The following is a 113535-nucleotide window of genomic DNA, read 5'->3' as shown; positions in this document are numbered from 1 at the left end:
CATCCTGCTCGTCCACGACCTCGACGTCCGCGTCATCGACGCCGCCACCGGCGAGCTGCTCCGCGAGCTCGTCATCGATCCCAACCGCGACTACCAACCCACCGGAGCACCCCGCGGACCCACCCGCACGACCCCGAAATGACCACTCCCGGACCTACAAGTTGTAGGTCCGGGAGTTTCCGATGTCCTGAGACATCACACATTGTAGCGGGGGCAGGATTTGAACCTGCGACCTCTGGACGAGATCGGCCACTACGGAAATGATCGGAGGATCGTGGGTCCCCTCGGGTTTACACGGGAAGACCTCACAGTCCACTTTGGAGTGTAACGGACCAGCATGGGATTGTGACCGACCATAAGTGGCCGGTTCGTGGCCACCTATCGAATCCCCATCTGTCGAGGGCACCCACTCGTCGCAGGAGCAGTCTGCCGACCACGACGGTGATCAAGGGCGGCACACCTGCGTGGCACGACGCTCCTTACAGAACCCGACGAGCTGGTCCCTCCCAGCTCAGACGAGCTCGGACTCGGGCCGGCGGCGCGCTAACTGTGATGCCCAGGCACGTTGGTCGAGGACCTGCGACGACACGGTCTGACTTGTAGATGGGCGAAGGCCTCCCGGTGTGGAGTGGAGCTGTCTAAGGAACCGCTCCGCCACCAAGGAGGCCTTCGTGTCCCACGCTACCCATGCCAACGCCGCCCTGACCCCGCGCGCCCGACTCCGGCTTGCACGACTTATCGTCGACGCCGGCTGGTCGCCCGCCCGCGCAGCCGAGCGCTACGACGTCTCCTGGCGCACCGCGAAGAAATGGGCCGACCGTTATCGCGAAGAAGGCCCGGACGGCATGCTCGACCGGTCCTCAGCCCCACACCGACAGCCGAATCGAACACCGGCACCGGTCGTGCGCAAGATCGTCCACCTTCGCTGGAAACAGCGACTCGGACCGGTCGAGATCGCCGACCGGCTCGGCATGGCGTCCTCGACGGTCCACGCAGTCCTCGTGCGCTGTCGAATCAACCGGCTCAGTCACATCGATCGTGCCACGGGCGAGCCGATCCGCCGCTACGAACACGAGAAGCCCGGCGACCTGATCCACGTCGACGTGAAGAAGCTCGGCAAGATCCCCGACGGCGGCGGCTGGCGCTACGTCGGTCGTCAGCAGGGCTACACGAACCGCGCTGCGACGGTCGAACGGACCGGCAAGCCGCGCAACAAGTGGCGCGACCCGGTGATCGGCACCTGCTACCTGCACACCGTCATCGATGACCACTCCCGAATCGCCGACGTCGAGGCCCGTGACGACGAGACGAAGGAGACCGCGACCGAGGTCCTCAAGAACGCGGTCGCCTGGTTCGCCGAGCGTGGCGTCACGGTCAAACGCGTGATCAGTGACAACGGCAGCTGCTACAAGTCGAACCTCTGGAAGCAGACCTGCACCGACCTCGGCATCACGCCGAAGAAGACCAGGCCGTATCGGCCGCAGACCAACGGGAAGATCGAGCGCTTCCACCGGACCCTGGCCGAGGGCTGGGCGTTCAAGAAGTTCTACAGCTCCGAGTCAGCCCGACTTGCGGCTCTGCCAGCATGGGTCCACGAGTACAACCACCACCGGCCCCACTCAGCAATCGGGAAGGCCGCACCCATCACCAGGTTGAACAACCTGGCTGGGCATCACAGCTAACTCGCCACGTCCCAGCCTCGACTACCAAGTACCGGCTCAACCGCCGGTAAGTTCAGAGGAGTGGGAGACGTGACCGAAGTTCCGCCACCGGATTGGGCGGCCCTATTTCAGAAGCATCGCGGCGCGATGTATGGGGTCGCCGCACGCACCCTGCGGGGTGCAGGCCGGGCTGTCGATCCCGCCGACGTCGTCATGATGGCGATGGAGTCCCTGATGAAGAAGCCGCCCACGGGGGTCAAGAACTGGGAAGCGCTGATGGTCGAGACGACCAAGAGGCGCGCTCTGGACGTCCTCAAATCCGCCGCCGTGCAGCGCACGTCTGCGAGCGAACTTGAGGACCACGATGGAGCATCCCCCGCGACTCTGGAAGATGACGTCCTCGACGCGATCACGCTGAGGGAGAAGGTGGCGCTCCTCGACGACCGCCACCGCCATGTCGCATGGGAGTACATCGCCAAGGGACGCCCCCGTGAGGAAGTCGCTGCTGGCCTCGGCGTCTCACCCGCCCGCATCAGCCAGATGGCGACCAAGGCATTGAAGGAACTGAAGGAAGCCCTAGAGAAGGAGGGAGTGAAACCATGACGGACGACCGCTGGGAGGAAGAGTTTGCCAAGCTGGTCGACGACCACGTTGCCGGCTTCAAGCGCTCCCGAGACAACCTTGCGCCTGCTCTCGTCCCCGAGGCGGTCGAGTTGCTCGACATCGCCGACCTGCTCTGGGAGGCGGCCCACGGCGCACCGCCGTTGGAGCAGGACCCTGTAGCGGCCATGCTCGGGCTGGTGCCGGATAGCAGCCGCTCGCTGAGCGACAGCGCTCTCAAGCAAGCCATGCAGACTGCCGGGCTCAAGCCGAGTTCCCTCGCCGAGAAGCTCACGGATCGCGGTTGGGAAGTCGCGACCCGCGATGTCTTCAACTGGCAGAACCGGGGTGACGTATCCGTACCTCCTGCCCTCATCCAAGCGATCGCCGAGGTGACCGGAACGACAGCCGACAAGCTGACGGTCGATCGTGGCGAATCGCCCGCACACCGAGCCCTCCAGTCAGTGACCTCGTCGCCTGCGTTCAAAGCGCTGGCCGAGCGTTGGGCACTGCTGCGCGGCACGACCATGAATCTGGGAGCCTCGGCGCTGGAGGCCAGGCTGGCCGCTTCGGTCTTCCGAGGTAGCACGCCGAGCGAAGAGCAGATGCTCGCGTCGCTGGAAGCACTGGTCGAAGCGCTGGAGTCGCGAAGTGACGAGGGTCGTTGAAGAATGTGCCGCGATTGCCCTCGCCGGGCTCGCGGACGAGATTGCTGCCCGCTTCGCCGGCGATCCTCTCGGCACACTTCGCAATGACATAAAGCTGACTGTCCGGGCAGTCGACCACCTCGACGACGCCCGGGCCGACGGCGGGGTCTGCGATGGAGTCTCCTACCTCAACGACGGCGTCATCCTCTACCGCAGCACAGGGAACCGTCGCGAGAACTTCACGCTTGCCCACGAACTCGGGCATTGGTTGGTCGACCAGGCCGACGCCATCTACGACGCGCTCGCCGACCTCGATGACGCCGCCAAACTGCTGGAGTCCGTGTGCGACCGGATCGCCCGGCTCCTCCTTCTGCCCGACGACCGGCTCACGAGTGTCGTGACCACCACCGCCGTGGAGGCAAGACACGTCACCGACCTGTATGACGCCACCAACGCCAGCATCCACGCATGTGTGATCGCCTTGAAAGACCGCCTGCCCGGCCTGGGCGCTGTCCTCGTCACCAGATGCGGCGAGGACGAGGTCCTCTATGCGAGCGTCCGACCGGACGACGAGCACGGGTGGCCCAAGGTCTACCCGTGGCCCGGGCAGCCGCTCCCCACAGCACACCCGCTGCGCAACATCCGCCCGGGCGGAACCCTTCGCCAGCGAACCTTCTGGACGATGCCCTGGGGCGAGCGCGCCGACTTCTACATCGACGCCGTCGCGGACTCCCGCCGGACGATCGCCGTCCTCTCCGCCGATGATCTCTGGCAGGCGGTGCGGTTCCACCCCACCACCAGGCGCGAGTTCGACCAGCGGCCCGAGTTGGCGGTCAACTGCTGCGGGCAACTGCACAAGTTCCGGGGATGGCCCTGCGGCACATGCGGCGAAGGCTACTGCCCGACGTGCGGCAACTGCCGGTGCCAGAAGCAGATGGCGGCCGAGGTTCTCTGCGCCGGGTCCTGCTTCATGCAGTACCTGCCTCATCTGCTCGATAAGAACGGGCTCTGCGAGGCCTGCCGCTAACTCGACCCCACGCCACCTCGACTACTAGGTGGGAGGACGCCACGACGTTCGGGCGGCTCTCGGAATCGAGGTGAGAAGCACATGGCGAAGAACACCGGACGCGGCCACCGCGTCGGTGCGGTGAAGGGGCGCAGCGAGTTCAAGGTCGGCCAGACCTGGTTCAAGCGCGACACCTCCACCGGCCGAATCATGAACGGGAGCACCCAGCAGCACAAGGGCGTCCGCAACGAGAAGTAGGCGTCCGGCGGTTAGCGGCCCTTGTGCCGCTAACCGCCACCGCCGACCGTCCAAAGGCACGCGGAAGGACTCAGCATGACCATGCACCCCGCAACCTCGACCAATGTCCTCAGCGTCGGGTACGAGCCGACCATGCGCACCTTGCGAGTCCAGTTCCGCGGCGGTGGCGTTTACGACTACTACGGAGTCGACCCTCACCTCTTTGAGCAGATGCTCTTGCCGAATCCGTGGCGGCGCATCGGGCGACTGGTCAAAGCACACCCGTACGCCAAGGTCGCCTGACCAGCGACAACACCATCAAGGAGCCCCAATGTCCCGGTCCCCGATTCTGTCGGACCCCACCCCTAGGGTTGGAGCCATGAGCATCAGTTCCACCATCGTGGAGTCCTCGCGCGCCTCTACGCCACTTGCAACCCTGGTCAACTCCGGCTGCAAGGCTGTCGGTGGCATCTTCCGCCTGGACTACGCCCGAGCCGTGGTTCTGACCGACGACTGGCGCAAGACCCAGGCCGGCGGCGTGCCGCACGGCGCTTTTCTCCTGGCGGCAGCCGGTGCGCAGACAGCGGAGGGCTTCGCACTCGACGATGAGGAACTGATCTTGCTGCGCGTCAGCGGCACCGCTCCTCTCCCCAACGAGTCCGACCTCGTCCAGACACGGCTCGCCGTCGTGCGCGACGCCGGTGACTCGGGCAAGGGCTTCGACGAGGTAACCGACGAGCTGACCCGCAACGAGCTCCAGCAGTCAGCGTTCGACTGCGACGTCATCGGCACGTTCTACGTCGACCGCAACGAGACGAAGATCCAGTTCGGCTCCGACATCGACAACGTGGTCTCGTCTGCGCGCTACCAGGTGTTCCTGCCCTCGCCAGACGTCCTCTCGTGGATCGCCTCGTACCCCGAGCCGGACGGCGACGACCTCCTCACCCTTGGGGCCGTCCGCTTCGCGTCGACGCGGCGTCGTGCTCGCGAGTCTGGGACCGACAACGCCGCTGTCCACGTACACATCGGCGATTTCGTCTCGCGCAAGACCGCCGTCTTCGGCATGACCCGCACAGGCAAGTCCAACACGATCAAGACCCTCGTGACAGCCATCGCGACCCAGGCGGCGAACTCCGGGACGTTGGTGGGACAACTCATCTTTGACCCCCAGGGTGAGTACGCGAACGTGAATGAGCAGGATCAAACCGGCCTGCGGCTGCTCGGCGATGAGAACAGGGTGAGGATTTACCGACTTGGCGCGAACGGCTCCGATCCGCAGGTGCTGCCGCTGGCCATGAACTTCTTCGACCCGGCCAACTTCGATGCCGTCGTCGACTTCGTCAACTCCGTCGTCAACGACCAGTTCGGCACCTACGCCTACGTCAAGACCTTCACGTCGATCAACTGGACCGAGCCGGATCGCGTTGCTGACCGTGGCGACTGGATCACTTGGACGAAGGCCGTCCTGGGGATGTACGGCTTGCTCGTAGAGTGCGGCATCTCGGCGCCCTCGTTTGCGGCGGGCGGTCTTGAGTTCGGATGGACCGACCCCCTATATCAGGCTTTCAACACGGCCAACCCTGGGCTTGTGGTCAAGGCAGGTAGCAACTACCGCGCCACGACTCCGGAGGCTGCGAAGCGCGTCATGCTGCACATGGCGAATGACGGCAGTTGGAATCAGCGCTCGACGGGTGGCGACACTCCGTTCAAGTTCATCGCCGACTTCAACAACCGTGCCAGTGGCAAGGCTGCGATTCGGCAGCTTCGTGAGTTCCATTCGACCAGCGCGACGCAGCGCGTGGAGGAGCAGATCTGGGACGACATGCAGGCAGGGCGTCTGGCGATCGTCGATCTTGCCCACGGCACCGGTGACGTCTCGAAGACGATCTCAGAGAACACGGTGAACTTCTTGTTGTCCCGCGCCAATGAGCGTTTCCGGTCGGGCCAGGACGCGGTGCCCTTCCAGATCGTCGTGGAGGAGGCCCACAACCTTTTCGAGCGTGGCGCAAAGGACGTGGCCGGTAACCCGTGGGTCCGTCTGTCGAAGGAGGCAGCGAAGTACCAGATCGGACTGGTCTACGCGACGCAGGAGGTCTCCAGCGTCGACCAGCGGATCTTGTCAAACACGTCGAACTGGCTCGTCGCGCACCTCAACTCAGACAACGAGACGCGCGAGCTCTCGCACTATTACGACTTCAAGACCTGGGCTGAGAGCATCCGCCGCGTGGAGGATCAGGGCTTTGTCCGAATGAAGACCTACTCCGGCAAGTACATCGTTCCGGTGCAGGTTGCGAAGTTCGACCACGCGATGATCAACGCTGCCCGTGCCGCCGCGGGCCTTCCGGTAGTTGAGGTCAAGTAGCGTGCCGTATCCCTCTGAGCGTGCCTCACGGCTGGGCCACGTCCCCGTCGTCAACAGTCAAGCTGTCCACGATGCCTTCTCACGGTGGGAGGTCGCACAGGCGACTCCTGCTGACGAGAACCGCGTGACCTCGCTGTGTCGCCCCGTCGAGGAACTCGACAACGCTGGGATCTCGGACGGCGTTCGGTTCGCTATCACGGTCGACGGCTCGGACACCGAGGTCGAGGCGACGCGCGAGCATCCGACCATCAAGGTCGGGTACGTCCGGGTCGCCGCATCTTTCGTCGACTTCGAGAAGCTCCATCAGGCCGGCGCAGGCGACTTCGTTGACCCGCATCTCTTGCGCGAGTCGCACCAGCACGCGGCGTTCGACCGTGCGTTGCCGGGCTCCGGTCTCGTCATTCCGGGGTCCACGGGCGTCGACACATGGAGGCAGGAGTTGGACCGTTTCCTCCATGAGACGAAGTTCGATCAGGCATCCGACCAGACGCTCGCCGACATGCTCTTGGCACTCCACGGATCGCCGAATGCCCCAGCGACTACTGCACCACTTCGGCGCTGCCCTTCGTGCGGCGCGAAGGACGCGCAGCTCTCCGGCGGGCAGATCGACATCCCCAAGGGCGGGACCAACTGCCCCGAGTGTGGGCAGAAGATCTACCTCGGTGACGTGCTCCGCACCGAGGAGGAGTACATGCCCGAGGGGTCCAACCGCAGTTCGCTGACGCGCATGATGCTGGTCGCCGAGCGCTTGACGTCACTCGGCTACATGCAGTTGCTGTTCGAGGACCCGCACAGTTACGACGTCTTAGGCAAGACGCTGTTCATTACAGACGGCCCCTTGGGCCTGCACGGCACCGTTGCCCCTCTGAAGCGGCGCTTCCAGGACTACCTCGCCGAGTTTGCGAAACAGTGCGCCGCCAACAACCGTCCTGCTGCGCCGCTGGTCGTCGGCGTCGAGAAGTCCGGCACCTTCGTTGAGCACGCGCAGCTCATCTCGCACCTGATCGGGCCGGGACACGTCATGCTCCCGACCACCGAGTACATCAACCGGATCACGGGACGGCCCGCCAACACCGTATGGGTCAGACGAGTTCTATGGCCGTCGCTTCATCTACCGCACCCATAGCGGCGGCATCATCGTGTTCACCGTTCCTCCGAAGCCGGGCGTCACGCCCTATGGAGACCCCGACGGCGAGCTCTGGTCGAGTTACCCCACGCTCCGTCCCGTCTGCGAGGTGCTCGACCATGTGCAGACACGGCTCTACGAGAACGCGGTCATCCCGGTGGCACTCGCCCACTCGGCCGCCTCGCTGCCACTGGGCGTCGGCCAGTCCGTCCTCCGTGCGCTGGTACAGCAGTCTCTGGGGCTGCCCACCCGCAGTCAGATTCGGCAGACCGGACCGTTCGTCGGGTCGCGCTGACCTTCAGATGAGTGCGTCAGACACGGGGTTCGACAGGACGATCAGCTCACTGGCTGCCGTGCGTTTGAGCTCGTCCTTGGTGCCCCGCAAGTGCGCGGAGTACAGCAACCGGAACTCCGAGACATCCCGAGCCTTGTAGAGGCTCCTGATCAGGTCGGCGACGTCGTACGTCAGAACCCAGTTAGTGTTCGCGTAGCCGTTCAGGACCTTCGCGAGCGCCATGTGGTCGTCTTCCTTGAAGGCGCTCATGTAGAGCGAGCTGCCCTTCTCGACGTAAGGCGGATCGACGTAGGCGAAGACGTTCTCCTTGGGGAGATACTCGCGAAGGCGCGCCGCTCCGTCCTGTTTGGTGACGCGGATCTTTCCGCTGAGCTCGGCAATCTTCTCGATGCGGCCCCGGAGAACTTCCTTGTCGAATCTGGCGTCGATCTTGTAGAACCCCGCCTGGGCGAACCCGCCAATCACCCCGGCCCCGAGCACCCCGGAGCGGCTCGTGCGGTTGAGGTAGAAGGTGGCGAACCCCAAGGCCAGGGGGTCGACCTCGGCGTCGTCACGACGGCGGTAGACCTCGCGCTGCGCCTTCCACTCGTCGATCGTCAATGGAGCACGCTCGAGTAGGCGGAGGAACGCATCCGAGTCCTTCACCATCGCCTTCCAGCAGGCGTGGATCGCGGGGTCAAGGTCGTTGATCACGACCATTCCCACAACATCCTTGAGGAGGAGTTCAAGGCCGGCCCCCGCCCCTCCGGCGTAAGGCTCGATATAGGTCGGCTTGTGGAGGCCGAGCGCGTTGATGGTGGTCTCGAAGAAGCCAGCGAGCGTCGCCTTGCCGCCTGGGTATCGCAACGGGCTGGCGTGGGAGCCGCGCCGGGCGATGACGTCGACCACGGTACCCCCTTCTGACTGACTTGGACGGTCTTCGTGCAGTCTAGGGAATCCCTCCGACCGAAGAGTGGCCGCCTCGGCCGGACGCGTAGCCCATCGTGACGAACTGATAACGCCGACGCAGCGACCGCTCCGCCAGCTGTGCCCGAAGCAGCAAGCAGACACTGACCGGGGCCATGACAGCGAACTTGAGGGTGTTCCAGATCAGGACGAGGACCACGATGTTGAGCCAGCCCGGCGAGCCGCGCGCGATCAGGGCGGAGGTGAAGCTCGCCGCGAAGAGGTAGGTGGGCACCAGCACCAACGCAGCAGGGATGCCCCACTTGTGACCGCGCCGGGTGCGGATGGCGTCGAGTGCAATGTTGCTGGGTGCGTAGCAGCGCAGGAACCAGCGGACTCGCGTGCTGAGGTTCACAATGAGCCGGAACATTGGACAGTCCTTTCGTAGGGTCCGGCAGCAAGAACCTTGAAGGACCATCCCGACTTCGGAGGGTCAATGCCGTCGCTGTGAGAGCGTCGGCGCCGCGTGAAGGCTGCCTCGTCTACGACGATACGCCACCCTGCCGACAAAGTGCGAGAACCGGGGTGACGCGCCGCTACAGGCCGATAGTGCGACTTGCGCTCGTCGTTGCCTGTGGGGACGTCTTGCGTGCGATTTGGCTGGCGCGCTCGGCAGCGGACCGGGTGCGGGCAGCGTCGTTACGCTGTGCCTCGTTCTGGGGCTGTGGTCCGAGCATCGAGGGGCTGGTGATGCCGTAGCGATCCCGGTAAGCGGCAACCGTGGCGACCTGCTGGAGCCAGCGGCGCCGCGCGCGCGAGTTCACAGGCGGCTGACCGAGCTTGTGCAGCCAAGGCGCTCGAGCAGCGACCGCACGCTCCGCGAGTTCGTGCGCGCGGGTCTCGATGAGTTCGCGTCGCTCGTCGAGCGCGGTACGCATCTCGGAGGTCATTTCACCCTGCGCTTCGGGGATGAGCCCGGCGATGAGTGCGGGCGTCTTGCGGCGACGGCCACCGGGCGGCTGCTTGGCGGCACGCTCCACGCGGTGCTGGAGCACAGCGGCTACGTCGACGGCACCGTCGAGGGAGCGTCGTGCGACGAGCTTCGGGAGGAGCTGGTCGACGTCGTGCCCGATGGCCTCGGCACGACGGAGCGCAGCGGTGAGCGGCCCGAAGGCATCCGAGGTGAGGACTGCTTCGACGTGCTCAGGTGGGAGGTTGCTGGCCCGCACGAGCCGGGTCCAGCGGTCGCGCTGTGCGGCGGCTGCGATGGTGTCGTACTCGGCACCGATCTGAGCGATGGAGGTCTTGGCTTCCTGCTCGGCTTCGATCATCTGGTGGGCCGACAGTTCGACGCCGGAGTGCTGGAGCACGCCGTAGAGAACAGTGCGGGCGTTCACGTCGTCGGGGTACGGTGCGGCGTGGCTGTCGTCGGGCTTGTCGAGGGCGACGTAAGCAATGTTGGAGTCCCGGCCTCGGGTCATGGAGACGTAGAGGTTCTCCCGAGTGGTGGTCGCGGACACGACCACATGAGCGGTGTCGACGGTGATGCCTTGGGCACGGTGGGCAGTGATGGCGTATCCGAGGTCGACGTGCTCGGCAACGTAGTCGGCCGGCAGGGCGACGGTGGCTGCCCAGCGGAGTCCCTGGCGTCGCACGACGAGGGTGCCGTCGGGACGGACATCGGTGACCTTCCATCGGTCGCCGTTGCGGACCCAACCTCCACGAAGCGACCGCAGGCGGCGATCGTTCTGCCTGGTGATGACCAGATCACCGACAGAGGCCCGGGCACCTTCGGCGAGGACGGCTTCGCGGGTGGCGTCGGTTTCGCCGTCGAGGATTCGTTCGGCCCGCGCTCGGGCGTTCAGGGCTGCGACGGCTTGGCTGGACTCGGTGACCAGCACGCTGGCGAGTCCGGCTTGTGAGTCAGCGCGCCAGGCCAGGTAGGCGGCGTCGATCATCTCGTCGGTCGTACCCTCCCGGAGGCGCTTCTCTCGGGAGTAGGTGCCGATTGCCTCGACGCGTCCGTCGCGCAGGTCGAGGGAGGCGGTCTTCTCCCATTCGTGGGCGAAGCGGTGGATGTCGCGCAGTTCAGGGGTGTCGTCGCGGGCGGACGCGAGCAGCGCGAACGCGCCTCCGGCGTCCACGGACTGCAACTGCGCCCAATCGCCAACCAGCAGGAGCTTGGCTCCTGCCTCGGCGGCGACGGCAGCGAGCCGGTCGAGCGTACGGGTGCTGGCCAGGCTCGCTTCATCCACGATGACGAGCTGGTCCTTGGCGAACCCGGCGCGGTGGTTGTCGTACTCGTGGAGCCACTTGGCGGTGTTCTCACACGCGATGCCGATGTCATCCGCGAGCACCTGCGCCGCTGCTGCCGAGGGCGCAAGACCAACGATGCTGTTGGTGCCGTGCTCCGTGCTCCATGCGCCGCGCAGGGCACGCATCGCGGTCGTCTTCCCTGCCCCGGCAGGTCCGACGAGCAGGTCGATTCGGCGGCCGGAAGTAGCGATCGCGGTCAAGGCAACCGTTCGCTGGTCGCTCCGTTGCTGGCCGTCGGCCGGGCGAACTGCGACGGCCCGCACGACCTTGGCCGGAACGACAGCGGCGGTGCGGTCCTCAGCACCTGCCAGCAGCCGATCCTCGGCAGCCAAAGTCTCAAGCGATGAGTAGACGACCGAGTGGCGGGGACGGAAGACGCTGGTCCCGTCCTCGCGGCGGAACTCCGCCGGACTGAGCGCGAGCTCGCCCGGTGTGAGCGCGATGGAACCCGCCTCGGCAGCCTCGACGATCATGGCCGTGATCGCCTCGCGGTCCTCGACGCTGGCGAACCGCCAGCCCATCGTCTGCCGCGCGGCCTCTGCCCACAGGTTCCAATGCCGCCAGGTGGCGCGCTTCTCGCTCACCGTCGAGACGACCCGCGTACCAACGTCTCCGATAAGGTCGAGGGGCACGTCACTGGCACGCAACACCTGCGGCGCCGATCCTGACAGGGGTCCGGTGGCGAGGTTGCGTGCCCATTGCGTCGGGTCTTCATCGAGCAACCGTGCGGCCCGCGAGCGCCATGCTCCGGTCAGTTCGGCGAGTGAGTGGACGTGCTTCTCAGGCCGGGTGGCGAGGGTGGCCTGGGCGCGGAGCTTGATGACGGTGGTGCGTGAGGGTTGCCGTCCGTAGCGGGCGACGTACTCGGCGATGCGGCGGTCCTTCTCGATCTCGATAGCCCGCCCGCGTGCGGAGAACTCGGTCACGAGCCGGTCAGGAACCCCGACGATCTCCCACGACGGGTTGCGGTCCTCACCACGGGCACGCTGCTCCCAGCTGATCCCGAAAGTGCCAGTGAGCCGGTCGGCCAGCACCGCGTTGTAGTGCTCCGAGAGAGCAACGACGGCGGCGTGCATCGGGCGGCTGTCCAGGCTGCGCCACTTGCCGTCCAACAGCGTCTTCACCTTGTTGCTGATGACGACATGGGTGTGCAGTTGCGGGTCGCCACAGCGAGAGTCCCAATGGTCGTACGCCGTCGCTGCGACACCTGCCACGTCGACCTGTGCAACCGCCCCATCGTGGGCTACAACACCCGCGCGAGTGGCGGCAACCTCGCGCTCCAGGAACGCAACGACCTCTGCAACCGCGGCATGGTGGGCCTCGACCAGCATCTCCTGCGTACCGGCGTCTGCGACGCCCCACAGCACCGAGACCGACTTCGGGACCGAGAACGTGTAGTCGTAACCCGCCACGGCACGGTTCTTGCCCTTCTCGGTCTCCTCAGCCTCGATCCGCGCCATCTCGACATCGCGTTCCTCGCCGCTCAGCCCCGAGTCGAGTTCCGCGACTCGCGCGGTGATCCGGTCGGCAACGGACTGGTACTTCGGGAACGCCCGGCCCAACTGATCGCCCGTGATCGGGTCACGGCCCTGCCCGAGCAGCAGCGCGAGCTGGTCCTCACCAACCGTCGCACCGGGCGTCAGTTGGCCGTCACCGAAGGCGTGAACACCCGTGCCGAGCCAGTAGCCGGGAGGGGTTCCCGCCTCCTCGTAGTACCGCGTCAACGGCGTCGAGAGCGAACGGTTCCCGTCCCCGGCCACGACCGAACGCAGCAGGTACTCATAACCATCTCCAGCGCTCATCACGCGCATCGAAACCGTCACGAAGCTCAGGTGCGCACTGAACCCCCCTCGATCTGCCAGACGTTTGGCGGGGAGGATGAGGTGACAGCACGGCCGAAACCAGCTCGGCGAGAGAGGGATAAGTGCGACAATCAGCACCCCGATTGGCCCAGTAGAGGAGCGGGGCAGCACGATATTGCAGGTCGCTGACTCCAGATCACCGCATACAGCAAGGCAGGCGTATGCCGGTCGCGGACACTGCCCCCAAAGCGCTCGGCGGACAATTGACCAGCGAACGCTTCGTCCGGACGGGACTCACCCGTCACCTTCCTACCCGGCTCCAGCAGTCGAGCAGCGGCTACCGCTGCCGCGGTGACGGTTGCCGTCACCAGATTCCCACCACAGCGCGGCGCACAGGACGGCCTGCCCCGCGCTTGATCGCAGCACTCCCTCCAGTGGCGCCCATTGAGTGGTGGTATCAGGACCAAGGCCGGGCGGCCGGGTCAGCGCCCAAGCAATAGCTCCGTCACGGGCGCCACGGGGCGCCGCCAAAGCCCAGGCCCGGCGGCCGTCCTAGCGACCCTTGGTCGTTATAAGCGGCCCTTGGTGGCTATTGGGGTATCAAGTGCGAGACCGGTGGGCGTCCACGCGATGCCCGCATCGACTCCGTCGGCCTCATCCCCATCAGTGCCCGCGAAGGCCAACCTTCCAACTACTTCTAATCCATGCCACTAGGACCAACCTCATCCAATGGACCGTCATCAACTCGGCAAGGCCGGATCACAAAGCCGTTGATCAGCAAGACGGCTAACCACATCTACCGTGTGGGGACCGCGAACAACTACCGCAATGCTCGTGAGGACCCGTCTCGGCGTTCAGATGGGGTGACTCCGAATCGTTGCCGAAACGTGCGGCTGAAGACCGATGGATCCCTGAATCCGTTTTGAATCCGGATGTCAGCAATCGAGGAGTCAACGCGCAGCGGATCAGCCAGTTCTTCCCAGCACCGAGTCAAGCGAGTTTCGCGCAGCCATGCGCTAAATGTGGCGTCTTCCGTCGAGAAGACGCGGTGAAGCTGCCGTACTGAGATTGACATTGCGTTGGCCACGGCGGCGGGGTCCAGGGTTGGGTCTGCGATGCGGCTCATGGCGTATGTCTTGCTTCGCCGGAGAAGCTCGTCCGTTTCGATTCGCGGATAGCGGATGTCTTCGGAGCGAAGACTTGATCCGAGGAGATCGATGGCGACCTGTCCAAATCTTCCGCGTTCGGAATCGTCGTAGAGGGTCTCCATTCGAGCAAGGTTGATGAGATAGGTGGCGACCAGGCGGCCGCGGCTAGTGTCGCCTCGCACGATCCGCGCGCTGTCACGCAGACTCTCGACACCGATACTCGTCAAATGGTGACGTGAAAGTTGGAACACGAGGTGATCAAAGTGGGGACCTTGGAAGTCCACCCGATAGGGCCGCTCGCTGTCGAATAGGGCGAAGTCACCCGGCTGCAGAAGGATCTCCCGTCCATCTTGAAATCCAACCGTGCGGCCCCGCATCTGCAGTGCAACCAAGAAATCGTCGCTGTCGCTGAGACGAATGTTGCCAGGGGTCCGGGCAGCAATCATCGGGTCACAGGCAATGCGGGTTGCTCGAAGATCCCCGTAGGTGCGGGTTCGGACCATTCCGCGGTAGTCGCGCAGAGTGTCGTGGGTGACTTCGAGTTCAACGAAACTGCGGCAGACCACCTTTCGCCAGAACTCGTTGCGATCGCTCAGGGGCACTTGCCCTGTTGACAGAGTGATCTCCATCACTCGACGGTACGGGGTCGTGCTCAGCGCGGACAACTCGTCGTTGACTTTCCGTGCCAGAACCGTTGCGCTGCAGCGCCAGCACCCTTGAGGCGGCCCGAGTCGTTCCAATCATTGGGCAACACTACGCTCAAGGAGGAACGGACATGAAGGTACGGGCAGGCATGCTGGCCGTGGATGCTGCGACACGATTCGGGGCTTCTACCGCCCTGACGTTCAACGGAGAACACACCACTTTCTCCGAGCTCGATCGCGCGGCCAACCGGGCCGGCAACAGATTGCGCCACGTCGGCCTGGCTGAGGGCGAAGTGGTCGGTGTCTTGATGTACAACCGCCCAGAGGCGGTGCACCTGTGGCTGGGTCTCGAGCGAGCTGGATTGCTGCGCGTCACCCTCCACAGCCACTTTGAGATGCAGACCCACGTGGACCTGCTCACCCACTTGGGGTCGTCGACAATTGTGTTCGACTCACGATTCACATCATTGGTCGAGTCCTGCCTCGACCAGCTCGAAGGCTTCCGGCTGATCGCTGTAGGCACCGATGCCCCCGATTGGGCCACTCCGTGGGACGAGGTGACCTCCGCGGGAGACGACGAGCCGTGGTACTTGGAGGTCGACGAAGACACTCCCGCATTCATCCAGCCAACCACTGGCACCACCGGCACACCGAAACCGTGGATCGTAACCCATCGGTCTTGGGCGGCAGTGGTGAACCAAAACCTGCTGCACCTAGACACCTTTGATGGCGATCTGTCCAGTCTCGGCCCGAATGACGTGTGGATGCATGTGCACGCGCTGCAGTGGGCCACTGGGTTCCAGTTGTTGTACCCGCCCATGCTCCGCGGAGCACGCACTGTCCTGGTCGATGACTCCGACTTCGACCCCGAAGCCGTCCTGGACGAGATCCTGGCCGAAGGAGTGACGGGCCTGTTGTTGCCGGCACCGATGCTGACCCCCATCCTCGATGTCATCGAGGCCCGAGGCCGCGTGGAGCACACGATTACCCGCCTGGTGATCTTCTTCGCCAGCCCTGAACTTCTGGATCGTGTGACAAAACTGCTGGGCCCTGTGTGGTGCCACGGATTCGGATCCACCGAGCAGGGCGCAGTTACCACCCGGCTACTCCCCAGCGAGGTCACCGACCATCCCGTACGCCTGGGAAGCGTTGGCCGGGCGGCATCTCCGTTCTTCGAGGTCGCTATCTTCAACGACCGTGGCGAACGGGCATCTACCGGGCAACTGGGCGAGATCGTGGTCCGAAGCGCCATGTCGACCAGCACCTACTGGAACATGCCGGACCGCACCGAGCGAGTCTTCCATCCCGGAGACTGGTTCCGACCTGAAGACATCGGCTACCTCGATGAAGACGGGTTCCTCTACTATGTCGACCGAGCCGTCGACTCCATCGCCACGCCCGAAGGCACGGTGTACCCACACTCGGTCGAGAACGCAGTCCTACGCCACCGCTCGGTTGCCAACTGCGGCGTGGTCAGCGACGGCAACGGAGGCGTGATCGCCGCGGTCGCCCTCAAGCCCGGCACCGCTAACACTGTGGAGCTCCGCGAGGAGATCAGGGCTGCCGCGGCGCCGGGCCTGAAGGAGCACGAGGTGCCCCGGATCCTGGTCATGGACGAGCTGCCGACCGTCCTGGGCGGAGCGAAGGTGCAACGCGGACTTCTCCGCGAACAGGTCGCGGGCACTCGATGACAGCCACCTCTGAGGCTCTTGAGGCTGCCGGCGACAAGGTTCTGCTGTTCGACACCCACGGACACTCCCGAACAGGTAACGAGCTGCTGGAGTCGGTGGGAAAGGTCGCGGGGGCCCTGCATGATGCGGGCCTGAGCGAGCGTGCCATCGGGTACTGGTACACCAACAGTATCGCAGCGTTCGAGGCTGCCCTGGCCATCGAGTGGGTAGGCGGCACCCGGGTCCCAGTCGACCCGGGCGCCGCCGTCACCGAGGCGCAAGCCATCTGGTCCGCCGCCGGAGTCATGGGCCGTATCTCAGATGCTGCCCACGCTAAGGGCATACCAGTCGACGTGATTCACGACGACGACACACCGGCACACGGTGCTGCCCGGGGGCCGCTGAAATCAGTCCCGAGTCAACGCACCTACCTGCTCTACCCCCGAGCCGTGCAATCCGGGGAACTGCTCGCCGTCCCAATCTCGTACGGGAACTGGGAAGCGACGATGATGCTGAACACGGCACTGTACCGCTCCGGGGCCTACGGTCCAGGCTTTGGTGAAGACGAGTGCTTCCTGACCGTGCAACAGCTGATGCACGGCACAGGGCTGGTCGGGTCGTTCCCATTCCTGCGGATGGGCCTAGCCCAGTACGTGTTCGAACAGTTCGACGCCGACCATGTGCTCGACCTCATCGAAGACGGATCGATCACCTCAACCATGATGGTGACCGCAATGGTCGAGAGGCTCGCCGACAAGCTAGACGAGCGCCCGCGGAGCCTCGGCAATCTTCGAAGATTGCTGTACGGGGGCGCGCCGATGCCGGCCGAACGGCTCCAGCATGTGTCCGCGCTCATGCCGGACGTTCTCGTGCAGATCTACGGCCGACTTGAGGGTGGCTGGCCTCTTGCTGTCCTCGACCAACAAGCCCATGCAGCGATAGCTCAAGGCGATCCGCGCGTCACCAGTTGTGGGCAACCAGTGGCCGGCCTAGAGCTCGCCTTGCGAAGCGGCGGCGAGGTCGCGGTGCGCTCAGCCATGGTGGTGGACGAGTTCGCCGATCCCGACGGGTGGTGCGGCCTCGGCGACGTCGGCATGCTCGATGACGGACACCTCTACCTGCGCGGGCGACTCGATCGGATGATCAACACCGGCTACCACGTCTACCCCTCAGAGATCGAAGCGGTGATCCGAGAGATCGACGAGGTCGACGACGTGCTTGTGCACGGAGAACCCGATCCGAAGTGGGGCGAACGAGTCGTTGCGGTCGTGGCGTCCGGGGAGGCAGATGCCGTCGCACTCAAGGCGCGTCTCGATGCCCATGTGCGGTCACGACTCGCTGCCTACAAGGCCCCTCGCAAGTACGTCGTTGTCAATCAGCTGCCTGCAACCTGAGGATAAACGGCCGGCGGCAAGACCTTCATGTACGCCCATTCGCACGCATCGGCTGGTCCGGAGCACGTCTCCCGGACCAGCCGATACACGTTTCAAACCAGGCTTTGATCGGCGTCGCCAGCGACTTGACCCACAGTGCCGAACTGATTGACCACCGGTGCCGCGATCCTCTCAAGGACTCCATTCAGCGCCATCGTTGCCAAGAACAAGGCCACAGCGATGGCAACTGCTTCGAACATGACCGCCGCGAGGCAAAGGATGGAGTTGGAGAGATGAAGGCACTGCGTTACTACGGTCCGAAGGACTTGCGCATCGACGAGATCGAGGAACCGGAGGTCCGTGAAGGGCACGTGAAGATCCAGGTCCAGTGGTGCGGCATCTGCGGCACCGACCTGCACGAGTATTTGGGAGGTCCCATCCTGATCCCGGGCTCCGAGAATCCCCACCCGCTGACCGGTGAATCCCTCCCGGTGACCATGGGACATGAGTTCACCGGTATTGTGGTGGAGATCGGCGAAGGCGTCGAAGGGTTTGCGGTCGGCGATTCCGTCATTGTGGAGCCGACATTGCGCGACCACACCTGCTACCAGTGCCGGCGCGGCGCACACAACCTCTGCCCGCAGATCGGGTTCTACGGGCTCTCGGGACTCGGCGGCGGACTGGCCGAGTATGCGGTCATTGACGCTCGCAACCTCTACGTCCTGCCGGAGTCCGTGCCCACCGACGTGGGCGTGCTGATCGATCCCCTCGTTGTCGCGTGGCAAGCCATGCGAGACTCGGGCTACAAGCCCGGCGACACCGCGCTCGTCGTGGGCGCAGGTCCGATCGGTCTCGCACTGCTCCTTACCCTGAAGGCAAGCGGAGCACGCTGGGTCGGCCTCAGCGAAATCGCGGAGAGCCGCAAGGAACAAGCCGTGGCATTTGGTGCCGACGCGGTGTTCGACCCGCGTCAGGTCGACGTCGCAGAGCAGGTGCGCGAGCACACTGATGGACTCGGCGCCCACGTCGCCTTCGACGCTTCCGGGCTGCCACAGACCCTGGAGACCGCGATCCACGCGGTACGCCCTGAGGGCACGGTGTTCAACGTCGCCATCTGGGAAGAACCAGTCGCGATCGACATGAACCTCCTGGTCATGGGTGGAAAGAAGATCGCCTCGACGCTGGCATTCGCAGACGTCCACACCAGCGTAATCGCAGCACTTGCGGACGCCCGGATCCGGCCCGCCGACATGATCACCAAGCGCGTCGCGCTCGAAGACGTCATCGAAGACGGCTTCGAAGAGCTCATCCGGAACAAGGACGAGCACATCAAGATCATCGTCTCCCCCTCCGGCCTGGCCTGAGCCGGGCAGAAGCTTCTGGAAGGAGTTCCTATTGTGAGTCCCACCAGTGCCATGGCCACAGCCGCCGGCTTGCTCGCTGGCTTGTCAGTGCCGCTCACCTCGGCACTCGACGTGCCGACCTGGCTGGTCTTTCTTGCCTGGTCCACCTACTTCTTCTGCGGTACAGGCACCGCAGCCCTTCGCGCACAGTTCGCCACTAACAGTTGGGGCATCCTGCTCGGTGCCGCCACCTTCGCGATCATCGTCCATTTCGAGGCGTCCACCTGGGGATCGGCGGCCGTAGTGGCAGTCGCTGCCTTCTGCGTGGCCCAGTCAGGCCGGATCCCCGTCTTCAGCGCGGCGCCCGGGCTGTTCATCGGATTCGCGATGATCGCTGCCGCAGTACAGGTCGCCGACGTCTCCATCACCGCTATCAGCTGGGACAACCCCCTCGTGCTCGCCCTGTGGACCGTTGTCCTGGGCTCGGTATTCGCGGTCGTCACCGAGTTCATCGCTAACACGTTGGCCTCCGACGACCAGGACCACGCGGCCCCAGAAATGGCCAGCGAGCCCTGAGCGGTCCACCACCCCGCACCGAATTTGCGGTCCGCCCGGTGGCGCCATCTGTCGTGGCACGCCGGGCATCCGTGCCACGAGCCGTGCGGCCTGGTGATGGAGCAGCGCGGTTAGTACCCAACCACGACCGAGGCCCGGTTGCTTGTCTCGAAGGCAGATCCGTGTGGGCTAGGCGAGACACCAGGTCGCTGCTACGTCAAGGAGAGGCGATTGGAGTTGGTTGGAGTGGTCGACCGCACTCGTCGTGATTGGGGTACTTACGAGCTGGACGACCTAGGCGTAAGCAGCGCGTAGGAGGAGGTCTCGGGATAGTTGACCATCGGGTCCGGTCCGTCTCCAAGATGAGAGCGTTAGCCCCCCCCCCCCCCCCCCCCCGAGTCAACGGGTCAAACCTTAACGGTGTTGCTCCTGGTGGCCCCGCGGCCCGGAGCCCGATCTGGCTGAGTTTGGAGGCCGCAGAGCACTTTCCCTCTGAAAGACCACCGATCAGGGAGTCAGGATGACAGTGAGAGGCAGCAGAGTCCGCATACCCGAGTATGACGCGAAACACGAGAGCTACCTCGCCGGTCCGTCGGCAAGGTGCCATCTACATACCGCGCCAGGAACTCTGGCGGATGGCCGCTGGATCCCGGTTATGAGACTCAATCGAATAGCCACACGCGTAGCGGCGGCAGCACTGGTTGTCGTCGCTATCGGTGCGTGTTCCGACGACGGCGATGATCCCGGAGCGAGCGGGAGCCCTACTCCAAGCTCGCCGGCCCCGAGCGTGACTGAGTCAACGCCGCCATCTGAGTCCGAGAGGGCTTCAGAGGCGGCGTCTGCCGTCCTGCGGGAGTACTTCGCGACGGTCGATCGCGTTCGGAAGGACACCTCCGTTCCCGCAAGCGCCCTAGATGCCGTCGCATCGAGCACCCAGCTCACCGCTCAGCAGAACCTGCTCAAGAGCCAGCGATCTGACGGTCTCAGCCAGATCGGCGATACGAGGATTGTCGAGGTGAAGGTCGAGTCGATCAGTCTCGACAACCCGGCGACGGCGCTCATTGACCTGTGTTGGGACGTGCGCGGAGTGGACATCATCGACTCAAACGGCAAGTCCGCTGTGTCGCCCGAACGCAAAGATGTCGGCTGGACTCGATACACGGTGACCAACGACAGCTGGCACTCGGACCCCGAGGACGGCTGGCGGGTGTCGGGCGGCGCCGATCTGGAGCGAGAGCCATGCGCCGGCTCCTGATCGCCGTCATCGTGATCACGGTCCTCGGCGGGGGGCTGGTTGTGTTCAGCGCTGTCCCGGCGCAGGCTGACACCGTTTGCGGGCAGGTCGACCCCACATCGGGCAAGTGTCTGATCTGGATCGAGGTCCCTGCCACCCCGGGAAATCCCGGCGATGACCCCGACGACGGCCCCAAGGACACCGGCTCGGGGAAGTCGTGTTGGTGGGACGGTCGGCCGCAGAACATCCACAACCCGCCGCCCGGTCCTGTTCCGTGCAACAGCGAGTACGGCTACTGGTCCAACACCTGGAACTGCTATATCCAACTCCTTCACCCTCAACCTCCGGCGGGCGATCCAAGCCGGCAGGGTCACGAGCCCGGTGACGGGGCCGTCTACCAGTGCTATCAGCACTATCCCGACCTGCTCATCTGGATCTGGTCGGCGGACCCTCCGCCTGACTCCGGTAACGGTCCGACGCCACGCGAGGTCGCCCAGATCGCAATCGAGCAGATGGATCTCCGCGCAATCGACATCGGCATCACCCCCAGGCCGGGCGACGGCAGCGTCGGCATCGTCGGGATGCCGGTGTGGATGTGGGCAGCCAACCCGGACAGTCACACCGTCGGTCCGATCACTGCTTCCGCATCCGCAGGTGGCCTCACAATCACCGCCACGGCGCGGCTGCACAAGATCACCTGGGACATGGGTGACGGCACCAAGGTCATCTGCACCAAGCCGGGCAAGCCGTACAAGGCGGCGTACGGCGACATGAAGTCGCCCGACTGCGGCCACGTCTACACCACGTCGAGCTCGTCGAAGCCTGATCACAGGTTCGCGGTCACGGCGACCTCGGACTGGGTCATCGACTGGGAGGGCGCAGGGCAGACGGGAACCATCCGGCTGAACGGACTCGTCCGGGAGGCCCAGATCGCCATTGGAGAAGCGCAGGTGCTCGTGCAGTAACCGGCAGAGGAAGGCAGCGAAGTATGAGCAAGACAGCCACCCGAGACGACAGGACACTCGACCCCGAGTCGAGTCCCGCCGCCAGTAGCCTTGTGCCGCCACCGAAGCTGCGCCGTCGGCCCGCTCTCGTCGTCGTCGCGGTTGCCTCCGTGCTGCTGGGTGCCCTGCTGGCGGCGTGGGCGTGGACGTCCACGACGAACACACAGGAAGTCCTCGTTGCCCGGCACACCATCGAACGGGGCGCGGTCATCGGGGCCGATGACCTGGCTCGAGTTCGGCTGAGCGCGGACCCGGCACTCAAGCCCGTGGCGGCGAGCCAGTTCGATCAGGTGGTGGGGCAGCGCGCAGCGTACGACGTCGCCGCAGGCGCGATGCTCACTCCTGACTCGATCACGACGGCGGTCGAGCCCAGCGGCAACAACTCCATCGTCGGCGTCGCCCTGAGTCCTGCGCAGGCACCTGGACTCGAACTGGTCACCGGCGATCGGGTGCGGGTCGTCGTGACTCCGCCGCAGGGCGCGGAGTTGCCTGCGGGTTCGCCGACGTTCAGCGACGCGACCGTGGCCGGCGTCCACGTCTCGGTGGAGACCGGGCAGAGGATCGTTGACCTGCTCGTCCCGCACGCCGACGCCGCCGTGCTGGCCGCCCGCGCGGCCACCGGCAACGTCTCCTTGGTCCTGGACTCGCGGGAGCGCTGATGGCTGTCATCGCACTTGCTTCGGCCTCGGGGTCGCCCGGCGTCACCACGACGGCACTCGGTCTCGCGTTGTTGTGGCCCCGTCCTGTGCTGTTGGTCGAGGCCGATCCCACGGGCGGGTCAGGTGTGCTGGCGGGCTACTTCCGAGGCACCCGCGAGTACCAGGCGGGGTTGATCGAGCTGGCGCTGACCGCGAGCAGCATCCACGACGGGCTGGCCGAGGTATCCCAACGGATCGACGGAACAACTGTCTCCTTCGTCGCGGGCACTCGGTCCCACACGCAGGCGCCCGCCTTGCGAGACCTGTGGCAGCCATTGGCTGAGGAACTGGCGGACTTGGAGAGCACGGGTCAGGACGTGATCGTTGATGCCGGGCGGCTCGGACTCGTCGGTTCCCCGGAGCCGCTGCTGACGAACGCCGATCTGACGCTCCTGGTGACCCGGACGACCCTGCCGGCGCTGTCGGCGGTGCGGTCATGGGCCGACTCGATCCAGCGGGGCACGTTCGACTGGCAGCAGTCAGGTGTCGTGGTCATCGGCGAGGGCCAGCCATACAAGGCGGGCGAGGTCGGCGGTGTGCTGGGGCTCCCCGTGGTCGCCACACTCCCCGATGAACCGGCCGCGGCTGCGGTGTTCTCGCGCGGCACCCAACCCCCGAAGCGGTTCGAGACCGGCCCTCTGGTTCGTGCTCTTCAGGCGGGTATCGCCTCCATTCACGCGACCGTCTCCCGTCGGCGTAGCGAGCTGGTCGAAGGAGTCCGCCCATGACGAGCGAGAGCGTCGACGAGACATCAACCGACCGGGCGCATCTGACCGCGCTGCCGTTGTTCGCCCAGCCGCTTCCCACCGGCACTCAGCCCGGCGCGCACCGGAGCCCGACCGTGCCGCGACTGGTCCAACCCCTCGACCCGACAAACGATGCCGCCTCCGCGACCGGCGTGGACTGGTCGCTCGTGGCGGCGCTACGTGCCCAAGCGTCCGATCAGTTGAGTCAGGCAGTTGCCGCAGACCGGGCTCGGCTCGATAAGGCCGCGCAAGAGGAGCTCGGCCGCTCGATCGTGCTCGACCTCATCGAGGCCGCCGTGGCGGATCGGGTGAACGCCGGGAACACCGCGTGGCCGACGGCCCAGCAGGACGGGCTCGCCCGTGCGGTGTTCGACTCGCTGTTCCGGCTGGGACGCCTTCAACCATTGGTCGACAACGACGACGTGGAGAACATCATCATCGCCGGCCACGACAACGTGCTCCTGGAGCTCATCGACGGGTCGCTGGTCGACGGTCCGCCGGTGGCTGATTCGGACGAAGAGTTGATCGACTTCCTGGTCTTCCTCGCCTCCCGCTCGGAGGTGAACGCCCGAGGCTTCTCCGAAGCCCAGCCCCGGCTACACCTGCGACTGGATGGTGGGTCGCGTCTCGCGGCGGCCGCATGGGTGACGCCGCGCCCTTCGGTCGTGATCCGGCGTCACCGGCTGATGGAGATCACCCTCGATGACCTCGTGGAGCGGCAGATGCTCACCCCGGTTGCCGCATCCTTCCTGCGGGCTGCGGTCAAGGCACGCAAGAGCATCGTGGTGGCGGGCAGCCAGGGCGCAGGCAAGACAACGTTGGTGCGGGCGTTGTGTGCGGAGATCGACCCGATGGAGGCGATCGGCACCTTCGAGACGGAGTACGAGCTGCACCTGCATGAGCTGAAGCGGCATCGGATCGTCCATCCGTGGGAGGCCCGCCCCGGCTCTGGCGAACGCGGCCTCGACGGACGCATGGCCGGTGAGTTCACCCTCGACGACGCCCTGGTCGACTCCTTCCGGTTCAACTTGTCGCGCCAGATCGTCGGCGAGGTCCGCGGCAAGGAGATCTGGGCGATGATCAAAGCGATGGAGAGCGGGACGGGCTCCATCTCGACCACGCACGCCTCCGATGCGGTCGCTGCGGTCCGCAAGCTGGTGACCTGCGCGATGGAGGCCGGTCCGCACGTCACCCACGACCTGGCCACCAGCAAGCTCGCCGCGACCATCGACCTGATCGTCCAGCTCGATCTGCGCACCACGACCGTCAATGGAGTCTCACAACGCAGGCGGCGGGTCGCCGAGGTCATCGCGCTCGCCCCCGGTGAACGGGAGACGGGCTATGCGACGACCCACATCTTCGCCCCCGACACCGACGGCACCGCACATCCAGCCGTGCTGCCAGATGAGTACCGGTCGCTGGAACGGTTCGGGTTCGACCTCTCGGGTTACCTCATGGGGCAGGAGACCCGGCCATGATCGCGCTCGTCCCTGCGCTGGCGGGCGCGCTGGTCGTCGCCGGGATCATCGGCCTCTTCCTTGGGCTACGCCCCGCGCCCGTCCGTGAGAAACGACCTGCAACCAGACGGATGCGACGGCTCGGCGACCTGAACCGGAGAACGCGGATGCTCGTACTCGGCGGTCTCGCGGGAGGTGCGTTGGCGTGGCTGGTCACCGGCTGGGTGCTCGCCATCGTGGCAGTTCCTGTGGCAGCGGTTGGCCTGCCGATGCTGCTGTCGTCCGGGTCGGCCTCATCGCGGATCGCGCGGCTGGAGGCGATGGAGGAATGGACTCGCTCGCTGTCTGGGGTGCTGACCGTGGGAGTTGGGCTTGAGCAGGCCCTCGTGGCGACGCTGCGGTCCACCCCGGCAGCGATCGCACCCGAGGTCACCCGGCTGGTGGCGCGCTTGCGGGCGCGATGGGGCACCGAAGACGCGCTGCGGGCGTTCGCCGACGAACTGGACGACTCCACCGGCGATCTGGTCGCGGCGAACCTCATCCTCGGAGCCCGTCGTCGCGGCGCGGGCTTGGCGTCGGTGCTCGAAGGTCTGGCCGAGTCAGTGGCAGCCGACGTTCGGGCGCGGCGTCAGGTCGAGGCCGACCGAGCCAAGCCAAGGGCCACGGCCCGGTGGGTGACCCTCATCAGTGCAGGCGTCCTGGTGATCCTCGCGGTGTCGGGGACCTACGTCGCGCCGTACAAGAGCCCGCTCGGGCAGGTCATCCTTGTCGCCCTGCTCTCGGCCTACGTCGCCACCCTGATCTGGATGAAGCGCATGGCGATGGGCCGCAACCTCCCCCGCTTCCTCGACCGTTCACCTGCCCATTCACCGACCCGATCATCGGTTGGGGGTGTGGCGTGACGACCGGGCTCCAGCTCGCCCTCGCTGCTGGAGCACTCGTCGCTCTTGGCGTGGTGCTGCTGGTCGTGCGACTGATGCCAGCCGAGCCTGACCTCGCCGAAGCGCTGAGTCGGCTCACCCCGACCCGTGGCCGCGCCAACACCCTCGGCCCGGCCACGGCCAGTGGCGGCAAGGAGCGGCTCGGGGTGTGGGCGATGAAGGCCCTACCGCCGGCGATGTGGGTTCGGACCCCGACGCGCGAGCTGGCGTTGCTGCGTGTCCCGCTGGCCCGGTTCTACGGCGACAAACTGACTTTCGCGTTCCTCGGGCTCCTGATCCCGCCACTCCTGGCATGGTTCTTCGGCCTCATCGAGCTCGGGTTCCCGGTCGCGATCCCCGCGCTCGCCTCGCTCGGGCTGGCCGTCGTGATGTTCTTCCTGCCCAACTACAACGCGGTCGATGACGCGCGCAAAGCCCGGCTCGAGTTCACCCGGGCACTCGGCGCCTACATCGACCTCGTTGCCCTGGAACGTCACAACGGCTCCGGCGTCAGACAGGCAATGGAGTCCGCCGCCGAGGTCGGCGACTCCTGGGTCTTCACCCGACTGTCGGAGGAGTTGACCCGCTCACGCTGGTCAGGTCTGCCGCCGTGGGACGCCCTGCACACCTTGGCTGAAGAACTCGGACTACCCGAGCTCGACGACTTCGCCGACATCATGCGGCTATCTGGAGAGGAAGGAGCCTCGGTCTATGCCAACCTGCGTGCCCGCTCCGCCGCCATGCGCACCGCGATGCTCAACGACGAGATCGCCGAGGCCAACGCCGTCGGCGAACGCATGACCATCCCCGGCTCCCTGCTCGGCGTCATCTTCATGGCCCTGCTCGTCGCCCCATCGCTGCTGCGGATGTTCAGCAACACCTGACAACCAAGAACCCCTCACTCAACAACCGGGAAAGGGAACCCATCCAGGAAAGGAAACACCACCATGAAACGACTGCTCGCGCTCCTACTCACGACCCATCTCGGATTTCACGCGCGCCTGCGCGCGCGAAGCGAACGGGGCTCGGTGACCACCGAGCACGTCCTCTGGGCGGTCGCGGTCATCGCCATCGTCGGGATCGTGGTCGCCGCGGTGAAGGCTTATGTCGAAAGCCAAGCCGGAAACATCAAGTAGCAGGCCGGGCGTGCGAGCAAGGGACGAGCGCGGCTCGGTCTCCATCCAACTCGTCATCCTGCTGCCTGCCCTGTTCGCGGTGTTGTTCCTCGGGATGCAGGCCGCGCTGTTCTACCACGCCCGAACGGTGGCGATCGCCGCCGCACAAGAAGGCGCGAGGGCCGCTGGCGGCGAGAACGGCAAGGAGTCCGACGGCGTACAAGCCGCCGAGGCGTTCATCGCTGAGGCCGGCGGAGATGACGTCCTCACCGGCGCGACCACCACGGCGAACCGGACCGGCACGACAGTGACCGTGGTCGTCCGGGGCCACTCATTGAGCGTGATCCCGGGTTGGTCGCCTGTGGTCCGTCAGGTGGCATCCGTGCCCGTCGAGAGGCTGACCGCACCGTGATCAGATGGCGGCGACTGGTGAGGGATGAGCGGGGCTCGGCTGCAGTCGAGGCCGTGGTTGGCGTGCCCGCCTTCGTGCTGTTCGTCGGGCTCATCATCTTCGGGGGAAGGACCGCGACCACCCATCAGTCCGTCGAGACCGCCGCCGCCGATGCTGCCCGCGCCGCGTCCATCGAACGCACCGCGACCGTCGCCAAGAACAAGGCCGTCGCGGCAGCGACCACCAGCCTGTCCAACCAAAGCATCAACTGTCTGGACATCGACGTGACCGTGGACACCAGCCAGTTCAGCCGCACGGTCGGCGAAACAGCAACCGTCACAGTGACAGTCCAGTGCCGCCTCGACCTCTCTGACCTGTCCGTACCCGGGGTGCCTGGCAGTCGCCTCATCAAGGCCACCACGACCAGCCCGATCGACACCTGGAGGGAACGCGGATGACACCCCAAACCTCTACCCGCGCCCGCAACCGCCACCGCCACCGCCACCGCCACCGGGACGAGCGTGGCTCCATCTCGATCTGGCTCGTCACCTCCAGTTTCGTGATGATGATGCTCGTCGGGCTCGCCGTCGACCTCGGCGGCCAGGTCCACGCCAAACAGCGTGCTCACAACATCGCCGCCGAAGCAGCTCGCACGGGCGCCCAGCAAGTGCAGGCCGCCCCAGCCATCCAAGGCCAGTACGTCCGCGTTGACGCCGCCGCCGCCCGTACCGCCGCAGAGCAGTACCTCGCCGCCGCCGGCATCGAGGGCACGGTCACGGTGACGGGCGGAGACACCATCCATGTCGCCGTCACCGACACCTACACGCCCACGTTCCTCTCCTTCATTGGCATCGGCGACCTCACCGTCACCTCGGATGCCTCTGCTCGCATCGTCCGCAGCCTGGGAGGAACCGAACAGTGAGCGCCACACGCAACCGCCTCTCCGGGTTCGGAGCTACTCTGCTGATCGCCCTGTTCGTCATCGGGTATCCACTGGTACTGCTTGCCATCGGCGTGGCCCCGTGGCATGAGAGCCTCAGCGACATCGGCACGCTGTTGACCAGCCCGGACGACGGCACGCTGGCGCTCCTGGTGGTAGCTGTCTTCGCGTGGGGACTGTGGGCGCTCGGGACGGCCCTGTTCGCCGTCGAGACCGTCGCTGCCATCCGCGGTGTGTCCGCCCCACGGCTCCCCGGCCTCGGCCTGCCGCAGGCATACGCCGGGAACCTCGTGGCTGTGGCTGCTCTGCTGTTCGTTGCGGTCCCAGCTATCGCACCAGCGTTCGCGCCACAGCCGGCGCAAGCGGCCCCCACCATTCAGGAGCCGGTTGCGACCCTGGCACCTGTGGCTGAGCTGGCGGCGACTGCCGAGCCTGAGAACGCGCTCGTTCTGGCCGCCAAGGACACGGAGTCGCGCACCGTCGACTACACGTTCCGACGTGGCGAGAGCCTGTGGAAGGTCGCAGAGAGATTCCTGGGCGATGGGCGACGGTACAAAGAGCTGCACGCTCTCAACCGTGACGTCCTCGGAGACAACCCGGGCTTCATCCTGCCTGGAACGGTGATCCGCGTCCCCGTTGAAGGCGATGAAGCCGTTGTCGGGAGCGCCGAATCCCCGGCATCGGGCGAGCACATTCGCGTCGTGGCACCCGGTGATTGGCTCTCCACTATCGCTGCGGAGGAACTCGGCGACGCCAAGCGCTTCATGGAGATCTTCGACGCTTCCAAGCACCTCATACAACCCGACGGGGACAAGCTCACTGATCCCGACCTCATCCGTCCGGGATGGCTACTCATCATCCCCGGCGAGGTGGTCGATACGCCTCCGCCAGTTGAGCCGCCGGTTGATATCGAACCCAGCACCCCAGAGATGGAGCCAGAACCTACCGAGCCCGGCCAGCCGACCCCGGACACGGGGAATCCCAAGACCCCGGAGATCGAGCCGGCTCCCGCTGATGTCCAGCCGGACGGGACTGAGAACGATCAAGCCGAGAACGCATCACCAGGTTGGCTCGTTCCCGGATTGGCTGGCGCCGGCGCAGTCCTAGCTGCCGGGCTCCTCACCGCGCTCCGTCGACGCCAACGCACCCAGCTGCGTTACAGGCGGCCCGGGCACATCGTCGTACCTCCGCCTGCGCCGCTGAACGACCTGGAGAAGACCCTCCAGGTCGAAGGGTCCTCGATGGCCCCGCAGATCGAGGCCCTGGACCACGTCCTGCGGCAGATCAGCACCAGCCCTCGCGGTCTGCCCGACGTGATCGCTCTCGGTCTCTCGGCTGCCGGGGTCACGCTCCACTTGGGCGTGGACGACGAGGATGCGATGCTGCCCGAGCCGTGGACGGGAACCGGCCGTACTCGCATCGCTCCACTCCGCAGCGACAGTGCGAAGCCAAGCGACCAGAGCCCACCGCCGTACCCACTCCTGGTCGCGGTCGGACAAGACGACGACGGGACGGTCTGGTTTCTCAACCTCGGTCACGCAGCACACATCGCCGTCACGGGCGCCGTCACCGGAGGCGAGGACTTCCTTCGCCACTTGGCTGCCGAGCTGGCGCTCAACCCTTGGTCAGCCGAGGTCGACATCGACACGTTCGGGCTCTCACCCACGCTCGTCGACCTCGACCCACTCCGGCTCCACCATCACGACGACACCCGACTCCTCGACAAGCTCAGCGCGGAGCTCGGCCAACCCGGCATCCCCGGGCTTGCTCCAGAGCGACGGCGAGCCCTCCTGCTGGAGCGCACCTACGCGGACACCGATGCGTCGCACGCCATCACGTCGGCCAACGACTCCCATTCGGCTCGCGGCATCACCGTAGTCACGGTCGGCGACCACCTCACCGAAGAGTCGCTGGTGTTGGAGGTGGACGAGTCCGCACGGCTCACCATTCCCATCCTTGGCCTCACGGTGGCGGCGGCAGGGCTGAGCGACGAGGAGGCGTCGTCGTGCGCTGCGATTCTCGACGTCACCCGCGACACCACCCTCGCGCCGGTTCCGGTGGACGAAGCGGCGATCGGACGCGACCGGCTGGTGGACAAGGCTGGCGCGCTGCGTGACGAGTTCGTGGAGTCACGGCCAGTGGGGGCAGCAGGGGGCACGGCCCTTCTCCCTCGGCCGACCAGTGAGTATGCCGATCTCGCGGCGACCACGCCTGAAGATGTCGAGGCGCTGGCGCCCGTCGTCCCCGAGGCCACGCGCACCGCTGTCGAGGACGCTGACCCGACCTTGGATCAGGAGGTCGCATGGTGGTTCGACCCCGCCTCCCGACTCCCACGTATCAGCGTCTTGGGACCTGTGCATGGACGTGCGCACGGGGATGCGGCGGACGTTGCCGGCCGCAAGCCCTTCTACACCGAGATGCTGGCGTTCCTCGCCCTCCATCCTGACGGGGTGACCTCTGCGCAAGTCGCCGACGCCTTCGCCATCACGCCCAAGCGCGCCCGTGTAGACATGAACGCGCTTCGCTCATGGCTCGGCACGAACCCTCACACCGGCCGACCACATCTCCCGAAGGCGGACGAGTCGCGGGCCGCCCGGCAACGTGGCGGGCACTTCTATCAAGTCGATGACGTGCTGCTGGACGCCGACCTGTTCCGTCGCCTACGCGCACGGGGACAGGCGCGTGGCGCGGCAGGCATCAACGACCTTGCGACCGCCCTGAGACTGGTCACCGGCCAGCCGTTCGGGCAACTCCGAACCAACGGATGGGCCTGGGTCCTGGAGAGTGACCGGCTCGACCACATCCTCACCTGCGCCATCGTGGATGTTGCCCACATCGTGACGACCCACGCCCTCGCCGAGGGCGACTTGGCGATGGCCCACGAAGCCGTCGAAGTTGCCCATCACGCTGCGCCGTACGACGAGATCACCAACCTCGACCTCGTGGCGGTGGCCTCCGCTGAAGGACATGAGGAACTGGCCGAGCAACTCCTCAACGACCGGATCTACAACCGCAGCGACGACGATCTCGGACCTGTCGAACTGCCACCGCGAACCCACGACATGACCAGCAAGCGCTCCCAGAACGGCTCCCAGCCGAGCGGAAACCGCCCCGTTGCGGCCCCACGCAAGGGCTAGCCCGAAACTTTCTTCAACTTTGTGGGGAACCCCCTGCTGACCTGCAGAAACGCAGAATCCGGTAGGGGGTTCCCCCGAGGGGCAACCCTGGGGGAACCCCCTCGTGGGGGAACCCATCCGGTAACCCCCCGCGACCAACGTCGAGCATATGAACAGCTCGACGCGAGAACTCCCGGCGTGGTCACCGGACCTGCTCGCCGGCCTCGGCGACGCACCCAACTTCGGCACCGCCGCGCGCCACCTGGCGCGGGCCGGCGTCCCGGTCTTCCCGTGCGTTCCTCTGGGCAAGCAGCCGCTGACCCGCCGGGGGTTCCTCGACGCATCCACTGACCCGGGTCGAGTCGCGGAGTGGTGGGGGCGGTGGCCGGAGGCAAACATCGCGATGCCGACCGGGACTCCCTCGGGCATCGTCGTCGTGGACGTAGACGTCCACGCCTCTGGCAGCGGCTTCGACGCCTTCGAGCGAGCGCGCTCGGCCGGGCTCGTCGACGGCTGGGCCTGGATGGTGCGCACCCCCTCGGGTGGTCTCCACGTCTGCTACCCCTCCAAGCCGGGCGTGGACCAGCGCTGCTGGCAGGTCCCCAGCCAGCACGTCGACTGCCGGGGCGACGGCGGCTATGTGGTCCTCCCACCGTCCCGGGCAACCCTGCCAAGCGGGGCCGTCGCCGAGTATCGCGTCGCCTCGATCACCGACCGCCGCCCCTCGCCCATCGACACCACGACTCTGCGTCGATTCCTCGAACCCCCGCGCCCCGCCCCGGCATCATGGCCACTGCCCCTGGCCACAGCCAACTCCAGTCCGGACCGGTTGGCGGCATGGGTCGCGTCTCGACCCGAAGGAGCCCGCAACCAAGGGCTGTTCTGGGCGGCGTGTCGGATGGTTGAAGCCGGTCACAACTTTGACGCCTCCCTGGCCGTGCTCGGAGACGCCGCTCGCTCCGCCGGCCTGACCGAACGCGAGGCGGAGACCACTATCCGGTCGGCATACCGCACCACGTCCCCGAGTCCCCAGCGAACCCCGGCTGCCGGGACGACGCCGATAGAGGTGACCGGCCTGTGAGCACGAAACTGACAAGCACCGGGTCGATGAGTTCGGTCGTCGCCACCGCCGTCTCCGGGACGGTGCTGATCGCCGCTGGTGCGTTCTGGCTGTCGTTCACATCGCTAGCCGATCTGGCTCGGCGGTCTGGCATCGCGCCCGAGCAAGCGTGGGCATGGCCGCTCATCGTCGACGGCATCATCGTCGTCGCCACCGTCGCCGTGGTCGCCCTTTCCCCGGCTGCCCGGCCACGGGCGACGTGGTATCCGTGGCTCCTCCTCGCCTCCGGCGCAGCCGTCTCGGTCGCGGCCAATGCGCTGCACGCGGTGATCGCCGCCGACGCATCCGTGCCCGCCGTCGTTGCAGCAGCCGTTGCGTCGGTGCCGCCTGTGGTCTTGCTCGCCATCACTCACCTGACCGTTCATCTGACCCGCAACGTCGACGCTGCAACCCATCCAGACCCCAGCGAGCTACCGCCTGCGCCCGCGGCACCCACGTCCGAGGCGAGCCCCGTCGACCAGCGCGCCGAGGCGGAGCAACTGCGGCTTGACGGGATGAGCAACCGCGCCATCGCCCGCCACCTCGGCGTCCACCCGTCGACCATCGGCCGCTGGCTGGCACCCACCGGCTCGACCCCCGAGTTATCGACCGCGCCCATCACAAAGGAGCAGCAATGAATCACGACCCCCATGAACACCGGACCGACAGGACCCTCGACCCGGCGTCGCGGACAACTGAGGCAGCAGAGGCCGAAGTCTCGGCACTGGCCGTCCACCGCGATCCATCCCAGAGTCCGGCCGCAAACCGAGGACAGGAGCCGACCAAGGCCCAGAAGACGATCGCCTGGGTACGCCCGTCCGAGCTGGTGACGACCCTCGGCTCTGACCGGCTGCGTCGGGGCCTCGACTTGGAGGCCGAGTTGGCCCGGCGGGCTCGCCGCACTCCGGCACAGGCAGCGTGGAAGGTCCGGCGCCGGATCACCCGCAACGCCATCGGCAGGCCCGCGGCGTCCGCGCCGACCGTCACCGAGCAAGGGATTGGGCTGTGAAGCGGCCTGCGGACACCCGTCCGCCGTTCACCGACTCCGAGGTACTACGTGCAACGTTGCACCGCCTGCACTCTGCCGGTGAGCAGAGCTGGCGCGATGACCCCGAAGCGGCCGAGCTGATGCGCTACGCGATGGACAAGTACGGGGCACTCGCACGCAAGCACCGCCTGGAGCCCGAGGAAGCAGCGGTCGCTGCATTCGAGGTCATGCGTACCCGCGCCGCACGCGACGCCTGCGATCCCTGGGCCGTGGTCACCCGTGCGGTGCAGGTCACGCTGATCGCCGAAGAACGCGCCAACGGGCTCCTGTGCTCCACCCACCAAGCACGCCGCCCGCAGGTCTCCGCACACCACGACGCCGAGCGGTTCAGCGACCGAGACGTGGCGCTGATCGACTACCACCCCGCGTTCAGAGACAACCTCATGACGGCCCTGGCCGACGGGCTCAACGAGGACAACGAGCCGACCAACGCCTTCTTCGCACTCGACGACACCGTGGAGGTCTTCATCGAGCTGGGGTGGCCGACCGAGATCGCACGCAGCGGCGTCGAGTACATCTGCAACCGCCTCGGCCGCTCGGACAACCGCCAGGCTGCGTTCGAGGCGTTGCGCCGCGACCGCCACCCGCTCGCTCTGCTGGACATCGACCAGAGAGCGTGGCTTTCGATGCTGAGGGCCGTTCTGGGCAACCAGAGCAGCGTCCGTGCCAAGACGAACGCGGGCCGCGGAGTTCTTCTACTACTGCTCATCGGATACGACGTTGACGACGTTCTCGACATGCCGGAGATTGCGCGGACGATCCTCGCGGCCGCCGATGCCCTCGTGCCAGGAGCGAGCCGTGTCTGACCAGAACGGGCACATCGAACTGGCGCGCACCGTCGACTCGATCGTCATCGGGTTCCGGCACCGCCAAGACCTCGGCGACATCGACGCACTGATGCGGTCGATCGAGCAGCATGGCCTGTTGCAGCCCATCACGATCACGCCTGACGGAGTGCTCGTCTGCGGTCGACGGCGGCTCGAAGCCGTGAAGCGGTTGGGCTGGCGCACCTTGAAGGTATGGGTACGTTCCGGCCTCTCCGACGTGTTGTCGCGCATCCTTGCGCAGCAAGACGAGAACGAGCAGCACAAGCCGCTGACGCCGTTGGAGGAAGCAGCACTCTTCGACGAGCTGTCGAGGGTGCTCGCAGAGGATGCAGCACGCCGGCAGGAGGCGTCGCGGTTCGGAAGTCTGCCGACTCAGGACGGAGTGAACGGCGGTGCGGACTCCGCACCACCGGAAATCATCGGGGAAGTGAGCGGTGGTGCGGACTCCGCACCACCGTCTGGCCCAGGCAAGACCCGCATCCAAGCATCGCAACTGGTGACGAGGAAGCAGTCCCACCAGCGCTTGGAGCAGATTCTCGCGGTACGACGTGCGAGTGAGGATCACGGCCTTCCGTCCCTCGTTCGCGAGCTCGCAGCTAGGGAGTTGCGGGACATCGAGAACGGCGCCGACGTGTCACCGGCGTTCCATCGGGTCAAGGCAGCGATCGAACTCGCTGGAGCCGACTTTCCTGCGGAAGCGTCGACAACTGCCGAAGCACTTGAACAACTCCGGGACGAAGCCGACGAACGAGCCAGGCAGGACCGCGCACGAGGCGGCGGCAGACCGCGCGCCAAGAGGAACAACCCTGCCACCTCGCGGTCGCTGCGCGCGTTCGTCTTGACCTGGAGTGACCTCGACGGCTGGTCGCGCCACTACAACGCTGCCGACATCGCGGCCCAGCTCAAGGACTCCGATCTGGAGATGTTCGAGCGAGTGCTCGCCGAGACCATCGCCTTCGCTGACGCGGTGCGCTCAGCCCGTGCTTCCGCCGACGAGGCGATGAGCGCCTGAGCACGACCGCCGGGGACGCGCGGGCACCTATGTCGTGTCCACCCAAGTCCCCACCGGAAGGAAACCCAATGCTCCGCGAAGCCCCGGACCAGTTCCCGACTCGTCGTGTGCTCGTCGCCGCCATCGTCCTGCTCGCGCTCCTCGCGGCGCTCATCTTCGCCACCGTCTCCTTCCGATCCGGCACGCCCAGCGACCCAGGACTGGTCCCGACGACCGAGCTGCACGGGTCGGGGTCGTGGACCCTCGGGGCGACTGAGGACACGTCAGGAGTGCTGCGCCCGTTGACACCGACCACTGATCCCGAGACCTTCGCGCGTCGCGTGGCAGCGGGGCTGTTCGATTGGGACACGACCAGCGCCACCAGCAGGAACACCTACGTCGAACGGCTGGTCGCCGTTGGAGATCCGAGCGGCGAGTCGACACCGGGGCTGGTCGCCGACATCGCCGGGTATCTGCCCAACGACGAAGCATGGCGACAACTGCGCAGCTACTCCACCCGCCAGCGAATCGAGCTCGACAGCCTGAGTGTGCCGACGCTGTGGGAGCAGGCTCTCGCCGAGGCCGGACCCGATGGGTTCGCGCCGGGGACGACGGCCTACACCGTGACCGGCGTCCGGCACCGGGCGGGTATCTGGGAGAGCGAGCCGGTGGCGAGTTCGCACGATGTCGCGTTCACCGTGTTCATCGTCTGCGGCCCGACTTATCCCGAGTGCCACCTGCTGCGCCTGTCCCGGCTCGACGAGCCGTTGGACTGAGACGGCAGAACGAGACGGCGAGGCGTGTCATGAACAAGACCCTTCTCGCTGGCGGCGCGGCGCTGGCGACGGTGATGCTCGGGCCGGCCACTGTCCTCCTTGGACTCGCGGCCCTCATCAACCCGGCACAAGCCGCGTGCGTGCCCACCACCTCGACCGCTGCCTCCACCACAAACGGAAGTCCGGCTGGTGCGGATACTCCGGCCGAGACGAGTCGCGTGGTCTTCCCGCTTCCCGCCGGGACGTGGGTCAGGACAAGCGGCTACGGGATGCGCGTCCACCCGATCACCGGGGAGCGCAAGCTCCACACTGGGGTCGACTTCGCTGCTCCTGCCGGTACGCCGATCCTGGCTGCGGCCGACGGGCGAGTGGCCTTTGCCGGTCCAGCGACCGGGTACGGGCATCTCATCCTCATCGAGCACACCGTCGAAGGTCAGCTCGTCGCCACCGGATACGCCCACATGTACGCCGATGGCATCGGGGTCTCCGTGGGAGATCGGGTTCACGCTGGGGACCACATCGCCGATGTGGGCAGCGACGGCTATTCCACTGGCGCTCATCTGCACTTCGAGGTCCGTCCCGGCGGGGCGTGGGCCGCAACGGTCAACCCCGAGCCCTGGCTCGCCGGTCACGGCGCCGCCGAGGTCGACCAGAACAACAGCACGACCGTGATCCCGGCTGGCTGCGGGGCCGACGACGTGGCGGCCCCCGAAGAGTTCGACGGATCAAACCCCGACGCCCTAGTCGATGACCCCACCAGCAACGGCAAGATCACGGCGCGAACCGCCTATGTCCTTTCCCAGGTCCGGGCTCGGTTCCCTGAATCGTCCTGGGCCTGCTGGTCGCCCCGGCCCGGAACCAAGTCCGAGCACCCGCTGGGCCGCGCGTGCGACGGCACCTTCGGGAACTCCATCGGGCAAGCCGCGAAAGGGCACGCCTTGGAGTACGGCTGGGAGGTCACCAACTGGCTGAAGGCCAACGCGACCAAGCTCGGCGTCGAGTACCTCATCTGGCAGGGCAAGATCTGGAGCGTCGCACGCTCCAGCGAAGGATGGCGCTCCTACAACGGCGGTGGAATGCACGATCCCGCCGGCATCACCGGAGGGCACTACGACCACCTCCACTTCACCATCGCCACCGGGGTCCGGGCATGAACCGGGTGATGACTCTCGCGTCCGCGTCTGTCGGGCCGGACTTCGGTGCGCTGGGCGGTGCCGGGACGTTGCGTTCGATGGTCGGCGCGCTCTTGACCTACGGCCTGCTGACCTCGGCGTTGATGGTCATCATCTGCGCGGCGGCCTGGGCGATCGCGTCCTCGTCTGGGAGTTGGCAAGCATCCGCGAAGGCCAAGACCGGGCTCTTCGTCGCGCTCGGCGGCGCGGTTCTCACCGGCGGGGCGCTGGCGTGGGCAAACTGGCTGCTCGACCTTGGAGCGTCGCTGTGAGCCGCTACGCGGAGGCCGAGGGACAGCTTGCCTTCGACATCGAGGGCATGATCCACGCCGCAGAGGTCGAAGCCGCCCCGCCGTGGACTGGAGCGCCGCTGCACTTCACCGTCGACTACTACCGACCCAGCGATCTCGACGCCGCCTTCGCGCATTGGCAGTTCCTCAATCATGGGGTCCTCGGCTCCTACGCCGCGAGCCGGATGTGGCACCGCGCCATCGCGGTTCCCGGCAACGTCCAGGTCGGCGATCACGGGTTCGAAATGTTCACCGCCGACCTGCGCTGCAATGACGACGACCACCGTCACGGGAACTGCTCGTGCCTCGGCGACCTCATGTACCAGTCAGTGTGCGAGCCCTGCGACTGGCACGCCATCACCGACGGCGAGAACAAGGCCGTCGAGGCATGGCACGACCACGCGATTTCCGGCTGGCGCGAACTGCCGATCGTTCCAGCGCGCATCAAGATGTGCGACTCCAGCATGAGGCCCAGCAAGCAGGCCCGTGAATGGGTGGAGGAACACTACCCCGAAGCCATGCGGTTCCCCGGCGCGCCGGTCATCACCGAACGCCCCAACCTCGGGCACCGCCACGTTCCGGGCAGATCACCGTGGGCGGGCTACGACCTCTCCCACACCGCCGTCGATCCCGACCGGGTGATCGCCACCGCCACGAAGGTCACCAAGAGGGCCGCTCCGGCTCGGCCCGCACAGCCGGCTCGCGAGGCCGGGCGGGCACCCGCCTCCTCGACCGGTCTCGGCATCGGCGACTGAGCGAACAAGCTCGGGACGACGAGAGCACCTTTCCAGCGCAACCACCCATCGCGCTGAATCAGGAGACGCTCATGCTCAACCTCGCCAATCCGCTCATGTCGCTGTCCGCTCTCTCGAGTGGCGTCGTCGCGGTCCTGCCCGCCGACATCGACATCTCGCCGAACTCCAACGGGCTTCCGGGCATCGGGCAGCTCCGAACCATCGTCGGAGCCTCGATGACGGTCGGGCTCATCCTCGCTGTGCTCGCGCTCATCATCTCCGCGATCGTCTGGGCGCTCGGAGCCAACAGCAGCAACCCGCACTTGGCCGGACGCGGCAAGACCGGCGTCCTGATCGCCCTGGGCGCAGCGATCATCACCGGCGCCAGCGTCGCGCTCGTGAACTTCTTCTGGAACGTCGGCCAAGCGGTCTGACCCGCCAACCAAGTGACGTTGAGGAGAGGACACGACGATGGTCGACGTATGCGACGTACCCGTCATCTCCGGGGTCTGCGACGCAGCCGGTGATGCCGCAGCCAGCCTGGTGACCGCACCCTTCGACTGGCTGGCACAAGCGATGGGTGGCGCAGCCGCGTGGATGTTCGAGTCGATGTGGAAGGTCTTCGACTCCACCACGATGGTCGACGTGACCAGCACGCAGTACGTGCGGGTCTACAACCTCCTGTTCGGCATCGCGGCGGTCATCATGGTCGGCTTCTTCATGCTCCAGGTCATCGGCGGCATGGTCCGTCGTGAACCCGCCGCTCTGTCGCGTGCCCTGCTCGGACTGGCGAAGTCGATCCTCGGATCGTTCGTCGTGCTCGCTCTGCTGACGACCGCGTTGGAGATCACCGACCAGATCTGCGTCGGCATCGTCCACGCGGCCGGCACCAACATGGAAGACATGGGCGACCGGATCGCCCTGCTGGCCGGTGGACTGGCGACCCTCAACATCGCGGCTCCTGGCGCGGGCGCGGTCATCACCATCTTCATCGCCGGCCTTGCCATTGGTGGCGCGGTGATCGTGTGGATCAGCCTGCTCATCCGCAAGGCCCTGCTCTTGATCGCCATCGTGTTCGCACCCGTCGCATTGGCGGGCGCGACGTGGGACCACACCCGGGGATGGGTCAGCAAGTGGGCCTCCTTCGTCATCGCCCTCATCGTGTCCAAGGTGGTCGTGGTGGTGATCTTCCTGCTCGCCACCGCCCAGGTGTCCGCACCCATCGACGCCGACCTGCAATCAGTCAGCGAGCCCATCGCCGGAGTCGTGCTCATGCTGATCGCAGCATTCGCGCCCTACATGGCCTACAAGGCGATCTCGTTCATGGGCTTCGACATGTACCACTCGATGAGCATGGAGCAGGAAGCCAAAGCAGCACTCAACCGCCCCCTCCCGATCCCGACAGCCCGGCGCGGCGGGCAGGAGCCCCAGAAGGTGCTCGAAGGGGGCAACGGAAGCGGGGGCTCCAGTTCCTCCAGCCCTGCACCAACGCCTTCTTCATCGGGTGGGGCCGGATCGGGCGGCGCCACCGCTGGGGGCGGGTCGTCTGCCGGGGGCGCCAGCGCCGCAGGCGGAGCGGCCGGTGGCGTCTTGGCCGGGGCCGTTGCGGCGAAGGAGGCTGCTACGGCCGGGCCTCGTATCGGCTCCAAGGTTGGGGCAAGCGCCGAGGGCCACGCCGACGGTGCGAACCAGTCGGGCCAGCCTCACCCGCAGGGCAGCGGGAGTCCGCCGCCGCCCGCGCCGATGGTTCCCCACGTTGCTGATCCGACTCCTCCGTCTCGCGCTGGTCGGCCTGGGGGTGAGAAGCGATGAGTACGACGACAGGGCAGGGCACCGAGGCTGGTCTGACACCGGTGAAGTTCTCCCGGCTGTCCAAGCGCGGCGTACTGCTCGGGCTGTCCGGCTTGCAGCTCGTCGTTGTTGGCCTCGGTGCGGTCGTGCTGGTGCTCTCGCTGTATCTGGGCGGCGGCATCATCCTCGCCTACACGGCACCAGTCCTGATCCTGTGCGCCGCGCTGGCGTGGGTCGGCATCGGTGGTCGCAAGCTCGTGGAGTGGCTGCCGATCCTGCTCCGATGGGTATGGCGGTCCACGGGTGGGCAACTGATCTACCGTCGCCGTGTCCTCAAGCCCCGCCCGGCCGGAGTGCTCGCCCTGCCCGGCGACGCGGCCAGCCTGCGGCAATGGGTCGATGCCGAGACCGGAGCGGTCATGGTCCACGACCCGCACGCCGCGACGTTGACCGCACTGGTCTCGGTAACCCATCCCGCGTTCGTCCTGCTCGACCCGATCGAGCAGGAACGGCGGGTGACCAGTTGGTCGCGTGTGCTGGCCACCGCTTGCCGTTCGGGGCGGATCGCCTCGATGCAGATGATGGAGCGCACCCTGCCCGACTCCGGCAAAGGATTGGCCGAGTGGTGGCACCGCCACGGCCAACAGGACGGCTCCTGGGCGGCGACCACCTACGGCGAACTGATCGACCGCGCCGGCCCCGCCGGTGAGCGCCACGCCAGCACCATCTCCATCGCACTCGACATGAAGACCGCCGGGCGCGCGATCCGTGCCGCCGGTGGCGGGATGCGCGGTGCCGCCGCCGTACTACGACAGGAGATGACCACCATCACCGCCGCACTCCGTGCTGCCGACCTCGCCCCCTCGACGTGGCTGGAGCCCGGCGACCTCGCCGTCATCCTGCGCTCGGCCTACGACCCCCAAGTCGCAGCCACCCTGGAGCGTCACGGCGACCTCGGCCGCGACCTCGCCACCGCCGGACCGGTCGCACTCACCGAGACCTGGAGCCACCTGCGCAGCGACTCCGCGCATCACTGTGTCCTGTGGATCAGCGAGTGGCCCCGGTCGCTGGTCTATCCCGGGTTCCTCTCCTCGATCCTCCTCTCCTCCGGCGTGCGCCGCACCTTCACGCTGCTCTACACCCCGATGCGCGCTGACCACGCCGCCCGCGATATCCGCAAACGCAAGACCGAGCACGTCTCCGACGCCGCCCAACGACAGCGCATGGGGCAGATCGACGACGCCCAGCAAGACGCCGAGTACCACGACGTGCTCCGTCAGGAAGCCGACCTCACCGCCGGCCACGGAGTGCTCCGCGCCACCGGGTTCATCACCGTCAGCGCCACCACCCCCGACGAGCTGGAACAGGCCGTCGCCGCCATCGAACAGGCCGCCATCCAAGCCTCCTGCGAGACCCGCCGGCTCTGGGGCCAGCAGGCCCAAGCGTTCGCCACGGCGGCGCTCCCACTGTGCCGGAGTGTGTGAACGTCACTCAGACGGGTCCGAAGGCGGACATGTGCTCTCGAACTCGGTTGGCGAAGATGGGGCATCCGGCACGCTCCAATGCGGACGCGATGTCGGTGCTATCGGGCTTGGACGTCCAGTAGGCGTGTTGTTCGGCGGCGACGTCGCTCACGATCGCGGGAGCCACGTCGTCCACGAGCACGAAGAACGAGTCGCAGGTGTGGACTTCGTATGGGAGTTGCTCGATCGCATCGTCCGGCAGGTCGGTGAATCCCGAGTCGTCTGTGAGCAGGATGCGGGCTCCGGAAGCGACCGCTGCGGCGTGGACATGGGCGTCGTCTGGATCGTCGCCGGGAAACGAGCCGTCGATCTGGAAGTCGGTGATCCGATCGTCGATGTTCGCCACGACTCGATCGTGAATCCCTGAAATGAAGGCACCGGGTTTGCTCGGGTTGTCGCGGCGGAGCCGGTAGAGCACTTCGGCGATGATGTCCTCAGTCGCGTAAACCGTGAACATACCCGCTTCCGAGCGGAGCTTCAGCAGGAACAGCCAATCGCGCAACGTGCGTGAGTAGAGCACGTTCGCGTCGACCAGAACACCGAGAGCCACCACTTGAGGTTAGCGGTGGCGGTCTCAGGACTGTTCGAGCTCGTCTTCGAGGCGGCGCAGCTCATCGAAGGCAGCGCGCTGCTTGGCGAGCCGATCACGCTTGAGGGCCAGCACGTCGGCCGTCTTCAGCCGGTGGTGCGCGCCGACCTTGTGTGCAGCGATCTCACCGTCGCGGATCATCCGCATCAGCGTGGGTCGTGAGATACCGAGTTGCTCGGCGGCAACGGTGGTGGTCAGTTCCTCCGGCAACGATCCAATCGTGACGGTTCCTCCGGCAGCCACCGCGTCGAGGACCAGAGCGATGATCCGAGCCAGTTCGGCCGGTACCGACTCGGTGGTTCCGGCCGGCTCGGCGACAGCGAGCCGCTCCGCGTGGCCTTCGAGACGTCCGAGCACATCGTGGGCCTGGCGGCGCTCCAGAGAGTGCGCGAGAACCACGGTGCGCTCTGGGGCACTGAGCGTCATCGTCCTACCTCCATCCATCTCGTGAACACCTACAACTGTAGGGTCGTCCACTTACAAGTGCAAGGGCTGAGGGTTCGGGGCCTGCCGCTCACCTCCCTCTCGACCGCAGGTTGTCGAGATGCAGGAGACGCGGATGCCGACCTTCGAGGATGCCGTTGCTGACGCCGCCGAGGCCCAGCAGGCGATCAGGGGCCTTGCTCACGCGATGCGGGGCATGAGTGATCCGAGTCAGGGCTATCCGGTTCTGGGGTCGCTGACGTGGGGCTTGGCGTCGCTGGAGTTCGCTCTGAGTCAGCTCGCGCGCTTCTATGAGACGACCGCCCAGGAGCAGGCCGCCGTACAAGGCGACCGAGATGCCGGTCGCGCATCCGCCCAGCGGGTGGCCGAGCACCTGCGGGCTTCCAGCGAGTTTGTCGCGCGGGCCGTGGAGTCGGTGACCTACGCCCACAACGCTGACTCCGAGATCACCTACACCCCTCCTTCCGCAGCGCCGCCCGCCCCGCGGCGCACCGCGAGAGCGACCCGACCCAAGCAGGTTGCGCCGCCGACAGCGAGCGCGCCGGTCCGCACGGTTGAGGTGAACGGACCGTGGCTGTGACGGCGCGGGACGGAGAGCGGCTGCACAGCGCTGTCCTGGTTGCTCCGCGCCGAGAGCGGCGCCGTGACCGACGGGCTCGCCGGGCGTCGGCGAAGTCGTTGATGACGGCCGACCGGGAGACCCGCAAGGCCGCAGCCAAGCAGAAGGCCGACGAGTTGGCGGCGGAGCGCCGTGCGACGGTCGTCCTGCCCAAGTCCGGGGAGCCGGGGCCGGCGAGTCTGAGAACGTCGGGACGACTACGACTGCCGCGCCATCAGGACACCTCGGCGACCTGGGGCGGGGCGTATCCGTTCGTCGCCGAGGGCGGGCTCGGGTCGGACGGGGTGTTCGTCGGGCAAGACCTCTACAGCGGTGCGTCGTTCGTCTACGACCCGTGGGTCTTGTACCGCAACGGGCTCATCACCGCCCCGAACGTCGTGGTCGCCGGGATCGTCGGCTCAGGCAAGTCTTCGCTGGCCAAGAGCCTCTACACCCGGTCACTGCCCTTCGGAAGACGGGTCTACGTGGCGGGCGATCCGAAGGGCGAGCACACGGCCGTCGCCCGCGCGATGGGCGGCATGGCGATCGAGCTGGGCCACGGGATGCCCGCGCGACTCAACCCCCTCGACGAGGGATACCGGCCCGTCGGACTCGACGACGTGGAATGGGCAGCCCAGGTCACCTCCCGGCGCCGCGACCTCATCGGCGCCTTGACCGAAACCGTCCTGGACCGCCGCCTGACACCCCTGGAGCACACCGCCGTCGATGTCGCCTTGGCGAGCACCGTCCGTGCTGCTGAGGTCCCCCTGCTCCCGATGGTGGTCGACCGGCTACTGAACCCCGATGCCCATGACGACACCGAGGGCCGGCTCGCCGAGGACGGCCGACTCGTCGGGCACGCGCTGCGTCGCCTCGTCGGCGGGGACCTGGCCGGCCTGTTCGATGGCCCCTCGACCGTGCGGTTCGACCCGACGCTGCCGATGATCTCGCTCGACCTCTCGCGGGTCACCGAGAACGCCACGCTGATCTCGGTGCTGATGACCTGCGCGAGCGCGTGGATGGAGTCCGCGCTGATGGACCCAGCGGGCGGTCAGAGATGGGTCGTCTACGACGAGGCATGGCGGCTTATGTCGCACCCGTCGCTGCTGCGACGGATGGACGCGCACTGGCGGCTGGCGAGGCACTACGGCATCGCCAACATGCTGATCTTCCACAAGCTCACCGACCTCGACACTGTGGGCGACCAAGGTTCGGCGATGCGTGCGCTTGCTGCGTCCCTGCTCGCCAACGCGGAGACCCGCATCATCTACCGCCAAGAGTCCGACCAGTTGGGTGCGACCGCTGATGCGCTCGGCCTGACCGGGACCGAACGGCAACTGCTGCCCACGCTGGGCACCGGTCAGGGTCTGTGGCGGATCAAGGACCGCTCGTTCGTCTGCCAGCATCAGCTCCATCCCGCCGAGTTGGAGTTGTTCGACACCACGGCCCGGATGCGATGAATCCCGACCAGTGCCCTGATCTGCGGGTGCTGTCCTACGGGGGCGGTACGCAGTCGGCGGCCCTTGCTCTCATGTCGGTGGCTGGGCTATTGCCCCGGCTCGATGCCGTCGTGTTCGCCGACACCGAGGGCGAGTTGCCGGAGACCTACGCCTACGCCGAGTACGTCCAGGGCCACTTCGACCGAGCGGGAATCCCGTTCATCCGGGTGTCCGCAGGGTCGCTGGAGGCTGCATTGCTGTCACCTGTGCGAACCACCAGCAAACCCCACACCACCGGCGCACGTCCTCAACCCGGACGGGAGCGCGGGGAAGGTGCTCGGCTATCGCTGCTCCTACGACTTCAAACGCAGGGTCGTGACCCGCGAGGTCAAGCGGCTGGCCAACGAACGGGGCGGCAAGCGTGGTGCATGGAAGCGGATGCTGGTCGAGCAATGGCTCGGGTTCTCCGTCGATGAGATCGCCCGGTGCAAGGAGACGACCGAGTGCCGGTGCGGTCATTCGCGGCTCCGGGCACAGCGCGGCGGAGGCGACGGCCCTGGTGCCGTTGGTGGTCATCGACCGGGCTGTGACCGATGTGACTGTGCGGGATTCGATCCGTGGCAGGTGAACGTCTGGCCGCTCATCAAGGACTTCGGCTTGGCGTTCCGCCGCAGCGACACGATCCGCTGGTTCGCCGACAACGGGCACCCGACGCCTCCCAGGAGCGCGTGTTGGTTCTGCCCGAACTCGCGCAACGCCCGGTGGGCGTCGTTGAAGGACCAGCATCCAGACCTGTGGGATCGCGCCTGCGAGCTCGATGAGCACATCCGCGATGGCGGGGCCTTCAACGCACGCGGAGGCGCAGCGTTCGCCGGCCAGATGTTCCTGCACTCCGCCCGCATCCCCTTGCGCGAGGCCGACCTGCGCTCGGATGCAGAGCGGCAGATCGACGCCGGTCAAGGAACCCTCTTTGACGAGGCCGCGTTGGCGGTCGACTGCATCGGCGGCGCGTGCTTCACCTGACCCTCGCGCGACGGCTCGGGTGGTGCTCGCGCACCTGACGTTCGGAACGAACCGACGGCAGGAGGGCACGATGGCGACGAGGACGCGGCTGACCCGTGCGGAGCAGGATGCGAAGCTGGAGGCCCTGCACGAGCGGCTGACCGAGGCGGTCAGTGGGCTGGTCTCGGGTGAGGACTGGAAGCGAGCGATCGAGTTCGCGGCGAGGTTCCGCTCCCGCTCGTTCAACAACACGCTGTTGATCTACGTCCAGCACTACGCCGCCTTCGAGAATGGCCGCGTCCCTGACCCGATGCCGACCTACGTCGCCGGGTTCAAGCAGTGGCTGAGCATGGGCCGCAGCGTGGTGAAGGGCCAGTCGGGCTATCAGATTCTCGCCCCCGTCACGGCTCGCTTCGCTTCGGCCACTCCCGAGGTGGAGGACTCATGGCGGCGGCTCGGGCGTGGTGAGCGGCCCGCGTGGGGCGAGACCGTTCGGTCCAAGCTGGTCGGCCTGCGTCCCGCCTATGTCTTTGACATCTCCCAGACCGACGGCGACCCGGTGCCCGAGACGAAGCAGCCCACGCTTCTTCAGGGACAAGCCCCGGAGGGGCTGTGGGACGGACTGGCCACTCAGGTCGTCGCGCGCGGTTTCGAGCTGCGGCTGGTCTCCAACGCGCAGGCGATCGGTGGAGCCAACGGTCTGACCGACTACGGGAGCCACGAGGTCTCGGTGCGCACCGACATGGACGACGCCGCCCAGGTCAAGACGCTCGCGCACGAGCTGGGGCATGTGATGCTGCACGGACCTGACAACACCGACGCGGTGATGCACCGGGGCATCGCCGAGGTTGAGGCCGAGTCGGTCGCCCTGATGGTCGGTGCCGCTCACGGGCTGGCAACCGATGACTACACCATCCCCTACGTCGCATCGTGGGCCTCCAGTGTGCCCGGCAAGACTCCGGTCGAAGTCGTGCAATCGACGGCTGAGCGGGTGCGTGGCACGGCGGTGAAGATCCTCGACCAGCTTGAGACGTCCAAGGTCGGCGACGGCACACCACCGGGCTTGGACCGGGACGCACTCGCACAGGCACGCAGCACCGGCCGCCGGGCTCCCGGCGTGAGCACAAGCTCGGAAGTCCGGTCGCCCAGCAAGGCGACGGTTGAAGCGGTGGCACTGTGATGAGCCGCCGCACTCGCGTCGCTGCCGAGGATCGTGTCCACAAGGCACATGAGGCCGACCGGGTGCCGGTGGTCCTCCCACTCCTGTCCATCACCATCGGCGATGCGGGCACGGCCACCGAGGCCGGTGGCGGTCGCTTGGACGTGACGCTCAACGGTGAGCCGCACCCCGTTCCGGCTGGCGCGGGCGAGGGTCGCTCAGCGCTCGGACCGCTCATCGAGCAGGTCACCACTGACCTGGGGTGCCCGGTGCGAATCGAGGTCCGTGAGGTCGACGGATCAGTGTTCACCGAGATCGTGAAGCCACCCCCACCGCAGACGCCGGGGCCGGCACCGGTCCTGGTGGCAGCCGAACCACCCTCCGCCGCGTGGACATCAGTCGAGCCGAGCGCGGTCGAGTACGGCCGACTGGAGGTCGGCGGCAGCGGGTTCGCTCCCGATGAGCAGGTTGCGGTCGCGGTGGTGGTGGCCCACCAGACCGCTGGCCCCGATGGATGTGCTCGGCTGCGGCTTCCTGCCGCGCTGTTGGCATCACGGCCGGGAACGGTCGTCCTGCTGGGTCGCGCTTCCGGGTTCGTCGCTGTCAGTGGGAGCCGGGCGTGAACCCGCGCGTTCGCTCGAGTCGAGGGGTCGACGACGAGCTGGTCAACCTCGGCCTGATCCTGGTCGCCTCCGCTGCGGCGCTCGCGGCGGTGCTCTGGCTTGCCGGGGTCCTGGCCGCCTTCGTGACCGGGAACCCGCTCCCGGCCGGCGGCATCGCTGCCGGGTTCGGTGTCCTGACCCATGCTGGTGCTCCGGGTGTGGCGCTTGGCGTGCCCGGTCTGTCGTTCGGGGTCTACTGGCCTGTCGTCGCGCTCTTGCTGGCCGTGGTTGCCGGGGCGGCATGGGGTGGATGGCGGCTGGTCTCGGGGTCGAGGCAGAAGTCGTCGCGTGACCCACGCCGACTGGCGGGTGTCGCCACTGTCCGTGACGTCGCCAGCGCCGCGGCGGAGAAGGCGCTGCTGAAGCGGGCCAGCACCCTGCGGCCGTCGCTGGCGAAGCCGTCAGCGGCCGACGTCGGCTACCTGCTGGGCCGGTCGCGTGGCAGGGGCGTGTGGGCTTCGGTGGAGGACTCGATCCTGCTTCTGGGGCCGCCGCGTTCCGGCAAGGGGCTGCATGTCGTCATCAACGCGATCTTGGATGCTCCCGGTGCGGTGGTCACCACCGCGACCAGGCCGGACAACACCGCCGCCACCATCACCGCTCGCCAGCGCAAGGGACCCGTGGCGGTCTTCGACCCGCAGCGCCTCGCGGACGGTCTGCCTTCGGGGTTGCGCTGGTCGCCGGTGCGTGGGTGTGAGGACCCGCTGACGGCGATGATCCGGGCCACGGGACTCGCCTCGGCCACGGGGCTGACCTCGGGCGGGGTGGAGTCCGGTGGATTCTGGGAGGGCAAGACCCGTACCGCGTTGCAGGCGCTGCTTCATGCTGCCGCGTTGGACCAGCGCAGTCCTCGGGAGTTGTTCGGCTGGACGCTCTCGCCGTCGTCGGCAGCCGACGCGGTAGCGGTGTTGTCGAGCCACCCCAGCGCAGCTCCCGGGTGGGCGGACTCGCTGGAGTCGATGATCCACGCCGACCCCCGGACGAGGGACTCGATCTGGATGGGAGTCTCGCTCGCGTTGTCGTGCCTGGCCGATCCCCGGGTCCTCGACGCGGTAACACCGAAGCCGGGTGAGGAGTTCGACCCGACCGAGTTCCTGACCTACAACGGAACGCTCTACCTGCTGGCGACCGGTGCCGGTGCTGGTGCGTCGTGGCCGCTCGTGGCGGCTTTCATCGAAGACCTGGTGGAGACCGCACGCCATCTGGCCGCGAGCTCACCGGGCGCCCGTCTCGACCCGCCGCTGCTGCTTGCTCTCGACGAGATCGGCAACCTCTCACCCCTGCCGTCCCTGCCGGTGTTGATGGCCGAAGGCGGCGGGACCGGGATCACCACCATGCCGGTTCTCCAGTCGCTGTCCCAGGCACGCGACAAATGGGGAGACCACGCTGCCGGGGCGATCTGGGACGCCTCCATCGTGAAGGTGATCCTCGGCGGAACCGCATCGGCACGCGACCTGCAAGACCTCTCCGCCCTCATCGGCGAGCGTGACGAGCACACCGACACGATCTCAGTGGGCGACTACGGCTCACGCTCCCTGCAACGCTCCACCCGGCGCGTGCCGGTCATGCCACCGGAGACCATCCGCACGCTGCCGTTCGGCACCGGGCTGGTCCTGCTTCGCTCGGCTCCGCCGCTGGTCACCGACCTGCGCCCGTGGACCACCCGCCCTGACGCCACCTCACTGCGTACTGAGCGCAGCAGCGTAGAGGAGTCCCTGCGCCGACGCTGACCCGGCGTTGGCGCCGGATGACAACGACGGGTGTTGGCGCGCACCTACCTGCCGAGAGCGGCCACCGGCCCGGCGGCCCCGAACAGCAGGGAGTAGCAGTCATGAGCATCCCCACCCAGATGAGCCTCTCGGGGTTCGTCGCCACCGACCCCCAGCTCACCCACACCCGCGATGACGTCGCTCGGTGCTACATGCGCATCGGGGTCGAGCACGCGCGCAAGGAGACCGACGGGACCTTCACCCCGCTCGAGCCCAGCTACCACGACCTCGTGATCTACGGGGCCAGCGCCGTGCGAGCGAACTCCCGGTTCCGCAAGGGCGACAGCTTCGTCGCCTCGGGCTACATCCACGAGTACGAGGTCGAGCGCAGCGGCAAGGCCGTGCCCCGCGAGGAGTTCGTCGCCCGCCGCATCGGTCACGACACCGCCCGCACCCGCTACTCCGTCGACCGGCCCGCCGCGCAGCGGGCCGAGGTGGACGAGCCAAGCCCGAGCGCCCGCCCCACGGCACTGGGCACCAGCCAGGCCATCGGCCTCTGAGACGGGCGACCCGATGACATCGTTCTTCGACACGGCTCCGCCGAGCGACGAGCCCGAGCCTGACGTTGACGGCCACGAGGAGCAGCTTCGGCCCCTCAACTGGAACGCTCTGACCGCCGAGGAGGCCCGGCCCGAGTGGCTGAGCCTCAACAACTGGGTGGAGTGGCTGCGCAAGGCGTACGGCCTCCCGCCAGCGGTGGTGCCTCCGTTCTGGCACCGCCACGACGAGCTGATCTGGGAACTGTCGGCGCTCCACCTGCACTGGTTGTCCTGCTACGACGCGGACTCGTCTGCGTCCATGCCGCTGACCTGGCACAAGGACTTCGCCGAAACACGCGCACGCCTGCGCGAGTGGGTCTCAACGTGCGGCACGCGGCTGGACCATGACCGTCCCACCCGCCAGACGACCTGGCCGGGTGAGTCTCTGCCTGCGCCGGCACCAGAGCGGGAGATCGAGAACCGTGCCGAGGACTTCGTGCAGTTCGTCAACGACGACCTCCAACAGCGCCGTCTGGCCGAGGAACGATTCCACGCTCGGGTCGCGGGACCGGCACGCAACGAAGGCGAATAGGTGAAGGGCGATGGGGCGCGGACGGACGCGATACGACGCCGAGGGCCAACTGACACTCGACTTGTGGGGCGAGGAATCACACGCCGAGGAACCGGTCCCGCAGCTCGTCGAGCAGAAGGAAGTCGAGGCAGCCGATGAACAAGTACGCGCGACTGGCGATGAGTCACTGGCAGCGCTGCTCCCCGAGGAGGGTGAGGGCGTTGGAGGACCCGACGGCGTTCTTCACCGACCTGGGCGAGGAAGTGCAGGGGCAGGTGAGCGATCTGGCGCGCCTGTTGGCTGGACCGGACCCGGCGAGGGAGACTTACCGGGAGAAGGTCGCCCGACTCCAGGCAGCGACCCGGACCGCAGAGGAGGTCGTGATGGCGCAACTGGTGTGGACACCAGCCCCGGAGTTGACCTTGGCCGAGGCCCGGGAGGAGTGGGAGGAGACCCGTCCGACCGACGAGGCGCTGATCTCCTGGGCGGAGCGGATTCAGGACTGCCCGGACCTGATGGGTTCGACAGCGGAGCTGGAGGACAAGGCCAGGACCTGGGCGGTGACGCCGGAGTTCTTGACCTCTTTGGTGGAGGCACCGATTCCCCGGAAGTTCCTCGCCGAGAACCAGGCGACGATGGCCGAGGCAGCCACGCTCCGGTTCCTGCGCGAAGTCCGCTAGACCCCACCCCTGCGCCGAGCTTCGTCCCGGCCAGTCAGGACGACCTCGCACCGTCGGGCGCGAAGGCCCGCTATGCCGCGAACATCGAGGCCATCCGTCTCCTGCGGGTGCTGACTGACGAGCAGCGGCCTGCGACGGCCCAGGAACAGCAAGCGCTCGCCCGCTGGTCGAGCTGGGGCGCGGTGGCCGATGTGTTCGACCCCAGCAAGGGCAACTGGACCGCCCAGCACACCGAGCTGCGCGGCCTGCTCACCGACGAGGAGTGGACGGCGGCGGAGCGCACCACGCTCAACGCGCACTACACCGACCCGTTGGTGGTGCGCCAGATGTGGCGGGCACTCGGCTCACTCGGCTTCACTACCGGCAGCGTGTTGGAACCCGGCAGTGGCGCGGGAACCTTTATCGGCATGGCCCCGGCCGGAGCACGGGTGACCGGGGTCGAGCTGGACCCGCTGACCGCCGCGATCAGCCGTGCGCTCTACCCACACGCCCAGGTGCGCACCGAGTCGTTCGCCGATACCCGCATCCGCACGGGAACCTTCGATGCCGCGATCGGCAACGTCCCCTTCTCGGACGTGAAGCTCCACGACCCGGTTCACAACCCAGGCCACGGTGCCGGTCGGCACAGTATGCACAACCACTTCATCGTCAAGTCGCTCGCCTTGACCCGCCCGGGTGGGTTGGTCGCCGTGCTGACCAGTCACTACACGATGGACTCCCAGAACCCCGGCGCCCGGCGTGCGATGGCGGAGATGGCCGACCTGCTCGGCGCGGTCCGGCTGCCCAACGGCGCGTTCCAGCGTGCCGCCGGGACCACGGTGCTGACCGACCTGCTGCTGTTCCGTCGCCGGCTGCCCGGCGAGCCGGTCCGTTCCCCTGAGTGGGAGAACGTGATCCCGGTCGAGATCGACGGCCCCGGTGGTAGGGACGAGATCAAGATCAACACCTACTTCGACACCCACCCCGACCACATGCTCGGCGAAGTGAGCACCGGGACCAGCACCTATGGCGTCCCGATGCTGCGTGTCACCGGGAACCTTGACGGGTTGGAGGACGACCTCGCCCAGGCGCTCGACCAGATCACGTTCACGGCCCGCCGCAACGACCTGACCATGACCGCCGCCGAACCCGCAGCCGGGATGAGAGGTCCGGGCCACCCCGTGACCGGTGCAGTTGCGGCGGAAGACCTGTGGGCGGGAAGCCTCGTCGCCCAACCCGACGGCACGTTCGCCACGGTCACGGACGGTCTCTTGGAGCCGGTCAAGGTGCCCAAGAACGCCGCCAGTGAGATGCGTGCCCTGCTGGAACTGCGCGATCAAGCCTCCCACCTGCTGACGCTGGAAGGCGCGACCGCTGAGGACACTGAGGAGATCACCGCCGCGCGGGCCACGCTGAGCCGCGACTACCGCAAGTACGTCGGCCGGTGGGGACCGATCAACAGGTTCACGCTGCGCCGGACCGGACGGATGGACGAGAACGGCGAGGACACCTACGCCCGGATCGTGCCGCCAGCGATCCGGCTGTTGCGAACCGACCCGTTCGGCGCGCTCGTGCTCGCACTGGAGCAGTTCGACGACGTGGAGCAGGTCGCCACCCCAGCAGCGATCATGAGTCGTCGGGTCGTAGCACCACGTCCCGAGATCCAGGGCGTCGACACCCCGGCGGACGCAATCGCGGTCAGCCTCGACAAGACCGGAGGTGTCGACCTGCCGATGATCTCCGACCTCCTCGGCCTGGACGAGAACGAGGCCCGTGAGGCATTGGCCGGGCTGGTCTTCACCGACCCCGACACCAAGACGCTGGTCCATGCACCGGAGTACCTCTCCGGGGATGTCCGAACCAAGCTCGACCAAGCCCGCACCACCGCGAAGGAGCAACCGGAGTTCGGGGTCAACGTGGCCGCGCTGGAGGCGGTGATGCCGCCCACGCTGGGTGCAGACGAGATCACCGCGAAGCTCGGGGCGGTGTGGATCAGCGCCGAGGTCCACCAGGCGTTCCTCAACGAGCTTCTGCGGGCCGAGGACGTGAAGGTGGAGAACCCGCTGCCGGGCATGTGGGAGGTCCGTGGCGGCCGCGGTGGCCTGCTCGCCACAAGCGAGTGGGGCACCGTCCGTCGTCCCGCCCCCGACCTCGCCCAAGCGGTCATGGAGCAGCGGGCCGTGCTGGTCCACGACGAGTTCGAGGACATCGACGGACGCAAGCGGCGGGTCCTGAACCCGGTCGAGACAACGGCCGCGCAGGAGAAGGCTGACGCGCTCTCCGAGCGGTTCGCCGAGTGGGTGTGGGAGGAGCCGGAACGCGCACGCGGGCTGGTCACCGAATACAACCGGCGGTTCAACTCCATCGTGCTGCGCGACTACACCGACGCCGGGAACTACCTGACCCTGCCCGGCGTGGCCGAGGGGTTCACCCCGCGCCAGCACCAACGCGCCGCGGTCGCACGGATGATCGCCGAACCCTCGGCCGGCCTGTTCCACGAAGTCGGGGCAGGTAAGACCGCAGAGATGATCATCGGCGTCTCGGAGATGAGGCGCATGGGCCTGGTGAACAAGCCGGTCATCGTGGTGCCCAATCACATGCTGGAGCAGTTCTCCCGCGAGTGGTTGCAGATCTACCCCCAAGCCCGGGTGCTGGCAGCATCGTCGTCAGACGTGTCGGCGGAGAAGCGCCGCGAGTTCGTCGCCAAGGCAGCGGCCAACGATTGGGACGGCATCATCCTGACCCAGACCGCGTTCGCCAAGGTCCCGCTACGTCAGTCCACCCAGGACGACTACGTGCGCGCCCAGGTCGACCACCTCCGTTCGGTGCTGGACAACGCCGAGGCCGGGCAGGCGATGACGGTCAAGCGCATCCAGCGCAAGCTGCTCCAGACCGAGAGCAAGATCGAGTCCCGCATCGACACCAGCCGCGACGACGGCGTGTGCTTCGAGGACACCGGCATCGACTACCTCTGTGTCGACGAGCTGCACCTCTACAAGAACCTCGCCACCGACTCCAACATCCGCGACGCCGCCATCGACGGCTCGGCTCGTGCCGCCGACCTGCACATGAAGCTGGAGTACCTGCGCGCCTCCGGGCGCTCACGGGTGGTCACCGGCGCAACCGCCACCCCGATCGCCAACAGCGTGACCGAGGCGTTCGTGATGCAGCGCTACCTGCGCCCCGACCTACTCGACGCCGCAGGCATCGGCTCATTCGATGCCTGGGCCGCAACCTTCGGGCAGACCGTCACCCAGATGGAGATGTCACCCACCGGCGCCTTCCGGCTCAAGACAAGGTTCGCCAAGTTCCAGAACGTCCCCGAGATGCTGCGAATGTGGTCGGTCTTTGCCGACGTGAAGACCGCCGCCGACCTCGACCTGCCCATCCCCACCCTCGCAGAACGAGACGACGGCCAGCGCGCCGCCGCGACAGTCCCGGTCGAGCCAACCGCCGAACTCGAGCGATTCGTGGAACAGCTCGGCGAACGGGCCGAGGCCGTGGCGAACAAGGCAGTCCGTCCCGAAGAAGACAACATGCTCACCATCTCCACCGACGGCCGCAAAGCCGCCCTCGACATTCGCATGGTGCTGCCCAACCGTCCCTCCGGCCCCACCAAGGTCGACGTCGCCGCCGACGCCATCACCGCCGTGTGGGAACGCACCCGCGACAACGAGTACCTCGACCCACTGACCGGACAGCCCTCGCCGATCAAGGGGGCACTCCAGTTGGTGTTCTGCGACATCGGCACCCCCAACCCCGACAAGTGGAACGCCTACGACGAGCTCGCCCTGCAACTCAACGAACGCGGCGTCCCCGGCGACCGCATCCGATTCATGCACGAGGCCAGCAACGACGGCGAGAAGGCACGGCTTTTCGCCCAAGCCCGCGCTGGGCACATCTCCGTGCTCATCGGCTCGACCGAGAAGATGGGAGTCGGGACCAACGTCCAAGCCCGCGCGGTCGCGCTATGGCACATGGACTGCCCCTGGCGGCCAGCCGACCTCGCCCAGCGCGACGGACGCATCCTGCGGCAAGGCAACCAGAATGAGGAGATCGCCATCGTCCGGTTCGTCACCGAGCGGTCCTTCGACGCCTTCATGTGGCAGACCATCGAACGCAAGGCCACCTTCATCGCCCAGGTCATGCGCGGCCGGATCGACTCCCGCGAGATCGACGAGATCGACCCCGGCGCACTCTCAGCCGCCGAAGCCAAAGCACTCAGCTCCGGCAACCCACTGCTGCTGGAGCACTCCACCCTGACCAGCGAAGTCACCAAGCTCCGACGTCTGCAACGCGCCCACGAGCGCAACCAGAACATGCTCACCCACACCGAACGTCGCGCCGACGAGGAGATCGCACGGTTCACCGAGCACATCGCCGCCCTCGAAGCAGCCGTACCGCTGGTCACCGACACCAGCGGCGACCGATTCCGCATCACCCTCGACGGTCGTAGCTACACCTCCCGAGCCGACGCCGCCCACGCCCTCGACCGCTGGATGCAGGCCAACCGGCTTCAGTGGATGCCCACCTACCGAGGCCAGGAGTACGGCGTCATCGGCAAGATCAGCGGCTTCGACATCGAAGTCAGGACCAGCCCCGGCATGGGCATCCTCAACGTCACCACCAGCCTCGCCGGAGTCCCGCGATCGTCGTTCACGCTCACCCAGCGCGAGTTCCTGGCCGGCGGAGTGGGCCTCGTCCAGCGCATCGAGAACCGCGTCTCGGCCATCCCCACCCTGCTCACCCACGTCCACGAAGACCTCGACAAAGCCGAACGGTCCAAGGCAGAAGCAGCCCAACGCATCGGCCAGCCCTTCAAACACAGCCAAGCCCTCGACCAAGCCGAAAAGCAGCTCGCCACCGTCGAGACCGCGTTGGCCGCGATGCAGGAAGAGCGCCGCGAGACGCCCGCGACCTCAGCGCCGGCTCAACCCTCGGTGCCGGTGACCGTCCAGTCGCTCCGCGATCACGTCCCCGCGAACAAGCGCGTCATGCCGCGCACCCACGCCGAACGCGAGGCCGAAAGTCGTTCCTTGAAGACTCCGCGCCAGAGCGAGCCTGCGTACGAGCCGCCCAGCCTGTGACAAGGAGGAGCGCAACGGCTCGTCTTACCCAATCTCACTGCTCATGGCTCGTCCCTATTCTGCGGGGCGAGCACTTCCAGGATGTCGGCGGTGACTGGATCAACCTGCTCGTCAGGCTGAATGTAGTGCTCCTTGGTGATCTTCGACGACGTATGCCCGAGCATCTCGGCTGCGAGATCGGGACCGCTGGCCCGATCGAGGAATGTGGCGACCGTGCGGCGGAAGGAGTGCGGAGTCACGCCCTGGATCTCGACCTCCTCCAACACCGCCCGCAGGCGACGGCGGACGTTGTTGGTGGTGAGTGGAGTGTGGTTCCGGCTGAAGAAGATCAGGTGCTCCGGCCCCTCGTCCGAGACCACGACCAGCCGCTGACGGAGCACCTCGGCAACGAAGGGCGGCACGGAGACGGTCCGCGTCGACTTCAGCGTCTTGGGGTGGTGTTGGCGATGGGTAGGTTTGCCCTTCGGGGACACGATGGTTCCGCAGATGCGGACCGTGGCCGGGGAGACCGTGACATCAACGTCGCACTTGCGGATCGCGAGTGCCTCGCCGATGCGAGCCGAGGTACCGAGCATGACCTCGATGATCTGCTCCAACTGGCCGTCCGGTGGCGGGCCGGAGAAGCCCGCACCACGACGCCAACTGCGCGCCGCCGTTCGGATCACTTCGATTTGCTCGACGGTGAGCGCCTGGGCTTGCGACGGCGGCTTCCGCAACCGGACGGTGTCGCGGACCGGGTTGCGCGGGATCGCGTCGTATCGAACCGCCAGCCCGAACGCGAGGCTCAAGACCGTGCGGGCCTGCTTTGCGGTGCTGTAACTCTTGGTCGACGCCAGCGTCTTGATGAACTGGTCGACCCTGCGCACAGTGATCTCACGCAGCGTGTAGTTGGCGAAGGCCGGCATGACCAGCTTCTCCATGTTGCGCTCGTAGAGGTCGCGAGTGGACTGCGCGAGCTTGCCTTCCAGGTCGAGGTCGGCGAGCCAGACGTCGACGAGGTGCCGAAACGAGCTACTTCCCGACAACTCCCCCTGTCCGACACTCTGCTCGGCCCGCTCGGCGAGCAGCTCCTTCAGCTTGCGGGCTGCCGCCTGCTGCGTCGCCGCCGTAGTCTGAACGCGCCGGAGCTGGCCGTCGTGGTCACGGAACCGAGCGAAGGCGCGGAAGCGTCCACCGGGTGCCTTCTCGTAGTAGATCTCGCCGAACGTGCCGATCGGGGTGCGGGGCCTAGGCATGGCTCATCACCGTCCATCGCGTCCGCGACCCGGCTCGACCTCGCGCTGTTCGGCCAGCCAGCCGAGAACGTCGCTCACCGCGAAGCGGACTCGTCCGCCCACGCGGATCGCGCAGGGACCCTTGCCATCGGTACGCCAGTCTCGGATGGTCGTGACCGGCACGTCGAGGTACTCGGCAAGAGCCTCGATGGTCAGCAGCGGCTCCAGGCCGCTCAGGTTGGTGTTCGTGTCCATGACCAGTAGGTGCGCCGGCCGTTCCGCGCGCCTCCGTGGCACTCCATGACATCCCATGCCGTTCCCCGCGCTGGGGCTCCGGGAGGGCTCCTCGGCCGAGTTTCTGGCCGGTTCCTGGCTGTCTGATCAAATCTCAAATGCTTTCAGGCTCGGAGATCCACGATCTCCGAGCCTGAAATTCGTAGCGGGGGCAGGATTTGAACCTGCGACCTCTGGGTTATGAGCCCAGCGAGCTACCGAGCTGCTCCACCCCGCGTCGGTGAACAGAACGTTACCGGGTGGGGGTGAGCTACTCAAATCGGGGGGTCAGCCACTGCTCCCGGAGTCCGCCGAGGGCGTGGTCTGGCCGTCGGTCGGCGCATCGGTGGCGCCGTCGCCGCCGGCCTCCTTGTCTTTGATCTGCTGGCGGATCTTCACGACCTCCTCAAGGGCAGCCTGGGCCTCGTCGACGTGGTCGGCGTAGGCGCCGAGGTCGCCGTCGGCGAGCGACTTCTCGGCGGCGTCGAAGGCAGTTTGGGCCTTGGCGAGAGCGGCGTCGAGCTGTTGCTGGAGGCTTCCGGTCGTCCCGCCCTCCGGTGGTGGCGTGGTGTCCGGCGGTGGCGTGGTGTCGGGTGGCGGGGTGGTGCCGCCGAAGGCGTTGTTCAGCGCGGCCTGGAAGGTGTCGCCGATGCCGATGTCGTTGCCGTACTTCACCAGCACCCGGCGTAGCTCGGGATAGCTGGCGCCGGAGGACTGCCGCGACACGTAGACCGGCTGGACGTACATCAGGCCGTTGCCGACGGGGAGCGTGAGCAGGTTGCCGTAGTCGATCTTCGACTCACCGAGGGTGAAGTCTCGTAGGGCATCGCGGACCCGGCTGTCGGACTGGAACTCGTTGGCGACCTGCCCGGGTCCCTTGGCCTGCTCCTCGCCCTCGGTCTCCTGGTCGGCCCCGACGATCTCCTGCACCTTGAAGGTGCCGTAGGCCTCCGGGTCGGTGCCGTCGGAGTCGACGGCCACGAACGAGGCGAGGTTGTTGCGCCCGTAGGGCACGTAGACCGAGCTCAGCGAGTAGCGCTGGGTGTCGCCGTCCTGCACGAACACCCGGTACGGCGCCTGGTAGGTGTCCTTCTGCGGGTCGGACGGCACCTGCCAGCGGTCGTTGTTCTGGTACCAGTCGCTGGCGTTCTCCACGTGGTAGCGCGCGTACTGATAGCGCTGCACCTTGAACAGATCAGTCGGGTAGCGCACGTGCTCGAGCAACTGCTCCGACATCTCCGAACGGTCGAGCACCGTGCCCGGGAACGCCGAGCGCCAGGCCTGGAGCATCGGGTCCTCCTCGTCCCAGGCGTAGAGCTTCACGGTGCCGTCGTAGGCGTCGACGGTCGCCTTCACGGCGTTGCGCATGTAGTTGATCTCGTCGGTCGGCAGCGTCTGGAGGGCGTTGTCGACCTGGAGCGCGTCGCGGGTCATCGTCTCGAAGGAGGCTCGCTGCGAGTTCGGGAACCGGTCGGTCGTGGTGTAGCCGTCCAGGATCCACTGGATGCGGCCGTCGATCACGGCCGGGTAGGCGTCGCTGTCGACGGTGAGCCAGGGTGCGACCTTCTCCACCCGCTCGCGCGGCTCGCGCACGAACAGCACCTGGGAGTTCTCGTTGACCCGCCCCGAGAGGAGGAAGTTCGGCTCGCCGAACTTGATCGCGAACATCAGCTGGTTGAACGTGCTGCCGACCGAGGCGTCGCCCTGGCCCTCGTAGGTGGTCAGGTCGCCGAGGTCGGAGCCCGGCGTCGGCAGGTTCAGCTCCACGTTCGTGTCGGAGCCGTCGGGCTGGCCGACCACGGAGTAGTCGGGGCTCAGCTCGCCGTAGTAGACCCGGCTCTCGAAGTCGCCGACGGCGTTGGACAGGTCGTCCTCGCCGGCGTTGATGCCCTGGGCCCACTCCAGGCGGCCCGAGGAACTGTTCTCCTGGTCGCCGGAGGTGTCGGTCTGGATGCTGTTCTGGGCGTCGCGCTGGTTGGCGTAGGCGGCGATGATCCCGTTGCCGTGGGTGTAGACGGTGTGGAGGTTCGACCAGTTGCGGGCGTCCTCGCTCAGCTTGGACTGGTCGAGCTCGCGGACGCCGAGCACCAGGGCACGGTCATTGCCCTCGATCTCGTAGCGGTCGACGTCGAGCACGTCGGGCACCGAGTAGTAGGCACGCTCCTGCTGGATGTTCTCGAAGGCCGAGGACACCAGGGAGGGGTCGACCAGCGGCACCGAGCTCAGCAGCGTCTGGTAGGCCGCGGGGTTCTCCAAGGAAGTGGCGGGGGTGTACGGCGTGGTCTCCACTCCCCCGAGGTCGTAGGCGTCGCGCGTGGCCTCGATGTTGCGCTTGATGTAGGGCTCTTCCTTGTCGGCCTCGGACGGCTTGACCTGGAACTGCTGCACCGCGGCCGGGAAGATCATCCCGATCAGCACCGCCGAGAGGGCCAGCAGCGCGAGCCCGATCGAGGGCAGCTGCCAGGTGCGGCGCCACACGTTGAGGAAGAAGAGCACCGCGCAGATCACCGCGACGACCATGAGGATGTTCTTCGCCGGCAGCACCGCCTTGTCGGCGGTGTAGTTCATGCCGGTGAACAGGTTGTTCTTCTGGGTGACCAGGTCGAACCGGTCGAGGTAGTAGTCGATGCCCTTGGCGAGCACGAACAGGCCGAGCAGGATCGAGAGCTGCGCCTGGGCCGGCCCGGAGAACCGGTCGTGGGAGGCCTGGAGCCGGATGCCGCCGTACAGGTAGTGGGTGACCAGCGCGGCGATGATCGAGAGCACGACGGTCGCCATCGCGAAGTCGACCACGAAGTGCCACCAGGGCAGGTCGAAGAGGTAGAAGCCGATGCTCTTGTCGAAGTAGGGGTCCTTGGCCTTGACGTCGGGGGCATTGCGCCACAGCAGGAAGGTGCGCCAGTGGCTCATGCCGGAGGCACCGGCAAAGGCCCCGACCAGGATGCCGATGCCCACCACCAGCCAGGTGCGGATGGGCGTGACGGCGTCGCGATAGCGGTCGAGGTTCGACTGCTCGCGCGAGGTCGGCCGGAACAGCGGACGGAACCGGTAGGCGAGGAACACGTTGAGGACCACGGCGCCGCCGAGCAGCAGGCCGAACACCACGAACAGCCCGACCCGGGTCCACAGCAGGGTGTTGAACACCCCGCCGTAGCCGGCCGACTGGTACCACAGGCGGTCGGTGTAGATGGAGGCGAAGCCGGTGAGCGCGAAGAGCGCAACCACGATGACGCCGGCGGTGATCAGCAGGGCACGCGAGCGTCCCGGGCGGCTCCGGGCTGGGGTCGCCCGAGGGTCGTCGTCGAACAGGTCACTCACGGGTTCTCCTCCAGCGGCCGGTCGGCCGTCTCATCTGGCTCGTCAAGGGTGGCGCGAAGCAGGTCGAGCAGGCCCGGCACCAGGTCGACGCCGCCGACCACCGAGGTGTCGTCGTCGTGGGCGCGGAGCCGCAGCGCGCAGTAGGTGGACCCCGAGCGGGTCGCGCCGGCGACGATGCGCACCTCCTGGCGGTCGGGGTGGTCGCGGGCGATCTCCTGGGCGCGCGCCGGATCGTCGGGGAGGTCCTCGTCGGCGCCTGGCGGCAGCACCAGCCGCTCCACCATCGCCGCGACACCCGCCACGCCGGCCGGCCACTCGATCGACTCCAAGACGGTCTCGAGCGGGACGGCGGGGTCGAGCTGGTCCTGCTCGACGGCGGTGAGCGACCCGCGCTCGGCGGCGGCGTCCAGACCCATCGCGGCTGCCAGCCCCGGCTCGTGCGCGATCAGCTCGGCGGTATCGACCAGGGCGTAGAGCCGGGACGGCTGGTCCCAACCGCCCTCGGCCAGGTGCGCCTCGATCTCCAGGACGGCGCTGGCGAGCGCCGGATCGGCGTCGAGGTCTCCCCATCGGGGATCGCCGGTGAAGGTCTCCTCGGTCATCGGCCCGCCTCCGCCAGGATCTTGGCGGCGTCCTTGCACGAGGGCAGGGGTGCCTCGGCGTCGTCGGCGAAGGCCTCGATGCCCACGCGGGCGTCGTGCATGGTCTGGACCATCATCAGTCGCATGTCTCCGGGGTCGGCCCCAAGAGCCGACTCGCAGTTGTCGATCGGGACGAGGAACAGGTCGGCACCCTCGTCGCGCGCGCCGGCGATCTTCTGCTGGATCCCGCCGATGGGACCCACCGCCCCGTTGGGGAAGATCTCGCCGGTGCCCGCGATGTCGTGGCCGCCGGTGAGCGATCCCGGCGTCAGGGTGTCGTAGACGGCGAGGGAGAAGATGAGGCCGGCGCTTGGTCCGCCGATCTCCTCGGGCACGTTGATCTTCACGGTGAAGGGGAACTCGTACTCCGAGATGTCGGGCGTGATGCCGATCTTGGGGGCCCCGTCGCGCTCGACGGGGGTCACCTCGAACCGCATCGGCTTGCCCTCACGGGTGATCTCGATCGCGAGCGGCTTGGTCGTTCCGGACTTCTCGATGACGTCGACGAGCTGGCTCGCGCTCTCGATCGCGGTGTCGTCGATCGTGGTGATGACGTCACCGACCTCGAGCCCGGCCTTCTCTGCCGGCAGGCCGGGGGTCAGGTCGGTGATCGCGATCACCTGCGGCACGTCGATCCCGAGCTCCTCCATCGCGACGTCGATCGCGCTGTCCTGCGAGGTGGCCATCTGCAGCTGGCCGGCCTGCTTGTTGCCCTCGACGGTGTCGGTGGGAGCGTGCACGGCGTCGTAGGGAAGCACAGCGTTGTCGCCGTCGACCCAGGTGCCGAGGAGCGCGGTGAGGCTGATGCCGCGCTGGTCGGGCGACTGCGCCGGGGAGACCCGGACGGTGGTCATCCGCAGCTCGCCGTCGTCGCGATACGACTCGTGGCCCTCGATCTCGATGACCGGAGTGTCGTCGTCGGTCTTGCCGAGGATGTCGACCGTGCCACCGGGCTGATAGGTGGCGTACGGCAGCCGCGCCAGCGAGGCGAACAGCAGCAGCCCGAGGACCGCGGGCACGGCGAGGCACGCGGCGATCAGGCGCTGGCTCATGACCCACAGCCTCTCATCTGCGACCAACTCGCGACTCATGCGGTACGGGGAGTCCTGGAGGGCGATCGCCCGGTTGGTGCGGGCCTGCTCGCCGGTGCGGCCGGCCGCACGGACCGGAGGGCTCTTCCTCGCTACCTCACGAGGCTCGGCGGCGCTCCTCGACAGAGGCCTGGGACGACGTCGTGGCGGGCCGGTCCGGCGCTCGGTCGGGGCGCCGGATCGCCACACCGGAACTGCGGTCTCGCGGCGCCTGCGGTGCGGCGTAGCCCTGGACGGCGGGGCGCCGGCGCAGCACGCCGCGGCGTCGTCCGTCGAGGACGGCACCCAGGCGACGCAGGGCGACCTCGCGGTCGACCTCGCCGCGGCCCTCACGCCCCAGCCACGACACCCACAACATCGCGGCCACGGTGACCACGATCGGCGGGACGAGCCAGAGCAGGACCATGACTGGAGCCTAGGGCGGCCACCGCCACGGGCAGTGGATCTCCTACGGCGTGCCGACCCACTCCTCGCCGCCGTCGGTGAAGCGCTGGTGCTTCCAGATCGGCACCCGGTCCTTGAGGGTGTCGATGAGGTCGCGGGAGGCGTCGAAGGCCACCCCGCGGTGGGCGGCCGCGGCGCCGACCACCACCGCCAGGTCGCCGATGGCCAACGAGCCGACCCGGTGGATCGCCGCGACACCGTGGACCTCGTGCCGTGCGGCGACCTCCTCGCACACCTCGCGCAGCCGGTCGAGCGCGCTCGGGTGGGCGGAGTACTCCAAGCCGGACACGCCGCGACCGCCGTCGTGGTCGCGCACCTTGCCGACGAACAGCGTCACGCCGCCGTCGACCGACTCGTCCAGCTGGTCGAGCACGTCGTCGACCACCAGCGGGGTCTCTCGGATCTCGACCAGACGGACCGCACCTCGGCTCACCCGCGCCACGGTAGACCACTCGATCCACGCCGAGTCGGCTCGGATGTTCGCCGACTCCCTTGGGGAGGACGGCGTACCGTGGTGGTCATGGCCGAGACCCCCGACGACAAGCCCGGCGACGACCAGCCGAACCCGTTCAAGGGCACCCCGTTCGAGCAGTTCTTCTCCGGTGGCGCGATGAACTTCGGCGCGATGCCGGACCTGGGCCAGCTCTTCGGCCAGATCCAGGCCATGATGCAGCCCTACGACGGCCCGCTCAACTGGGACGCCGCGGTCGATCTGGCCCGCAAGAGCGTCGCGCAGCAGCCCGACCCGACGCCGAGCGCGAAGGAGTCCGACGCCGTCGCCGACGCGCTGCGCCTGGCCGACCACTGGCTCGACGAGGCCACCGAGTTCCCCTCCGGCATCACCTCCACCGCGGCGTGGAGCCGCGCGGAGTGGATCGTCGGCACGCTGGACGTGTGGAAGGTGCTGGTCGAGCCGGTCGCGGAGCAGTCGACCAAGGGGCTCGCGGGTGCGCTGCCCGCGGAAGCCGCGGCCCAGGCCGGCCCGCTCCTCGGCATCATCGGCAAGGCGGTCGGCGCGATGCTGGCCAACCAGGTCGGGTCCGGCATCGGCGAGCTCGCCGGCGAGGTCCTCACGGCCTCCGACATCGGCCTCCCCCTCGGTCCGGCCGGCAAGGCGGCACTCGTCCCCACCAACGTCGCCGCCTTCGCCGAGGGCCTCGACGTCACCGAGGACGACGTCCGCCTCTACCTCGCGCTGCGCGAGGCGGCCCACCAGCGGCTGTTCGCCCATGTGCCGTGGCTGCGCGATCACCTCATCGCCGCCGTCACCGACCACGCTCGCGGGGTCGAGCTGAACGCCGAGACCCTCCAGCAGCGCCTCGAGGAGCAGATGCGGGGCGTCGACCCCAGCGACCCGTCCTCGATGCAGCAGCTGCTCGAGGGGGGGCTGTTCGAGATGCCGCAGTCCCCCGCCCAGGCGGCGGCCCTGGAGCGGCTGGAGATCGCGCTCGCGCTGGTCGAGGGCTGGGTCGACGAGGTCGTCGGCCAGGCCACCGAGAAGCGGATGCCGGCGGCCGCGAAGCTGCAGGAGGCCGTGCGTCGGCGTCGGGCCGCGGGTGGACCGGCCGAGCAGACCTTCGCCTCGCTCGTCGGGCTCGAGTTGCGCCCGCGCCGGCTGCGGGACGCGTCCACGCTGTGGGGCTCGCTGCGCACCCGGCAGGGCACCGAGGCGCGCGACGGCGTGTGGCTGCACCCCGACCTGCTGCCGACCTCGGCCGACCTCGACGACCCGCTCGGCTTCCGTGAGGATGCCGCGGCGCCCGACGACCTCACCGAGGACGACTTCGACGCCGAGCTGCGCAAGCTGCTCGACGGCGACGACCCCTCGTCGAAGGACGCCGAGACCGACGACGTCAAGGGCGATGACGCCGGGACCGAGGACACAGGTCCGGACGACGGCGCCGACCGCGGGTGAGCCTGCACGACGACGCCGTCGCGGTGCTGACCTTCTGGGCACCGCCCGACGACGTCCAGGCGCGCCTGCGCGACCGCTACCTCGCGCGGCTGGACGCGGCATCGGACGCGATGACCCGAGACTCGCGTCCCGAGCACCTGACCGCCAGCACGCTGGTGTTCGATCCGGAGTGCGCAGGGGTCCTGCTCACCCTGCACGCCAAGGCGAAGCGGTGGTTCCAGTTCGGTGGCCACCCCGAGGCGGACGACGCCACCCTCCTCGACGCGGCCCGGCGTGAGGCGGTCGAGGAGTCGGGTCTGGCTCCCGGCGACCTCGACGTCCACCCGTGCCCGGTGCGGCTCGACGCGCATCCCGTGCCCTTCTGCGGCCCGGACGGCGACGTGTGGCACCTCGACGTGATGTACGCCGCCGTGGCCCGGCCGGGCGCGCGGCACGCGGTCAGCGAGGAGTCCCTCGACGTCGCCTGGTGGCCCGCCGACGACGTGCCGAACCCCGAGCTGGTCCCCTTCGTCGCCGCCGCGAGGAAGGCGCTCGCAGCTCAGCCTGGATCCGCCGATTATCGGCTTGGCGAGCGTCACCAGATGGGTGCGATGGCAAGGCGCGGTCGCGAACGGCGGTCTGGTTGACCGTCGAGCGGCCGCAACGCCGCCAGCGTGCTCATATGGTGGCGCGTAGCAGGCGAGAATCGGTGAATCCAGGCTGTCTCAGTCGGCGTCGTCGAACTCGACGGGGGGCGACACCCGCGCGGCCTCGGACCAGCCGAGCAGATAGCCCTTGGCCCGCTCGGCGCGCGGATAGCGATCGACCCACGCCCAGAACCGGGCGTCGTGGCCGGGCTCGAGCAGGTGGGCCAGCTCGTGGACAATCACGTAGTCGAGCACCCACGCCGGCATCGCGCGGAGCCGCTCGGAGAGTCGGATCGTGCGCTCCCCCAGCGAGCAGGACCCCCAGCGCGCCGTCTGGTTGGAGACCCAGCGCACCGACTCCGGCACGGCGAGCCCACCCAGATGCTCGTCACTGAGCCGCAAAGCCCGCGCGAGCAGCTCCTCGTCGGTGAGGTGGGTGCGCTGCTCGGCCCGCTCGATGCGCGCGACCATCGTCTCGACCCACTCGGTCTCCTCCTCGGCCGAGAAGGATGCCGGGATGAGCACGACGATCCGGTCGCCGTCGCGATAGGCCGAGACCGTGCGTCGGCGGCGCTTGGACCTGCGCACCTCGACGTCGGCCATGCCCCGACCCTACTGACGTGCCCACTCCACGAGCCGCTCTCGCGGCCAGGTGTTGATGATTCGGTCGGGCTCGATCCCGGCGTCCTCGGCCCGTTCAGCGCCGAGGACGAGGAAGTCGAGCTGCCCCGGCGCGTGAGCGTCGGAGTCGATCGAGAACAGGCAGCCGGCATCACGCGCCATCGCGAGCAGCTCTGACGGGGGGTCGCGGCGCTCGGGCCGCGAGTTGATCTCCACGGCGACGTCGTGCTCGGCGCAGGCCTCGAACACCGCGCGGGCATCGAAGCTCGACTGGGCGCGGGTGCCGCGGTTGCCGGTGACCAGACGGCCGGTGCAGTGGCCCAGCACGTTGGTGTGCGGGTTGCGGATCGCGCCGATCATCCGGCGGGTCATCGGCGCCGGGTCCATCTTCAACTTCGAGTGGACGCTGGCCACGCGGACCTCGAGGCGGTCGAGCATCTCGGCGGACTGGTCGAGGGAGCCGTCGTCGAGGATGTCGACCTCGATCCCCTTGAGCAGCCTGAATCCGCTGTCGCGCCCCTCCCCTGTGCCGCCGAGATGCTCGTTGACAGCGTCGACGACGCCGAGCTGGCGCTGGAGCCGCTCGGCGCTCAGCCCGCGAGCGACCTTCAGTCGCGGCGAGTGGTCGGTGAGCACGAGGTAGTCGTGCCCGAGCTCGATGGCGGTCATCGCCATCTCCTCGATCGGGGATCCGCCGTCACTCCAGTCGGAGTGGGAGTGGCAGTCGCCGCGCAGGGCGGCGCGGATCGTCGCACCTCCTGCGGTGAGCGGCCCGGCGTACTGCGTCTCGAGCTGGGCGAGTCGCTCGGGCAGCTCGCCGCGCACCGCGGCGGCGATGACCTTCGCCGAGCTGGCCCCGATCCCGGGGAGATCGGTGAGCGTGCCCTCCTCGACGGCCCGGGCGACGTCGTCCTCGGGCATCGGCAGGATCGTCGCGGCGGCACCCCGGAAGGCCTTGACCTTGTAGGTGTCCTCGCGGCCGCGTTCGAGCAGGAAGGCGATGCGTCGCAGCGCGGCGACCGGACCCTCGTCGTAGTCGCTCATCTTTTTCTTCCTCCACAGCCTGGGTAAGACGATCTCCGCAGGTCAGAGCAGCCTACGGGGTCGGGGCGGCGGGTCGTCGTCCACAGGGTGTGGGAGACCGGTCCGGCGCGTATCCACGGCTTCACCGGCTTCTCCACAGGCTCCTTCACAGGGTTATCCACAAGGTGGGCCGCGGCCGCGTTGACCTCGACCCGCCCCCGTCTCTAGCGTGTGCCCCAGTGGCCCTCGGGCCGTCGAGGTGACACTCGCAAGGGGAAGGCAAGTGTCGCCGACGCGGCGCGAGGGCCCTACTGCTTCCGGGGGCGAACCCGGGACCGGTCACCGCCCCCGGAACACGGGTGCGCGACGCTCGCGCGCGGCCCGCAACCCCTCGTGGAGGTCGTCGGTGGCCAGGGTCACCGGTTGGGCCAGCGCCTCCCACTGCAGCGCGGACTCGAGGTCGGGGTGCCCGCCGCCGGCCAGCGCGAGCTTGGTGAGCCGGCTGGCTATCGGCGCGGTGGCGGCGATCTCGGCGGCGGCCGCCAGCGACTCCTCCAGGAAGGTCTCGGGCGCGATCACCCGCGAGACCAGACCGAGCCGCAACGCCTCGTCTGCCTCGACGATCCGTCCGGTGAGGAACAGGTCGCGCGCGGCGGCCGACCCGACGACGTCCGGCAGCAGCGCGGTGCCGGCCATGCCAGGGTGAAGGCCGAGCTTGACGAAGGGCACGCCGAGCTTGGCGCCGGACGCCGCGAACCGGAGGTCGCAGGCCAGCGCCATGCACAGCCCGGCGCCGATCGCCGCGCCGTTGAGGGCAGCGATCGTGGGCACCTCCAGGCGCCGGATCGAGAGCCAGGCGCGGTAGAACGGGAGCATCCGGGTACGCAGGTCGTCGACGGTGGCCTCCGGTTCGCCGGCCAGCCAGGCGGTGTCGCCCCCGGAGCAGAAGGCGGTGCCCTCGCCGGTCACCACCACGGCTCGAACGGTCGGGTCCTCGGCCAGCTCGTCGATCGCGGCGACCCACGAATCGGTCATCGGCCCCGACATCGCGTTGCGCTGGTCGGGGTTGTCGAGGACGAGCAGGGCGACGCCGTCCGAGGGACGCTCGAGGCGCAGATGGGTCAGCTCAGGCATGTTCGGCACCCTACTGACCGGGCCGGGCCGCCCCGAGCGCTCGGGCGTGGCTTCCGGGCGCGTCGCGGGCGGTGCCATAGGGTCGAGAGTGGCGCAGCGGGCTTCCCCGACCTCCCCGCGCGGTGTGTACGGATCGACGACGTCAAGGAGGCCGCGATGGCGGAGACCTGGAGCGGTGAGTTCTACTGCGTGAAGTGCAAGGAGAAGCGCGAGGCCGAGGGCGAGGTGAAGGTGAACGACAAGGGCACCCGGATGGCCAAGGCCGTCTGCCCGGTCTGCGGCACCAACCTCAACCGGATCCTCGGAAAGGCCTGAGGCCGGCGAAGAACCACTGTCACTGACCGCGACTCCCGGGCGGGGTCGCGGTCAGTGGTGCGTTCGGGCCCTGTGGATGACCGCAGCGGGAGGAGCCGCGCTCGTGTGAGGCTCGGGCGATGACCAGCCCGAGTCCGCGGCTCCGCCCCGGCGTCCACGTGGTGATCCGCGACGCCGACTACGTACAGGTCGGGCTCGACCCACCGGCGCGGGTGATCGCGCGACGCCGTCCCGACGTCGCCGAGGCCCTCGAGTGGCTCACCACCGGCTGGGCCGATGCGGGCTTCGAGCAGACCCCGGCCACCGAGGCCCTGCTCCGAGATCTCGCGGCCGCGGGCCTGCTGGCCGCCGCCGGCGTCTCGACGGGCCGGTCGCGCCGAGCGCGCGGCACGGTCCGGCTCATCGAGCGTGGCCTCGATCTCGACACCCTTGCCGGACTGCTGGAGCTCAGCGGCGTGCGGGTGAGCGCACGCGCGCCGGTCCCCGATCTGTACGTCGTCGCCGCGCCCGGACCGCTCCCCCGCGCGGCCCTCGACGACTGGCTCAGCGAGGGCGCTCCACATCTGGTCATCGCCGGCACCGGTCACCCCGGCAGCCTGCGCCTCGGTCCGCTGGTCGAGCCGGGCGTGAGCGCGTGCCTGCGGTGCGTCGATGCCCACGAGTCGCAGCTCGACCCGCGTCGTCCGCTGGTCCTGGAGCAGTTGGCCGCCCTCCCCGCGCCTGCCCCCGACCGCGCGTTGGCCGCGTTCGCACTCACCTGGGCCGCGCGCGAGGTCCTCGCCTTCCTGAGCGACCAGCGCCCGGTCACCTGGTCGGGCACCGTGGACCTCGATGGGCCTGCCCCCGTCGTCCGGACCTGGGAGCGGCACCCCTACTGCGGCTGCGCCTGGGACGTCATCCCCTACTGACTCCCTCCACCGCCTGTGCACAACTCGACGCTGACCCGTCAGCCATAGCAGACGGGTCAGCGTGAAATTGGCGCTGACCCGTCAGCTATAGCTGACGGGTCAGCGAAAATGGGAGGGTCGGGAGGTCACCAATACTCGCTGTCGAGCTTGCCCTCCATGGCGCGTAGGTGGGCGCGGGAGCAGGTGTCGCAGAAGCGGCGCTGACGGCCGTTCTCGACCGCCGTGCTCCAGGTGAGGGTCTCGGCCTCGTCGGCTTGGCGGCCGCAGAAGTCGCAGGTCAGCATCGCCATGGTCCTCATCCTAGTGTCGCGGCGAGCCCGGCGGATGGGGCGAGAACGCAGCGGAGCCGGGCACGACCTGGGGGTCGTGCCCGGCTCCTTGAAGGTCCACCCGCGATCTGGGTGCGCCCGGAGGTGACGGCCTCCGAGACGTCTGTGCTGCTTACAGAGCGCGAGCGAGGGCGAGGCGAGCCTGCTGCGCTGCGCGCTCGGCCCGACGGCTCAAGCGGCGAGCACGGGCGAGCTGGTGGCCGGCCCGCATCGACTGCGCCTCTCCCAGGCGCGCGGCCATCTGCGCGCGCGCCAGGTCTTCGGTCATGGTGTTCATGGTGTTACTCCGGTTCTGTCGGAAGTCTGGATGGGTGTGAGCGACTGCGGTCCTCATGCGACGGCGTCCTTGCGGGGCCGGCCCCGGGGCCGCTTGCGGGGAATGACCACTCCCTGGAGGAAGAGCTCACCGCCCCACACGCCCCACGGCTCGTTGCGGTCGAGGGCTCCGCCGAGGCACATCTCCCGCACGGGGCAGGTCTGGCACAGGGCCTTGGCGTACTCGACCTCGGCCGGGAGCTCGGCGAACCAGAGCTCGGGGTCGTTCACCCGGCAGGGCAGGAGCGCCTCGTCGACTCTGTCGGCCTCGTCGTGGAGGTCGCCGAGGCCGGCAGGGGTCTGGAACTCGAGGAGCTTGCCGTCGCTGCGGGTCAGAACGCTGATGGTCATCGTGTCACCTCTACTTCCTTGATCGCGGTGGGTGGGGCGGTGGTGAGGGTGCTGCTGCGCGGTAGCGCTGGTGGTGGGAAACATGTCCTCGACTTCGCTGGAGCGGGCGGTGCGGAGGTGCGGCAGAAACACAAAGGCCGCGGATCCCGGTGTTTTCGGGTTCCGCGGCCTGGAGGCTGCCTCTCTGTTGGGTCTCAACAGATGGGCGGACTCCAGGCATGGATCCCCGGGATGTAGGCGACAAAAGCCACGTGTCCCTTGAACGCCGTCGCCTTCCGGTCGCGCAGATCGCGCGCGGTCTCACGCAGGGTGAGACCGGTGGCCGGAACCTGGGCGACCTCACCGAAGGCGGCGAGGAGGCCGGTCGTGGGCATGGCGACAGGCATGGCGAAGGACGACGTCGGGCACTGGCTGATGCCGGTGCTGATGTCGTTGGTCATCTCGATCGTGTTGCTCATTCGGGCCACCTCCTTCGGTGCGGGCGGGCGCGGGCTTCGTCAGGGCCCTGATGCGCGGCTTGGCTGGTCGGGGAGAAACGTTACTGCTGCCCCGATGTAAGGAGCAAACTATTTAATGACTGTGTCGAGAATTTCTTTCGTCGACGTCGAGAACGGCCCTTCACGAGACCAGCTCCAGCAGGTCCTCGCCGTACTTCTCGAGCTTCTCTGGGCCGACGCCGCTGATCGCCAGCAGCGCCTTGGCAGTGGTCGGACGACGTTCGGCCACCGCCTCGAGGGTGGCGTTGCTGAAGACCATGAACGCCGCGATCTCCTCCTCGGCGGCCCGCTGCTTGCGCCACTCGCGCAGCCGCTCGAAGAGTGCCTCGTCGTAGGGAGCCGGACAGTCCGAGCATCGCGACCGGGACCGATCCGCACGCGAGAGCGGGGCGCCGCACTCGGCACAGGTGCGGGTGCCCTTCGCGCGCCGGGCGCCCCGGGACTCGGCCTTCGCCGACGCCGGCAGCAGCGGCTCGAGGAAGCGTGACGGCTTGCGGCGGGCGGCCTGTCCGGGGTTGCGGGCTGCGGCCCACGACAGCGCCAGCTCGGCCCGGGCGCGGGTCATGCCGACGTAGAGCAGCCGACGCTCCTCCTCGACCGCGGCCGGGGTCTGGGCGTAGGTGATGGGCAGGGTGCCGTCTTGCAGGCCGACGAGGAACACCGCATCCCACTCGAGGCCCTTGGCGGCGTGGAAGGTCGCCAGGGTGACGCCCTCGGCGACCGGCGCGTGCTGCTCGGCGGCGCGTCGGTCGAGGTCGTCGACGAAGGCGTTGAGCGGCTCCCCCGATTGGCCCGACTGGCCGGGCTGGCCCGACTGGCCGCCACCGTCGGCCGCGAACGCCTCGGCCTGGCTCACCAGCGCCTGCCAGGACTCCCAGCGGTCGCGGGTCTGCCCGCGCGCCTCGGGAGCCTGGGGTGTCCAGCCCATGCCGGACAGGGTGTCGCGCACGAGGTCGACCCAGGTGTCGCCGTCGGCCGGCCGGGCGCCCGACCGCGCCGCGCCCCGCAGGCGGGTGACGGCCTCGCGGACCTCGGGACGATCGAAGAACCGCGCCGCGCCGCGGATGACGTAGGGGATCCGCGCCTCGGTGAGCGCCTCCTCGTAGGCCTCGGACTGCGCGTTGATCCGGAACAGGACGGCGATCTCCGAGAGCGGGTGTCCGGCGGCGGCGAGCGCGGCGATGCGGCGGGCGACGTCGGTGGCCTCGGCGACCTCGTCGGGATGCCCGGTGTAGGACACCGCGGCGCCGCCCGGGCGCTGGGCCTTCAGCTCCACGCTGGTGCTGCCGGTGCCGGCCAGGAGCGTGTTGGCGGCACCGACCACCTGGGGCGTGGATCGGTAGTTGCGGACCAGCTCGATGGACGTGGTGCCCTCGTGCTTGCGCGGGAAGTCGCGCAGGTAGTCGGCGTTGGCGCCGGCGAAGGAGTAGATCGTCTGGGCCGGATCGCCGACCACGCAGAGCTCGTCGCGACCGCCGAGCCACAGGTCGAGGAGGGCCGACTGGAGCGGCGAGACGTCTTGGAACTCGTCGACGACGAACCACTTGTACTGACGCCGCACCTGCGCGGCGACCCGCTCGTCGTCGGCCAGGACGCCGGCGGTCAGCAGCAGGACGTCCTCCATGTCCATGCGCCCCTGCTCGCGCTTGACGTCCTCGTAGGCGGCGAGCACCCGTGCCACCTGCTCGACGTCGAGCTGGGCGACGCTGCGCCCGCGTGCGGTGGCGATCGCCGGGTAGTCGTCGGGGCGGACGTTGCTGACCTTGGCCCACTCGATCTCGGAGGCGAGGTCGCGCAGCATGGCTTGATCGGTGCGCATCCGCAGCTGGCGGGCCGCTCCCACGATGATCGGGATCTTCGACTCGGTGAGGGTGGGCAGCTCGGTGCCGTAGACGTGCGGCCAGAAGTAGCGCAGCTGGCGCAGCGCGGCGGAGTGGAAGGTGCGCGCCTGCACGCTGGGGGCGCCGAGTCGCCGCAGCCGCGCGCGCATCTCCCCCGCCGCGCGGGTGGTGAACGTGACGGCGAGTACCTCGGTGGGCACGTAGACGCCGGCCGCGACGCCGTGGGCGATGCGGTGGGTGATCGCGCGGGTCTTGCCGGTGCCGGCGCCGGCGAGCACCCGCACCGGCCCGCGCAGGGTCTCGGCCACCTCGCGCTGCTCGGGATCGAGCGCGTCGAGCAGATCGGCTGAGCTGGGCGGCACGGACACGACTCCTGGAGGCTGCGGGGACTGCTGGCAGATGAGGTCCGAGCGGGCGGGATCGGCCTCGCGTCCGAGACTAGACGCCGGCGCGGACAGCCCACGAACGACTTCCTCGGTCGGGCGCCGCGAGCGGGAACAACTCCGCCCGCGGTTTCGTTGACCCCGCACTGCGGACCCGCAAGCCACGAGGACGACGAGGACACCGAGCACATGACCTTCACCATGTACAGCACCCCCTGGTGCGGCTACTGCCACCGCCTCAAGGGACAGCTCGACCGCGAGGGCATCGCGTTCGAGGTGGTCGACATCGAGCAGCACCCCGAGGCCGCCGAGATCGTGGAGAAGGCAAACAACGGCAACCAGACCGTGCCGACGCTGGTCTACGCCGACGGCAGTGCCCAGACGAACCCGTCGCTGGCGCAGGTCAAGGAGAAGCTCGCCAGCCTCGCGTGAGCCTCACCAGCTGCCCGGGAGCGGGCCGCCGTACCAGTGCTCGATGAGCGAGCGACTGATCGAGACGCCGCCGGGCAGCACCAGCGTGCCGGCCGCCGTCTCCTCGCGCATCTGGGCGCGGGTCAGCCAGCGCGCCTCGGCGATCTCGTGCTCGTCGATGTCGATCGCGGTGGTCTTCGCCCGACCGATGAAGCCGAGCATCAGGCTCTGCGGCAGCGGCCAGGGCTGGTTGCCGAAGTAGGTGACGTCGCCGACGAGCACCCCGGTCTCCTCGGCGACCTCGCGGCGCACGGTGTCCTCGAGGCTCTCGCCGGGCTCACAGAAGCCGGCCAGCGTCGAGAGCCGGCCAGGTGGCCATTGGGGCCCGCGGCCCAGGAGGCACATCTCCTCGTCCGTCCCGGGCTCGCCGGAGCTGATCAGCATGATCACCGCCGGGTCGGTGCGTGGGAACTGCGCACGGCCGCAGGAGGTGCAGTGCAGCTCGTGGCCGGCCGAGCGCGGTTCGAGGGTGCCGGCGCAGCGCGGGCAGAAGCGGGTGACCCAGTGCCACTCGGCCAGCCCGAGCGCATGGAAGACCAGTGGCGCGTCGGCGGCGCCGTCGCCGGCCAGCCCCGGCAGCAGGCCGCGCAGCGGGTACCACTCCCCCTCCTGGGACGCCGCCGCCTCGGGACCGACGATCACCGCCCAGTACGTGTCGCCGTCCCGCTCGCCGAGCAGCACCCGGACGCCGTCGGGGGCGTCCGCGGTCGAGACCCACGGCAGCACGCCGTCGACCGGGCGGACCCTGGTGCCCGAGACGACCAGGACCCGCGAGGCCGGATCGGCCCATCGCCGTTCGAGCCAGTCCTGGTCGGTGCGGTGGACGCCGAGCCGGTCGTGCGGCGACGCGGCGAGCCGGAGGTGCGGATAGATCACCTCGTGAGCGTATCGACGCAGCGGATCGGAGGGGCGACCGCGCGGTCGCCCCTCCGATCCGACTTCGTCAGAGCCCGGTCAGAGCCCGGCTCGAGCAGCTGGGCCCAGCTGGGTTCAGTACCAGCTCTGGGACTCCGAGGCGTCGCAGCGAGCGGACCCGACGTCGTTGTCGCTGGCGGCGTTGATGCACTGGCCGCTGCGCTGGTTCTTGAAGCGGATGGTGCCATCGCCCCAGTGGGTGACGTAGAAGCTCTGCTCCTCCGAGGCGTCGCAACGAGCAGTGTCGAGGGTGCCCCCGCTGTCGTCGAGGCACTTGCCGCTCTCGCGGTTCTTCAGCCGCACCGTGCCGTCGGCCCAATGGGTCACGTGCCAGTCCTGCTCGTCGGTGCTGTCGCACCGATAGGTGTGCAGTGAGTCGGAGTAGTTGTCGAGGCACTTGCGGTTCGCCTCGTTCTTGTAGGTCTCATACGACGTCGCCACGGCCGCCTTGGAGGAGGTGCCGTGCGGCGACTCCGAGGCGTGGGCCGGGGCCGACCCGAGCAGGTTGATCCCGAGGAACAACGCAGCTGCGGTCAGGGTGGCTGCCAACATGGCGGCCAGCGTCGTGGCCTGCTTGATGGTCGTGCTCATGGAGTGGGATACCGATCCTTTCGTCCTGCAGTCGGATGCAGTGACACGATCTGTGTCGGACCTCGATCGTGGGACGGCACGCTCCGACCTGTCGCCGCTTTCGATCCTGATCGAAAGCCTCCGCCGATTCAGTGCTCGGGTCAGTGCTCGGGCGAGACCAGGCCGGGTCCCGGGAGACCGGCGAGCACGCGCCTGCCGAGATCGGTGATCCGGTGCACGACGGCGCCGCCGTCGCGGGTGCTCGCGACCAGGCCCGCCTCGCGGAGCACGGTCGCCTGATGACTGGCCGAGGAGACCGCGATCGCGCAGCGCCCGGCCAGCTCGCTGGTGGTCACGCCCTGCACCGTGGCCGCCAGTGCCGCAGCCCGCGTGCGCCCCAAGAGCGCCGCCGCCGGGCTCTCGGCCGCAGGGTCCTCCTCCGCCGACGCCAGCCGGGCTGCTCCGCGGGCGGGATACACCAGGACCGGATGGTTCTCGACGTCGTGCAGCTTGGTCGGCGCGCCCTTGCAGAAGAACGACGGCTGCAGGAGGAGGCCACGCCCCTCCAGGTACAGCGGCGGCGCATGGAGATCCAGGACCGTCAGAACCGGTGGCCGCCAGCGGACCCGCGGGTGCAGACCGCCGAGCAGGGCGTCGAGTCCACCCGTGGCGTACTGCTCGGCCCGGAAGGCACGGTCGGCGGCGAGCGCGGCCTCGATCTGCTCCCAGTACGGCGCGAGGGCGCTTCGGTGGTAGAGCCCCAGGCTGGTCCCGAGACGGCCGAGCGCGCCGGCGTCGGCCTGCTCGAGCCCGCGGAGCCACCCGGTGCGGCGCAGACCACGACGATAGGGACCGGGCTCGGCGAGCCGGCGGATCTGGACCGAGAGCTCCTCGGGATCGGTCGCCAATGCGATCTCCAGCTGCTCCCCCAGCGAACGCTGATCGCCCTCGGGTGTGAGGAAGTCGGGAAAGTACCCGATCGGCGGGCAGAGCTCGAGGAGCTGCCAGAGGCGTTCGTGCGGCATCGCGGCGGCGGTGCGGCGCCGCCACTCGCTCAGCTGCGAGTCGGGCGAGGCGGGCCGCAGCTCGTGCAGGCTCAGCAGCACCTCCCACATCGGGTCCGGTGCCTGCGCGATGCGCGTGCGGAGCAGGTCGTCGCGGGTGAAGTGGATCTGGAGGGTCGCTTCTCGCGAAGCGCGCATCGCCTCACTCTACGGCGGTGCGGTTGACAGCGCCTGCCGTTTTATTGAGAATGATTCTCATGCGCATCTCGTCGCCACTCCGGCTCACTGCCCTCGCCCTGCTGCCCGTCGCCCTCGCCGCCTGCTCGAGCGAGAGCGCCTCCACCTCGACCGAGGAGCGTCGAGCCGCCCAGGTCGACGACTCCTCCCACGACGACGGCCACGACGGCCACGACGAGGGGCACGAGGGTCCGGAGGGCTCGGCCACCGAGGAGGCCGGAGCACAGCCGCGGCTGGCGGTCAGCTACGACGGCGGGGTGCAGGTGCTCGACGCCGAGTCCGGCGAGGTCCTGCTGGACGAGCCGGTCGACGGCTTCGTCCGGCTGAACCCGGCCGGTGACGACCGGCACGTGATCCTCAGTCGCGCCGGCGGCTTCGGTGCGCTCGACCTCGGCGCCTGGACCGAGGCGCATGGCGACCACGGTCACTCCTGGACGGTGCCGCCCGCGCTCACCGACTTCAGCGTCGCGGCCGAGGAGCCCGGCCACGTCGTCGCCCACGCAGGCACCACGACCCTCTTCGACGACGGCACCGGAACCGTGACCGCCTTCGACACCGACAGCCTCACCGAGCTCGCGAGCAAGGCCCCCGACATGACCACCTGGACCCTCGACCAGGCCCATCACGGCGTGGCGGTCGTCGACGAGCACGGCTCCCTCATCCACACCGTCGGCGACCAGGACGGCGCCACCGGCATCCGGGTCGAGACCAACGGCGGCGCCGAGCTGGTGGCCAGCCCGGTGCGGGGCGAAGGCTCGTGCCCCGGCCTGCACGGCGAGGCCTACCTCGGCGAGATGGCGGCCTTCGGCTGCCAGGACGGCGTCCTGCTGATCGAGGGCACCGAGCTGACCAAGGTCGACTCCCCCGACGCCTACGGTCGCATCGGCAACCAGGCCGGCCACGAGTCCTCGCCCGTTCTCCTCGGCGACTACAAGACCGACCCCGACCCCCGCGGCGGGCTGGAGCGTCCGACCCGCGTCGCGCTGGTCGACAGCCGGGACGCCGCGCTGCGCCTGGTCGACCTCGGCACCAGCTACACCTTCCGCTCCCTCGGGCGCACCGAGAACGGGGACGGCGTCGTCCTGGGCACCGACGGCGCGCTGCACCTGATCGACGTCGAGCGCGCCCGGGTGACCCGGCGCATCGACGTCCTCGACCCGTGGCGCGAGCCCACCGACTGGCAGCAGCCCCGGCCGACCCTCGAGGTCGTCGGCGACACCGCCTACGTCACCGACCCGGAGCGGAGCAGGGTCCACGTCATCGACCTGACCGCCCAGGGCGCGGGAGCGGTCTCGGACTCCATCGAGCTCGACGTCGTCCCGAACGAGCTGCAGGCGATCAGCGGCAGAGCGTCGGATGGGCGCCCCGCGTGATCGACTCCCGGTGTGGCCAGTGCGAATGAGAGGGTGACGCCATGAGCACCCACCTCGGAGCAGCAGCCGGAGACATCGCCCCCGTCGTCCTCATGCCCGGCGATCCGCTACGGGCGCGCTGGATCGCCGAGACCTTCCTCGACGACGCCGTCTGCTACTCCGAGATCCGCGGCATGTACGGCTTCACCGGCACCTGGCGCGGGCAGCGGGTCTCGGTGCAGGGCTCGGGCATGGGCCAGCCGTCGGCGGCCATCTACATCACCGAGCTGCTGCGCGACTACGACGTGCAGTCGATCGTCCGGGTCGGATCGTGCGGGGCGCTCACCGAGCGCGTCGGCCTGCGCGACCTGGTGATCGCCTCCGGTGCGTGCACCGACTCGGCGATGAACCGGATCACCTTCGAGGGCATCGACTACGCACCGGTGGCCGACTTCCCACTGCTGCGCGATGCGGCCGCCGCGGCACCCGAGGCCCACGTCGGTCTCGTGTTCAGCAGCGACTCGTTCTACGCCTCGCGTCCCGAGCTGGCAGCACGGATGGTCGACTACGGCGTGCTCGCGGTCGAGATGGAGGCCGCCGCCCTCTACACGATCGCGGCCCACTACCAGCGGCGCGCGCTCGCGATCTGCACGGTCTCCGACCACGTCGTCACCGGCGAGGAGACCACCGCCGCCGACCGCGAGCAGACCTTCGGCCGGATGATCGAGGTGGCGCTGACCGCCGCGCTGGGCGACCACTAGTCCGGGACTAACCGGCACGCTCGCGGCGTTGACACGACATGCGCCCGAGTCGTGAGGATGTCTACGACAGCATCGTGATCGGTGCCGGGCAGGCCGGGCTCTCGGCGTCCTACCACCTGATGCGGCGCGGGATCCGGCACCTCGTGCTCGACGCCGACGGGGCACCCGGCGGCGCCTGGCAGCACCGCTGGGACTCGCTCACCATGGCCGACGTGCACGGCGTCGCCGCCCTGCCCGGCAGCGAAGGCCCGGAGGCTGCGGGCCTCGTGCAGGCCAATCGCGCGGTGCCGGCCTACTTCTCCGACTACGAGCGCACCTACGACCTGCCGGTGGTGCGACCGGTGCGGGTCGAGTCGGTCGCCGGCGTTGCGGCCTTCGGCGAGGAGCTGCTGCAGGTCCGCGCGGACGCCGGCACGTGGTGGACCCGCACCCTGGTCAACGCGACCGGCACCTGGTCCCAGCCCTTCGTGCCCCACTACCCCGGGATCGAGACGTTCTCCGGACCCCAGTGGCACACCGCGACCTACCCCGGCGCCGAGGCGTTCCGCGGGCACCGGACGGTCGTGGTCGGCGGCGGCGCCTCGGCGGTGCAGCTCCTAGGCGAGATCGCGCTGGTGACCGAGACGCTGTGGGTCACGCGCCGACCGCCGGTCTGGCGCACCGACGACTTCACTCCCGAGGCCGGCCGCGCCGCGGTCGCGATGGTCGAGCAGCGGGTCCGCGACGGCCTGCCGCCCGCGAGCGTGGTGAGCGTGACCGGGCTGATGCTCCGCGAGCAGGAGCGCGCCGCCGCCGAGCTCGGCGCCTACACCCGGCGCCCCATGTTCGCCGGGCTCGAACCGCACGGGGCCCGCTGGGCCGACGGCTCCTTCGAGCCCGCCGACGCGGTGCTCTGGGCCACCGGGTTCCGCCCGGCGATCGCGCACCTGGCGCCCCTGGGGCTGCGCGGACCACGCGGCGGCATCCGGCTCGACGGCACCACGGCCGTCTCGGACCCGCGGGTGCAGCTGGTCGGCTACGGCCCCTCGGCCAGCACCATCGGCGCCAACCGCGCCGGCCGGGTCGCCGCCCGTGGCGTCGCGGCCTCCCTCGACGCCCAGGTCGCCCTCGGCGCCTGATCCTCGCGCCGGACTATCCCGAGCTGCGGGCCCGGACCCAGGAGCCGAATCCGGGCATCGTGAAGCGGACGAGCCCGTGCCCGACCGGCTCGATGATGCCCTTCTCGATCAGTCGCTCACGGGGGACGCTGATCGAGCGGGAGTCGACGCCCATCGCGGCGGCGATGCTGGCGCGGGTGACGTTGCCGGGTCCTGCGGAGGCCATGGCGGCGATGAAGGTCTGCTCGAGCTCGGTGGCCGAGCCCCAGCGGGCGGCGTGCATCGCGGTCAGCTGCACCTCGGCGGCGGGTAGGCCGGCGTCGACGGCGGCCTGGTCGATCACCGCGCCGGCGTCGGGACGCAGCGCCTGCCAGGTGCAGCTCCCGGCCAGCTGCAGCAGGTAGGGGTGGCCACCCACGCGGCGGACGACCTCCTCCAGCGCGTCGGGATCCCAGTCGACGTCGAGCGCCTCGGCGGGCAGCACGAGCAGCTGGCGGGCATCGTCGTCGCTGAGGACGTCGAGCGGCACGAACGCACTGCGCTCGCCGAACGTCGCGGCCCGGATGATCGCCTCGGGCGTGACGGGCAGCCCGGCGGTGACGACCGTCAGGGGGTTGTCCTCCCGGGAGCCGTCGAGGTTCTGGACGGCGTTGAGCAGGGTCGCGAGGTCGTCGGCGGACGCGGCATGGAGCTCGTCGATGAACACCACGAGCCCGGCGCCCCCACGCTCCCGCACGGCCGCGGCAGCCTCGTGCAGCAGGTCCTCGAGCGCGCCGATCGGCGCGGCACCGGCTGGGACGTCGGCGTCGCTGCGGGCGACCTCGCCGCCCACCGACACCCCGAACACTCCGAGCTCGAGCGAGAGGCTGCTGAGCCGGTCGCGCCAGCGCTGCCGGGACTCCATCTGCAGGTCCACCCGCTCCAACGCGCGTTCGACGCTGCGGACCAGCTCGGGGATGAAGGGGCGCTCACGCGAGCAGGCGAGCCAGGCGCTGGCGAAGCCGAGCGCGGCGGCCTCCTTCTCCGCGGTGCGCAACAGCGAGGTCTTGCCCAGGCCGCGCGGGGCGTGGAAGACCAGGAGTGGTCCGGCGAGCTCGGAGAAGGACGCCACGCGGCCCAGCCGGTCGCGGATCCGGCCGAGCTCGACCGCTCGGCCGGCCAGGACGCGTGGCACCTGGCCAGGCGTGTAGGGATCCGGCAGGGTCACCGAGTCGCTCCCGTCCCCAGAAGTGGTGTGATACGGCGTGATACTTCGTCGAAGTATAACGAAGAATCAGAGGTCGAGCGAGGTGACCAAGGCGACGACCTCGTCACGGCCCGGGAGCTCGGGCTCGACCAGCCGCCCCGTGCGAACGTAGTAGAACGCTGCCCGGACCCGCTCGAGCGGGATGCCGCGCAGCTCGGCCCACGCCATCCGGTAGATCGCCAACTGGAGCGGGTCGGCGCTCTGGGAGGCGCTGGTCTTCCAGTCCACGACCAGGTAGCGCTGCTCGTCGCCGGCTCCGGACGACCGATCGTCGTAGACGGCGTCGATCCGGCCGCGGACCACCTGACCGCCGAGCACGATGGCGAACGACGGCTCCACCGCCACCGGCACCCGGTCCGCGAACTCGCCGGACTCGAACAGGTCGATCAGCTCGGCGAGCTCGGCATCGTCGGCGACGTCGGAGTCGCCGCGCCCGGAGAGCTCGTCGGGATCGAGCAGGGTCTGCTGTCCGAAGCGGGTCTCGACCCAGGCGTGGAACCGGGTGCCGAAACGAGCCGCCGGGGCCGGACGTCGGGGCATCGGCCGGGCGAGGTCGCGAGCGAACGCATCGGGGTCGTCGCGCAGCCGCGCCACCGCGGTCGCCGAGAGGCTGGACGGGAGGGACACGGCGATCTCGGAGGCGCGGTCGCGGCGTGCCTCCGCGAGGAGGCGGTCGATCTCGTCGTCCCACTCAGCCACCCGGGCCTGCGCGATCAGGTCGAGGCCCTCGTCGGGGGCGCTCGGATCGGCGGCGGCCACCAGCCGCGCGGCCTCGATCCGCAGCTGCGCCTCCGCACCCGGACCTACCGGCGGCCACGGACGCGACGGATCGACGGCGTCGTAGGGGTTGGGATCGCCCTTGACCGGCTTCTCCCGCCAGGTCGGGACCTCCCCGCCCCAGTCCTCGATCGCCTCCTTGATGGTCCGCTGGTAGTCCGAGGGCCCGAAGGGGGTGGTGCGCGTGCTCCAGCAGTACGACGACACCGAGAGACGATGCGCCGCCCGGGTGAACGCGACGTAGCCCAGGCGCAGCTCCTCCTCGGCGTCGTGGGCGCGCGTGGCGGCGCGGTAGGCGTCGAGGGCGGCCTTGTCGAAGCCGGCCAGCTGGGGCAGGTCGCCGGCGTCGCCGCGCAGCGGCGCCGGCAGGACCGACGGCGAGGACACCCACAGCGTGCGTGACCGGTTGGACGGGAACCGGGTCTCGCAGGCACCCACCACGTAGACCGAGGCCCACTCCAGGCCCTTGGCGCGGTGGACGGTGAGGAGCTTGACCGAGTCGGCCTCACTCGGGGTGGCGAGGTCCAGGCCGTTGCCCTGGTCGTCCTCGGCGGTGAGGTAGGCCAGCAGTGCGGGGAGGGTGACGTCGCCGTCGACGGCCTGGAAGTCGGCGACCGCCTTGACGAACAGGTCGAGGTTGTCGCGCCGGGCCGCGGCGGCCGGGCTCACTGCGGCCGCCAGCTCGACGTCGACGCCGCTGGCCTCCATGATCCGCCGCACCAGGTCGAGCAGCGGCTCGCCGACGTAGCCGCGCAGCTGGCGCAGCTCGGCGCTCAACAGGGCGAAGCGCTCACGAGCCTCCTCGGAGAACGGGGTGTCGCCGGGGTCGGCGAGGGCGTCGTCGAGCGCGGGCACCTCGGCGGGGTCGATTCCGTCGGCGATCTCGACGAGCTGGTCGGTGATGCTCGTCGACTCCGCGCGTCCGAGCTCTCGCCCGGCCAGCTCGGCGGCCCTTCTCCCGAGCAGGCGCAGGTCGCGCGGTCCGATCGCCCAGCGTGGACCGGTGAGCAGGGTGAGCATCGCCGCATTGGCGGTGACGTCGTGGAGCAGGTGCAAGGTGGCGACGACCTCGGCCACCTCCGGGAGACGCAGCAGCCCCTTGAGTCCGACGATCTCGACCGGGATGCCGGCCCCGGTGAGCGCGTCGAAGACGTCCTCTGCGTGGGAGTTGTCGCGGGTGAGGACCCCGATGTCGGACCAGTCCCGCCCTGCTTCGAGGCCCTCGCGGTGGGACTCGATGACCGACTCGGCCAGCGCGGCGAGCTCCTCGCCGTGCGTCTCGTGCACGGCCACCTCGACCACTCCCGCTCCCGCCCCCGGGGCGGTGGCCAAGGGCTCCACCTGGTCGTAGCGCTCGTACAACGGGGCTGCCAGGCGGTTGGCGACCTTGAGGATGCGAGTGTCGGAACGCCGGCTGACCGTGAGGTGGTAGAGGCCGGGAGCGGCGCTCTCGTCCGTCGTCGACACCGGGAAGGTCTCGCCGAAGTTGAGAATGTTGCTGACCGAGGCGCCACGCCAGCCGTAGATGGCCTGGTTGGGATCACCGACGGCGGTGACCGGATGGCCGCCGGAGAACAGTCGCGACAGCATCAGCGCCTGCGCGACGGAGGTGTCCTGATACTCGTCGAGGAGCACCACCTTGAACCGGGCACGTTCGGCCTCGCCCACCTCGGGCTTCTGCGCCGCCAGGCGGGCACCGAGCTCGATCTGGTCGGAGAAGTCCATGAGTCCGAGGTCGGCCTTGAGGCGCCGGTAGTCGGCGACGAGGTCGAGCAGCTCGGCGCGCCGGTCGATCGCGGAGATCGCCTTGTCGATGGCCTCCAGATAGGTCTTGCGGGCCTTGTCGCCGAGCTCGTCGGCACGGGCGCGCTCGAATCCGGCGCGGGCCTCCTCGTCGAAGGCACGCACCTGCGCGGCGCTCACCAGGTGCTCGCTCATCTGGCCGTCGAGAGCGAGCAGGTTCTGGATGGCGGTGGCGGGGTGATCGGTGAGGTACTTGACGTCGCCGGTGAACCGGTCGACCACCCGGGCACCCAGCTGGTACCGCGCCGCGTCGGTGACCACGCGGGTGTCGGGCTCGTGGCCGATCCGCAGGCCGTGCTCGGTGAGCAGGGTCGCCGCGTAGGCGTTGTAGGTGGCGACGGTCGGCTCGAGGATCTCGGCTTCGGGATCGGCCTCCCGAGCAGGCGAGCGGGACGGGCCGGCCAGGGCACCCGCCGCGACGAGGGCGTCACGGATCCTGCGGCGCAGCTCGCTGGCCGCCTTGGTGGTGAAGGTGAGGCCCAGCACCTCCTCGGGTCGCACCTGGCCGGTGACCACCAGGTACACCACGCGCGCGGCCATCAGGGTGGTCTTCCCCGAGCCGGCGCCGGCGATGACGACGGCCGGCTCGAGCGGCGCCGAGATTGCGCGCCACTGCTGCTCGCTCGGCGCGTAGGGCGTGCCCATGACCCGCTGGAGGTCGGCGGGACTCTCGATCGGACGCCCCTTGCGGGGCTCGTGAAGTGCGGTGCTCATGAGCCGGTCACCGACCCAGCGCTCTTGACCGGGCAGACCGGCACGAAGGAGCAGTCGCGGCAGTGCGCTCCGGCCACCGCCGGGAACTCCTCACGGCGCAGCAGGTCGGCCGCACGAGCGAGCCCGGTGCGCAGCTGAACGCGCACCGGTGCGTCGTCGGCGACCGGCTCCTGGCCCTCGACGACGGCCGCCTCGGCGTCGTCGAGGATGCCGAGCTGCACCAGCTCGGCCCCGCCGCTACGAGCAGCCTCGCCGTCGGGGAGGAGGTGGTCGACGGCCCCGGCGTCGACGGCGTACTGGTAGAGGGCCAGTTGGAGATGGCGCTCGACGGCCTTGGGTCCGAGCTTGGTCCGGCCGGTCTTGAAGTCGACCACGACGATGCTTCCCTCGGCGTCGAGCTCGACCCGGTCGGCGTAGCCGTAGAGCCGTACCGGAACCTCGACGCCGGCCTCGTCGGTGAGCACGACGTCGGCGGTGAACCGTTCCTCGGTACCGATCATGGTGCGGGTGTTGGTGTGGTGCCAGCGCAGGAAGCGGGCCAGCGCGGCGCGGGTGCGCTCGTGCTCGCGCTGCCTGGACCAGGGGGTGCGGAACTCCAGGCGCTCCCAGACGTCGTCGACGTGGGCCATCAGGACGTCGACGTCGTCGATGCCGGCATCGAGGTCGCCCGAGGCGACCCGTTCGGCGAGGGCGTGCACGATCTGCCCGAGGTTGGCCGACTGGTGGACGCGGGTGCTGCCGCCCGCCTCGCTCTCCAGGAACCAGGCGGTGGGACAGACCAGCAGCGACTCCAGCACGCTCGCCGACACGGTGACCGGCTGGTCGGGCTCGCGCAGCGGCTCGGTGGACCACGACGCCGCACGCGTGCCCCACCAGGTGGACGGGTCGGCGGCGGGCACGAGCCGGCGGGGCCCTGCGGTCTCCCCCGCGAGCCGGGCCAGGCGGCGTGCCGCGGCCTCGCGCAGCGCCGGTGGGGTGGAGGGATCGGCGACGTGGTGGCGCAGCTCGCCGACCAGGCCGGTCATCGACAGCGGGCGGGCGGGGCGACCGACGACGTGGTCGATGACGCCGCTGGAGCCGCCCGCACCGAGCTCGTCGAGGAAGCGTGAGGGCTGCTCGCCGTCGTCGTCGGGCGAGGCCACGGCGGTGACGACGAGGCGCTCGCGGGCGCGGGTGCAGGCGACGTAGAAGAGCCGGCGCTCCTCGAGCAGGAGCTCGCGCGCCGAGACGGGCGCGAGGATGCCGCCGTCCGCGGGGCGTCCGATCCGGTCGGCCTGGAGCAGGGTGGAGCGGCGGCGCAGGTCGGGCCAGGACTCCTGCTGCACGTGGGCCACGACCACCAGCCGCCACTCCAGACCCTTGGAGCGGTGGGCGGTGAGCAGCCGGACCGCGGCGCCGCGGGCACCGCGCTCGGCGAGCGAGTCGGCCGGGATCTGCTGGGCGGCGAGGGTGGCGAACAGGGCGGCCACGCTCACGTGCACGCGCTGCTCCTCGGCCCGCGCGACGGCCTCGAACAGGGCGCAGACCGAGTCGAGGTCGCGGTGGGCGCGCCGGGCCGCGCCGCCGCCGTACTCGACCGAGCGACGCAGCCGCTCCGGCCAGCGGGTGCCCGCCCACAGGTGCCAGAGCACCTCCTCGGCCGAGGCGCCGGCGTCGAGGTGCTCGCGGCCGGTGGCCAGCAGGCGGGCCAACGCCTGGGCCTTCTCGACCTCGGGCGACTCGGAGGGATCGAGGCCGTCGAGGAAGTCGACCTCGACGACGGCACGGCGGATCAGGTCGCGAGACGTCGGCGGGCTGGTGCGCTCGGCGTGCGCCTGCTCCTTGGCGCGCTGCCGCAGCCGCCGCGCGAGCCGGCGGAGCTCGCCGGCGTCGAGGCCGCCTAGCGGGCTCAGCAGGAGCGCCTCGGCGCGGGAGGCGTGGACGTAGTCGACGTGGTCGAGGTCGTGGTTGCCGAGGTTGACCACCGCCCGCACGGCGTCGAGCAACGGGAGCACCGCCGGATCGCGCACCAGCGGCACCTCGTCGTGGGTGACCTCCACCGGGACGCCGGCGGCGGCCAGTGCGCGGCGCAGGGGTGGGATCGAGGCGCGTCCGGACCGCACCAGCACCGCCATGTCGTCCCACGCGACGCCGTCCTCGAGGTGGGCGCGGCGCAGCAGGTCGGCGAGGTGCTCGGCCTCGGCGCGGTCGGTGTCGAAGGTGCGCACCTCCACGCGCCCCGGCGTCGAGGCGTGCGCCTCGGGCGCCAAGAACGCCTCCTTGGCCGCCTCGGGGATGGAGCCCGGCAGCGCCAGCCGCGAGGCCACCCGCTGGGAGGCGCGCAGCAGCCGGGGGCCGAAGCGTCGGGTGGTGCGCAGCGCGACGACGTCGGCGGGCGCGCCGTCGGCATGCGGGAACTGCGCGGGGAAGTCGAGGATGCCGCGCACCTCGGCGCCGCGGAACCCGTAGATCGACTGGTGCGGGTCGCCGACCACGGTGAGGTTGCCGCCGTCGCCGGCGAGCTGGCGCAGCAGCGCCACCTGGCCCGGGTCGGTGTCCTGGTACTCGTCGACGAACACGTAGCGGTAGCGGGCGCGTAGCTCTTCGCGGTGGTCGGCGGCCTCGATCGCGGCGCGGCGGATGAGGTCGGCGTAGTCGGTGGCGCCGACGGAGTCGAGGTTGTCGAGGTACTGCTCCAGGAACAGGCCGGCCGCGAGGAACTCGGGCAGGTCGTGCTCGGCGCCGAGGGCACGCAGGTCGGCACCGTCCATCCCCTTCTCGCGGGCCCGGGACAACACGGCGTTGACCTCGCGGGCGAAGCCCCGCGTGCCGAGGGCGCTGCGCAGCGACTCCGGCCAGCGCACGGACTCGGGGTGGTCGGTGAGCAGCTCGCGCAGCACGACGTCCTGCTCGGGGGCCGAGAGGAGCCGCAGCGGCGCGGCGTAGATCTCGGCCGGTGCGTAGCGGCGGACCAGGCCGTAGGCGAAGGAGTGGAAGGTGGAGCTCAACGAGCCCGCCATCGTGCGCCCGAGCCGGGCGGTGACCCGGTCGCGCAGCTGCTCGGCCGCCTTGCGACCGAAGGTGAGGGCCAAGACGTTCTCCGGGGTGACTCCGGGGACGTTCTCGATCCGGTCGACGATCGCCTCGACCAAGGTCGTCGTCTTCCCCGTGCCCGGCCCGGCCAGCACCAGCAGCGGGCCGTCGCGATGCTCGACGACGCGGCGCTGGTGCTCGTCGAGAGTGGGGACCTCGACGTCGACCCGCTCGCGCACCAGGCGATAGGCGGGCAGCGAGGTGGTCATGGTCAAACCTCATCACACGGCACCGACAACCCTTCGGTCGCCGACCCGGACCGTGCCATCCTGGTTCGGGTGGCACCGCTCGCCGGATGCCACCGGCGCCGCGCGGGGGCATCAGTCTCACCCGCGCTCCTGCCTCGAGACACCAGCGAGCAGCAAGGAGACCGTCCATGGCGGGACGACACCGATCCGCGCAAGGCGACGGCGCCCGCCCCGCTACGAGGTGATCCGAAGACGATCGAGGCTCGGCGTAGCCGGTAGTTGGTCGCGTCGAATCCACACGACGAGGAGCGCGAGAGCCAGCAGCCCGAGGGGAAGCGCGGGTGAGACGTCCAGGACCGCGACGTTGGTCACGGCCGCTCCGGCAAGCACCCCGGCGAGGCCGAGGGCAGCTACCCCCGACAACCGGGGCACAAGGAGGCCGACGGCGCCGACGATCTCCAGGGCACCGACCACGACTCTGAGCCACTGCCCGGCCCCGATGTCGGCGAACATGTCGACCATCGCGTCGGTCCCAAGCAGCTTCTGCACGCCCCCGGCACCCATCGGCACAGCCAGCAGCACCTGCACCAGTCCGACTGCGGCCAGACGCAGCCGCCGGACGCCGGTCTCGTTGTGATTCTTCATCTCATCCTCCTATGATGGCGTGAACCTCAACCGTGCCGATGCCATCTCACCGACACATCCGTAGCCACCACGGAATCCCCAGGGCCGGAAGTGCCGCCGGTATGAAGGACAGAGGTGCTCACCGGCAGACGGCGTCGTCGATGAAACGCTCGGCGACCGCGTCGGTGTCGGCGCGGAAGTCGGGAGTGAACCCCACCGTTGCCTGTCGCCGCAGATCGCCAGTGGTATACGACCAGGCCTGGTAGGCCAGAGCGTCTCCGTCGTTGCCGTAGACCCGCACACCACAGGGGGTGTCACGCCAGGCCAACCCGAGCCCGTACGCAGCACCGGCCACCCCGGGGGTCTTCATCTGCGCCAGCAAGCCTGGGGAGATCAGCTTCCCGCCGAGCAGAGCAGCAAAGAACCGATTGAGGTCGGCCGGCGTGGACGTCATCTCCCCCGCTGCGCCAAACACCGACGGGTTCATCTCGGACCAGTCGACCAGCCGCACCACGTCGTCGTCCTGCAGAGCAGGCACGTAGCCGTGCGGGTGGACCCCTCGGATGCGTACCTGAGTGCCGGGCACCTCGGTGTCGAACAGGTGAAGCGGCCGGATGATCCGGCGCTGGATCTCGACGGCATACGAGGTTCCGGCCGCGCGGCCGATGATCTCGCCGAGCAGCAGGTAGTTGGTATTGGAGTAGGCGAACGCCGATCCGGGCGGGGTGAACGTCGGCGGATGAGCCAGCGCCCGCCGGATGAGTTCCACCGGTGTCCAGGTCCGCCAACGGTTGGCCTGAAACTGGCGTCCCGGCGGGAACGGAAGAGTGGGCACCACATCGTAAAGCCCGCTGGTGTGGCTCAACAGCTGACGCACGGTGATGCGGTCGCCGTCAGGAACCCACCCGGGCAGCCATCCATCGACCGTGTCCTCCAGGCCAAGTTGACCCTCTTCAACGAGTTGCAGGACGACAGTGGCGACGAACGTCTTCGTGACGCTGCCGATTCGGACATGCCCGCACAGCGGGACGGGACGCGCCGTCCCCAGAACGGCGCTGCCGCTCCTCATCCCCCACGAGTCTTCCCCACGACGCACCTCGGCCAGCGCACCGACCGCACCGGCCGACACCACGTCATCGAGGCGCTGCTGCAGGGCCGAGTCAGGTGGTGGAGGTCGGCCGTCGGCGACGGCCGGCACCGTCATCCCGCTTGAAGCGACGAGCGCTATCCCGACAGCCGCGACGACGATCGACATTCGCGTCCTGCGCATCCTGATGACCTCCTGATCGCACGGGGATCGAGAGTCCACAATGGGCGCCTGCCTGCGGGGCGCGCATCGGTGATCACCCCGGACCCGACCCTGAGCGTGACGCCGCAGGCTCCTGCGTCTCACCGGATATCCGTGGCCACCACGGAGGCGGGGGCGCGCGTGGTGGGGTGCACTGACGAAGTGAGCAAATACACGCGGGTGACACCGGATGCTGCGAAGGCCTCCAGTGACGTCGTCGCGGGGAGCAAGTACCTCGTCCTCGCCACGGCCACGCCGGGAGGGACGCCGTGGGTGACGCCGGTCTACTTCGCCCACGACGACCTCGCGTCGTTCTGGTGGGTCTCGCGGCCTCAGGCCCGGCACTCACGTCTGATCGCGGCAAACCCACAGGTCGCCATCACCGTGTTCGACTCCTCGGTCCCCATCGGCCGGGCGGCCGCGGTCTACGCCGAGGCATGGGCGGCGCAGTGCTCGGATGATGAGGCGGCCCGAGAGATCTGCCACTACTCCGCGCGTTCGGTTCGCCACGGCGTTAAACCGTGGACGGTCGACGAGGTCACCAGGCATGCCGCGTTCCGCCTCTACCGCGCCCGGACCGCGCGGCTCTGGCTGCTGGCCGACGACGACGGCCCTGACTACCGCATCCCCATCCCCCTTCACCCATCCCCAGCCCCGTCCAGTGAGAGGAAACCGAAATGAGCAAGACCGTCTTCGACATCAGCATGTCCCTCGACGGCTATGTCACCGCCGCCGAACGCCGTCCGGACCAGCCGCTAGGTCGCGAGGGTGAGCAGCTGCACCAGTGGCTGCTGGGCGACGACAAGACCAGCCTGGACTACTTCGCGCGGGTCTCGAAGGCCAACGGCGCCGTGGTCACCGGCCGGATCAACTACGAGGACTCGCTCCCGTGGTGGGGGCCAGACGGCCCCACCGGTGAGCTGCGGCTGCCGGTCATCGTGGTCACGCACTCGGCACACGAGTCCGCACCTGAGGGCGGGGTCTACCAGTTCGTCACCGACGGACTCGAGGCAGCACTCAAGGTGGCCCACGAGGCCGCCAACGGCCGCGACGTCACGGTGATGGGCGGCGCCAGGCTGGCCCAGAGCTTCCTGGCCGCCGGCCTGATCGACGAGATCTCACTCCACATCGTGCCCGTCCTGTTCGGGCAGGGCACCCGCCTATTCGACGGCCTACCCGACCAGCACCGGGCGCTGGCGCTGATCGAGACCGTCCCGGCGGCCCGGGCGGTGCACGTGCGCTACGCCGTATGCCACTGACCGGGCCGGGACGCCGGCGCCGAGAGTGAGAATGGTGAGGTGACACCCGAGTGGCTGGCGTCCGTCACCGCCCGCGAGGCCGAGGTCCTCGCGGGCATCCGGGCGCATCAGACCAACCAACAGGTCGCCGAGCAGCTGTTCGTCTCCGTGCGGACCGTGGAGAGCCACGTCACCTCCCTCCTGCGCAAGTCCGGGGCCGCGGACCGACGTGAGCTAGCACGACTCGCCGACAACCTCGACCACACGCCCACGGTCCTCGGGCTCCAGAGGTTCGCGACCACCTTCCTTGGGCGTGACGACGCCCTTGACGACTTGGCCGCCCGTCTTGAGCGCGGACGCATCGTCACCGTCGTCGGGCCGGGCGGGGTGGGAAAGACCCGACTCGCCCACGAGGCGCTGGCCCGTCTCGCCCGATCGTGGGACCTGGTGGCCGCCGTGGACCTGCTCCCGATCCGCTCCGGAGGTGTCGCCACGGCGGTGGCCGGCACCCTCGAAGTTCCCGAAGAGGCCGGCGTCGCCGCACGCGTTGCGCTAGGCCGCGCGCTCGGCGAGCGACGCGCCGTGCTGCTCCTGGACAACTGCGAGCACCTGGCGGCCGAGGTCGCCGACCTGGTCGCCGCGGTGCATGCCAGCCGCGCCCGAACGACCGTGCTGGCCACCTCGCGCGAACCCCTTCGAATCCCCGCGGAGGACGTGATGGGTCTGCCGCCACTCGCTGCCGAGACCGGCGCCGCACTCATCCTGTTCTGCGACAGATCCGGCCTGGACCCGGCCCCTGAGGTCAGCGACGTCGTGGACCTGCTCGAGGGCGTCCCGCTCTCGATTGAGCTCGCCGCAGCACGTGCCCGCACGCTCGGGATCGAGGGCCTCCGAGCCGGGCTGCACGGCCGGCTTCCGGCCCTCAGCGGCGGCCGGGACCCCGACCGACGCCACCGCTCGGCGGCAGCCACCGTGGCCTGGAGCCTCGCCCTCCTAGACCACGATCAACGGGACCTACTGCGCACCCTGACCGCACTGCACCATCCGGTCGATCTGGACACCGCCGTGGCCGTCCACGGCACCTCACCGGAGGACACCACGCTGCTGCTCTCGGAGCTGACCGCCAAGAGCCTCCTCCAGATGCACGGCAGCGCATCTCGCACCCGGTGGAGCATGCTCGACCTAGTCCGCCGGTTCGCCAGCGAGGGACAACCCAGCACCGCGATCCGCGAGCGGGTCGCGGCCTGGGCCACCGCACGGTCCCGGTGGCTGCTCGACCACCATCCAAGCGACCCGGCCCCGGAGCTGCCCGACCTGCTCCACGCCGCCCTCGACACCCCGGCCTATCCGGACCCAGTCGCACATGGCCTGCTGCGCGACGTCTCCGAACTGGCCCTGCGAACTGGCCGCCTCACCGACGCGATGGAGTGCCTAGTGGCGGCCGCTGACCGCGCCTCTGAGCCACGGCACGGCGTTGGTGATCTACTAGACGCCGCGGCGGTCGCAGCGGCCCGGGCCAGCACCGATGCGACGCACCGACTGTTGCTCCAGGCCAGCGACCGAGCGAAGACCGCCGGGGACCTGATCTCTCGTTCGCGCGCCCTCGCCGCGGCCGTCGTGGCGTGGTACCGCTACCCGCCGGAATCAGCGCAACCCGGCCCGGGCGGTGTCCCGGTCGACGACGTCCTTGCCCTCGCCCGGGCCGAGGCCGGCGCCGAGCCCGAGGATGAGGCGGCGTTGTCGGCCGCGATCGCCTGGCATGACGGCGGCCGCGCGGCCGCGGAGCGTGCTGTCGCTGCGGCCGAGCAGACCCGGGACCCGATCCAGGTCGCCGCTGCCCTCGACGCGCTCACCACCGCGTGCATCGCCGAACAGGCCTTGCGGGCGGCGCGCGAGACCGCCACGCGGCGCGTCGAACTGCTGCGCGCATACCCACACGCCACCCCACGCGCTCTGGAGGAGGCCGTCGACGCCGTACACGCCGCGGCCAGCACGGCGCTGATCATCGGGAGACCGCTCCAGGCACGCGGCCTCGACGCCGACGGGACCGGTCCGATCGGGGACGGTCAGGAGCTGCCCCGTGAGGTCCGGGCGCTGACCCTGCTGGGCTGCCTGGACGAGGCCACAGCCGCAGCCGAGACGATGTGGCGCCGCTGGCTCGCGGACGGCTGCCCTCCCCGTACCTGGATGTCGACCGCTGGGGCTTTCGCAGTCCTGGCAGCCGGACTAGGGGCGGGACCGGCCGGAGACCACGACGTAAGCGTCTGGCGTGAACGCACGCTACGGATGGCAGGCGTCGAGGTGGCCGACCGATCCCCCACGCTGGCTGCGGTGTCGGCCTACGTCGATGCCCGCCTCGCCCTTCACCGCCTCGCGCTGCACCGGCGCGCCCTAGACGGCGGCGTCCTCACGAATGTGGAGTACCTGCTGGGCCGCACCCAGGGGGACTTCGTCGACCGTCAGTACGAGGGCTTCGCCCGGGCGGCAGGCGCCGAACTGGCGGTCGCGGCCGGACATCCCGAAGCGCTCGCGCTGGTCGACTCCCTGGACGCGCCAGCGGAGGAGTCGGACTGGGTGAACGCCGTCCGCGCGCGCTGTCTGGCACGTCTGGAGCCGGCCAGCACGCACGGATCTCGTGCGCTGACACTGTGGCGCGAGGTCGGCGCAGCGTTCGAGGCCGACACCACCGCTCGCCTGATCGAAGGTGCCGAGGAGGGGGTGTGGTCTCGCTAGGGCATGTCTTCCTATTGCTGGCTATTGCTGGTGGATGCCGGCGTCGTCTAGGTCGTGCGATGACGGTGCCGCAGGTGCGTGGGCATACCGGGCGTATTCAAAGCAGCTGCGGTGTCCGTCAGCGTGCGGCCTGGGCGGCGTCCGGCGCCGCCATGAACTGGCGACACGCCCTAGTCGCCGCGGGTCACGACGTTCCTGACAGTGCGGCCTGGTTCACCGCGGCCCACTGGGCGAGGTGGGCCAAGGGTCCCTCGGCGAAAGATGCACCCAAGGACGTGAGTTCGTAGACGGCGGCATCGCGCTCCACCACGCGAGGAGTCCGTGCGATGAGGCCGCGGGCCGCCAAACGACGCAGAGACTCCGTGAGCACCTTGTCGCTCACTCCGGCGATCCGATCAAGAAGGGTGCTGCGGCGGGTCGGCCCCATACGCAGAGCAGCGACGACGATGGGATCCCACCTGTGGTTGAGGAGTTCGACCGCGGAGCGCACGTGGCAGTCAGAAATGAAGGACTCGCAACCCTGTTCGTCCATCGGTCCAGTGTGTCACTCACTCGTTCCTACCGATTGGTAGGAGCGAGATGTCTAGCGTCTTACTGACAAGTCGTCTCACGAAGGAGAGCACCGTGGAGATCGGACTGTTGGGGACAGGAAACCTGGCAGTGGCACTCGGGAGAGCGTGGGCGACCGCAGGCCATTCGATCTTGGTCACGGGGAGGGCCCCCGCCCGCGCGAAGGACGCGGCGGGGCAGATCGGGTCCGCGGGAAGGTCGATCGACCCGGAACGCTTTGCGGAACAGGCCGAGGTGGTCGTGGTTGCGGTCGCTTGGGGAGGTCTGGAGGAGGCGCTGCGGCTGATCGGCGGCTCGGACGGGCGGCTGACCGGGAAGACCGTGATCGATTGCACCAACGCAGTCGACTACGCGACCGGGCGCCTGCTCCCTGAGGTCGGATCGGCTGCCGAGCTGGTCGCCCGTCTCGCGATCGGCGCCCACGTGGTCAAGGCGCTCCACCTGTTCGCCGGCGCGTCCTGGCCATTCGACGGACAGCGGAACGCCTCGCCGGTTGTCGCGATCTGTGGCGATGACGCGGGGGCCATGGATCGGACTGCGATGCTGATCGGAGACCTCGGCGCGCGAACCGCGGTGCTGGGCGGGCTCATTGCTGCGCGGCAGGCCGAGGAAGCCGCCGGCTTCGTGATGCGCGTGGTTGCCGCCGGCGCGAACCCGCGCTTCGCTGTCCCAGACGTGACCCCGGACCCGGCCGCTCCTGGATTGCAGACGACGAACCACTGACCAGCAGCCAGCTGTACCGGGGTCGCCGAACCGCCTTCCTGTCCGGCTGTCGCGGGGCAGGGCCTTGGTGCCGGCCCACGACTGATGCTTACGCGACGGATGGTTCAGCAGTGTCTCGACGAGTGGGTCCGCGGGTGGCGCCGAGCAGTTCGTCCAACAGCGAACGGGTCTGGATGAGTTGGTCGATGTCGCCGGTGATCCGGCGACGCTCTGCTTCGAGACGTTCGCGGCAGTCGTCCAGCAGCAGGGACCCGCCGGACAGGCACGCCAGGATTTCGCCTATGAGGTCCATGCCGAGACCGGCCGCGAGCAGGGTTTGGATGTGCGCGACCTTGTCGATGTCGGAGTCGGAGAAGACTCGGTAGCCGCTGGGGGTCCGGCCCGGGCTTAGAGCACCCTTCTCCTCGTAGTAGCGCAACGCTCGCACGCTGGCTCCGGTCCGACCTGACAGTTCGCCGATCTTCACTGTCTGCTCCGTTCACGACTCGGGCTTGACTCTCACGTCTACGTGAGACTTTAGCGTGTTGGGCATGCGCCGCCTTGCCATCCTCATGTTCTGCGTCTTCAGCATCACAACCGGTGAGTTCGTGATCGCCGGGATCCTGCCCGAGGTCGCCACCAGCCTCGGGGTCACTGTTGGCACCGCAGGTTTGTTGGTCACGGCGTATGCCGTTGGCATGATCATCGGCGGCCCGGTGCTTACAGCGGTGACCGCCGGAGTCGACCGGAAATCACTGATGTTGGGATTGCTCGCCATCTCGGTCGCCGGGAATGCTGTCTCCGCTCTTGCTCCCGAGTTCTCCTTGCTCTTGGCAGCCCGAGTGATCACCGCACTGGTGACGTCGACCGTCTTCGCCCAAGCGATGGTGATCGCGGTGCAGTCCGCGCCACCTGAGCGTGCCGGGACCATGGTTGCCCGGTTGGCGTTCGGGATGAACCTGGCCATGATCCTCGGCGCGCCCATCGGCACCCAGATCGGGAGTCAGTGGGGTTGGCGTACGACGTTCGCCGCGATCGCCGTTGCCTGCTTGATCGGACTAGGTCTGGCGTTCTGGCAGCTCGCCCCGACCCGCGAGGAGGGCCGGACATCGGCGGTCGCGGAGTTGAGAGTTCTGCGACGGCGGCCGGTGCTAGTCGCGCTGGCCATCACTGCGGTGGGCAACGTCGGTGTGCTTATGGTGTTCAGCTACCTCGCGCCCCTTCTCACGGAGCTGGGAAGTCACCCCGCGACCCGTCTGCCGATTCTGTTGCTCGCCTACGGCTTCGGCGCGACGATTGGCAATCTCGTTGGAGGCACGCTTTACGACCGCAACCCGCGACTGTTTCAACCCGCCCTCCTCGGCCTGTTGGCCGCAACCCTTGTCGGCACCTGGTTCATTGCGACCTCGACAGCCCTTACTGGGGTGGCAGTCTTCGTGATTGGTCTGTTCGGCTTCGCGATCATCCCCGGGATGCAGGCTCGCGTGATGATGACCGCGGGCGACGCCCCGACATTGGCGATGGCCGTCAACGCCTCCGGCTACCAGGTCGCAGCCGCCTGCGCAGGCCTGCTCGGCGGGCTGATCGCCGACTCCACCGCAGGACCCAGGCCCATCTACCTCGCCGCAGCCGGCCTGACCATGTGTGGCCTGCTCATGACAGTCGTGACTACCCGGGCCCGCGTGGAGCAGGCCACGAAGACGCCCTAGCGAGCGCAGATCGACGCCCCCAGGCACTTGGGCTCGAACCAGCTGAGGCCGCCTGGCGCTGGCAACGCGGACAACACCTTGATGGACCACGGCGTGGCCGACCGCTTGAACCGAAACGTTGCTCTGAGCGTGAACTACGCCCCGGGCGAACTAGCAGGGCTTGATGTAGTGGGTCTGGTGGCCCAGCGTGTTGCCGAACCGCGCGTCCTGGCTGAATGCCGGCTGGCTGGTCGCGAGGTAGTGGCGGTAGTAGTCGTAGAACCTGGCCCGGGTCCCGGGCGTCTGGTTGTTGACGTAGGCGACGAAGAAGCCGTGTGAGATGTGCCAGGTGCAGCTCGAGATCCGGTCGACCATGCCGGAGTAGTCGCGGTGACCGTAGGTGCAGAACTGGTAGTAGTGGCACCCGTGGACGGTTCCTGCTCTCGCCTGGCGCCCGAGCTCGCGGGCCCGCTGCTCACCCGGCAGCGGGATCAGGGTGTCACCGCCGTTCCAGACGACCTGGTTGATCGCGACCTGCGTGCCACCGGTCCGCGCGATCACCCGCGAGACCCGCGCTTGCAGCGCCTGCGCCTGTGCCGGGGTCAGCGAGTTCTCCTCGATCTGTCTGCGGAGCTGGACGATGCTGTCGTCCCCCTCTTGCTCCGATATGGCGCTCGGCGCACGCTGTGCGTGACCGATCGGAGCGGGGTCGGGACGGGCCATGGTTGGTGCGCCGGACAGGAGGGTCACGATGACGGCTACGGTGACAGCCGCGGCGACCTGCGTGGCGATAAGGGCTCGCATGGAATCAGTTCCTCTCTGGGTGGGCTTTCCCGGGTTGGGATGTTCGCGGTGTGTCGTGGACGTGACTGTCCGACGCCCGAAGTCGGCGCTGTTGTGAGAGCCGCTAGGGCTTGGTCGCGATCACGGCACCGTTCGCGCCCGGCGCTTCGAACCAGACCGTGCGGACGTCATGGAAGCCGATGTCGTGCAGCCAGCGTGCGTACTCCGAGGGTGTGTAGTTGCGGCCTTCGGTCTCGATGAGCATGTTGAGGCTCATCAGGGCGGCCGGTGGAGGTCCGGTGCGCTCGTCGTTCACCAGCAGCTCGGAGATGATGACGCGGCCACCGGTGGGGAGTGCTTCCCAGGACTTGCGCAGGATCGCACGGCACCGTTCCTCGGCCCAGTCGTGCATGATCATCGACAGCAGGATCGTGTCGTGCCCCTCAGGCAGGCGGGCGTCGGCGAAGAAGTCGCCGGCCACTGTCGCGATGCGGTCGGAGAGCCCTGCCTGCTGGACTTTCTCCGCAGCGATCGGGGTGACCTGCGGCAGGTCGAAGACGGTCGCGGCCAGCTGCGGGTAAAGCAGGCACAACTCGATGTCGTACGCCCCAGATCCCCCGCCCACGTCAAGCAGCTTGCTGGCGTCGTCCAGGTTCACCGCGGCGCCTAGTGTGCGGGCGGTGAAGGTCGAGAGCGAGTGCATCGCCTCCCAGAACACTGCGAGCAGCTGCGGATCCTCTCCCTCGAAGAGCGAGCTCTGACGGTCCGGGTCCCAGGTCGTGGGCTTGTCGGTGCGGATGGCCTCGGTCAGTCGTCCCCAGCCGTCGTAGAGACGCTGGTCGAGCATCTGGACGAAGCCGCCGAAGTAGTAAGGCTTTCCCCGAACCAGGTACTCCTCGGCCAACGCGCTGTTGCGGTAGCGACCACCGGTGCCCTCAAGCAGCCCGAGCGAGGCACACCCGGTCAGGAGCATCTCGGCCGGCCGCTGCTCGATCCCCTCACGCTCGGCGAGCGCGGCTGCCGTCGTCTCTCCGTCCCGGGAAAGGGAGGAGAAGAGGTCCATCTCGTGGGCGGCGGCCAGTGTTTTGGAGGCCCAGAAGCCTGTGGCCAGTTCCATGAGCGGCATCGGCGACGGGTACACGTCGACGCCGCTTGGGGCGTGCTCCTGAGTTGGTGTGTGCTTCGGCATTGGTGGGTTCCTCTCGATGGGCGTGTGGGTCATGGCTCAAGATGGGGCGCGAGCGCCCGAGGATGCGGCAGTTCCCTTCGCGGCGTTGTCTTGCGGTCATGCCTGGGCGGCTGGGATCGGGTGGTTGCTCCGGATCAGGTCGTCGGGGTCGTAGGCCGCCTTGAACGCGCGGAGCCGGGCCCAGGTGAGTGGGTCGTAGAACGACCTGGCGTCACTCGGCTGTTCGACAAAATTGAGGTACCTGGCCGGCGCCCGCCATGGCTCCAGCCCGTCCTGAATCCCGGTCACCGCCGACCGGACCCGGTCGATGGCCTCCGGCCGGGCAGTGATGCCGACGGCGAATCCGAGGAAGGCGCCGGGCAACCCGTCAATAGCCCCGCCGCCGCGACCTGAGTTGAGTGCGCCACCGAGGTGACGGAGGTCGACAGCCAGCAGGGGTGTGTCCACTCCGGAGCCCACCGCGCGCACGACGGTCTCGACGGCCTCGGCATTGAGGTCGGTCTGCAGCCAGCCGTCGCCGTAGATGGGCGTGGGGGCTGGTGGATCCATGTTGAGCTGGTCGAGCCGCTCGACCGGGATGGTCGCGAAGGTGTCGTGCGATGCTCCGAGTGCTCGCAGCGGGGCGAGCAGGTCGTCGGCGGCGACGGGGTCGAGGGTGGTCGCTGCCTCGACCACCGTGTACGACTTCCCCGCCAAGTGGGGCGGCACGTCCGGGACGGCGGGGAACCGGACGACCCGGCCGATCGAGGTGATCTCGGCGGGCACGGTGTCCGTCCAGCGGGCCCACGCGTTGAGGACCTCGCGGGCCTGCTCAAGGGGGAAGAACAGCGCGCCGGCGTACACCTCGCTGATGGGGAAGAGCGCGAACTCGATCGCGGTGACCACCGCGAAGCTTCCGCCGCCACCACGCAAGGCCCAGAACAGGTCGGGGTCGTGCTCCTGGTCCACTCGGCGCGGTTCGCCGTAGGCGGTGACGACCTCGAACGCAAGCACATGGTTGGCAGCCAGTCCGTGCGACCGGGCGAGCCAGCTCACACCGCCACCCAGGGTGTAGCCGGTCACGCCTACGTCACCGGAGGAACCGGCCAGTGCAGCCAGCCCGTGTCGCGCGGCCGCCGACGTGACGTCGCTCCACTGGGCACCGCCCTCGACCCGAGCGACCCGTCGCGACGGATCGACCGAGACGCCCCGCATCTGCGAGAGCCGCAACAGGATCGTGTCGGCGAGGGCGCCCATCGGCGAGGCGTTATGGCCGGTCGACTGCGGGGCCACCCGTAGCCCGGCGCGTCTCGCTGCGGTCACGACCGCCTGCACGTCTCGCACGGAGGCGACTGTCGCGACCGCCACCGGCTGCTGGTCGACGGCGAGATTCCAGGCCTGCCTTGCCTGATCCCACTCCGGATCACCAGGCAGCGTGAGCACGCCATCGAGGTCGAGGGCGAGAAGATCGAGGCTTTTGTGGACGGACACGGATTACTCCTGCCGGGTGGTGAGTGCTGGTGAGCGTCTCGGGGGGATGCCGAAACCCCTGTGCCGCGCCAGCCTCCAACGGCGAACGTCTCGAGCCCATCCCCCCGCTCTCAGGCAGTTCCGTATCCCATCCCCTACATCTGGGGGGGTGTCGCATCTGCTCGCGAACGCGCAGACTGAATCGGGTGACGACCAGAACTTTGGCGGTCGCGTTGCGCGCGGTTCGCGACGCGACCGAGCACGCGGCCAGTGGCGAGGACTTGTTCGAGCAGGTCTCGTCTCAGTTGCGCCGAGTCCTTCCGTTCGACGGCGCCACCTGGTTCGCCACAGACCCATCCACCGTCCTGGCTACCCTCCCGGTGCGCGTGGAGAATGTCGCGGATGGTCACTGCGAGACCTTCTGGGAGCGCGAGCATCAGGTCGAGGACGTGCTGCTCTTCCGCGACCTCGCACGGAGCGACGCCGCGATTGGGACGCTTTACCACGCGACAGCGGGCACCCCTGACCGGAGCGCGCGCGCCCGGGAGTTCCTCCGTCCGCAGGGGTATGGCGACGAGTTGCGCGCCGCGTTCCGAACCGGCGCGAGCACGTGGGGCGTGGTCGCCCTGTTCCGCGAGCAGAAGCGGAAGAAGTTCACCGACCAAGACACGCGGATCCTCGGTGAGCTGAGCTCTAGAGTCGCCCACGGACTCCGACGCCTCACCACCCGCCGAACCGGCATCGCAGCCGACAGCGATGCGGCCGGGACGCTGCTCTACGACGCCAACGGCGGGATGCTGTCCCTCGACGCAACCGCATCCCGGTGGCTGACCGAACTGGCCGGCCCCGGCTGGGCAGACGCAACCCCGGAGTTGAGCATGATCTCCGCGGCGGTCACTCGTGCGCCCATGGTTGCCGCCGGGCGCGAAGGCTCACCAGCGGTCTCACGCATGCGAGCACGTTCAGGACGCTGGCTCGTCGTGCACGCCTCCTCGCTTCATCGCCCCGACGGGTCGGCAGGCCCGATCGCCGTCACGATCGGCCCCGCGAAGTCATCCCAGATCGCCCCGATCATCATCGAGGCCTACGGCCTGACCCCACGCGAGCAGGACATCACCCAGGATGTCGCGCGCGGCCTGTCCAATGCAGAGATAGCCGTGGCTCGCAACGTTTCGCCATACACTGTGCGCGATCACCTTAAGGCAGTCTTCGCCAAAGTAGGCGTGAGCACCCGGGGCGAGCTCGTCGCCAAGCTGTTCGCCGACCACTACCAACCCACCATCCACGCACCCGGCGCTGCCACTCACGCGGCCTTCTGAGCGCCAACTGCCTGTTTCGCCCCACCCTCCATCGCGCCCGACTCCTGGCGCGCTCCGACCGCGTCAGGCGCCGGCGCGGACCGGCTCCAGCGCGCGAGTCATGGTGACGACCTGGTCGAGCAGCGACTCGAGCTCGCCCGCTCGGCGGTCGTTGGGGGTGAACCCCGCCTCGGTCCACTCGGTCATGATCGAGAGGCTGAGCTGCGCCCGGACGACGACCATGTGGGCGTTCGCGAGGATCCCGCGCCACTGCTCGACGGCGCGGACGCCACCGTCGGCGCCGTAGGCCACCAGGCCGACGGCCTTGTGGTTCCACTCCGGCGAGAGCAGGTCGAAGGCGTTCTTCAGCGCCGCGGGCACGCCGTGGTTGTACTCGGCGGTGACCCACACGAAGCCGTCGTAGGAGTCGACGGTCTCGCTCCACCGGCGGGTGTTCGGGTTCTCGTACTGACGGTTCGCCGCGCCCGGCAGGGTCTCCTCGGCGAGCAGGGTGAGGTCGAAGTCGAGCAGGTCGACCAGTTCGTAGGTCGCGTCGTCGCGCTCGGCCGCGATCTTGTACACCCACTCCCCTACCTCGCGCCCCCGACGTCCGGGACGGGTGCTTCCGATGACGATCGCGATCCGCATGCTGCCTCCACGAGTGGGCTCTGAGGGGTCGCGACCATCGTGCCGCACCCGGTGTGCGGTGCCGTCACGCGGGGATCGCCGACCTCGACAGCGGAGACTGCGCGGTGGCCTGGGGCCAGGTCCAGGCGTACCGCAGGATCAGCGCGAGAAGGACCAGCTCCAGCACGATCGCGAGGCCGTAGAAGAGCAGCCAGGACTCACCCACCGCGTTGAACACGGTCACGGGGACGTAGAGCGCGGCGACGGCGAGGTTCGCCAGCCGGCTCGTCCGAGCGGGCAGCGTGATCGACAGCACGACCATGAGGATCGGGACGGCCATGAGAGTCAGCGCCGCGGCCGAGAAGGTCTGCGAGAGGTCGAACTCGAAGACCCTGCCGTCGAGGATGTCCTCGACGACGCCCGGGGTGAAGAAGTTGAGGATGTCGACGTAGGCATAGAGGAACATGAAGCTCGTCCAGGCTGCGGCGAGGACGACGCGCACGGGCATCCGCTGCTCGTCCAAGGTGGTGGGTCGGCGTGCACTCATCGAAGGTCTCCCCGGTGGTGGTGGAATCGGTGGCACCACGATCACCGAGCGCGACGGCAGGCTCATCGGACCCGAGGCCGGACCTCACCTGGCCGATGGCAGGGTCCTCCGCTCCTACTTTCGGCCGGTACGCCGACGGCGTCGGGTCCCTAGGCTGGCGTCGTGGTCAATGCCTGGCGCGCCCTCTGGCACGAGCCGCGACCCGACGACGCCCCACCGGTCGGCCGCCTCGACGGGCTCCTCGTCGGCGGGTTCGTCCTCACCGCGGCCGTCGAGGGCGTCGTGCGGGCCGACCTGACCTGGCGGCCACTCGTCACCCTCCTCGCCCTGGCGCTGGCCCCGGCTCTCCTGTGGCGGCGGGACCATCCCCTGGCGGCCGCGGCGGTCGGGTTCGGCGCGGTCGGTGTGCTCTCGGTGCTGCAGCTGACCGCCGACACTGACGATCTCGGCCTCTACTCGATGATGGCCGTGCTGATCCTGCTCTACTCCCTGGTCCGCTGGGGCTCGGGGAGTGAGGTCGTCCTGGGGGCAGGGCTCGTGACGTCGGTCGTCGCGCTCGGGATGTACGTCACCTCCGCGAGCTGGGCCGACCTCTTCGGCGGCTGCGTCTTCCTGCTCCTGTTCGTCGTGTTCGCGGCGGTGTTCCGCTACCGCGCGGACCTCTGGAAGCGCCAGAGGCTCGAGATCCGCAACCAGGAGCGGCTGGCGCTGGCTCGCGAGCTGCACGACATCGTCGCCCATCACGTCTCCGCCATCGCGGTGCAGGCGCAGGCCGGCGGTGCGGTGGCCGGTACGCAGCCCGAGAAGGCTGCCCTGGTGCTCTCGGCGATCGAGCAGGAGGCATCGCAGACCCTCGCGGAGATGAGATCGATGGTGCGCGTACTACGCGACCTGGGGGGTGAGCACGGGACCTACTCGCCGCAGCGGGGCGTGGCGGACCTGCCTGCCCTGACGCGCGACGACGCCGCGCCCGCCGTCGAGGTGTCGCTCACGGGTTCCCTGGCCGGGTTGCCACGGCCGGTGGACGCCGCGGTCTACCGGCTCGCGCAGGAGGCCCTCACGAACGCGATCCGGCACGCCCCGCACGCGACGCGGGTCGGGATCGACGTCTGCCGGGAGGGCGAGGTGGTCCGGCTGCGCGTCTCGGACGACGGACCGACCGAGCCAGGGTCGGCTCCCAGGCCGGGGTTCGGCCTGCTGGGCATGGCCGAGCGCGCCGAGCTCCTCGGCGGATCGCTCGCGGCGGGGCCCGGACCCGGTGGTGGCTGGCTGGTCGAGGCCGTGCTGCCGCTGGAGGGCCCGGTATGAGCATCCGGGTCGTCGTGGCCGACGACCAGGACCTGGTGCGAACCGGACTGGCGATGATCCTCGGTGCCCAGTCCGACCTCGAGGTCGTCGGCGAGGCCGCAGACGGACCCGGCGCGCTCGACCTGGCGATCCGGCTGCGCCCCGACGTCCTGCTGGTCGATATCCGGATGCCCGGCCTCGACGGCATCGAGGTGACTCGGCGTCTGGCCGGGCCGGACGTCGCGGATCCGATGGCGGTCGTGGTGATCACCACCTTCGATCTCGACGAGTACGTCCTCGGCGCCCTGCGCGCCGGCGCGCGCGGCTTCCTGCTCAAGGACGCCGGGCCGCAGCTCCTCGTCCAGGCCATCCACGCGGCGGCCGACGGCGACGCGCTGATCGCCCCCAACGTCACCCGCCGGCTGTTGGCGACCTTCGCCGACCAGGCGCCGGCCGTGCCGGCGCAGCCCCTCGACCCACTCACCCCGCGCGAGGAGGAGGTGCTCGCCCTGGTGGCGCGCGGCCGGACCAATGCCGAGATCGCCGCCGAGCTCTTCGTCGGCCTGAGCACGGTCAAGTCCCACATCACCTCGTTGATGACCAAGCTCGGTGCCCGCAACCGGGTCGAGATCGCTATCTGGGCCTACGACACCGGACGCGCGCGGGCGTCCTAGGACCCCTCGTTCCTCCCTCGCGTCTCGGTGGCGTACCAGCCCGCAAGTCGCCCGGAGGCGCTCACCGAGCGGAGCCGGCGCTCGATCGCGCGGCGGTCCTCACGCGGCGCCACGACGAGCACGTGGTCGCCCACGCGCAGGCTCGTCGACGCGGACGGCGTGTGGACGGCACCGTCGCGCAGCACCATCGACACCGCGGCGCGCGGGGTCAGCCTCAGCTCGGCGATCTCGACCCCGGCCAGCCGCGACCCGGGCGCGACGGTGAACTGCACCAGCGTCGCGCCGAGGTCGTCGAGCGGAGCCGACTCGATGACGACGTCGCGGGGGTTCTCCTGCCCGGCGGCGCCGGTCGCGCGGGCGACCCACGGCAGGCTCGGTCCTTGCACCAGGGTGAAGATCACGACGAGAAGGAAGACCACGTCGAAGATCCGCTCCGCCGCCGGAAGCCCTGCGCTGAGCGGGATCGTGGCCAACACGATCGGGACCGCACCGCGCAGGCCGGCCCAGCTGACGAAGGCCTGCTCGCGCCACGGCATCTTGAACGGCGTCGCGCACAACGCCACCGACACCGGCCTGGCCACCAGCGTGAGCGCGCCGCCGACGACCAGGGCGTAGGGCAGTGCCTCCCACAGCCGACCGGGGCTGGCCAGCAGGCCGAGCATGATGAACAGACCGATCTGGGCGAGCCACGCGAGCCCCTCGGCGAAGCCGGCCGTCGACCCCCGGTGCGGTAGCGCGCCATTGCCGAGCACGACGCCGGCGACGTAGATCGCCATCAGGGCGCTGCCACCGGCGACACCGGCCACGGCGAAGGCGAGGAAGGCGATCGCCACGGTGGCGATGGGATACAGGCCGGAAGCCGGCAGCGCGACCCGGGCCAGGACCCGGAGTCCCAACCAGGCGACCAGGGCTCCGAGCAGCACGCCGAGGACCAGCTGTACCGCGATCTCGCCCAGCAGGCCGATCCCGCTGGCGTCCTCCCACGCATCGGATGCCACGACGGTGACCAGGATGATCACCGGAGGGTCGTTGAAGCCCGACTCGGCCTCGACGGTCGAGCGCAGCCGCGAGCGCACGGGCAGGCTCCGCAGGACGGCGAAGACCGCGGCGGCGTCGGTGGAGGAGGCCACCGCCCCGAGCAGGATCGCCGTGCGCAGGTCGACGTCGAGGACGAGGTAGACGAGTCCCGAGGTCACCGCGACGCTGATCGCGACACCGACGGTGGCCAGCACGCCGGCCAAAGGAGCGACCGGCCGGATCACGGCCCAGTCGGTGGTGAAGCCGCCCTCGGCCAGGATCACCGCGAGCGCGAGGGTGCCGAGGACCTGCGTGAGGTCGGCGTTCTCGAACTGCAGGCCGAGCCCGGCCTCCCCGATCAGCAGGCCGAGCCCGAGATAGAGGAGCAGGCTCGGAAGGCCCAGCCGGCTGGAGATCCGGACCGCGACCACGGCGACCAGCAGCACTCCGGCCCCCGAGAGGACCACCAGGTTCAGCTCAGCGGGCTCCAACGCCGTCGCCGCAGAGTGCCGACGGGTCCGCTGGCGCCTGGCCCGCGTCGAGCGCGCTGCTCGGCGGCCTCACGTCAGCATCGAGCAGCACGACGTCGAGCTCGAGGAGCTCCAGCCCCAGGATCCGGAGCCCGAGCGGGCTGGTCTCCCGATCCGCCAACCCGGTCAGGCTGGGCCAGGACCGTCGCAGGCGGATCGGGAGGTCTGTGAGGTCGTCGCCCGGGGCGTCCTCGATCGCGCGGCGCAACACACCCTCCGCTGCCGGGACGGCGGCGACGACCGGGTCGCGGTAGGGCGTGCCGGGCTCGGGGAGGACCGCACGCACCTGCGCGCGCACGACCATCCGGACCGACGTGCCGTCGGCGGTGGTGCCGCGCACGAGCAGCGGGAGCTCGCCGGGCTCGGTCGCCACGAGGTGCGCGTCGGCGTCCGGCCGGAGCCGCAACGCGGGGCCGCTCCCCCGGACGCGGGAGACGAGGCCGCGCCGGGTGACCACGAGAGCGTGTCCCTGTGGCACCCAGCGCAGCAGGATCGCCACGACCAGGCCGGACAGCGCGAGGGCCAGGACCAGCCACACGACGTACTCGGGGTGCTCGATGTAGTCGGGCACGGTCCTCACCTCCCGTCTCGGCTGCGGCCGCTGCGGATCCCTGAGTCGGCAGCGACCGGGTTTGCGTGGCGACGCCTCCAGTCTGCGCCGGGCGCCGGCGGATCGGAATGGGTGCTACCACCCATTCCGGTCGTTGCGTCGCGACGCGGTGGACGCCGTCACCGACGGTTTGTGAGGGTGGTGTCGTGCCCCTGTACTGGAAGGTCGTCGTGGTCAACGGGGCGGTGTTCTGCGCCGGGACCGTCGCACTGGTGCTCTCGCCGGCGAGCGTCTCGCAGGAGCCGCTGCTCTCCGAGCTCGTGGTGGTGACCCTCGGGCTGGCCGCGATGCTGCTGGTCAACGCGGTGCTGCTGCGTGCCTCCCTCGGCCCGGTCGATCGCGTCGTCCGGGAGATGCGCCTGCTGGAGAGCCCCGGCGAGGGCCGTCGGCTCGAGGACGCCGACGGCACCGGGCCCGGTGCGGTACTGGTCCGCAGCTGGAACGCCATGCTCGACCGGCTCGAGGCCGAGCGCGCCGCCAGCCGCCACCGCGCCCTCGCCGCACAGGAGGCCGAGCGACACCGGATCGCCCAGGAGCTGCACGATCAGGTGGGCCAGTCCCTCACCGTCGTGCTGCTCGGCCTGAAGCAGCTCGAGAGCCAGGCATCGCCGCAGCTGGCCGGTGAGCTGGCCGAGGTCCGCGACAGCGTGCGCGCGGGACTCGACGACGTGCGGCGGGTCGCGCGACAGCTGCGTCCCGGGGTGCTCGACGACCTCGGCCTGCACAGTGCGCTGGCAGCGCTCGCCACCGAGTTCTCCGCCGTGGGCCGGCACGTGCGCCGCCGGGTGGCGCCGGGTCTGCCCGACCTCTCCCCCGAGGTCGAGCTCGTGCTGTACCGGGTGGCGCAGGAGGCGCTGACCAACGTCGCGCGACATGCCGAGGCCCGCCAGGTGGAGGTGTCCCTGGGGCGGCTCGGCGACGCGGTCGTCCTCGAGGTCGTCGACGACGGCGTCGGGATCGAGGATCTCGAGCCCGGCACCGGCATGGAGGGGATGCGCGAGCGGGCGCTCCTGGTGGGAGGCCGGCTCGACGTCGTCGGCGGCGACGGCGCCGGCACGACGGTGCGTCTGGTGGTGCCGGTCCGGTGAGTGAGGAGCGACCCGCCCCGACGCGGATCCTGCTGGCCGACGACCATGCGCTGGTGCGCCGCGGCGTCCGGCTCATCCTCGAGCGTGAGCCCGACCTGGTCGTGGTCGCCGAGGCCGGCGACGGCGCCGAGGCGGTGGCCCTGCTGCGCGAGGTGGAGGTCGACCTGGTGGTGCTCGACATCGCCATGCCGCGGATGACCGGCCTCCAGGCCGCGCGTGAGATCGCCCGACGCCGTGAGCCGCCGCCGATCCTGATGCTCTCGATGCACGACAACGAGCAGTACTTCTTCGAGGCGCTGCGGGTCGGCGCGTCGGGCTATGTGCTGAAGTCGGTGGCCGACGAGGATCTGGTCGAGGCGTGCCGGGCCGCGATGCGCGGGGAGACGTTCGTGTACCCCGGCGCGATGAGCGCGCTCGTCGTCGACTACCTCGGGCGGCTGCGGCGCGGGGAGAACGTGCCGTCCACCGTGCTCACCGAGCGCGAGGACCAGGTGCTGAAGCTGATCGCCGAGGGCGCCTCCTCGAAGGAGATCGCCGCTGCGCTCACGATCAGCATCAAGACCGTCGAGCGGCATCGGGCCAACATCCTGGCCCGCCTCGGGATGCGCGATCGGACCCAGCTGACCCGCTATGCGATCCGTGCGGGACTCATCGAGCCGTGAGCCGGCGCCCGCGCGTCAGGCGTCGGGTGCGCGGTCGTTGTAGACGCCCGCCGGCTCCTGCCCCGAGAGGTCCTGGATGGCGGTCATCACCTCGTCGGTGAGGACGCGACGCGCCTTGCCGAGCGCGACGCCGTCGAACCGGCCCGCCACCTCGATCGGCTCCCCGAAGGTGATGTCGACCTTCACCACCTTGGGCAGCCGGCTGCCGACGGGCTGGATCTTCTCGGTCCCCACCAGCCCCACCGGCACGATCGGCACCCCCGCCGTCAACGCCAGGTGGGCGACACCCGTACGCCCGCGATACAGGCGGCCGTCGCGGGAGCGGGTGCCCTCGGGGTAGATGCCGAAGGCCTCGCCCCGTGCCAGGACGTCGAGGGCGACGTCGAGCGAGGCCATCGCCGCCTTGGTGTCGTCGCGGTCGACCGGCAGCATCCCGAGCCCGGTGAACCACGCCCTCGAGAACGCGCCCTTGATCCCGGTGCCGTCGAAGTAGTCGGACTTGGCCAGGAACACGACCTTGCGCGGCACGACGACCGGGATCACCACCGAGTCGATGAAGCTGAGGTGGTTGCTGGCCAGGATGACGCCACCGGTGGCGGGGACGTTGTGCAGTCCGCGGATGGTCGGACGCCACACCAGCTTGGCGACGGGCGGGACGACGGAGTGCAGGACCTGGTAGAGCACCACGCCGACAGTCTGTCGGTTACCCGCCGGTCAGCCGAAAGGGGTCCCCGGCGCCGCGAGTCGCGTCACGGGATGCTCGGGGCGCCGGACTCGTGCGCCACGATGTCGCGCGCGAGGCTCTCCCACTGCCCGTACGCCGAGGGGCAGCACGAGATCTGCACGGCCTGGGCGGCGTCGGAGACCGACATCGACTCCCAGCCGGCGATGTCGAGCAGACCACGGTTCGAGGTGTGCGAGGCCACGCCGAAGAACGCCTTGCTGGCCAGTACCGGGTCGAGGATCTGCTCGGCGCTGCCCCACCCCTGCGACGGGCGCTGCTGGAACAGCCCGAGCGAGTCGCGGTCGCCGTAGTCGATGTTGAGCAGGGTCGACTCCTGCATCGCGGCCGCGAGCGCGACCACCCAGCCGTACTCCGGAACCGAGGCGCCCTTGGCGACCCCGATGATCGTGCGGGCATTGGCCTTCTGCGCGTTCGAGAGCGAGTCGTAGGTGGTGCCGGGGACCTCCCCGCCGCCTCCGGTGCCGAGCAGCGTGGTCCAGGTGGCCTGTCCGACGACGCCGTCGGCGTCCAGTCCGTTCGCTGACTGGAAGGCCTGGACGGCGCCTGCGGTCGCCGGCCCGAAGTCGCCGTCGGTGTCGAGGGACGAGCCGTGCTTGTTCAGCTGCACCTGCAGGGCCTGGACGGCCGGCCCACGGTCGCCCTGGCGCAGCACCGGGACCAGCGCGGTGAACGTCTGCGGTCCGGCGACGCCGTCGGCGTCGAGTCCGGCGGCACTCTGGAAGGCCGCCACCGCGTCCCGGGTGCCGGAGCCGAACTCCCCGTCCGCCGCGGTCGAGAAGCCGCGCGAGGTGAGCAGGAACTGCAGCGAGGTCACGTTCGCGCCGCTCGAGCCCTGCGACAGGTTGGGATAGCTCGCCGCCTGGGACGGTGACGTGGACAGCAGGACCAGTCCGAGGGTCAAGGTCGTGAGGAGCAGGAGTAGTCGTCGCATGCCCTCAGGCGACCAGTCGGCGTGGGTGGACGCTAGGGGGCAAACCCTCGCCCGCACCGGAGGCTGAGCAGGCAAGCCCCAGCGAGCGCTCGTTGATTGATCGAACCCCGCCGACCGTCCTTACCAACGTCCCCGAGAACGGTTGCGAGGTTTCGTCTGCGCTGACGGGCTCGTTCCTCGCCCTCCAGCTTGCTCAACCTCCGAGGACTGGCCCCCGGCCGGAGGTTGAGCAAGCGAGCCCCAGCGAGCGCCGACGAAACCCCGGCATCCCAGCCCGGCGGCGCTGCCTGCCGGCGCCGTAAATGGGCGAAGGGCCCTTGTGAGTATGAGTCACAAGGGCCCTTCAGAGTGGTCGACGTGATGGCTTCGACCGCCACTCCTCTACTCAGATCCCCGGCCCGTCTCATCACCTGACGGGCGGCGGAGACTGCTCCGGCGAACCTTCGCAGCTTCCGTACGGATCCTCGTTTCCGAGTGACCCGCTCTCCCTTGCGGGAGTGCGTGGAGTAGTTCTATGCCCGATCGCCCGGTACCCGCAAGGGGTCTGCCCGACATACTTCTGGTTCCACCGGATGTCCACAGGTTGCGTCCTCCCCTCCACAGCCGATTCCACAGATCCGCGAGGTTCTGCACAGGTTCGCCCACAGGCTGCCCGGAGCGCGTCGCACGGGCCGGCCGCCACGGCCGCTGGGGTCACCACCGCCACTAGGTAGCCGTACTCAGCGCGGATGAGCAGTCGGCCGGATCCGCCGGCGCGCGGACCTTGGTCGACTGGGCGAATGCCGCCCGTCCTCACCGCGCCCGCGACCTCTCGTCCCGCGTTCACCTATGCCGACCCGCACGCGTGTCCGGCCTGCCGCTCCTCGCTGGCTGCGATGAGTGCCACCGACCGGCACTGCCCACGGTGCGGCGTACCGCTCGACGACGCGCTCGCCGACCAGGCCTTCGCCCTCCTCACCGACGCCGACCGGCTGGTCGCGCGGCTGCGGGCCGTGGCTCCCGCGGCGATGCCACAACCGGCACCGGCGGGGTACCCGGTGCGGATCCCGCCTGGCCTCGCGCCGGTGCCACCGGTGCCGCCGATGTCACCGATGTCACCGCGCGCACCGCGCGGCGTCCGAGTGTCCTCGGTCCCCGCGATTCTGCTCGGGCTCGGCGCCCTGTGCCTGCTCGTGGCCGCGGTGACCTTCCTGGCCGTGGCCTGGTCCTGGCTCGGCGTCGGCGGCCGCACGGCGGTGCTGGTGGCACTCACCGCCGCCACCGCTGCCGGCGGTGTCGCGCTGCGCCGCCGCGGGCTGCGGCTGGCGGCCGAGGCGCTGGTCGCCGTCTCACTCGGCCTGCTGATCCTCGACGTCGTCGGCGCGATCGACGCGGGCTGGCTCGGAGATCTGCACGGGGCGGGGACGGCCGTCGTTCTCGGGACGGTGCTGGCCGGCGGGGCCGCGGCGTTCCTCCTCACCGACGGCCGCCTGGTGGCGCCCTGGGTCGGTCTGGTCGGTGGCCTCTACCTCGCGCAGGCCGCGCTCCCCGGGCTGGCTCGGGAGGCGGGGATCGCCTGGACAGGGATCGACCTGCTCGTCGCGGGTGCCGCCGCGCTCGGCTTCGTGGCGCTCGCCGGGCTGGGCCGACGACTGGGGTCGGCGACGGCGGTCGTCGGCGCGATCATCGCCGCCACTCTCGCCTGGCTCGACCTGACCGTCACCGCCCTGGTCGCGATCGTCGAGGACGACGGGCACCTCGCCCCCGTCACCATCGCCGACGTGTGGGGCACCGTCGACGGCGTCGCCCTGGTCGTGGCGGCGCTGCTTCTGCTCACCCCGATCGCGTTCGGCCGGAAGCCGGCTCAGCCGACGGCCTGGGTGGCCGCGAGTGGCAGCGTGCTGAGCGCGGTGGTGGCGCTGCCGGTGGCCGACAACGGCACCACCGCGGTCTCGGCCGTCTCGCTCGCTCTCGGCCTTCTCTGGACGCTCGTCGCTCTGGTCCTGCCCGGCCGGATCCGGCTCGCCGCGCTCGTGCCGGCGAGCCTCGTGCTCGTGCCCGCGACACTGGTCGCCGGCGCGCTTACGATCGCGGCGGTCGCTGTCGCTCTCTCCCCCGACGCCGGCCTGCGGCTCGACCCGTCGGTCGTCACGTCAGAGGCCGACGTGCACCCGTGGCCGATCGTCCCGACCGTGCTGGCCGTCGCGCTCCTCCTGGCCGCGCTTGTCCCCGGCGGCGTCGGGGAGCTTCGCACGCGGACGGCGGCGTGGGCGCGCGGCGTCGGCGCGGCGACTGCCGTCGGCTCGATCGCCACCCTCGCACTGCATCCGGTGCCGCTGTGGACCGTCGTCGCCCTGTCCTGCCTGATCAGCACCGCATTCGCCGCCGACGCCGTCCGGTCGCGCGGCACGGCCGCCGCGGTCCAGGGCATCGGCGCGGGCGTGGCGCTCGGTGCGGCTGCGCTGGTCGCGGCGCCCGATCATCGCCTGCTGATGCTGCCGCTGACGCTGCTCACCGCGTATGCCGCGCTCACGATCCTGGTCGGCCGGTTCGGCGGCGCCGCCGAGCTCGGCGGGGTCGTGCTCGCCCCCAGCGCCACCGCCCTGGTCTGGACGGTCGCCGACGTCGTGGGTCTCGAGGTCGCCGTGACCGCCGTCCCGGCGCTCCTCGTGGTCGCGGTCATCGTGATGCTGCGCCCCCGGGCCGAGGCCGAGGTGCCGGCAGCCCTGGCGGCGGTCGCGTCCTGCCTGGTGGCCGTGCCCGCCGCGGAGCAGGTCGGCATCTCGGTCGCCCTCTCGGCCGCGCTGCACCTGACCCTCGCCGGCGCCCTGGTGACAGCGGACTCGCTCGTGCACCCCTCCCGTCGTCGGCTCGCGTGGGTCGGCGGCTCCCTCCTGGTGCTGGCGACGTGGGTCCGACTGGCCGAGCTCGGCATCGGCGCGCCCGAGCCGTACACCCTCCCCGCTGCCACCGCACTGGTGATCGTCGGCCTGCTGCGCCTGCGCCGCGATCCGACGGCGTCGACCCGGCTCGCCCTGTTCCCCGGACTCACCCTGGCCACGGTCCCCTCGCTGCTCCGGGCGCTCGAGACCGACCCGGTGTCGGTGCGCGCCGCCGTCCTCGGCCTGTCCTGTCTGCTGCTGGTGCTGCTCGGCGCGCGCCTGCGGTGGAGCGCCCCGCTGATCGTGGGCGCCGCAGTCGGCGCGATCCTCGCCCTCGCCGAACTGGCGCCCTACGCGGCCCAGACGCCGCAGTGGGTGGTGATCGGACTGTCCGGCACGACGCTGATCGTCATGGGCATCACCTGGGAGCGTCGGGTGCGCGACCTGCGCCGCGCCATGGGCTACCTGGGACGGTTGCGCTGAGGCCTCAGCCGTCGCTCTTGGCGTGTCGCCACAGCACGAGCAGGAGCTCGTGCAGCTCGGCGCGCCGGGTGGCATCGAGCGGGGCGAGGAGGTCGTCCTCGAGTGCCGCGGTGGCCGACGCCAGCTCCGCGGCGAGCGCGGCGCCCGGCCGGGTGAGGGCGATGAGACGCCGCCGGCGGTCGGCCGGGTCGTCGCGCCGCTCGATCAGCCCGCGCTGGTCGAGCGGGTTGAGCACCGGACCCATGTTGCGTGGGTCGACCAGCGCGGCATCGGCAAGGGTGGTCAGCGTGAGTGGGCCGGCCGAGTCGAGGGTCAGCAGGATCGCGTGCTGGTGCGGGGAGAGCCCCCGCTCGGCCAGGGCCGCCGCCCACGACCGGCCGGCGAGGACGCCGAGCTGCGAGAGGAGGAATCCGGCCGAGGAGGTGAAGTCCACGCGACCACCCTACTTGTGAATGTTCATGTGCG

106 protein-coding genes and 1 tRNA gene are annotated in these 113535 nt (G+C 69.1%); 65 read left to right on the top strand and 42 right to left on the bottom strand.

Going from position 1 to position 113535, the window contains the following annotated elements; translation table 11 throughout:
* The first annotated feature begins 671 nt into the window (after window positions 1-671).
* The 9 genes from WMR31_RS05015 to WMR31_RS04975 all read left to right on the top strand — a co-directional run bounded on the left by WMR31_RS05015 (window position 672) and on the right by WMR31_RS04975 (window position 7934).
* Window positions 672-1682 carry an IS481 family transposase gene (locus tag WMR31_RS05015; protein WP_340537674.1) on the top strand — a complete coding sequence of 337 codons (1011 nt, stop codon included), beginning with the start codon at window positions 672-674 and terminating at the stop codon, window positions 1680-1682.
* 69 nt (window positions 1683-1751) lie between these two features.
* Window positions 1752-2264 carry a sigma-70 family RNA polymerase sigma factor gene (locus WMR31_RS05010; RefSeq protein WP_340537673.1) on the top strand — a complete coding sequence of 171 codons (513 nt, stop codon included), beginning with the start codon at window positions 1752-1754 and terminating at the stop codon, window positions 2262-2264.
* Window positions 2261-2929: a hypothetical protein gene (locus WMR31_RS05005; RefSeq protein ID WP_340537672.1), complete on the top strand. Its 669-nt coding sequence runs from the start codon at window positions 2261-2263 to the stop codon at window positions 2927-2929. Before WMR31_RS05010 ends, WMR31_RS05005 begins: the two co-directional genes overlap by 4 nt.
* On the top strand, window positions 2913-3935 hold the full coding sequence (locus WMR31_RS05000) for a zinc metalloprotease (RefSeq protein ID WP_340537671.1): 1023 nt from the start codon (window positions 2913-2915) through the stop codon (window positions 3933-3935). The genes WMR31_RS05005 and WMR31_RS05000 overlap by 17 nt, the downstream gene beginning before the upstream one ends.
* An 81-nt stretch (window positions 3936-4016) precedes the next feature.
* The gene (locus WMR31_RS04995) at window positions 4017-4172 is read left to right on the top strand and encodes a hypothetical protein (RefSeq protein WP_340537670.1); all 156 of its coding nucleotides are present in this window, start codon (window positions 4017-4019) and stop codon (window positions 4170-4172) included.
* A gap of 75 nt (window positions 4173-4247) precedes the next feature.
* The gene (locus tag WMR31_RS04990; RefSeq protein ID WP_340537669.1) at window positions 4248-4454 is read left to right on the top strand and encodes a KTSC domain-containing protein; all 207 of its coding nucleotides are present in this window, start codon (window positions 4248-4250) and stop codon (window positions 4452-4454) included.
* A gap of 76 nt (window positions 4455-4530) precedes the next feature.
* Entirely contained in the window at window positions 4531-6513 is a 1983-nt protein-coding gene (locus WMR31_RS04985; protein WP_340537668.1) for a helicase HerA domain-containing protein, read from the top strand.
* A 124-nt stretch (window positions 6514-6637) separates the two neighbouring features.
* Window positions 6638-7639: a zinc ribbon domain-containing protein gene (locus WMR31_RS04980; protein WP_340537667.1), complete on the top strand. Its 1002-nt coding sequence runs from the start codon at window positions 6638-6640 to the stop codon at window positions 7637-7639.
* A 13-nt stretch (window positions 7640-7652) separates the two neighbouring features.
* Window positions 7653-7934, top strand: coding sequence for a hypothetical protein (locus tag WMR31_RS04975; protein WP_340537666.1), 282 nt, complete (start codon window positions 7653-7655; stop codon window positions 7932-7934).
* Window positions 7935-7937: 3 nt separating this feature from the next.
* Here the strand turns inward: WMR31_RS04975 and WMR31_RS04970 are convergent, their stop codons facing one another.
* From WMR31_RS04970 to WMR31_RS04955, 4 genes are all read right to left on the bottom strand, one after another.
* The gene (locus tag WMR31_RS04970) at window positions 7938-8822 is read right to left on the bottom strand and encodes a DNA adenine methylase (protein ID WP_340537665.1); all 885 of its coding nucleotides are present in this window, start codon (window positions 8820-8822) and stop codon (window positions 7938-7940) included.
* 40 nt (window positions 8823-8862) lie between these two features.
* Window positions 8863-9234, bottom strand: coding sequence for a sulfate permease (locus WMR31_RS04965; protein WP_340537664.1), 372 nt, complete (start codon window positions 9232-9234; stop codon window positions 8863-8865).
* Window positions 9235-9415: 181 nt separating this feature from the next.
* Complete coding sequence (gene mobF / locus WMR31_RS04960) at window positions 9416-12937, bottom strand: MobF family relaxase (RefSeq protein WP_340537663.1); 3522 nt, start codon at window positions 12935-12937, stop codon at window positions 9416-9418.
* A gap of 820 nt (window positions 12938-13757) precedes the next feature.
* On the bottom strand, window positions 13758-14714 hold the full coding sequence (locus WMR31_RS04955) for an AraC-like ligand-binding domain-containing protein (protein ID WP_340537662.1): 957 nt from the start codon (window positions 14712-14714) through the stop codon (window positions 13758-13760).
* Between the two features lie 146 nt (window positions 14715-14860).
* On the opposite strand from WMR31_RS04955, the gene WMR31_RS04950 reads away from it, so the two are divergent.
* The 27 genes from WMR31_RS04950 (at window position 14861) to WMR31_RS04820 (ending at window position 41503) form a co-directional block, all read left to right on the top strand.
* Window positions 14861-16420 carry a class I adenylate-forming enzyme family protein gene (locus WMR31_RS04950; RefSeq protein ID WP_340537661.1) on the top strand — a complete coding sequence of 520 codons (1560 nt, stop codon included), beginning with the start codon at window positions 14861-14863 and terminating at the stop codon, window positions 16418-16420.
* Window positions 16417-17793 carry a class I adenylate-forming enzyme family protein gene (locus tag WMR31_RS04945; RefSeq protein ID WP_340537660.1) on the top strand — a complete coding sequence of 459 codons (1377 nt, stop codon included), beginning with the start codon at window positions 16417-16419 and terminating at the stop codon, window positions 17791-17793. The genes WMR31_RS04950 and WMR31_RS04945 overlap by 4 nt, the downstream gene beginning before the upstream one ends.
* A 104-nt stretch (window positions 17794-17897) precedes the next feature.
* Window positions 17898-19136, top strand: a complete 1239-nt coding sequence (locus WMR31_RS04940; RefSeq protein WP_340537659.1) for a 2,3-butanediol dehydrogenase — start codon at window positions 17898-17900, stop codon at window positions 19134-19136.
* 33 nt (window positions 19137-19169) lie between these two features.
* A complete protein-coding gene (locus WMR31_RS04935; RefSeq protein ID WP_340537658.1) occupies window positions 19170-19691 on the top strand; it encodes a DUF1097 domain-containing protein in 522 nt (173 codons plus the stop codon).
* 766 nt (window positions 19692-20457) lie between these two features.
* A complete protein-coding gene (locus tag WMR31_RS04930) occupies window positions 20458-20925 on the top strand; it encodes a hypothetical protein (protein ID WP_340537657.1) in 468 nt (155 codons plus the stop codon).
* On the top strand, window positions 20910-21869 hold the full coding sequence (locus WMR31_RS04925) for a hypothetical protein (protein WP_340537656.1): 960 nt from the start codon (window positions 20910-20912) through the stop codon (window positions 21867-21869). The genes WMR31_RS04930 and WMR31_RS04925 overlap by 16 nt, the downstream gene beginning before the upstream one ends.
* 23 nt (window positions 21870-21892) lie before the next feature.
* Window positions 21893-22567 (top strand): SAF domain-containing protein, encoded by a 675-nt coding sequence (locus tag WMR31_RS04920; protein ID WP_340537655.1) that lies wholly within the window; start codon window positions 21893-21895, stop codon window positions 22565-22567.
* Between the two features lie 86 nt (window positions 22568-22653).
* The gene (locus tag WMR31_RS04915) at window positions 22654-23334 is read left to right on the top strand and encodes a hypothetical protein (protein WP_340537654.1); all 681 of its coding nucleotides are present in this window, start codon (window positions 22654-22656) and stop codon (window positions 23332-23334) included.
* The gene (locus tag WMR31_RS04910) at window positions 23331-24830 is read left to right on the top strand and encodes a TadA family conjugal transfer-associated ATPase (protein ID WP_340537653.1); all 1500 of its coding nucleotides are present in this window, start codon (window positions 23331-23333) and stop codon (window positions 24828-24830) included. Before WMR31_RS04915 ends, WMR31_RS04910 begins: the two co-directional genes overlap by 4 nt.
* The gene (locus tag WMR31_RS04905) at window positions 24827-25711 is read left to right on the top strand and encodes a type II secretion system F family protein (RefSeq protein WP_340537652.1); all 885 of its coding nucleotides are present in this window, start codon (window positions 24827-24829) and stop codon (window positions 25709-25711) included. The genes WMR31_RS04910 and WMR31_RS04905 overlap by 4 nt, the downstream gene beginning before the upstream one ends.
* Complete coding sequence (locus WMR31_RS04900; RefSeq protein ID WP_340537651.1) at window positions 25708-26613, top strand: type II secretion system F family protein; 906 nt, start codon at window positions 25708-25710, stop codon at window positions 26611-26613. Before WMR31_RS04905 ends, WMR31_RS04900 begins: the two co-directional genes overlap by 4 nt.
* A gap of 63 nt (window positions 26614-26676) precedes the next feature.
* On the top strand, window positions 26677-26865 hold the full coding sequence (locus WMR31_RS04895; RefSeq protein ID WP_340537650.1) for a hypothetical protein: 189 nt from the start codon (window positions 26677-26679) through the stop codon (window positions 26863-26865).
* A 10-nt stretch (window positions 26866-26875) separates the two neighbouring features.
* Complete coding sequence (locus WMR31_RS04890) at window positions 26876-27256, top strand: TadE/TadG family type IV pilus assembly protein (protein ID WP_340537649.1); 381 nt, start codon at window positions 26876-26878, stop codon at window positions 27254-27256.
* On the top strand, window positions 27253-27693 hold the full coding sequence (locus WMR31_RS04885) for a TadE/TadG family type IV pilus assembly protein (protein WP_340537648.1): 441 nt from the start codon (window positions 27253-27255) through the stop codon (window positions 27691-27693). The genes WMR31_RS04890 and WMR31_RS04885 overlap by 4 nt, the downstream gene beginning before the upstream one ends.
* Window positions 27690-28157: a TadE/TadG family type IV pilus assembly protein gene (locus WMR31_RS04880; protein WP_340537647.1), complete on the top strand. Its 468-nt coding sequence runs from the start codon at window positions 27690-27692 to the stop codon at window positions 28155-28157. The genes WMR31_RS04885 and WMR31_RS04880 overlap by 4 nt, the downstream gene beginning before the upstream one ends.
* A complete protein-coding gene (locus WMR31_RS04875) occupies window positions 28154-31312 on the top strand; it encodes a LysM peptidoglycan-binding domain-containing protein (RefSeq protein WP_340537646.1) in 3159 nt (1052 codons plus the stop codon). The genes WMR31_RS04880 and WMR31_RS04875 overlap by 4 nt, the downstream gene beginning before the upstream one ends.
* Window positions 31313-31460: 148 nt before the next feature.
* Window positions 31461-32372: a bifunctional DNA primase/polymerase gene (locus WMR31_RS04870; protein WP_340537645.1), complete on the top strand. Its 912-nt coding sequence runs from the start codon at window positions 31461-31463 to the stop codon at window positions 32370-32372.
* Window positions 32369-33028 carry a DUF2637 domain-containing protein gene (locus WMR31_RS04865; RefSeq protein ID WP_340537644.1) on the top strand — a complete coding sequence of 220 codons (660 nt, stop codon included), beginning with the start codon at window positions 32369-32371 and terminating at the stop codon, window positions 33026-33028. The genes WMR31_RS04870 and WMR31_RS04865 overlap by 4 nt, the downstream gene beginning before the upstream one ends.
* A 367-nt stretch (window positions 33029-33395) precedes the next feature.
* Window positions 33396-34244, top strand: a complete 849-nt coding sequence (locus WMR31_RS04860) for a serine/arginine repetitive matrix protein 2 (protein WP_340537643.1) — start codon at window positions 33396-33398, stop codon at window positions 34242-34244.
* Window positions 34237-35277: a ParB N-terminal domain-containing protein gene (locus WMR31_RS04855; protein WP_340537642.1), complete on the top strand. Its 1041-nt coding sequence runs from the start codon at window positions 34237-34239 to the stop codon at window positions 35275-35277. The genes WMR31_RS04860 and WMR31_RS04855 overlap by 8 nt, the downstream gene beginning before the upstream one ends.
* 68 nt (window positions 35278-35345) lie before the next feature.
* Window positions 35346-36032, top strand: coding sequence for a hypothetical protein (locus WMR31_RS04850; RefSeq protein ID WP_340537641.1), 687 nt, complete (start codon window positions 35346-35348; stop codon window positions 36030-36032).
* Between the two features lie 29 nt (window positions 36033-36061).
* Window positions 36062-37186, top strand: coding sequence for a VldE C-terminal domain-containing protein (locus tag WMR31_RS04845; RefSeq protein WP_340537640.1), 1125 nt, complete (start codon window positions 36062-36064; stop codon window positions 37184-37186).
* Window positions 37183-37476, top strand: coding sequence for a DUF6112 family protein (locus WMR31_RS04840; protein WP_340537639.1), 294 nt, complete (start codon window positions 37183-37185; stop codon window positions 37474-37476). Before WMR31_RS04845 ends, WMR31_RS04840 begins: the two co-directional genes overlap by 4 nt.
* Window positions 37473-38249 carry a DUF6349 family protein gene (locus WMR31_RS04835; RefSeq protein WP_340537638.1) on the top strand — a complete coding sequence of 259 codons (777 nt, stop codon included), beginning with the start codon at window positions 37473-37475 and terminating at the stop codon, window positions 38247-38249. The genes WMR31_RS04840 and WMR31_RS04835 overlap by 4 nt, the downstream gene beginning before the upstream one ends.
* A 71-nt stretch (window positions 38250-38320) precedes the next feature.
* Window positions 38321-38662, top strand: coding sequence for a DUF6112 family protein (locus WMR31_RS04830; RefSeq protein ID WP_445321599.1), 342 nt, complete (start codon window positions 38321-38323; stop codon window positions 38660-38662).
* Window positions 38663-38864: 202 nt separating this feature from the next.
* Window positions 38865-40040 (top strand): conjugal transfer protein TrbL, encoded by a 1176-nt coding sequence (locus tag WMR31_RS04825; protein WP_340537637.1) that lies wholly within the window; start codon window positions 38865-38867, stop codon window positions 40038-40040.
* On the top strand, window positions 40037-41503 hold the full coding sequence (locus tag WMR31_RS04820; protein WP_340537636.1) for an SCO6880 family protein: 1467 nt from the start codon (window positions 40037-40039) through the stop codon (window positions 41501-41503). The genes WMR31_RS04825 and WMR31_RS04820 overlap by 4 nt, the downstream gene beginning before the upstream one ends.
* Window positions 41504-41510: 7 nt before the next feature.
* On the opposite strand, the gene WMR31_RS04815 is transcribed toward WMR31_RS04820, so the two are convergent.
* Window positions 41511-42092 (bottom strand): PIN domain-containing protein, encoded by a 582-nt coding sequence (locus WMR31_RS04815; protein WP_340537635.1) that lies wholly within the window; start codon window positions 42090-42092, stop codon window positions 41511-41513.
* Window positions 42093-42116: 24 nt separating this feature from the next.
* On the bottom strand, window positions 42117-42557 hold the full coding sequence (locus tag WMR31_RS04810) for a helix-turn-helix domain-containing protein (protein WP_340537634.1): 441 nt from the start codon (window positions 42555-42557) through the stop codon (window positions 42117-42119).
* A 133-nt stretch (window positions 42558-42690) separates the two neighbouring features.
* On the opposite strand from WMR31_RS04810, the gene WMR31_RS04805 reads away from it, so the two are divergent.
* The 10 genes from WMR31_RS04805 (at window position 42691) to WMR31_RS04760 (ending at window position 56000) form a co-directional block, all read left to right on the top strand.
* Window positions 42691-43155: a hypothetical protein gene (locus WMR31_RS04805; protein ID WP_340537633.1), complete on the top strand. Its 465-nt coding sequence runs from the start codon at window positions 42691-42693 to the stop codon at window positions 43153-43155.
* A gap of 101 nt (window positions 43156-43256) precedes the next feature.
* On the top strand, window positions 43257-44633 hold the full coding sequence (locus WMR31_RS04800) for a putative type IV secretion/conjugal transfer ATPase (RefSeq protein WP_340537632.1): 1377 nt from the start codon (window positions 43257-43259) through the stop codon (window positions 44631-44633).
* A gap of 354 nt (window positions 44634-44987) precedes the next feature.
* On the top strand, window positions 44988-45635 hold the full coding sequence (locus WMR31_RS04795) for a hypothetical protein (RefSeq protein WP_340537631.1): 648 nt from the start codon (window positions 44988-44990) through the stop codon (window positions 45633-45635).
* Window positions 45636-45657: 22 nt separating this feature from the next.
* Window positions 45658-46794, top strand: coding sequence for an ArdC-like ssDNA-binding domain-containing protein (locus tag WMR31_RS04790; RefSeq protein ID WP_340537630.1), 1137 nt, complete (start codon window positions 45658-45660; stop codon window positions 46792-46794).
* Complete coding sequence (locus WMR31_RS04785) at window positions 46794-47396, top strand: hypothetical protein (protein ID WP_340537629.1); 603 nt, start codon at window positions 46794-46796, stop codon at window positions 47394-47396. Before WMR31_RS04790 ends, WMR31_RS04785 begins: the two co-directional genes overlap by 1 nt.
* Complete coding sequence (locus WMR31_RS04780) at window positions 47393-49165, top strand: type IV secretory system conjugative DNA transfer family protein (RefSeq protein WP_340537628.1); 1773 nt, start codon at window positions 47393-47395, stop codon at window positions 49163-49165. Before WMR31_RS04785 ends, WMR31_RS04780 begins: the two co-directional genes overlap by 4 nt.
* Window positions 49166-49266: 101 nt before the next feature.
* A complete protein-coding gene (locus WMR31_RS04775; RefSeq protein WP_340537627.1) occupies window positions 49267-49704 on the top strand; it encodes a single-stranded DNA-binding protein in 438 nt (145 codons plus the stop codon).
* A 13-nt stretch (window positions 49705-49717) separates the two neighbouring features.
* On the top strand, window positions 49718-50275 hold the full coding sequence (locus WMR31_RS04770; RefSeq protein ID WP_340537626.1) for a hypothetical protein: 558 nt from the start codon (window positions 49718-49720) through the stop codon (window positions 50273-50275).
* A 134-nt stretch (window positions 50276-50409) separates the two neighbouring features.
* Window positions 50410-50934: a hypothetical protein gene (locus WMR31_RS04765; protein ID WP_340537625.1), complete on the top strand. Its 525-nt coding sequence runs from the start codon at window positions 50410-50412 to the stop codon at window positions 50932-50934.
* Between the two features lie 182 nt (window positions 50935-51116).
* Complete coding sequence (locus WMR31_RS04760) at window positions 51117-56000, top strand: helicase-like domain-containing protein (RefSeq protein WP_340537624.1); 4884 nt, start codon at window positions 51117-51119, stop codon at window positions 55998-56000.
* A gap of 41 nt (window positions 56001-56041) precedes the next feature.
* Here the strand turns inward: WMR31_RS04760 and WMR31_RS04755 are convergent, their stop codons facing one another.
* The 8 genes from WMR31_RS04755 to WMR31_RS04720 all read right to left on the bottom strand — a co-directional run bounded on the left by WMR31_RS04755 (window position 56042) and on the right by WMR31_RS04720 (window position 63414).
* Window positions 56042-57235, bottom strand: coding sequence for a tyrosine-type recombinase/integrase (locus WMR31_RS04755; protein WP_340537623.1), 1194 nt, complete (start codon window positions 57233-57235; stop codon window positions 56042-56044).
* Window positions 57236-57241: 6 nt separating this feature from the next.
* Window positions 57242-57469, bottom strand: coding sequence for a helix-turn-helix transcriptional regulator (locus tag WMR31_RS04750; protein ID WP_340537622.1), 228 nt, complete (start codon window positions 57467-57469; stop codon window positions 57242-57244).
* Between the two features lie 182 nt (window positions 57470-57651).
* Window positions 57652-57725 (bottom strand) — tRNA-Met (locus WMR31_RS04745).
* A 50-nt stretch (window positions 57726-57775) separates the two neighbouring features.
* Window positions 57776-60805 carry a UPF0182 family membrane protein gene (locus WMR31_RS04740; protein WP_340537621.1) on the bottom strand — a complete coding sequence of 1010 codons (3030 nt, stop codon included), beginning with the start codon at window positions 60803-60805 and terminating at the stop codon, window positions 57776-57778.
* Window positions 60802-61407 (bottom strand): PPA1309 family protein, encoded by a 606-nt coding sequence (locus WMR31_RS04735; RefSeq protein WP_340537620.1) that lies wholly within the window; start codon window positions 61405-61407, stop codon window positions 60802-60804. Before WMR31_RS04735 ends, WMR31_RS04740 begins: the two co-directional genes overlap by 4 nt.
* Window positions 61404-62498 (bottom strand): YlbL family protein, encoded by a 1095-nt coding sequence (locus WMR31_RS04730; RefSeq protein ID WP_340537619.1) that lies wholly within the window; start codon window positions 62496-62498, stop codon window positions 61404-61406. Before WMR31_RS04730 ends, WMR31_RS04735 begins: the two co-directional genes overlap by 4 nt.
* Window positions 62499-62634: 136 nt before the next feature.
* A complete protein-coding gene (locus WMR31_RS04725) occupies window positions 62635-62943 on the bottom strand; it encodes a hypothetical protein (RefSeq protein ID WP_340537618.1) in 309 nt (102 codons plus the stop codon).
* 42 nt (window positions 62944-62985) lie between these two features.
* Window positions 62986-63414, bottom strand: a complete 429-nt coding sequence (locus WMR31_RS04720) for a molybdenum cofactor biosynthesis protein MoaE (RefSeq protein ID WP_340537617.1) — start codon at window positions 63412-63414, stop codon at window positions 62986-62988.
* Between the two features lie 87 nt (window positions 63415-63501).
* Between WMR31_RS04720 and WMR31_RS04715 the strand changes: the two genes are divergently transcribed.
* Together WMR31_RS04715 and WMR31_RS04710 are read left to right on the top strand one after the other, a co-directional pair.
* Window positions 63502-64896 (top strand): zinc-dependent metalloprotease, encoded by a 1395-nt coding sequence (locus tag WMR31_RS04715; RefSeq protein ID WP_340537616.1) that lies wholly within the window; start codon window positions 63502-63504, stop codon window positions 64894-64896.
* Window positions 64893-65522 carry an NUDIX hydrolase gene (locus tag WMR31_RS04710; protein WP_340537615.1) on the top strand — a complete coding sequence of 210 codons (630 nt, stop codon included), beginning with the start codon at window positions 64893-64895 and terminating at the stop codon, window positions 65520-65522. The genes WMR31_RS04715 and WMR31_RS04710 overlap by 4 nt, the downstream gene beginning before the upstream one ends.
* Window positions 65523-65600: 78 nt before the next feature.
* Here the strand turns inward: WMR31_RS04710 and WMR31_RS04705 are convergent, their stop codons facing one another.
* From WMR31_RS04705 to WMR31_RS04695, 3 genes are all read right to left on the bottom strand, one after another.
* Window positions 65601-66125 (bottom strand): M48 metallopeptidase family protein, encoded by a 525-nt coding sequence (locus WMR31_RS04705; protein WP_340537614.1) that lies wholly within the window; start codon window positions 66123-66125, stop codon window positions 65601-65603.
* A gap of 9 nt (window positions 66126-66134) precedes the next feature.
* Window positions 66135-67187 carry a PHP domain-containing protein gene (locus WMR31_RS04700; RefSeq protein ID WP_340537613.1) on the bottom strand — a complete coding sequence of 351 codons (1053 nt, stop codon included), beginning with the start codon at window positions 67185-67187 and terminating at the stop codon, window positions 66135-66137.
* 318 nt (window positions 67188-67505) lie between these two features.
* Window positions 67506-68300, bottom strand: coding sequence for an enoyl-CoA hydratase/isomerase family protein (locus tag WMR31_RS04695; protein WP_340537612.1), 795 nt, complete (start codon window positions 68298-68300; stop codon window positions 67506-67508).
* 156 nt (window positions 68301-68456) lie between these two features.
* Between WMR31_RS04695 and WMR31_RS04690 the strand changes: the two genes are divergently transcribed.
* On the top strand, window positions 68457-68615 hold the full coding sequence (locus WMR31_RS04690) for a DUF5679 domain-containing protein (RefSeq protein WP_011754982.1): 159 nt from the start codon (window positions 68457-68459) through the stop codon (window positions 68613-68615).
* A 119-nt stretch (window positions 68616-68734) separates the two neighbouring features.
* Window positions 68735-69523 (top strand): hypothetical protein, encoded by a 789-nt coding sequence (locus WMR31_RS04685; RefSeq protein ID WP_340537611.1) that lies wholly within the window; start codon window positions 68735-68737, stop codon window positions 69521-69523.
* 125 nt (window positions 69524-69648) lie between these two features.
* Here the strand turns inward: WMR31_RS04685 and WMR31_RS04680 are convergent, their stop codons facing one another.
* From WMR31_RS04680 to WMR31_RS04660, 5 genes are all read right to left on the bottom strand, one after another.
* Window positions 69649-69813: a hypothetical protein gene (locus WMR31_RS04680; protein ID WP_340537610.1), complete on the bottom strand. Its 165-nt coding sequence runs from the start codon at window positions 69811-69813 to the stop codon at window positions 69649-69651.
* Window positions 69814-69964: 151 nt separating this feature from the next.
* On the bottom strand, window positions 69965-70186 hold the full coding sequence (locus WMR31_RS04675; protein ID WP_510182515.1) for a putative WhiB-interacting protein: 222 nt from the start codon (window positions 70184-70186) through the stop codon (window positions 69965-69967).
* Window positions 70183-70518 carry a WhiB family transcriptional regulator gene (locus tag WMR31_RS04670; protein ID WP_340537608.1) on the bottom strand — a complete coding sequence of 112 codons (336 nt, stop codon included), beginning with the start codon at window positions 70516-70518 and terminating at the stop codon, window positions 70183-70185. Before WMR31_RS04670 ends, WMR31_RS04675 begins: the two co-directional genes overlap by 4 nt.
* 194 nt (window positions 70519-70712) lie before the next feature.
* Window positions 70713-70976 (bottom strand): hypothetical protein, encoded by a 264-nt coding sequence (locus WMR31_RS04665; protein ID WP_340537607.1) that lies wholly within the window; start codon window positions 70974-70976, stop codon window positions 70713-70715.
* A gap of 160 nt (window positions 70977-71136) precedes the next feature.
* Window positions 71137-73218, bottom strand: coding sequence for an ATP-dependent helicase (locus WMR31_RS04660; protein WP_340537606.1), 2082 nt, complete (start codon window positions 73216-73218; stop codon window positions 71137-71139).
* Window positions 73219-73428: 210 nt separating this feature from the next.
* Between WMR31_RS04660 and WMR31_RS04655 the strand changes: the two genes are divergently transcribed.
* A complete protein-coding gene (locus WMR31_RS04655; RefSeq protein ID WP_340537605.1) occupies window positions 73429-73671 on the top strand; it encodes a mycoredoxin in 243 nt (80 codons plus the stop codon).
* A gap of 3 nt (window positions 73672-73674) precedes the next feature.
* Here WMR31_RS04655 and nudC read toward each other — a convergent pair whose 3' ends face one another.
* The 3 genes from nudC to WMR31_RS04640 all read right to left on the bottom strand — a co-directional run bounded on the left by nudC (window position 73675) and on the right by WMR31_RS04640 (window position 76397).
* Window positions 73675-74586, bottom strand: a complete 912-nt coding sequence (gene nudC / locus WMR31_RS04650; protein WP_340537604.1) for an NAD(+) diphosphatase — start codon at window positions 74584-74586, stop codon at window positions 73675-73677.
* 114 nt (window positions 74587-74700) lie between these two features.
* On the bottom strand, window positions 74701-75216 hold the full coding sequence (locus WMR31_RS04645) for an RICIN domain-containing protein (RefSeq protein ID WP_340537603.1): 516 nt from the start codon (window positions 75214-75216) through the stop codon (window positions 74701-74703).
* 140 nt (window positions 75217-75356) lie between these two features.
* The gene (locus WMR31_RS04640) at window positions 75357-76397 is read right to left on the bottom strand and encodes an ArsR/SmtB family transcription factor (RefSeq protein WP_340537602.1); all 1041 of its coding nucleotides are present in this window, start codon (window positions 76395-76397) and stop codon (window positions 75357-75359) included.
* Window positions 76398-76456: 59 nt separating this feature from the next.
* On the opposite strand from WMR31_RS04640, the gene WMR31_RS04635 reads away from it, so the two are divergent.
* The 3 genes from WMR31_RS04635 to WMR31_RS04625 are packed head-to-tail and all read left to right on the top strand — an operon-like array spanning window position 76457 to window position 79667.
* On the top strand, window positions 76457-77809 hold the full coding sequence (locus WMR31_RS04635) for a hypothetical protein (protein ID WP_340537601.1): 1353 nt from the start codon (window positions 76457-76459) through the stop codon (window positions 77807-77809).
* Between the two features lie 41 nt (window positions 77810-77850).
* A complete protein-coding gene (gene deoD, locus WMR31_RS04630) occupies window positions 77851-78549 on the top strand; it encodes a purine-nucleoside phosphorylase (RefSeq protein WP_340537600.1) in 699 nt (232 codons plus the stop codon).
* A 38-nt stretch (window positions 78550-78587) separates the two neighbouring features.
* Window positions 78588-79667, top strand: coding sequence for an NAD(P)-binding domain-containing protein (locus tag WMR31_RS04625; protein WP_340537599.1), 1080 nt, complete (start codon window positions 78588-78590; stop codon window positions 79665-79667).
* Window positions 79668-79680: 13 nt separating this feature from the next.
* On the opposite strand, the gene WMR31_RS04620 is transcribed toward WMR31_RS04625, so the two are convergent.
* The 5 genes from WMR31_RS04620 to WMR31_RS04600 form a co-directional block, all read right to left on the bottom strand.
* Entirely contained in the window at window positions 79681-80853 is a 1173-nt protein-coding gene (locus WMR31_RS04620) for a DUF8462 domain-containing protein (protein WP_340537598.1), read from the bottom strand.
* A 66-nt stretch (window positions 80854-80919) separates the two neighbouring features.
* Window positions 80920-84186, bottom strand: a complete 3267-nt coding sequence (locus WMR31_RS04615) for an ATP-dependent helicase (protein ID WP_340537597.1) — start codon at window positions 84184-84186, stop codon at window positions 80920-80922.
* The gene (locus tag WMR31_RS04610) at window positions 84183-87467 is read right to left on the bottom strand and encodes an ATP-dependent helicase (protein WP_340537596.1); all 3285 of its coding nucleotides are present in this window, start codon (window positions 87465-87467) and stop codon (window positions 84183-84185) included. The genes WMR31_RS04615 and WMR31_RS04610 overlap by 4 nt, the downstream gene beginning before the upstream one ends.
* A gap of 213 nt (window positions 87468-87680) precedes the next feature.
* The gene (locus WMR31_RS04605) at window positions 87681-88091 is read right to left on the bottom strand and encodes a DoxX family protein (RefSeq protein WP_340537595.1); all 411 of its coding nucleotides are present in this window, start codon (window positions 88089-88091) and stop codon (window positions 87681-87683) included.
* 118 nt (window positions 88092-88209) lie between these two features.
* Window positions 88210-89325, bottom strand: coding sequence for a serine hydrolase domain-containing protein (locus WMR31_RS04600; RefSeq protein WP_340537594.1), 1116 nt, complete (start codon window positions 89323-89325; stop codon window positions 88210-88212).
* Between the two features lie 147 nt (window positions 89326-89472).
* On the opposite strand from WMR31_RS04600, the gene WMR31_RS04595 reads away from it, so the two are divergent.
* Genes WMR31_RS04595 through WMR31_RS04585 form a run of 3 tightly spaced genes read left to right on the top strand, consistent with a single transcriptional unit; the run spans window position 89473 to window position 93329 of the window.
* Window positions 89473-90039 (top strand): pyridoxamine 5'-phosphate oxidase family protein, encoded by a 567-nt coding sequence (locus tag WMR31_RS04595; protein ID WP_340537593.1) that lies wholly within the window; start codon window positions 89473-89475, stop codon window positions 90037-90039.
* Entirely contained in the window at window positions 90036-90617 is a 582-nt protein-coding gene (locus WMR31_RS04590) for a dihydrofolate reductase family protein (RefSeq protein WP_340537592.1), read from the top strand. Before WMR31_RS04595 ends, WMR31_RS04590 begins: the two co-directional genes overlap by 4 nt.
* A 39-nt stretch (window positions 90618-90656) precedes the next feature.
* Window positions 90657-93329 carry an ATP-binding protein gene (locus tag WMR31_RS04585; RefSeq protein WP_340537591.1) on the top strand — a complete coding sequence of 891 codons (2673 nt, stop codon included), beginning with the start codon at window positions 90657-90659 and terminating at the stop codon, window positions 93327-93329.
* Between the two features lie 184 nt (window positions 93330-93513).
* Here WMR31_RS04585 and WMR31_RS04580 read toward each other — a convergent pair whose 3' ends face one another.
* Window positions 93514-93861, bottom strand: coding sequence for a winged helix-turn-helix transcriptional regulator (locus WMR31_RS04580; RefSeq protein ID WP_340537590.1), 348 nt, complete (start codon window positions 93859-93861; stop codon window positions 93514-93516).
* 92 nt (window positions 93862-93953) lie between these two features.
* On the opposite strand from WMR31_RS04580, the gene WMR31_RS04575 reads away from it, so the two are divergent.
* Window positions 93954-94622, top strand: coding sequence for an NADPH-dependent F420 reductase (locus tag WMR31_RS04575; protein WP_445321598.1), 669 nt, complete (start codon window positions 93954-93956; stop codon window positions 94620-94622).
* 88 nt (window positions 94623-94710) lie between these two features.
* Here the strand turns inward: WMR31_RS04575 and WMR31_RS04570 are convergent, their stop codons facing one another.
* Window positions 94711-95088 carry a MerR family transcriptional regulator gene (locus tag WMR31_RS04570; RefSeq protein ID WP_340537588.1) on the bottom strand — a complete coding sequence of 126 codons (378 nt, stop codon included), beginning with the start codon at window positions 95086-95088 and terminating at the stop codon, window positions 94711-94713.
* A gap of 64 nt (window positions 95089-95152) precedes the next feature.
* On the opposite strand from WMR31_RS04570, the gene WMR31_RS04565 reads away from it, so the two are divergent.
* Window positions 95153-96310 (top strand): MFS transporter, encoded by a 1158-nt coding sequence (locus tag WMR31_RS04565; RefSeq protein ID WP_340537587.1) that lies wholly within the window; start codon window positions 95153-95155, stop codon window positions 96308-96310.
* 150 nt (window positions 96311-96460) lie between these two features.
* Here the strand turns inward: WMR31_RS04565 and WMR31_RS04560 are convergent, their stop codons facing one another.
* From WMR31_RS04560 to WMR31_RS04550, 3 genes are all read right to left on the bottom strand, one after another.
* Complete coding sequence (locus tag WMR31_RS04560) at window positions 96461-97093, bottom strand: hypothetical protein (RefSeq protein ID WP_340537586.1); 633 nt, start codon at window positions 97091-97093, stop codon at window positions 96461-96463.
* A gap of 103 nt (window positions 97094-97196) precedes the next feature.
* Window positions 97197-98198, bottom strand: a complete 1002-nt coding sequence (locus tag WMR31_RS04555) for a methyltransferase (protein ID WP_340537585.1) — start codon at window positions 98196-98198, stop codon at window positions 97197-97199.
* A 159-nt stretch (window positions 98199-98357) separates the two neighbouring features.
* On the bottom strand, window positions 98358-99731 hold the full coding sequence (locus WMR31_RS04550) for an FAD-binding oxidoreductase (protein ID WP_340537584.1): 1374 nt from the start codon (window positions 99729-99731) through the stop codon (window positions 98358-98360).
* A gap of 185 nt (window positions 99732-99916) precedes the next feature.
* Between WMR31_RS04550 and WMR31_RS04545 the strand changes: the two genes are divergently transcribed.
* A complete protein-coding gene (locus WMR31_RS04545) occupies window positions 99917-101029 on the top strand; it encodes a helix-turn-helix transcriptional regulator (RefSeq protein WP_340537583.1) in 1113 nt (370 codons plus the stop codon).
* Between the two features lie 63 nt (window positions 101030-101092).
* On the opposite strand, the gene WMR31_RS04540 is transcribed toward WMR31_RS04545, so the two are convergent.
* Both WMR31_RS04540 and WMR31_RS04535 read right to left on the bottom strand, forming a co-directional pair.
* Window positions 101093-101656 (bottom strand): NADPH-dependent FMN reductase, encoded by a 564-nt coding sequence (locus tag WMR31_RS04540; RefSeq protein ID WP_340537582.1) that lies wholly within the window; start codon window positions 101654-101656, stop codon window positions 101093-101095.
* A gap of 64 nt (window positions 101657-101720) precedes the next feature.
* A complete protein-coding gene (locus tag WMR31_RS04535; RefSeq protein ID WP_340537581.1) occupies window positions 101721-102182 on the bottom strand; it encodes a DUF6326 family protein in 462 nt (153 codons plus the stop codon).
* Window positions 102183-102344: 162 nt separating this feature from the next.
* Here WMR31_RS04535 and WMR31_RS04530 point away from each other — a divergent pair, with 162 nt between their 5' ends.
* Window positions 102345-103490, top strand: coding sequence for a sensor histidine kinase (locus WMR31_RS04530; RefSeq protein WP_340537580.1), 1146 nt, complete (start codon window positions 102345-102347; stop codon window positions 103488-103490).
* Window positions 103487-104143 (top strand): response regulator, encoded by a 657-nt coding sequence (locus tag WMR31_RS04525; RefSeq protein ID WP_340537579.1) that lies wholly within the window; start codon window positions 103487-103489, stop codon window positions 104141-104143. The genes WMR31_RS04530 and WMR31_RS04525 overlap by 4 nt, the downstream gene beginning before the upstream one ends.
* On the opposite strand, the gene WMR31_RS04520 is transcribed toward WMR31_RS04525, so the two are convergent.
* Together WMR31_RS04520 and WMR31_RS04515 are read right to left on the bottom strand one after the other, a co-directional pair.
* Entirely contained in the window at window positions 104140-105651 is a 1512-nt protein-coding gene (locus tag WMR31_RS04520; RefSeq protein WP_340537578.1) for a potassium/proton antiporter, read from the bottom strand. The genes WMR31_RS04525 and WMR31_RS04520 overlap by 4 nt on opposite strands.
* Window positions 105638-106261, bottom strand: a complete 624-nt coding sequence (locus tag WMR31_RS04515) for an SPFH domain-containing protein (RefSeq protein WP_340537577.1) — start codon at window positions 106259-106261, stop codon at window positions 105638-105640. The genes WMR31_RS04520 and WMR31_RS04515 overlap by 14 nt, the downstream gene beginning before the upstream one ends.
* 185 nt (window positions 106262-106446) lie before the next feature.
* Between WMR31_RS04515 and WMR31_RS04510 the strand changes: the two genes are divergently transcribed.
* Window positions 106447-107388 (top strand): sensor histidine kinase, encoded by a 942-nt coding sequence (locus tag WMR31_RS04510; protein WP_340537576.1) that lies wholly within the window; start codon window positions 106447-106449, stop codon window positions 107386-107388.
* Window positions 107385-108050 (top strand): response regulator, encoded by a 666-nt coding sequence (locus WMR31_RS04505; RefSeq protein WP_340537575.1) that lies wholly within the window; start codon window positions 107385-107387, stop codon window positions 108048-108050. Before WMR31_RS04510 ends, WMR31_RS04505 begins: the two co-directional genes overlap by 4 nt.
* A gap of 15 nt (window positions 108051-108065) precedes the next feature.
* On the opposite strand, the gene WMR31_RS04500 is transcribed toward WMR31_RS04505, so the two are convergent.
* On the bottom strand, window positions 108066-108737 hold the full coding sequence (locus tag WMR31_RS04500; RefSeq protein WP_340537574.1) for a lysophospholipid acyltransferase family protein: 672 nt from the start codon (window positions 108735-108737) through the stop codon (window positions 108066-108068).
* Between the two features lie 62 nt (window positions 108738-108799).
* Window positions 108800-109726 carry a peptidoglycan-binding domain-containing protein gene (locus WMR31_RS22120; RefSeq protein WP_445321597.1) on the bottom strand — a complete coding sequence of 309 codons (927 nt, stop codon included), beginning with the start codon at window positions 109724-109726 and terminating at the stop codon, window positions 108800-108802.
* Between the two features lie 779 nt (window positions 109727-110505).
* Between WMR31_RS22120 and WMR31_RS04485 the strand changes: the two genes are divergently transcribed.
* Window positions 110506-113070, top strand: coding sequence for an SCO7613 C-terminal domain-containing membrane protein (locus WMR31_RS04485; protein ID WP_340537573.1), 2565 nt, complete (start codon window positions 110506-110508; stop codon window positions 113068-113070).
* A 4-nt stretch (window positions 113071-113074) separates the two neighbouring features.
* Here the strand turns inward: WMR31_RS04485 and WMR31_RS04480 are convergent, their stop codons facing one another.
* Window positions 113075-113503, bottom strand: coding sequence for a MarR family winged helix-turn-helix transcriptional regulator (locus WMR31_RS04480; protein WP_340537572.1), 429 nt, complete (start codon window positions 113501-113503; stop codon window positions 113075-113077).
* Between the last annotated feature and the right edge of the window lie 32 nt (window positions 113504-113535).

This window comes from Nocardioides epinepheli, from assembly GCF_037936805.1.
Classification (GTDB): Bacteria; Actinomycetota; Actinomycetes; order Propionibacteriales; family Nocardioidaceae; genus Nocardioides.
The sequence above is the reverse complement of the archived record's forward strand: the minus strand, read 5'-3'. Positions and strand labels throughout refer to the sequence as shown.

Coding starts and splice junctions, on each gene's coding strand:
- WMR31_RS04825 (WP_340537637.1), top strand. CDS start 38,865: ATGGTCGACGTGACCAGCACGCAGTACGTGCGGGTCTACAACCTCCTG.
- WMR31_RS04985 (WP_340537668.1), top strand. CDS start 4,531: ATGAGCATCAGTTCCACCATCGTGGAGTCCTCGCGCGCCTCTACGCCA.
- WMR31_RS04785 (WP_340537629.1), top strand. CDS start 46,794: ATGAGCCGCCGCACTCGCGTCGCTGCCGAGGATCGTGTCCACAAGGCA.
- WMR31_RS04765 (WP_340537625.1), top strand. CDS start 50,410: ATGAACAAGTACGCGCGACTGGCGATGAGTCACTGGCAGCGCTGCTCC.
- WMR31_RS04995 (WP_340537670.1), top strand. CDS start 4,017: ATGGCGAAGAACACCGGACGCGGCCACCGCGTCGGTGCGGTGAAGGGG.
- WMR31_RS04555 (WP_340537585.1), bottom strand. CDS start 98,198: ATGCCGCTCATGGAACTGGCCACAGGCTTCTGGGCCTCCAAAACACTG.
- WMR31_RS04685 (WP_340537611.1), top strand. CDS start 68,735: ATGACCAGCCCGAGTCCGCGGCTCCGCCCCGGCGTCCACGTGGTGATC.
- WMR31_RS04870 (WP_340537645.1), top strand. CDS start 31,461: ATGAACAGCTCGACGCGAGAACTCCCGGCGTGGTCACCGGACCTGCTC.
- WMR31_RS04540 (WP_340537582.1), bottom strand. CDS start 101,656: ATGCGGATCGCGATCGTCATCGGAAGCACCCGTCCCGGACGTCGGGGG.
- WMR31_RS04485 (WP_340537573.1), top strand. CDS start 110,506: ATGCCGCCCGTCCTCACCGCGCCCGCGACCTCTCGTCCCGCGTTCACC.
- WMR31_RS04990 (WP_340537669.1), top strand. CDS start 4,248: ATGACCATGCACCCCGCAACCTCGACCAATGTCCTCAGCGTCGGGTAC.
- WMR31_RS04610 (WP_340537596.1), bottom strand. CDS start 87,467: ATGACCACCTCGCTGCCCGCCTATCGCCTGGTGCGCGAGCGGGTCGAC.
- WMR31_RS04770 (WP_340537626.1), top strand. CDS start 49,718: ATGACATCGTTCTTCGACACGGCTCCGCCGAGCGACGAGCCCGAGCCT.
- WMR31_RS04690 (WP_011754982.1), top strand. CDS start 68,457: ATGGCGGAGACCTGGAGCGGTGAGTTCTACTGCGTGAAGTGCAAGGAG.
- WMR31_RS22120 (WP_445321597.1), bottom strand. CDS start 109,726: ATGCGACGACTACTCCTGCTCCTCACGACCTTGACCCTCGGACTGGTC.
- WMR31_RS04535 (WP_340537581.1), bottom strand. CDS start 102,182: ATGAGTGCACGCCGACCCACCACCTTGGACGAGCAGCGGATGCCCGTG.
- WMR31_RS04715 (WP_340537616.1), top strand. CDS start 63,502: ATGGCCGAGACCCCCGACGACAAGCCCGGCGACGACCAGCCGAACCCG.
- WMR31_RS04675 (WP_510182515.1), bottom strand. CDS start 70,186: ATGAGGACCGCAGTCGCTCACACCCATCCAGACTTCCGACAGAACCGG.
- WMR31_RS04895 (WP_340537650.1), top strand. CDS start 26,677: ATGAAACGACTGCTCGCGCTCCTACTCACGACCCATCTCGGATTTCAC.
- WMR31_RS04850 (WP_340537641.1), top strand. CDS start 35,346: ATGCTCCGCGAAGCCCCGGACCAGTTCCCGACTCGTCGTGTGCTCGTC.
- mobF (WP_340537663.1), bottom strand. CDS start 12,937: ATGAGCGCTGGAGATGGTTATGAGTACCTGCTGCGTTCGGTCGTGGCC.
- WMR31_RS04635 (WP_340537601.1), top strand. CDS start 76,457: ATGCGCATCTCGTCGCCACTCCGGCTCACTGCCCTCGCCCTGCTGCCC.
- WMR31_RS04705 (WP_340537614.1), bottom strand. CDS start 66,125: ATGGCCGACGTCGAGGTGCGCAGGTCCAAGCGCCGCCGACGCACGGTC.
- WMR31_RS05005 (WP_340537672.1), top strand. CDS start 2,261: ATGACGGACGACCGCTGGGAGGAAGAGTTTGCCAAGCTGGTCGACGAC.
- WMR31_RS04625 (WP_340537599.1), top strand. CDS start 78,588: ATGCGCCCGAGTCGTGAGGATGTCTACGACAGCATCGTGATCGGTGCC.
- WMR31_RS04880 (WP_340537647.1), top strand. CDS start 27,690: ATGACACCCCAAACCTCTACCCGCGCCCGCAACCGCCACCGCCACCGC.
- WMR31_RS04800 (WP_340537632.1), top strand. CDS start 43,257: ATGACGGCCGACCGGGAGACCCGCAAGGCCGCAGCCAAGCAGAAGGCC.
- WMR31_RS04565 (WP_340537587.1), top strand. CDS start 95,153: ATGCGCCGCCTTGCCATCCTCATGTTCTGCGTCTTCAGCATCACAACC.
- WMR31_RS04750 (WP_340537622.1), bottom strand. CDS start 57,469: ATGGACACGAACACCAACCTGAGCGGCCTGGAGCCGCTGCTGACCATC.
- WMR31_RS04615 (WP_340537597.1), bottom strand. CDS start 84,186: ATGAGCACCGCACTTCACGAGCCCCGCAAGGGGCGTCCGATCGAGAGT.
- WMR31_RS04775 (WP_340537627.1), top strand. CDS start 49,267: ATGAGCATCCCCACCCAGATGAGCCTCTCGGGGTTCGTCGCCACCGAC.
- WMR31_RS04840 (WP_340537639.1), top strand. CDS start 37,183: ATGAACCGGGTGATGACTCTCGCGTCCGCGTCTGTCGGGCCGGACTTC.
- WMR31_RS04905 (WP_340537652.1), top strand. CDS start 24,827: ATGATCGCGCTCGTCCCTGCGCTGGCGGGCGCGCTGGTCGTCGCCGGG.
- WMR31_RS04955 (WP_340537662.1), bottom strand. CDS start 14,714: ATGGAGATCACTCTGTCAACAGGGCAAGTGCCCCTGAGCGATCGCAAC.
- WMR31_RS04600 (WP_340537594.1), bottom strand. CDS start 89,325: ATGTCGATCGTCGTCGCGGCTGTCGGGATAGCGCTCGTCGCTTCAAGC.
- WMR31_RS04590 (WP_340537592.1), top strand. CDS start 90,036: ATGAGCAAGACCGTCTTCGACATCAGCATGTCCCTCGACGGCTATGTC.
- WMR31_RS04645 (WP_340537603.1), bottom strand. CDS start 75,216: ATGAGCACGACCATCAAGCAGGCCACGACGCTGGCCGCCATGTTGGCA.
- WMR31_RS04805 (WP_340537633.1), top strand. CDS start 42,691: ATGCCGACCTTCGAGGATGCCGTTGCTGACGCCGCCGAGGCCCAGCAG.
- WMR31_RS04920 (WP_340537655.1), top strand. CDS start 21,893: ATGAGCAAGACAGCCACCCGAGACGACAGGACACTCGACCCCGAGTCG.
- WMR31_RS04830 (WP_445321599.1), top strand. CDS start 38,321: ATGCTCAACCTCGCCAATCCGCTCATGTCGCTGTCCGCTCTCTCGAGT.
- WMR31_RS04820 (WP_340537636.1), top strand. CDS start 40,037: ATGAGTACGACGACAGGGCAGGGCACCGAGGCTGGTCTGACACCGGTG.
- WMR31_RS04655 (WP_340537605.1), top strand. CDS start 73,429: ATGACCTTCACCATGTACAGCACCCCCTGGTGCGGCTACTGCCACCGC.
- WMR31_RS04700 (WP_340537613.1), bottom strand. CDS start 67,187: ATGAGCGACTACGACGAGGGTCCGGTCGCCGCGCTGCGACGCATCGCC.
- WMR31_RS04845 (WP_340537640.1), top strand. CDS start 36,062: ATGAACAAGACCCTTCTCGCTGGCGGCGCGGCGCTGGCGACGGTGATG.
- WMR31_RS04605 (WP_340537595.1), bottom strand. CDS start 88,091: ATGAAGAATCACAACGAGACCGGCGTCCGGCGGCTGCGTCTGGCCGCA.
- WMR31_RS04640 (WP_340537602.1), bottom strand. CDS start 76,397: ATGCGCGCTTCGCGAGAAGCGACCCTCCAGATCCACTTCACCCGCGAC.
- WMR31_RS04925 (WP_340537656.1), top strand. CDS start 20,910: ATGCGCCGGCTCCTGATCGCCGTCATCGTGATCACGGTCCTCGGCGGG.
- WMR31_RS04950 (WP_340537661.1), top strand. CDS start 14,861: ATGAAGGTACGGGCAGGCATGCTGGCCGTGGATGCTGCGACACGATTC.
- WMR31_RS04725 (WP_340537618.1), bottom strand. CDS start 62,943: ATGGTCCTGCTCTGGCTCGTCCCGCCGATCGTGGTCACCGTGGCCGCG.
- WMR31_RS04670 (WP_340537608.1), bottom strand. CDS start 70,518: ATGACCATCAGCGTTCTGACCCGCAGCGACGGCAAGCTCCTCGAGTTC.
- WMR31_RS04525 (WP_340537579.1), top strand. CDS start 103,487: ATGAGCATCCGGGTCGTCGTGGCCGACGACCAGGACCTGGTGCGAACC.
- WMR31_RS04695 (WP_340537612.1), bottom strand. CDS start 68,300: ATGCCTGAGCTGACCCATCTGCGCCTCGAGCGTCCCTCGGACGGCGTC.
- WMR31_RS04910 (WP_340537653.1), top strand. CDS start 23,331: ATGACGAGCGAGAGCGTCGACGAGACATCAACCGACCGGGCGCATCTG.
- WMR31_RS04680 (WP_340537610.1), bottom strand. CDS start 69,813: ATGGCGATGCTGACCTGCGACTTCTGCGGCCGCCAAGCCGACGAGGCC.
- WMR31_RS04810 (WP_340537634.1), bottom strand. CDS start 42,557: ATGACGCTCAGTGCCCCAGAGCGCACCGTGGTTCTCGCGCACTCTCTG.
- WMR31_RS04735 (WP_340537620.1), bottom strand. CDS start 61,407: ATGACCGAGGAGACCTTCACCGGCGATCCCCGATGGGGAGACCTCGAC.
- deoD (WP_340537600.1), top strand. CDS start 77,851: ATGAGCACCCACCTCGGAGCAGCAGCCGGAGACATCGCCCCCGTCGTC.
- WMR31_RS04730 (WP_340537619.1), bottom strand. CDS start 62,498: ATGAGCCAGCGCCTGATCGCCGCGTGCCTCGCCGTGCCCGCGGTCCTC.
- WMR31_RS04580 (WP_340537590.1), bottom strand. CDS start 93,861: ATGGACGAACAGGGTTGCGAGTCCTTCATTTCTGACTGCCACGTGCGC.
- WMR31_RS04560 (WP_340537586.1), bottom strand. CDS start 97,093: ATGCGAGCCCTTATCGCCACGCAGGTCGCCGCGGCTGTCACCGTAGCC.
- WMR31_RS04665 (WP_340537607.1), bottom strand. CDS start 70,976: ATGAGCAACACGATCGAGATGACCAACGACATCAGCACCGGCATCAGC.
- WMR31_RS04755 (WP_340537623.1), bottom strand. CDS start 57,235: ATGCCTAGGCCCCGCACCCCGATCGGCACGTTCGGCGAGATCTACTAC.
- WMR31_RS04945 (WP_340537660.1), top strand. CDS start 16,417: ATGACAGCCACCTCTGAGGCTCTTGAGGCTGCCGGCGACAAGGTTCTG.